Below are 113,639 nucleotides of genomic sequence, written 5' to 3'. Positions count from 1 at the left end.
GTTCGATCAGGTTGTTGCAGGCACCCGTCGCGATGGCCGACAGCGTCCCGGTCGAGCACGGCACAACCACCATCGCCGCTGGCGCGCCAGAGCCCGAGGCCACCGGCGACATCCAGTCTTCCTTGCCGTACACGCGGATCTGCCCGGCGGCGGCCCCGGTGTATTCGGTCAGGAACGCCTGCATCGTTTGCGGCTTGGGCGGCAGCGAGACGTCGGTTTCGGTGGCCATCACCAGTTGCGCGGCTTTGGAGATCAGGAAGTGCACCTCGCGATCTTCCCGCACCAGACAATCGAGCAGGCGCAAACCGTACTGCGCGCCCGATGCACCGGTCATCGCCAGCGTGATGCGCTCCGGGCCGCCGTTCTGCGCAAAAGTGTTCATTGCAGCGCCTCGGCGAGTTTGCCGTGCAGGCCGCCGAAGCCGCCGTTGCTCATGATCACCACGTGAGTACCGGGCTGAGCCTGGCTTTTCACGCGTTCGATGATGCCTTCCAGCGTATCGCTGACAATCGACGGCACCTTGCACAGCGCAGCGGTGGCGGCCAGATCCCAGCCAAGGTTGGCCGGGGCGTACCAGATCACCTGATCGGCATCGTTCACGCTGTCCGGCAAACCGTCACGGTGCGCGCCGAGTTTCATCGAGTTGGAGCGTGGCTCGATGATCGCGATCAACGGTGCATCACCGATGCGCTTGCGCAGGCCATCAAGCGTGGTGGCGATCGCCGTCGGGTGATGGGCGAAATCGTCGTAGATGGTGATGCCGCGCACTTCCGCGACTTTTTCCATCCGGCGTTTGACGTTCTTGAACGCGCTCAACCCGGCGATGCCCATCGACGGCACCACCCCCACATGACGCGCAGCCGCCAGCGCAGCCAGGGCGTTGGCGACGTTGTGCTGGCCAGTCAATTCCCACTCGACCGTGCCTTGGGACACACCTTCGAACATCACTTCAAAGGCCGAGCCGTCTTCGCTGAGCAATTTGACCTGCCACTGACCGCCAGCACCTGTGGTTTGCACCGGGGTCCAGCAGCCCATCTCGATTACCCGCTGCAAGGCAGGCTCGGTGGTCGGATGGATCACCAGGCCTTCGCTCGGGATGGTACGCACCAAATGGTGGAATTGCCGTTCGATGGCCGGCAAATCGGGGAAGATGTCTGCGTGATCGAACTCAAGATTGTTGAGGATCGCGGTGCGCGGGCGGTAGTGCACGAACTTCGAACGCTTGTCGAAGAAAGCGCTGTCGTACTCGTCGGCCTCGATCACGAAAAACGGCGTACCGCCCAAACGGGCGGACACCGAGAAGTTCTGCGGCACGCCCCCGATCAGGAAACCCGGGCTCATGCCGGCGTGCTCCAGCACCCAGGCGAGCATGCTGCTGGTGGTGGTTTTGCCGTGGGTGCCGGCAACGGCCAGTACCCAGCGACCTTGCAGCACGTGATCAGCCAGCCACTGCGGGCCAGAGACGTACGCCAGGCCTTTGTTCAGCACATATTCCACCGCCGGATTACCGCGCGACATGGCGTTACCGATCACCACCAGATCCGGCGCCGGATCGAGCTGAGCCGGATCGTAGCCCTGCGTCAGCTGAATGCCTTGGGCCTCGAGCTGCGTGCTCATCGGCGGATAGACGTTGGCGTCGGAGCCGGTCACGTGATGGCCCAGCTCTTTGGCCAGAACCGCCATCGAGCCCATGAAAGTCCCGCAGATACCCAGAATATGAATGTGCATAGTCGACCTCGTAAAACATGGCCGCAGGTTAGCGTAGGGAGGGGGAAATCGCACCTTGTGTTTCGCCTTTGCCGACGCCTTCGCGAGCAGGCTCGCTCCCACAAGGTTGGCGCTAACCCTGTGGGAGCGAGCCTGCTCGCGAACGGCGCGGCGCGGTTTAGCGGGCAATCCCGTGTTTACGCAGCTTTCTATAGAGGGTATTGCGACTGACCCCAAGCTGCTGCGCCGTCTGCGTCATATGCCAGCGTTGCTGTTCCAGGGCATTCAGCAACGCCAACCGCTCGGCATCCTCCAGCGGATGTTCGGATGAGCAAACCTCCAACACCTGTGGCCGTGCCTGGCGAATCATCACCGGCAAATCCTCCAGCCCGATCCTTCCCTCATCACACAACGCCGCCAACGTACGCAGCACATTGCGCAACTGCCGCACATTCCCCGGCCAGTTGAACGCCAACAACGCCTGACGCGCCGGCTCATCAATCACCAACACGTCGCCGCCCGCCTCTTCGGCCAGCAGAAAATCCAGTAGCTGCGATTTATCACTGCGCTCACGCAACGCCGGCAACGCCACTTCCAGGCCGTTGAGCCGGTAATACAGATCCTCGCGAAAACTGCCGTTCTCGACTCGCTCCAGAAGATTGCGGTGAGTCGCACTGATGATCCGCACGTTGACAGCTTCCGGCTCGCCGCCGATCGGCACCACTTGCCGGTCCTCAAGCACTCGCAAGAGACGGGTCTGCAAGGCCAACGGCATGTCGCCGATTTCATCAAGGAACAATGTGCCGCCATCGGCCTGCTGAAGTTTGCCGCGCATGCCGTCCTTGCGCGCGCCGGTAAAACTGCCTCCGCGATAGCCGAACAGCTCACTTTCGATCAGGCTTTCAGGAATCGCCGCGCAATTGAGGGCAACGAAGGCTTTGCTCGCGCGCTGACTGGCCTGATGTACAGCTTTGGCGAAAGCCTCTTTGCCGGAGCCCGTTTCACCATTGATCAACAGCGGCACATCACGCTCGAAAACCCGCAGGGCTTTGCGAAAGTCCGCCTGCAACGCCGCGTCACCGAGACAAATCCCCGACAGGCGCGGAGCCTGCGCCACGACCGGCGCAGGCATGATCGGCATTGTTTTGCGCGACTCGCCACGCAACACCGCAAACAGATTTCGCCCGTCGCGGGTGCGTAACGGCCAACTGGCGCTGGCATTGGCACTCGCACGACCGAGCAATTCATCCAGCGAACAATCAAAAAACGCCTCGACAGGTTTACCGAGCAATCCACCGCGGATGTGCCCAAGCAGGTTCAGTGCGCTCTGGTTGACTGCGCTGATCCGCCCTTCTCCATCAAATGCCAGCAACCCTTCGCTGAACAGCCCGACGGACTCGGCCTGTAAATGAAAGCGCAGCAACCATTGATTATCGAAACAGCGCAGGAAGTAGCAGCTCTCGATCATCTTCGCCGACAGATTGACCAGCGCCATGGTGTGGAACTGGCTCTGCCGCGAGACGTCGTGACGTGCCGAGGACACATCAAGCACCGCCAGCAATTCGCCGTGCGGATCGAACACCGGGCTCGCCGAGCAGGTCAGGCCGGTGTGGCGCCCGCGGAAATGTTCATCCTGATGAATGGTCAGCGCCTGGCGTTCGACCAGGCAAGTGCCGATGCCATTGGTACCTTCACAGGCTTCGCTCCAGTCGGCGCCGAGCCAGAGGCCGGCACGCTCGAAAATCTTGCGTTCGGCCGGCGCGGTAACGCAGTTGAGGATCACCCCACGGGCATCGGTCAGCAGCACCGCGTGTCCGGCACCGGAGAGTTGCTGATGCAGGCTGCTCATTTCATTGCCGGCAATCTGCAACACCTGTTGCAGGCGCTCGCGGCTTTCAAGAACGCGCCCATGTTCGAGCACGGTAGGCGCCATGCTCAGCGCTGGATCGAGGTGATAGTCCTCAACACAGCGCAGCCACGAGCGGGCTATCGACGGATCGGCTCCGGGCCCGTGCAGGTGCGGTTTGCCCTGGGTAACGGTGAGCACCTGTTGGGCATGGCGACTCAAATGATTGTTGTGCATTTCTTATTGTTCTCCCCGAAGCTCGACGGCCCAATGCTGAGGTGACGCCCAGCATCCTCCAGCCAACCAGCGTTTGCAATGCTGGCAAGACTGCCCGGTCACCGGCTGTGCCAAAAGCGGTACAAACTGTCACTCAGCCTGTACCAAAACCGTCACAGCTGCGTTCCGCCCGTCCGACAGAAACCACGCAACGCCTTGATTTACATGACCCGCACGGCGGTGGCCCGACCTTTGCTCTACGCTTATAGCAAGCGCACTTGCGCGTTTCTCTAATAAGTACAAAGCCAAGGAGAACATCATCATGCGTTACGCTCACCCCGGTACTGAAGGCGCCAAAGTCTCGTTCAAGAGCAAGTACGGTAACTACATCGGCGGCGAGTTCGTCGCGCCTGTCAAAGGTCAGTACTTCACCAACACCTCGCCAGTCAATGGCCAACCGATTGCCGAATTCCCCCGCTCCACTGCCGAAGACATCGACAAGGCACTGGATGCCGCCCACGCCGCCGCTGATGCCTGGGGTGCAACCTCGGTGCAGGCGCGTTCGCTGGTCCTGCTGAAAATCGCCGACCGTATCGAACAGAACCTCGAACTGCTGGCGATCACCGAAACCTGGGACAACGGCAAAGCCATCCGCGAAACCCTAAATGCCGATATCCCGCTGGCTGCCGACCACTTCCGCTACTACGCCGGTTGCATCCGCGCGCAGGAGGGCAGCGCAGCCGAAATCGACGGCAACACCGTGGCTTATCACATCCATGAACCACTGGGTGTGGTCGGCCAGATCATCCCGTGGAACTTCCCGATCCTGATGGCCGCCTGGAAACTCGCGCCAGCGCTGGCGGCGGGTAACTGCGTGGTGCTCAAGCCTGCCGAGCAAACGCCGCTGGGTATTTCCGTGCTGGTCGAACTGATCGGCGACCTGCTGCCGCCGGGCGTGCTGAACGTTGTGCAGGGCTTCGGCAAAGAAGCCGGCGAAGCGCTGGCGACCAGCAAACGCATCGCCAAGATTGCCTTTACCGGCTCGACGCCGGTTGGCTCGCACATCATGAAATGCGCTGCTGAAAACATCATTCCGTCCACCGTGGAACTGGGCGGCAAATCGCCGAACATCTTCTTCGAAGACATCATGCAGGCCGAACCAACCTTCATCGAGAAAGCTGCCGAAGGTCTGGTGCTGGCGTTCTTCAACCAGGGCGAGGTCTGCACCTGCCCTTCTCGCGCACTGGTTCAGGAATCGATCTACGACGAGTTCATGGCCGTCGTGATGAAGAAAGTCCTGCAAATCAAACGTGGCGATCCGTTGGACACCGACACCATGGTTGGCGCCCAGGCGTCCGAGCAGCAATTCGACAAGATCCTGTCCTACCTGGAAATCGCCAAGGGCGAAGGCGCGGAGCTGCTGACCGGCGGCAAAGTGGAAAAACTCGAGGGCAATCTGTCGACCGGCTATTACATCCAGCCGACCTTGCTCAAAGGCACCAACAAGATGCGCGTGTTCCAGGAAGAAATCTTCGGCCCGGTAGTGAGCATCACCACGTTCAAGGACGAAGCCGAAGCCCTGGCCATCGCCAACGACACCGAGTTCGGCCTCGGCGCCGGACTGTGGACCCGCGACATCAACCGCGCCTACCGCATGGGCCGGGCGATCAAGGCCGGTCGCGTCTGGACCAACTGCTATCACCTGTACCCGGCGCACGCCGCGTTCGGCGGCTACAAGAAGTCCGGCGTTGGTCGTGAAACCCACAAAATGATGCTCGATCACTATCAGCAGACCAAGAACCTGCTGGTGAGCTACGACATCAATCCGCTGGGCTTCTTCTAAAGCATCAGGGCGAGGCAGGTATTCCTGGCTCGCCCTTTCGACCGCTTTCGCGAGCAGACTCGCTCTCACAGGGAATTGCGTGCCCCGCAATGCTCGACCCGACACACATCCAGTGTGGGAGCGAGCCTGCTCGCGAAAGCGATGTGCGATTCAACCCAATGGTCCCTGGCTCTGCAACTGGGCCAATAAAACAATAAAAATGGTGAACCCTATGCCTATCGAATCCCCCGCTGACGCTCCGGCGACCGGCTCATCCGTCGACTTTGAAAAAGTCGGCTCGGACTACTTCCAACAACGCGAATTGAAAAAAGGCGCCGCCGGCTGGGTTCTGCTGGTGGGGCTTGGCGTCGCGTATGTGATCTCAGGCGACTACGCAGGCTGGAACTTCGGCTTGGCGCAGGGCGGTTGGGGCGGGATGTTCCTCGCGACGCTGCTGATGGCCACCATGTATCTGTGCATGTGTTTTTCCCTGGCCGAACTGTCCTCGATGATTCCCACCGCCGGTGGCGGCTACGGCTTTGCCCGCAGCGCGTTCGGCCCGTGGGGCGGCTTCCTGACCGGGACCGCGATCCTTATCGAATACGCCATCGCACCCGCCGCAATTGCCGTGTTCATCGGCGCCTATTGCGAGTCGCTGTTCGGCATCGGCGGCTGGATGATTTATCTGGCGTTCTACATCATTTTTATCGCCATCCACATCTTCGGGGTCGGCGAAGCATTGAAGCTGATGTTCGTCATCACTGCCGTCGCCGCGCTGGCGCTCGGCGTGTTCCTGGTGGCGATGGTGCCGCACTTCGACGTCGCCAACCTGCTCGACATCCCGGTGACCAGCGCTGCCGGCGCCAGCCCTTTCCTGCCGTTCGGCTATGTCGGCGTCTGGGCGGCGATTCCTTACGCGATCTGGTTTTTCCTCGCCGTTGAGGGCGTGCCGTTGGCCGCCGAAGAAACCAAAAACCCGAAACGTGACCTGCCACGCGGACTCATCGGCGCCATGCTGGTGCTGCTGGCCTTTGCCCTGCTGATCCTGATCGTCGGGCCTGGTGGTGCGGGTGCCAATTCGCTGCTGACGTCGGGCAACCCGCTGGTTGAAGCGCTGAGCAAAGCCTATGGCGGCTCGACCTGGATGGGCGGTTTCGTCAATCTCGTGGGCCTGGCCGGGTTGATCGCCAGTTTCTTCTCGATCATCTATGCCTACTCGCGGCAGATTTTCGCCTTGTCGCGCGCAGGCTACCTGCCGCGAAAACTCTCCCAGACCAACAAAAGCAAGGCGCCAGTGCTGGCACTGATCATTCCAGGGATCATCGGTTTTGGTCTGTCGCTGACCGGGCAGGGCGACCTGCTGATTCTGGTCGCAGTGTTCGGCGCGACCATTTCCTACGTACTGATGATGGCGGCGCACATCACGCTGCGCATCCGCCGCCCCAAAATGGATCGGCCGTACCGCACGCCCGGCGGCATTTTCACCTCCGGCGTGGCGCTGGTGCTGGCTTGCATCGCCGTCATCGCGGGGTTCCTGGTCGACCCACGGGTCGTGATCGGCGCCGCTATCATCTATGGAGTGTTAATTGCTTACTTTGCTTTCTACAGTCGACATCACTTGGTAGCAGGTACGCCGGAAGAAGAATTCGCGGCGATTCAGAACGCTGAAAAAGCCTTGCACTGACTGCCGAAAACCACGGCGCAGGACAGACCTGCGCCGTCACGGAGAATTCTGTATGGCGAGTTTCGCTCACACGGTTGGCGCCCAGACCTACCGCTTCGACAGCCTCAAGGACGTCATGGCCAAGGCCAGCCCGGCGCGTTCCGGGGACTTTCTGGCAGGTGTTGCCGCACTCAACGACGGCGAACGCGTGGCCGCGCAAATGGCGCTGGCCGACATTCCGCTGACACATTTCCTACAGGAAGCACTGATTCCCTACGAAGCCGATGAAGTCACCCGGCTGATCATCGACACTCATGACAAACCGGCCTTCGCCGTGGTCAGCCACCTCACCGTCGGTGGTTTTCGCGACTGGCTGCTCAGCGACGCCGCTGACGAAACCAGTCTGCGCGCCCTTGCCCCAGGCCTGACTCCGGAAATGGTCGCCGCCGTGTCGAAGATCATGCGCGTGCAGGATCTGGTGCTGGTGGCGCAGAAGATCCGCGTGGTCACAAAGTTTCGCGGCACTCTGGGTCTGCACGGGCGCCTGTCGACCCGCCTGCAACCGAATCACCCCACCGATGAGCCCTCCGGCATCGCCGCGAGCATTCTCGACGGCCTGCTGTACGGCAACGGCGACGCGATGATCGGCATCAACCCGGCCACCGACAGCATCGCCTCGATCTGCGCGATGCTGGAAATGCTCGACGCGATCATCCAGCGCTACGACATCCCGACCCAGGCCTGCGTGCTGACCCACGTCACGACCTCCATCGAGGCGATCAACCGTGGCGTGCCATTGGATCTGGTATTTCAGTCGATCGCCGGCACCGAGGCGGCCAATGCCAGTTTCGGCATCAATCTGAATGTGTTGCAGGAAGGCTACGACGCCGGATTAAGCCTGAACCGTGGCACCCTCGGGCAAAACCTGATGTATTTCGAAACAGGGCAAGGCAGTGCCTTGTCGGCCAACGCCCATCACGGCGTCGATCAACAGACCTGCGAGACAAGAGCCTACGCCGTGGCGCGACATTTCAAGCCGTTTTTGGTGAACACCGTCGTAGGATTCATCGGCCCGGAATACCTCTACAACGGCAAACAGATCATCCGCGCCGGCCTCGAAGACCACTTCTGCGGCAAATTGCTCGGCGTGCCGATGGGTTGCGACATCTGCTACACCAACCACGCCGAAGCCGATCAGGACGACATGGACACCCTGCTGACCCTGCTCGGTGTGGCGGGGATCAACTTCATCATGGGCATCCCCGGCTCCGACGACATCATGCTCAACTACCAGACCACCTCGTTCCACGACGCGCTCTACGCGCGCCAGACGCTGGGTCTGAAACCGGCCCCGGAATTTGAACAGTGGCTGGCGAACATGGGCATCTTCACCCAGGCGGACGGCAAAGTCCGCTTCGGCAACAATCTACCGCCGGCCTTCCGCCAGGCCCTGGCGCAACTGGGATGAGCCTGATGGATAAACCGCCTGTCGACCCACAAAACCCATGGCTGGAACTGCGTCGCCTGACGCCGGCGCGAATCGCCCTAGGCCGCACCGGCACCAGCCTGCCAACCAGCGCGCAACTGGATTTCCAGTACGCCCACGCTCAGGCGCGGGATGCGGTGCATCTGCCGTTCGATCATGCCGGGCTCAGTGCGCAACTGAGTGAGCGTGGGCGCGAAAGCCTGCTTTTGCACAGCGCAGCGGTGGACCGCAACAGCTACCTGCAACGTCCGGATCTGGGACGCAAGCTCAGCGATGAGTCCGCGCAGGCCTTGCGCGATTACGCAGCGGCCCACCAGGGCGGCGTCGATCTGGCGATTGTCGTGGCTGACGGTCTATCGGCGCTGGCGGTGCATCGGCATACGCTGCCGTTTCTGCTCCGGCTGGAAGAGCAAATGGGCGGAGACGGCTGGTCGATTGCCCCAATCGTTCTGGTAGAACAGGGTCGCGTTGCCGTCGGCGACGAGATCGGTCAACTGCTCGGCGCAAAAATGGTCGTCATGCTGATCGGCGAACGCCCTGGCCTCAGCTCGCCGGACAGCCTCGGTTTGTATTTCACCTACAATCCAAAAATCGGATTGACCGACGCCTATCGCAATTGCATTTCCAATGTACGGCTTGAAGGCTTGAGTTACGGCATGGCGGCGCATCGCTTGCTCTACCTGATGCGCGAAGCCTGTCGGCGACAGCTGTCGGGGGTCAACCTGAAGGACGAAGCACAGGTTCAGACGCTGGAGTCGGACGCAGGAGCGGACATGAAAGGAAACTTCCTACTCGATCCGCCCCCAGCCTGAACCGTTTCCGCATTGCGTTTCTGCGCTGGTTTAAGGCAGGATCGACGCACGGCCGCCAGGGTTTCCCATCGCCGTCAGAGCAGTTGAAGACAGCCACTTGAAGACGAGACCTATCATGCGGATTATTCAAGCGACCCTCGAACATCTGGATTTGTTGACTCCGTTGTTCGTCAAATATCGCGAGTTCTACGGTTCCCTGCCTTACCCGGATTCCTCCCGCGCGTTTCTCGAAAAACGCCTGCGCCGCAAAGAGTCGGTGATCTATCTGGCTCTGGCCGATGATGACGACAAAAAACTGATGGGCTTCTGTCAGCTGTATCCGAGCTTCTCCTCGCTGTCGCTCAAACGCGTGTGGATCCTCAACGACATCTACGTCGCCGAAGACGCTCGGCGCCAACTGGTCGCCGACAACCTGATCCGTACCGCGAAGAAAATGGCCAAGGAAACCCAGGCCGTGCGCATGCGCGTCTCCACCAGTGCCAACAACGAAGTGGCGCAGAAAACCTACGAATCGATTGGCTTCAAGGAAGACACAGAGTTCAAGAACTACGTGCTGCCGATCAGCGACGAGCTATAACGCCAGTTTGACGAGTCTATTTGTGGCCAGGGGAGCTCCCTCGCCACAAAAACTCACGTCTCCACAACTCCGTATCTCTGACAATTCCTCACACCTCGACATCCCGCGCTACAAAACCAACACGCGCGTCATCATTCAAACCGTATAATCCCGATCTTCCCGGCTTGTAAGAAAAACTACATCCCGCTGTAGGCTTACACGAAGTCATCCGCACAGGCCCACTGAGTAGGGCCGCCATACAGGTGCCCCCATGGATTTCAACCCGCTCGACCTTATCCTGCATCTCGACGTTTACCTCGACTTGCTGGTGAACAACTACGGGCCGTGGATCTACGCCATCCTGTTTCTGGTGATTTTCTGCGAAACCGGTCTGGTGGTGATGCCGTTCCTGCCTGGCGATTCGCTGCTGTTCATTGCCGGCGCTGTTGCGGCTGGCGGCGGCATGGACCCAGTGCTGTTGGGCGGTCTGCTGATGCTCGCTGCGATCCTGGGCGACAGCACCAACTACGTCATCGGGCGAACGGCTGGCGAAAAGCTGTTCAGCAACCCGAACTCGAAAATCTTCCGCCGCGACTATCTGCAAAAGACCCACGATTTCTATGACAAGCACGGCGGCAAAACCGTGACCTTGGCGCGCTTCCTGCCAATCATCCGGACTTTCGCACCGTTCGTCGCCGGTGTAGCGCGGATGCCGTACCCGCGTTTCTTCGGTTTCAGCGTGTTGGGCACCATCCTCTGGGTGGGCGGACTGGTGACCCTGGGTTACTTCTTCGGCAACGTACCGTTCATCAAGAAAAACCTGTCGTTGCTGGTGGTCGCCATCATTCTGCTGTCGCTGATTCCGATGATCATCGGCGTGGTGCGCAGCCGTTTCGGCGGCACCAAAGTCCAATCGCACTAAGCCGATGTGGTCGCTGAGCGCCTGGCGCCGCCGGCGGATTCTGGCCAAGCACCCGATTGCCGACGAGATGTGGCAACGGGTGCGCCATCACCTGAGCTTTCTTGATGGCATCACGCCCGCTGAAGATCAGTGGCTGCGCGAAGCCTGTGTGCTGTTTCTCGAAGACAAACACCTGAGCGCCCTGCCCGGCGTCGAATTGCATCAGGAGCAACGCCTGCTGCTCGCCGCCCAGGCGCAATTACCGCTTTTGCATCTGGGCGATTTGAACTGGTATCAGGGTTTTCACGAAATCGTCCTCTATCCCGACGACTTCCTCAGCCCACAGCGTCACCGCGATGCCAGTGGCGTCGAGCACGAATGGGATGGCGAACACAGTGGTGAAGCCTGGCAGCAGGGGCCGATCATCCTCGCCTGGCCGGGCGTGATGGCCAGTGGTGGCTGGGAGGGCTACAACCTGGTGATTCACGAACTGGCGCACAAACTCGACATGCTTAACGGTGACGCCAACGGCCTGCCGCCGCTGCACACCGACATGCGCGTGAGCGACTGGGCCGATGTGATGCAGACGGCTTACGACGATCTCAACCGCCAGCTCGACGACAATCCCGACGCAGAAACCGCCATCGATCCCTACGCCGCCGAGAACCCGGCCGAGTTCTTCGCCGTCACCAGCGAATACTTCTTCAGCGCCCCGGATCTGCTGCACGAGGCTTATCCGCAGGTCTACGCGCAACTGCAGCTTTTCTATCGGCAGGACCCGTTGGGCAGGTTGCGGCAACTTCAGGCCAGCGACCCGGTCTATCAGGCGCACGACTAAGTTCTGCACGACTTTAGGTTCATGGCGTCGACGGCAGAATATGCCTATAATCGCCGCCACTTTTTGGTCAATCCGGCCAAGTGTTTTTGGTCAACTACGGGGGCAACGCCCAATGAGCTACAGCAAGATTCCGGCTGGCAAAGACCTGCCGAACGACATCTACGTCGCGATCGAGATCCCGGCCAACCACGCGCCGATCAAATACGAAATCGACAAAGACAGCGATTGCCTGTTCGTTGACCGTTTCATGGCCACCCCAATGTTCTACCCGGCCAACTACGGTTACATCCCGAACACCCTGGCTGACGACGGTGATCCCCTCGACGTGCTGGTTGTGACCCCTTACCCGGTTGCGCCAGGCTCGGTAATCCGCGCACGCCCGGTTGGTATCCTGAACATGACTGACGACGGCGGCGGCGATGCCAAAGTTATCGCAGTGCCACACGACAAGCTGTCCCAGCTGTACGTCGACGTGAAGGAATACACCGACCTGCCACCGCTGCTGATCCAGCAGATCGAGCACTTCTTTGCGAACTACAAAGATCTCGAAAAAGGCAAATGGGTCAAGATCGAAGGCTGGGCCGGTGCAGACGCCGCCCGCGAAGCGATCACCAAGTCGGTTGCTGCCTACAAAGGCTGAGTCCATGCAACCTGCGTGACGCTTGGATAAAACCCCGGTCGATCCGGGGTTTTTTATGTGCAAGAACATCCCCCTTAAACGGATTGTTTAAACTCTGCGCGACACGGTTTTAACTTGTTTAATTTCCCACAAGAACGTCTTACATCCAGTCGCAAAATTCAGCCCGTTTTTGAACGCCAAGTTTATTCAAACCCCTCTAGCACGGCCGTAGACTCCGTGTTTATGAGAAAGAACACTAGCGGTCCAAGATTCAAGGCACTCCTGGAAAAAGCGAACATCTCCACCACGGGTTTCGCAAAGTTCTGGGGCACGGAAGCCCAAAATGTCCACAACTGGTACACCCGGGGCGTCCCGGCGTATCGCATGGAAGAAGTCTCGCGCCTGTTGTCCGTCAACAGCGAATGGCTGAAAACCGGCGAAGGCGCCAAAGAGATACCAAGCCTGACCCCGCCCGCGAGCAACGGCGACACCTTCGACGCCCAGACCATCCGTGGCGTCTACAACGTCATCGACCCCAACGACATCGATCTGGCGTTCTTCAAAGAAACACCGCAGACCAACGGCTCTGGAAAAACCCACGTCATCCAGGACCCGGACCTGTCCATCCGCCTGCTACGCGCGCACCTCGATCAACTGGAAATCCGCCCAGGCGACGCTATCTGCGCACACATGATCGGCAATAGCATGGCCGACCGCATCGATGACGGCTCCATCGTCGCCATCGACCGCGGCCTCACCCAAGTCGTCGACGGCGAAATCTACGCCATCGAACACGACGGCATGCTTCGCATCAAATACCTGCATCGCATGCCCGGCAACGGCCTGCGCCTGCGCAGCCACAACAGCGCTGAATATCCCGACGAAGTCTTCCGCCCCGCACAAATCGAAGAGCAGCGGATCCATATATTGGGTTGGGTGTTCTGGTGGTCGACGCTGAGCAAACGACGGCCGGTGGTGCCGTTTCTCTGAATTGGTTTGGCTGATTCCGGATTCACACAGACCCCTGTGGGAGCGGGCTAGCCCGCGAAGAGGCCCTGAAAAACAGTACAAAACCCTGATTTGTACCGCTGCAGTCGCTCTAACCCGCACTTCACACTGGGAATCCAAAGCAAAACTCAGTATCCTGCGCCCCACATTTGCGCATCGCCCCGCTCCCGCGGCTCAGATGACGCCCGACGCGGCAGACCAACGTCTGACCAAGTCCCACAGCCGGACGCAGATCCGGGTGTTCGTTTTGAAGGCTGGCAAGGCTTACCAAAAATAGGCCAAGCCAGTCCCCGAGAAGCCGGCCACAAGCCGGCTTTTTAATTGTCCGAAATAATCCTACCCCATTCGAAATTCCTGCCGATAGCCTAGCTATCACGGGCGTTTCAAGCGCATCCCTGTCCGATGGTGTTCAACGCCATTTGACCTCATCCGGCGATGAAGTGGGGGGACAGGTGGGGGGACAAAGGGACGAGAGGGGAAATCAAATGGGTAAATTGAATCCGAAACAAGTCGAAAATCTGACCGAGCCCGGCAACTATGAAGATGGCGATGGGCTTCGCTTGGTCGTCAAACCTACCGGACGTAAATCCTGGCTACTTCGCTTCCAACTGGCAGGCCGTCGTAGAGAGATGGGTCTGGGCTCATTCCCTGAGGTGAGCCTCAAGAAGGCCAGGCAAGATGCCAGTGCTAAACGCAGCCAACTGAGTGATGGCATCGATCCCTTGGCAGCCAGAGACATAGAGCGAGCAGCTCAACGGGAAGCCCAGCGTGCAAGCGAAGCCAAGCAACTGAAGTTCGAGACGCTCGCAACGGAATACCGTAATGCTCATGGCGCGGCATGGTCGGAGAAGTGGCGTAAAGGTTGGCTGCGAAAGCTGGAGCTGTATGCGTTTGATCACATAGGCAAGCTGTCAGCCGAAGACATCGGTACTCCCGAAGTGCTCAAGGTGTTACAACCCATTTGGGCCACCAAGACCAGAACCGCTGACGAGGTACGCGGCCAGATTGAGCAAGTTCTGGATGCAGCCAAAGCACGCAACCTCCGACAGGGTGAGAACCCTGCTCGCTGGCGCGGGCACTTAGACAACCTGCTGAGCCGTTCTGAAAAGAGGAAGGCTCGGAAGCGTGAGCACTTTGAAGCCTTGCGCTGGCAGGAAGTGCCTGAGTTGATGTTAAAGCTCAGGACAACCTCGACTCCTCCGTCTCAGGCCGCTCAACTGTTGATCATGACCAGCGCACGCGCCCACATGGTCAGGTTCGCTCGCTGGGATGAGTTTGATCTAAAAGCTGGGACTTGGTCGCTGCCAGGTGAGCGAATGAAGATGCGGGTAGCTTTCGTAACTCCGCTTGCCGAGGAAGTCGTAAAGCTGGTGAAGAGCATTCCACGAGATGAGGGAAGCGCCTTTCTATTTCCAGGCCAGGGCAAGACAGGAGTCATGCACGCAAACGCAGTACGGACGCTCCTGCATGGCATGGGGTACGAACACATCACCCGACACGGCTTTCGATCCTCATTTAGAGACTGGGCCGGTGAATGCACTCACTACCCACGGGAGGTTTGCGAGATGGCTCTGGCGCATGATGAACGTGACCAGACTGAAGGGGCGTACTCGCGTTCGGATTTTCTCGATAAACGTCGCCTGCTTATGAATGAATGGGCAAGCTTCATTTACGCCGAAAGTAACTAAGCATAAGCTTTTCACTGGTCGCGCTTACCTGAAAATTAGTTTGCGCGACGACACATCTGATCACATGGAGACACTTATGGAATTTTCAACTATCCGAGCAATTGAGCACCCGCGCGGCATACATGAGGAGATCGATTATAAATTGATCGGGTTATCTATGCTTTACACCTCTTCCGAACAAAGCAAAAGCTATGAAACCATAGAGACTCTAATGAGAAACGAAATCCGCGCAGATACTTTACCGGAAACGTTGGCAAGGGAGTTTTTATCAGTTACCCCCAAAAGCGAAAACGGGGAGATTTTCGACCTGCATTTTTTGAGGGCACTCGCCTATTACTTACTTGCGGAACATGAGGTAAATAATGGTAATGAAACTCGCGGATGGATGCTATTTTCAGAAGCAAATTATTATACTGGCTTCATGGACGGAATTTTAAGTGACACAACCACTAAGGAAGCCGAAAAGAAATCAGCTGACTCTCGGAAAGGAGGCAAGGCGACAGCACAAAAGCATGTATTAATTCAAGAGGAGGCTGCTCGACTTATCGCATGCAAGGCGCCGCCTAAAGGCTGGAAAAACAAAAAAGCAGCAATCCAGGGCATTGAGGAATACCTAGGCCGCTTTATCGAAGAACGCTCACTGGGAAAGCTTGTCAGAAACCCAACTGGTACACTAACAAAATGGATGTCTCAAGTCCCCGCAATAAAAGAAAGCTTCGATAAGAACAGCGCCAAAGCGCATAATCACTCACGTATATAAGTTGAGACCGATTCACAAAATCTCAGCTAACCCAGGCGCCTGAACAACGCTCTTTCTAGGCCGACCTCTCTTGACCCCTGAGAGCGACAGAAGTGGCATAACCCCTCTGCCAAAGCATCGCCCTTTATCCGGAACAACCATCTTGAAGTAATAATCTGACTTTGTTAAATACAACGCTGCACGATGTGTCAAGTTTTCACGCATAGGAAGATCGGAATGATTTACCATTCCAATCCCACACGAGCGATACTTCCTCTTGACTGCGTTACAGTTAAAATATAACCCCCTCCCCTCGGTAACAATATCACGCCAATATTCGCCCAACAATCGAGCTATTGTTACATCCTCACGAACTTTAGAACCATCGAGAAAAAACATAACATGATAATGGTAACCCTTATGTAAGCCATATTCTAGCTTCCAAGCAAAACCCACAAAGCAATTTACCAATAGCTTCTTTTGCAGATACTTTAACAGTTTTTCTTTATGCTGTTTAACCTCTGCGTATGTGACAGTATTTTTAGCCATACTAACGGTCGCGCACTTACTAAAATATGCCAAATCCACACGCAACACTAGCAGCCTAGAATGCCGCATAAAGAGGCTGTCGACGTACGCGACCAAACTTTTAAAATTCTTATTAGAGGATCGTTCAAAATCTCCCGCCACACGTTTAAACGCACTACTTCGCACCTCATCTCTGATATCTTCAACCATCTGATTAAGAGTTTCAACTGCCCGCTCTAGCTCACCCTCACTGTAACTCTCTATGTTCCAAGGCATTGCATCCGAACACCGCGTCAAAGCACACCGAGCGAACACCTCCAAATATGGATGAAACTCATGGCCAGGATAATACTGTTTAATTTCTTTATAACTAGTTTTTAGTGCAGCCAAGAACAACCTGCTAGAACGACTGGACACGAGATATCGCCCCCCTCCTCTAGCACCACCTCTCAATGAAAAAACTCTAGTCCTCGTATTGCATATTAGCCGAACAACCGCTTCAATAAGCCGTAGGTCCTCTACAAGATCAGACTCCACAGATGCCGCCAACCTCATACCTTCAGCCGACTCACAATAGACTAGGCTGCTTTCAAATACAGCACCCCCTACGTCCTTCCTGAATTTGTTATTAATACGTCACCTCTCCCAGTGAACCAAACAACCACCAGCTCACCTATCTGGCAGTTTCTACAAATAGAATTTCAACCCAACCTCTACCAAACAACTTCTTTTGTTCAGATAACCAGCTATAACATAAACTCCAATAATCAACCCAGATACCTGTCCTTTATTCTCTAGAGCTCACACACAAGAAAACCCTACACCCACCAGGACCGATATAAAAACAAGAAAGGAAAGTTAGTGCACTAATCGCTAAGATCCGACTATCGTTTTCAAGGCGCACACGTCCCACGTGACTTAAACATCGAGAGGCATCAGCCTCTCTTAACCTGAAGACGGGTAGAAATCCATTCATTAACACTCGACTCTAACCAACCAACCGATGAGACACCAATTCTTACCGGCTTGGGGAAAGATGCCTCATACCTAGTAGACCTTGAGTCTATACGGTCATATATAGTTGAACGCCCTAAGCCAGTACGCTCCATAACTTGCCTTAGGCGCAAAATCTTCGGAAAAACCTCAGTAAGCTTTGACATTACCGCACCTCTGACAACTTGTTTAAATGTGACAAGCCAAAGGTAAATCATTTTGCCTTTCGAATGCTTGCAAGCACGCCGTGTAATTTTTTACACGATGCGCTAGCCATTTTTAGCTGGCGGCTGGCGGCTGGCGGCTGGCGGCTGGCGGCTGGCGGCTGGCGGCTGGCGGTAAAAATAAGCTCCTCTCAAAAAAAAGATAGTTCCAATGAGAAAAAATTAGTTCCTTTCTAGATCTTCACTTCATAAACATCAGCCAAAAATACAACAAATCGCAAGCACCATAAAAATCAAGCATACTGTTGATTTTTAAGATGCACTTCAGAACAAAAAGACTTCTCTATAGAAGCACAGACTCACTTCAATTTTTTTCAGTCACACATCACTTATTCGACCCATAAGTAATAACCACGCCTAGTTACCCTCTGAAACTAGTTTAATCAAACCAAACTAAACCATCAAAACTTAGCACGACTGGTATTCACAATTATCCATCCCGCAAGTCGCAGATGCGACTTACTTGATACGGTCCTATGCTGCTTAGATAGCAACATTCATGATGCACACCCAAGAACTTGTTATTTATATTTCAATGGAAGCTTCAATATGGCACTCCAATGCCTTAACTGTCGATCAGAAGCAATTGTTGCTAAAAACCTGGGAAAAAAAATAGGTGCGCTGGTCGGCATCGCTGGCGGTATAGCGAGAGGAACAGCAGGTGTGATGACTGGCTCTGAGTTAGGTATAGCAATCGGCCTTGTTGGTGGCGTTCCTGGTGTAATACTTGGCGGTGTCGCAGGCGTTCTTCTTGGCGGTCTCGTTTGTGGCGCAGCGGGCGGTATCTCCGGCGCGAAACTTGGTGAGGCAATCGACACCCATGTTCTTGACAATTATCGCTGCCAAAATTGTGGTCTTACGTTCAATTGCAGTCACCGCGAGTAAATCAGCCGTCCGATTGTTATCACCTATAGAACTCGCCGCATAACGTTGTTTTCTAGCCCTAAGCAATACATCCCAACCGTCCACTGCCGATTTCTCGGCGGGGTTCTCTTTTGCACCTGAAAGGAAATTTCCGATGTCTCATCTCATTGAACAAATGACTTACGTAGGACAAGCGCCTTGGCATGGCTTAGGTTCCGTACTTTCGCCGAAACAACCATTGGAAGTCTGGCAACGTGAAGCGGGGATGGACTGGCAGATTCAGGAAAGCTCAGTTCACTTCAAAGCCGACACTGTCAGTCACCTAAGCACCATTCACTCGTTTCCGGAACAAAAGGTTTTATATCGCTCCGACACCAAGGCACCGCTGTCAGTAGTATCCAACCGATACCAGATTGTTCAGCCGCGTGAGGTCCTGGAGTTCTACCGAGATCTGACCGAAATATCGGGCTACGATCTGGAAACGGCTGGAGTGCTGAAGGGAGGTAAAAAGTTCTGGGCGCTTGCCAGAACGGGACATGCAACCGCACTCAAAGGGAATGATCAGGTGAACGGCTATTTGTTACTAGCTACCTCATGTGACGGCACACTAGCCACCACGGCGACTCCTACCAACGTTCGCGTGGTCTGCAACAACACACTCACCATCTCCCTGAATGGTGCCAGTCACGCCATCAAGGTTCCGCACAGCACACGCTTTGATTCGCAAACAGTGAAAAAGCAGTTGGGTATCGCTGTCTCACAATGGGATGAATTCATGTACCGAATGCGCACGCTCACGGAACGTAAAGTTCAGTGGCCTGAGGCTATGGGCTTTTTCATGGAAGTGCTATGTGAAACGCGCTCCGGGGACCCCATCCCCGAAGTGCTGCCAAATAAACGAGCTTTGGAAAAGGTGCAAAGCCTGTACGAAGGAAAAGGCCGAGGGTCTGATCTGGAGTCTGCTCGTGGCACCGCATGGGGTTTGTTGAACGCAGTGACTGAATACGTTGATCACGAGCGCAGGGCCAGGAGCTCAGAGTACCGGGTAGATTCAGCATGGTTCGGTCAGGGGGCGGCAATCAAACAACGCGCACTCGACTCCGCTCTTCGATTGGTAGCCTAACGCTGTTCCCCCACAGCTGCTTGAGCGGAGTGTGCTCAAGCAGCTTTATGCATCAAGGAAATCGCGATGAATGTAATACGCTTTATCGGTCTACTTTTTCTGTTTTTCGGAATACTGGCGAGCTGTGTCCTGGCCGTTTTGCTTGTGCTCATCCTGGCACGCTTTTGGCCATTTTTGATCGCTGTGCTTCTCGCATGCCTAATATTTGAAATTGTCGCCAAGAAGGTTGAGATCGAGCGGCCTGCGAAGTCAGTCTGAGGGTGGAGCTATCAGCCGCTACTTTTCACCAAGCAACTCATCCAACCGACTCATAAGCTCCACGCGCTCCGGCGCACCCAGCTTATGAAACTTGGCTAGTAACTCCGCCTCGTCATCTTCAACGGCATAAAAAAACGCTGCCGGTACACTGAGCACCTGGCTCAAACGCTGGACAAAATCGGGAGCTGGAACCCGCTTTCCCAATTCATAGCGGTTCATGCGTGTACTCGCAGACATCTCATCCAAACCAGCGTCCAACCCCAATCGCTCCTGCGATAAGCCCGCCTGCATGCGCGCCTGCTTTATGCGCTTTCCCAAGACTGACATTCACACGATCCATTTAGCAAAAAGGCATCGTGCATCCCTGTCTTTTGCCCGATACTACCGTTTTGGTAGTATTGCGGCCGACTACGTACCTAGCATGGTCTTTAGATGGATCAGATCCGTGAGAAAAGCCTCAAGACGTCACTAATTTTTTTTCCTCTGATAGGAAGGCACCATCATGAAACACTCGCTATTTGCCATATTCCCACTCCTAATGGTTCTTGGCACCGCTACACAGGCTAAGGACGATGTCGCGGGCTGTTCTTTAATTCGGATAGATCAGTACTACGGCCTTAAGGAATGGGACTGCCGCGTTCCCAACAGCCCTGTCCGAATCAGCAACGTCTACACAGACCAGCAGGGCCAACAACGTGTCGAGAGTATAAGCAGCCAACAAAATGCAATGTGCGACGATCAGGGGATCTGCTCGAATAACGGTAATTTTGCTGGCAATGCACCTCCAGGCAGTTATCACTATACGTTCGACTGGTATCTGGGAACCGATACCAAAGGCAAACCTGTTTCTTACAGAAGAGGAACAGGGCCTGGTTTCGGCGGAAAATACTTCAACGCGTCTTCAGAGTCCGACCCTGTAGACTCATCCCAGCACCTACCTGAAGTGGTCTGTATGCCGACAGCAAGTTTTAATTGCTCGGTTGACGGCATAGAGGTAGAAGATAGGGACCTACCTAAATATCTACCAATAGTAAAAGAGCAAGATGTTAAAAAGGCGGGAGGTAGCTGCCAAAGTGCTCCCTTATGTTACGACAAAAATATGATAATTCTTGGATTAAACAAAAAGTACTTCTAGTTCACTGAAAAAAACACCCTCTCAATAAGCGCCAATCATTACCTCTGCCCTGGCTTAGAGAATGCCAGGAAAGCCGTTTTTCCCTGACGTAGCGGAGAGACGAGAATTGAATGGGTGTGTGCGCTATCTCCGATACCAGCAACGGATATCGTTTGAGTCTCAAATTTTGGGTATCAGGGACGGCGCGGATTCATTCGTGCGGACCTCGCCCTATTGAGCCCCCGGGGAGAGCTCACACGATCGCCTAGCAATGGCTTCCAAGCCGTGCCAACTACTCCTTGAGCTGGTACTACACCAGCTCACTCAACGATGCAAATCAGTGCTGTAGGTCCTATAGTAGCCGCTACCGTGTAAACTCTGAGCGGGTGACTTTTTTTGCTGAAGAAGACAATTGAGCATGACTGAACGGCGAACTGTAGAAGAAATCACGTCCTTCGGGGATTCGGCGGGTGTTGAGATTGAGAACGTCGCAAGCGGAGAGGACGTATCCATCGGCGAGCCGTTCAATCCCGATGACATCGATATTACGACACGGACAATGACAATAGATTTGTTGTTGTCAAGGATTGAGACGGGGGCTATTGATCTTCAGCCTGACTTTCAGCGCAGGGCCGGGATCTGGAATGAAAAACAGCAAAGCCGACTAATTGAGTCTCTTCTTTTAAGAATTCCACTCCCGACCCTTTATGCGGCCGAGGATGAAAATGAAGACTGGGCTATTGTCGATGGCATTCAACGCCTCTCGACAATAGTTAGATTTATTTCGCCAAGCTCCATCGGTCTTCAACCTCTTCGTTTGCGAAAACTAGAATATCTCGGAGGTGATTTTGACGATTGCATTTTTGATGATCTGCCTGCAAGACTAAGACGGCGATTGAGAGAAACCGAGTTAGTCATACACCTAATAAAACACGGCACTCCCGACGAAGTAAAATTTAATATCTTTGCCCGAATCAACACTGGCGGCATGCCACTATCAGCACAGGAACTTAGGCATGCGTTGATCCCGGGAAATGCAAGAATCACACTTAGACGTTTAGCAGAATCAAAAAGCTTTCGGCAGGCAACAGGCGATAGCATACGCGATGAAAGAATGGCGGACAAAGAAATGATTCTTAGGTTCATTGCCTTTAGACTATCATCACCCAACTCTTATCGTGAGCGCGATTTTGATCGCTTCTTAAGTAACTCAATGCGCAACATTAATATTCTATCTTCACGAGCCTTAAAAAAACTTGAGAAGGAGTTTTATAAAGCGATGGAAACAGCGCATGCTATTTTTGACAACGACGCTTTTAGAAAACGTTACACATTAAAAGATAGTCGATACCCAATTAATAAAGCTCTATTTGAAACTTTCTCCGTCGCACTCTCACTACTTACAGAAGACCAACACATCAACTGCATTAACAATGCAATACACATCAAAAAGGGCTTCATAGCTTTAATGCGTGACGGGGATTTTGATAGTTCGATATCTCAGGGAACGGGCGACGCTTCAAAAATTCGGCGAAGGTTTAGCTCCATCAAAAATTTAATTATGGAAAACGCAAATGACTAGGATGCTAAAGCTACACAATTTTAAAGCATTCAAAAACCAAGAAATCGAACTTCGCCCTCTCACAGTTCTTTCAGGACTAAATGGCAGTGGAAAAAGCACTACGCTACAGGCTCTAGCACTGCTGAGACAGTCTTTTGACGCTGGTTTTTTTAATCAGAAAGGCCTACTGCTTAATGGCGACTTAGTTGAGCTAGGGACAGGAGCAGACATACTTCATGACCAACATGACGACGAATTAATCTCCATAAAAATTAATAATCCTGATGATCAAAATTATTTTATCTATGAAACTTCATATCTCAGCGCCTCAGACATTTTACCGATAAGAGAAGCATACATTGTTGGCAATCCTATTCCCGGCTTCCTTGATAACGGCTTTCAGTACCTAAAGGCGGACCGAGTAAGCCCAGCAGTAAACTACCCTAAATCCCATCACGTGGTTAGCGATCGTCGATTTTTAGGAGCAAAGGGGGAGTTTACCGCCCACTTTCTTCATTGTTTTAGAGACGAAGTTATAAATGACCATATAAGGAGGCATCCTTCTACGAAAGCAACTGCAGGATTGCTTTCGCAAGTTAACGCATGGTTGCAGGAAATTTCGCCAGGAGCGAGAGTTAACGTAGAGGAAGTCCCAAGAACTGACTTTATGAGACTTGAATACTCATACGGAAACACCGCTGGAATCAGCGGCACGAACCTTTTCAGGCCTACCAATGTTGGTTTTGGATTGACATACGCGCTGCCTATCATTGTCGCGTGTCTCGCTTCACCTGCGGGAAGTCTGGTCATGATTGAGAATCCTGAGGCGCACTTACATCCGCAAGGACAAATTGCAATCGGCGATTTAATAGCCCGTGCAGCCTCAGCTGGGGTCCAGGTGCTTATTGAAACCCACAGTGACCATGTTCTTAATGGAATAAGGATTGCAGTAAAAGAAAAAGTCATTCCATGTACAAGCGTCGGCCTAAACTTTTTCCGACGCGACTCTGGCTCCTCTCAGCCGAGTCATCAGCAACCTGAAATTTCAGAAAATGGAAGACTGTCTGAATGGCCGGATGGATTCTTCGATCAATGGGATAAAGCTCTGGACAGGATTCTAGACTAGATTATGAAATTTCTCTCATTTCTAAACGACCTCTCTCATCATCAACGAGAGATCAGTCACGAACAGGTGAAAATTGGACTTCGTAGCTTAATAGTATTACTTCGCGCAATAAAACGCATACGCCCAGAGTTAGAATTACATTCATCAGTTCCCATTTCAGGAATTTCCTTAGGTGGCGCTCATACTCTGGCCTCTGTAGGGGCGGATGCTGACACTAGGGATGAGTGGCGTTTCATTCGTGCTCTAGACAACAAAGCCTTTGATTTAAGCCGCGAAATTGCTGACTTAAGTATAGAGTACGAATATCAGGGGCAGCTATCCGCTGGATTAGGCTTAGCTCATCTTTTTGACTCTCTTGCCGTAAGCTTTACTTTTCCAGAGTGGGACTTGACTAGCATTGATATACTGCGCCGAGAGTTACAGGAAGACGAAGAGTTAAACGAGACTACCGTATCGGTTCGCCATGCATCAACACTTCAAAACCTGGAAATACTTAGACAGTGGTGCGCCGCAATCCCCATCGAGCATGCAAAAGATGGAGAAGAACTATGGGCAAACAGGGAAGGTAACTTTCCTTCCCTTCGCTTTTTAGACCGAACCCAAGCACAAATACTTAGCCTCCGAGCGGGCTCTCCAGAGTTACATGCCATTTGTATTAGACTTTGGCAACTCGAGAGTGCCGCCCAACAGTGGAATCCCCGGACAAACCCGCTGCCAACGTTCCTCTCTCACGTCACACCTGAACATATTAGACGGAGAGCTCTTTGCTATTTTAACGACGCCAACGGTGAACGCCGCTTATACGACTTACATGCTCGCTACACTCCGGGCGCAGGACGAATACATTTTTTGTGCGATACAGCGCAACAACTTATTGAGATAGCCCACATCGGACAAAAATTGTGATCTACATTCTTGTAGTATTTTAAGATTTTTTTGTAAGAGAACAGGATCGTTTAGTAGGTTCTGTGGTCCGACCAGTCACAACACCATTCTAGCTCAGGGCAGATCATTTATGGAACGATGTTTTGGACAATAGCATCTAGTTTTCCAAGTACGTAGCCGGTTCTAGCGCCCTGCATTATTGCGTAAAAAGTCCGGAGTCTCTACCTGACTCCGTTTTTATGCCGCTGACTACTCAACCACTGATCTAGAAAGTTAGAGTTCAGATGCTAGTTTTTGCTTTATATAGCGATGCAACGGTCGCGGTAGGAATGGCAGTTACCTGTCCTCCGCACAGATCCGCACGTGCGGAACTACCAAATACTGCTCCTGCCTCGAGTATTTGATGCGAAGCGATCCTCAGTATAAGGATGTGCATTTCTGGGTCTAGGTATGTAGAGCTCAGGAAGGCGACCGTAGCGTGAGCATTGAAGTCAATTAAGCTGGCTGCGACGTTTCAAGGCTTGCCGCCATAGACGGCAGACCGCCAGACGAAAACCACCAAAAACGTATCAAATTCCCGGCACCGCGTGGTAATTGACCTAACCCTCTCTTCCTACGATTTCTCGCAACAGAACAACTGAATTAAATCAGCATCGTCAAGGCATTGAGGAATAAACCGAACCTGACCACCTATCGTTGCAATATGCATGACTTGGGGTGGGGTTGATTCGCCATTTCTTACCAGTATCGAACTTTCATCGACTATCCTCCGCCAGCTTTAACGGGCGCTCAAAGCGTCTGTGGAAAATCACGTAGACGATTAGAATGAGCGCGAACCCGGACGGCTGGGGCCAGCACAGGACTTGCTCGCAGATGCCGACTTGGCACCCAAAGAAAGATGCGCGACGGTAAGGACGCTGGAGAGGCGTATGGAACCAGACGCACATAGCACGTTAGGCCTGTTGATCGTCAGCGCCCGTGCTCAGTATTAATGGCACCGAATTGTTGTGAAGGTTTAACTGATCTTGGGTAAATCAGAATGGCAACCGCTGATGCGGTGGCAGCGGGCCGACCTCACTCGCTCTCTGCGTCGAAGCCGGCAGGTGCTACAACACTTTGGTCGAGCCGCCCGTACCGAGCAGCAGGATTGGGTTGGGCGACGCTCGCCTCAGTCTGAATATCACTCGATAAACCAGCCTTCAGTTAGCGCATTGATGTGGCTTTGTGCTATCTATGTGCCAGATCAAGCTCGGTTGCACTCCGGAGGACAAGGAAGCTCATGACAACATCCAAAGGGACTAACGCCACCTACCTTCGCCCATTCGCAAGCTTTCTGCTCTACGAGTGGGATACGCCACCGACGGCCCCGATGGTCGCTGCGGCATTGGCGGGGCTGCAAGCGCCGTTGACGTCAACCCTACCACTCAGCATGCGCGTCGTTGACGGAATCAGTGTAAAAAAACTCTCGGGTGTTGCCGCGTCCGCTTTCTACGTGGTGCACCACTCGCGCCCCGCATGGACGAATGATCCAAGTGTGGTGGACGTGATGCACCATACGGTCATCCTGCTGAGCTACAAGCGGTACCTGGGCGTTGTTGTATCTGATCATAGTCTGCGACTGATAGTTGAGCGTGAGCTGGCCAACCACTCCACGGTCAAAAAGCTGGACTCGGACGAGCTGGAGAATGCCTTGGTCAGGGAAACACCGCTACGGACGTTATGGCTCCGGTCTGCCCATCGCCCGAACCGACGCAAGGCCGACAGCAAAGTGCTAATTGGGCAGTATCTGCAGGAGGCGCTGAATCCGCTGGATGACCGCACCTTCACGTCGCCGTCCATGCGTGCGGAAGCGCAGTTGAACCCTGTCGGCAAGGCCTCGGTGGTGGGTGTCACGACGCAACGCTCTTACGTATGGCTGGGTCCCTGTCAAAGCTTTGCCGAGTTGCAGAACCTGTTCAAATCATTAGCTGATTATTTAACGCAACGCCGAAGCACTCAGCGCCAGGCCATCCCGGTGCTGGCAAAGTCAATGACCCAGTCGCCCAAGGTTGGCGACGCTTTTCAAGCGTTTGATTTCTCTTTCCTAGCATCCTACGCAATTGCGGGCTTAGATCAGCCAACTCTCGCTGCGCTGGAGCACGCAGAGGCGGACTTGAGTATCGAAACCGTTGGCAGTGCTGACCAGAATTTCACGCTCGCGATAACTGACGCCCACCATCCCAATAGCCAGAGCCCTCAAGGACTATGGCACGTCGTTGTAGAAGTAAAACTCGGCGCTACCCGGACGACTGTGTCGGCCTCATTGAACGGCAACTCGGCGAGCTGGCCCTCCTGGGGAGTTTTCAAAATACTGTTTGATCAGAAGCATTTATGGAGCGTTTGGTATGAGTCTGGCCAAACGTTTTCCGATGGTGACTGGGTATGTGTCGATCCCCGTAACTCAGCTTACGACGGGGAAATCCTCCCGGTGACCTTTAATGATAAGCGGTGGGAGGTTAGCCAGGAGAAACCGCTTCTGGGTAGAAGCGTGCAGTGGGACGACATTGCCAATAGCACTGATCGCAGTCTGTTTTCGTGGTGGATACATGAGGGTTACGCTTTCTGTTTTCCATCGGTCAAGGGCCCATTCAGTCCGGGTGAATTCGCGCTCGCTCTATGCGACGACGGTGCAGGTGAAATCGGCGATTTCATCATGCTGGTCAAGCATGCGGGGTTCGCCACAAAGACCAATCCGTCTTCGCTGGCGGTCATCGTTGTGCATCTGAAGGGTGCCGCGAATAGTAAAAAGCGGGCGATGGCGCCCAAGCAGTATGAAGAGGTGCTGGGGCAGGCCACGAAGAACCTGAGCTGGATGCACTTGCCAGATCTCGCGACGGGCCTGAAGAAAGATTTGATGAGTGGCAAAAATCTATTGTGGTCTTGGAATGGGCAGGTTTTTGACAGAGTTCTGCAACATAAACAGAAGCTTGCCAAGAGCGCGCCGCAGCTCAAGATGCTGGATGAGTTTGATGGTCGGCGGGCTCATAGCTTTGTGATTGTGGTACAGCCTCACCAAGATGCAGATGATTTCATCAGCGCGATGACAAAGTCGCCTGTTGATTACAAGACGCGACTATTGTCGACGTTGTTGTGTGCGGCAGACGGAGCATGTCGCGGATCGTCGGCGACGTTGAAAGTGGTGATGTCGAAAACGTAGAACAGCTAGCAGCCACGGTTGCACGTTACCCAATGTGTACTCCCGGTACGTTACTCCTCGCTCGATCAAACGCGGTCTGAACACGCTTAAAGGGCTAGAACGGGACCCACTTAAATATGTAGGTGAACTCCATGTCTTGGCTTACCAGCGCTGGGTGGATGACTTCGCAGAACGTATACGAATGAAATTGACGCAGGGCGCATTACTGTAAGCGTCTGCCGAAGTCACCTTGCATGACTTAGGCAGATAACACTGATGCGAAAGCAGTTGTGGTCTGCTCATACCTACCCTCAGATCCGTCTGCGCTCGGCCGATACGGAGTAACCGGTGAAACGGAATTCATGACTGATTTGAAGTGAGAGCGACGAAATGGCAAGAGACAATTTTACCCCTGCAACCAAGAGCGCACTAGCGCGGAATGTCCACTTCCGATGCGTGTACCCGGGATGTCCGGCAGCCACCCATGCCTCCACCCCACATGGGGATAACGTCAATTTAGGCCAGGCTGCGCATATTTCAGCCGCTGCTCAAGGAGGACCTCGGTTTGACGACGAGTTGACTCCCGCGCAACGCAGAGCTTATGAGAACGGTGCGTGGCTCTGTGCCAACCACGCGAAGCTGGTAGACGATGATCCGCTAGCTTTCCCTTGTGAAACCATAAGGGGGTGGCAACGTACAATGGAAGAGAGCGCGAGAGCCGCAGTTTATGGGGCACCGATGAATGCCAACTTCGACTTTTCCGAAATTTGCAGCAAGTTGGAGCTATTCCTTAAGGCTTGCAGGAAAGCAACATTCAGTATTTATCGGGAACCGAAATACATCCAAGTGCCCCGAGAGTGTGTAACCGCCATGCAGGAGCTGATCAGGCAATGCCCCAAAGACCATTGGAGACCGATACATCAGTGGCATTCACTGCATCCAATCACGCACGCTATTCAAGTACGAGCCGTTAATGCGGTTCGGCGGATCTTCCACGAGGTAACGGATTACAACAAATGGTACAGCGATGGCTACACCTACGTGATACTAGGTGCAGCCAACACTTGGAACCTCACTCCTGCTGAGGACATCACGCGCGCAAATCATACGGCTGCTATCGTTTGTGAAGCGCTATTAGAGTTCACCGAATGCATTGACCATCTTAACGAGTATGCCGCTGGCAGAAGGCATCCAGGCAACATCATGTAGTTTCGGCGGCGAATGGAACTAGTGTCGTATTTCGCACCTGCTCGGAGAATCTGCCTCGCCCAGTCGCGATGCTGAGTGGGGCACAACGTAAGCGTCTACCGAAGTCACCTTACGTAAGCTAGGTAGGCACCCATTGATGCGGCAGTAGTTCCCCGATCTCACTCGCCCGCTGGGTCGGCAGCCGTATCAGCATATCTTTGAGATAGCCATACGCGTCGTACCCGTTCATACGTGCCGACTGGATTAGGCTCATGACTGATCCCGGTAAAGCGGCAGCCACTTGCGAATGACGTTGGCGTTGATGCCGTGAGTGATCGCAACGCTGGAGATGGTCGCGCCCGGTTGCAGGCACTCCTGAACAACTTGAGCTTTGAACGGTTAGGGATGAGCTTCGTTGGCGCATGAAAATCCTAACGTTAAGGGCTATCGTGTCCGCTTAAAAATACGAGGACACCATCGCCCTTAATGCTGGAGTTCGGGAGGTGTGTTGGCTGGACGCTTACCCATTACTGACTTTTTCATTAGCAATGCCCTGCGTCAGTATGTGGTCGGCGGCAACAAACTCTGCGATGTCGTGGCTACAGCAGCGTCCTAAAGTGACGGTTGTCCGCGTCAGAGGACTTGAGGATGCGGTATTCCATGCCACTAGCCACAGCGATCTGCTGGGCAAAGTCCTTCTTGGCCTGCACTACGGCGTCCTCGATTTGGTTGTCGGCCTTCACCTCGACGATCACGTACTTCAGGCTACCGTCCGGTTCTTCGCGCTGAAAGATGAAGTCGGGGTAGTAGCTGCGAACGGTACGCGAATCCGGATCGATGTACTGGATGAAGAAGTCGGACTGTCCGTGGGTCAGCATCCCAGTGAAGTAAAGCTTCTTCACGCGTTGCTCCCGCAGCAAATCCCAGAACAGCCAGTTTTCCGAACCGGAGTCGAAGCAATAGGTGTCGAGGTGGAAACTCTTAGCACGTTCCTCGTCCTTAATTTGCGCGTCGTTCATGCGGACGATCTTGTCTTTGGCCGCTGTCACCTCGTAGTAACCATTAGGCGGGAGTTTGATGAGATCGACCTCGTGCTCCTCGGTTTGCTGGGACTCGTCCAGATCGTAGAGCTGACGGAATAGGCGCGGGATGATCTCGTCGTAGAGCAGCTCGTTGAACTCGTTCGTCATGGCCACCAGCTCGCAGGTACCTTCCTTTGTAGCGGCCAATAACTCCTCGACGTCCAGTGGACTGATATTGAGGTAGCGCGATACTTCCGCGACCAGCGTCATCAGCGAAAAAGTCCGCTTTTCACGGCGCTCTGTCAGGTCGAAGGTACGACTGCCTGACGCACGGGCCGCATCGGCTATGGTCAGTCCTTCCTGCAGTGTCTCGATCAGCCGGTACTTTTCAACGAGCCCGTTCCAAGCCTCGCGGTTGGCGCGTTCGGGTACTAGCGCTTGTCCCGGAACTAGTTGCTTTTCGCGCATCAGGTACTGCCTGCGTAAACGCACCAGTTTGATCTTGACTGGCGGTTCATTCACTCGAACTTGCACTCGCTCCTTATCGCTGCCGATTTTTTGCAGTTCGTCGACACTGATATGGAAGTTTTGCTGCAGCTCGTCATTTAGGATGTTCAGATTGCCCTCAGATAGGAAGACGTGACCAGTATGTTGGGCCTCACCAATTGCACGCAGACAGCGCATTGTAGCCTGCAACACGAACACCTTTGACTTAGGTTCGCGGAACAGACCCACGCCAAACAACGAGCGGCAGTTCCAACCTTCACGCCCTTTATTGACCAACAGGATAAATTGCTTCTCTGAGCCAATAGTATCTAGGCGATTGAACTCCCGAATGTCGTCATTGGTTGTGAGTTTATCGTCGCCCACGTTTACTAGAATGCGCGACGTCGAGATACCATGCTTGAGCAGCGCGCGCTCCACTGCCGGTTTAAGTTCGCTCGTGAGCTCGTCGATGGTGGCGGCGAAGAAAGCAAGCTTGGGTACCAGCCCCTCCGGGCGTAACTCGCCCGTTTCGTTCAGAAAGCTCTCGACCGCGATATCGACAAACTCATCGGTGCGAGTGCTGGCGTAGCCGTGCAGCATCACCTTCTTGAGGAAACTCTTATCGATAGCCTCCTTCAAGCCATAAGCATAGACAACCTCGGGTAGGACTTCACGCCCCACATAGGGCGTACCTGTGTAGTTGTAGCAAGCCACCACTCGCGTACCTGCTGCATTGAGACTGGCGGCAAGGATGTCGATGGTTGTGCGCAGGCTGGTGTCGGATTCTTTCGCGCCAACACCCATGTCTTTGGCCAGCACCTTACCAAAAGCGTGGTGAGCCTCGTCCACATAGATGCCTAGCTGCTCCAGGCGACGCAGCTTCTCGAAGCGCTGGTTGGTGGTCAGTTCTACTTCCTCTTCCGGTTGGTCGAAGTTGTAGAGGTCGACAGCGTCTGCATAGACTCCAGTGGCAGCGAGGGTTTCCCCCGTCGCACCGAACAACTTGTCCACGGAACTCTTTTCTTTATGCTTGCGCTTGAGGATGATCTTCTGCGTGTTGGAAACGATGATGTTGAAGCGCGAGCGATCCAACGTATCTAGTGAGGTACCCGCCTCTTCGAGGTAATGAAAGCGCAGGTGCGTAGTAAGAAAGTTGACGTACTCCGGTGGCACCACGCGGGTGAGATCGAAGGATTCGATCTCCCTTAGCGAATGCAACACCGTTTTGTCCGGCGCGAATACCAGGGCATTGTGGCAGTAGCGCGCGTCCTTCTCAAACTTGTTGCCCAGCAGAAACTCGTAAAATATGCAAGTCGCCATGAGGATGGTTTTACCGGTACCCATCGTCAGCGCGAAGATATAGTTTGGGTAAAAACGAGAATTCTTGCGCATCGCCGTGAATACGGCTTTGTACTGATCCTGCGTGATCTTGTCGAACAGGCCAACTTGCCCCGCATTACCCGACACCACACCACCCTCAGCGCGATCCGCGAAACGCCCTTGCTTCTCAAACCACTGTTGGAAGATTGCCTCGACTTTGGCGTTACCGAGAAACTCCTTTAGAAAAACGTAGGTTTCCAGCGCCTCAAACTGTGGTTGGCGTAGGAAAGCCTTGGGGTTTTGCTCCGGATTGTTGAAGTCGAGAAACTTACGGGTGAGCTCTTTGTAGTGTGTTCGAATCGAACCCCGGTTGGCTTGATAGAATTGCCATAGAAATTGGAAGAAGGCGAAGTCAAGCGACGCGCTCACAACCTTAGCCGCGCGCTTAGTCGCCATTACTGACGCTCCCTTCCCACGACTCTGAAAGTAGGTCGGTGATCTTCACACGGATGGTGCCGGCATCCTCAGGAACTTTGTACCCACCTTTCACCAGCTCCTTTTTGCCTGGGATGTCCACTGTAGAAGGCTGAAGCACCGCGCCGTCGTAGTTCCAGTCGATCAGTACAGATTCGACCAGTTCCCTCCAATCCTCGACTGCTTCTTTTTGCAGCGAGAGCTTCTGCAGCAGGTTCATTGGGTAGAACCTCTCGATGACCAACTCACCGGATTTGATGGAGACCTTCGCCTGCGAATCGCGCTTGAACTCTAGATCCGCCTTGTCGCGCAAAATATCTACTACTTCCACGTCGATCTTAAAGGGTTTCGCGGCCAACTCCAGTTGCGCCGCCAAATCAGGTTCGTGCCCCATGCAGACGAGGGTGATCTTTTCGACCGGGCGGTTCGGATTTTCGTTGTGTCGATGCTGCCACGCCTTCTGGTCGAAGTTATGAGTTAACTCGTTTAGGTCCGCCCGCGTGGCGATTCGGTTGACGGGCATGATCTTGACCATACGCCCATCCTTTTCGCCATCGAATACGGTGCTGAATTCCAGCTTCTGCACTTCCAAGGCCTCAATAAGTAGCTCCTTGGCTTGGACAGGATTACGAAAGATGTCGTAGTGGTTAACGTTATAAAGCTCAAAGCCGAAGAAGTACTCGAAATCACCGTCAAGAGCTTGTCGACGCAGGTCATCCGCGACGCCAATCAAACGCTTTGCAGTTGTCTGGATTGCCCCCAGATTTATGTCCGCACCAATAAAGCGGCGACCAAGGCGCATTGCTGCCTCTTGCGTCGTACCGGAGCCCATAAAGCAGTCAAACACGAGCGACCCTGCATTCGAAGATGCCTTAATAATCCGAGCCAATAGATCAACGGGTTTCTGGGTTGGATAGTCAAGCCGGTCATTCGCTTGCGAGTTGACCGGAAAGATATCAGTCCACACGGAATCCAGCGGACGACCATCCGAACCATCTAAGTAGCGCTTGAACCGCGGCCGCTTGGTTTTGTCGTTCGGATACCAGATAAGTCCCTCTGCATCCAACTCGGTCATTTTTTCAATGCTGTATCGCCATCCATTTTCGGGTGGCTGGAAGCCGTTCCAGACATAAGTCATGTTTGGCCGAGGGTTTGGGCTGGTCATGTTATCAAGCATATATCGACGGCCGTCCTCGTCGACATTGTTGTATTTACTGCTCAGGTAATTTTCGCTGTGCTCCGTAAATTGCTTATTCCATGTAAAACGCTCCCCCTTGCTGTAGAAGAACACCGTGTCATGCACATGGTTATACGTTTTGGAGTCCGCCCTCGCTGAGGTGCGTTTCCAGATAATCTCGTTCTGGAAGTTTCCTGCGCCAAAAACTTCATCCATCAGGCATTTAATGTAGTGCCCACGATTGGCGTCGCAATGAATGTAAATAGAGCCGCTGTCTGTCAAAAGCTCGCGAAGCAGGACCAACCGCTCGTAAAGAAACTGAAGATACTCGTCGTTGTTCCAGATATCGCCGTACTGCTTTTCCTCGAACGAGCTCTGATCACCTTCAGCCAAGCCACCCTTGAGCCTGATACGCTTCTTGTAATCTGTTTTCGAGTCGAACGGCGGATCGATGTAGATCAGGTCGACCTTACCTCGATATTCCTTGAGAAGATGGCTCATCACTTGGAGGTTGTCCCCCCAGAAAATCTTATTACGCCACCCGCCCTCCTCCTCGCCATGGACCTCCTTCAGCTGCGCCGGATAATACTGAGTTGAGGTGAATGGACGCTTACCGCGCCAATTCAGCATCGGGTAGCCCTTGATAGGCTCGAACTCGTATTTCTCGACGTTAGTCGTGCCGCCCTTAGGCGTGGCCAATTGCAGGCTTTCCTGCGTAGGCGTGGTGGTCTTAGTCATTTATCGCTTTTCCTGAATTTCCAATTCTTGTTGTCGCAGTAGGCACGTATGTCACAGTTCTGGCACAGCTTGGTCGGGCGCGCTGCGATCTGGTAATCCTGGCGCTCGATACGCGCGACTATGTCGTCGAACTGCGCGATGGTTTTACCAATGGCGCGGTCGTCCTTGGTGAAGGTCACGTAGGGGTTGCCGCCGTCCTCGCCGGTGTAATACAGATGCATTCGGCTGACCTTCTGGCCGGTGCGCTCCTCGACCAGATGGGCATAAACCTGTAGCTGATCCCGGTACTGTTGAAGGCGACTTCGGTCTTTCTCCATGTCAGGCTTTTTTTCCGACTTGAAGTCAATGATCTCGACCGTATCTTGTTCGCCCCGAATGAGGTCGACGCTACCCTTTAGGATGTACCGTTCCTTGACAAGCGATATCTCGACCTCGGCCTCTTTGATACGGTCCCAGTTGCTGTTCTCTCGCTCGTAATAACGCATCACATGCATCAGTGCCGCCTGCTGCGAACTGGGGGCTAAGTACACACGCTCTTTCTTGGAAAGCTGGGCATAATTTGCCAAGAACCAGGATGTAATACCCTCTTGAGATAGGGTGCCTTCTTCGCCACGCAGCACTGTTTTGTGAATATCTTCGATGGTCTGATGAACCAGCGTACCGAACAGCATTGGGCTTTCGCGAATCGGAGCGAACTCCAGTTCCTTAAAGAAACGGTACTGCTCGGCACAGTTTTCGAACACTGTGATATGCGACGTAAATGAGTACTCGCGCTTGAGGCTGATCTCCTTCACCGCCTCGTAGCTAAGGACCGCAAGGTCAACGTCGCGCCAGCTTGGCAGCTCGTAAAATAAGCGATCGAAATATTTAGACGGCGATTTCCCTCGTCCATGCTTTTCTTGCGCAGCCAGCACTAGCAGGTTTTGCGCACGAGAGAACGCGGTATAAAACAGCCGCCAGAAGTCGAAGTTCTTGATGTGGTCAAGTGGCTCAAAGCGTTCCTTGGAGAGGTACCCGCCATCCTCCAACAGCACGTCCAGTGCACTGTATTGCTTGCGCGGCACGGCATCCAGCGACCCGCACACGACGATCGGAAACTCCAGCCCTTTGGACTGATGGATGGTGAGGAAGGACACACAACCCTTGGGTGCGTGTTCGGCTTCATTCTCATATTCGCCGATGCCACCATCGACAAGAAAACGCAAAAATTGATTGAACAGGTCGCGGATGTTCTTCTCGAGCCATTCTGGGTTGAGCACGCTGACAAAATGCAGGTACTCGAACTTTGTGAGCAACCTGGAAAATGTTCCGAGGTTCCGCGCCGCGCGCGCCTTACCCATTCCTTGTACGACTTCCTCGCTGAGGAAGCGTGCGAACAGCGGGAACTGAAGCAACTGATAAAACAGACCCGAGAAGGAGTAGTCAGTGTTCTGGGTCAAAACCGCATGGCGCTTGGCCATGGGTCTAGCCCAATCCAACAGAGACTTGTTTTCCGGCTTGCGCAACTCCGTGGTGAAGGCAGCAAAGCACTGTTGGTCGTAGTAGTCCCAGATTGGCATTGTGGCGCCTTCAACCCAAGCGCGCACCTTGGGAAACTGCGGAAACAGAAAGATCAACGCACCGATCATCAGACGGATCTCCTCCCGTTCGAAAAACATATTCGAACGCGGTGAAAATACGGGTACACCCTCGGCTTCAAGGTATCGCGCCAGCGCAACGACCTTGTCGCTTTTGACCGATCGGAACAGGAAGGCAACCTGGTTCCAGTCCGATAATTTTCCGGACATTTTCAGGTCGTAGAGAAAAGTCAGAACCTCAGCGTGCCAGTTAGAAGTTTGGTCCTTGTCGTCGGTGGCAGTCAGCCGTACAACAGTTGGCACCTCGGGGAAGTTATCCTCGCGCGGGACGATCTGCTTGGCAAAGCGGAAGAAGCGCGTGCCGTCATCCCACGTCTGCTCCCGCATCCACTCGTTGTAAAATCGGATGATATCCGGGTGCGAGCGATAGTTGACCGATAGCGTGACACGCTTGCACTGACCTTCATTGAAAAGCGAGGGAAACTCCAAAATGTTGCGGATGGTGGCACCGCGAAAACGGTACAAACCTTGGTCGTCGTCACCAACAACACACAGATTACGTTTTTCGCCTGCCAACAGCAGGAGAATGCGCTCCTGAATTGTGTTGGTGTCCTGATACTCATCGACCATCAAATGAGTCAGATTAGCGCGCAGTTTCGCTAGCACCTCTGGACGCGTCTCCAAAAGCTGCAGCGCCTCGTACTGGATGCCTGAAAAATCGAGCGAGTTGTTTTCGTGCAGCAGCTCCTGATACTTGGCAAAGCACCCTGCTAGCGCGCGAATTTCCACTTCTGGGGCAGACTCCAGCGCGGCTAAATCAAGCGCTTCTTCGCTAACTTTGTTGAGCCACTTAAGCAGGTTTTCTGACTGAGTCCAGCGGCCGGACTGATCGTCCCCGATGACTAGCTGGGCATTGGGCAGCTCGCGGAAGTCCCTGATGCGTTGGTAAAGAAAGTATTGCTGATCGAATTGGTCAAACAACGTAAAGCTGCGCTTAAGGCGGGTGAACTCACGGAAGTCCTCCAGGATGCGCAAGCAGATCGAGTGAAAGGTGCCGAGATACATTTCGTTTAGATTGAACTGAATTTCCAGCTCGCTCAATCGATTGGAGATGCGGGTAGTAAGCTCGCGTGCAGCCTTATCTGTGAAAGTAACGACGAACAGCGATTCGGGGGAGACTCCCTTATGTGTAATGAGATAGACAATGCGTTCTACAAGGGTGAACGTCTTCCCAGATCCTGGTCCCGCAATGATGAGTACCGGACCGTCAGTGGCAAGAATCGCTTCTAGCTGTTGCGGATTGGCCTTGCTTTGAAGATTAGAAGCATCGTTCGTCATTCCTCTGCTCCATTACTCTCATGACGCACGCTGCTGATACGACCGGCAATCCATTGATCCAGCTCACCACGACGGAAGCGCCATGTGCCTCCCAGCTTAAATGCTGGGATCTGGCCACTCGCCGCAAGACGGTAGACCGTGCGCTTACCAGCCTTGAGGTAGGCTGCAACCTCATCAATCGTGAGGATCTCATCCGACTGGCCCCTCATTTCGCCACCTTTTCGCCGCTGCTTTTAGTTCTGTGTGATAAACACAGTTTGTCACAAGATGGAAAACTTGAGCAAACATGGCAAAACTTGGGCAGAATCCTGCACTAACAAAGAGCTGAAAGACAGCATTCAGGGGGAGCCGTGACGTCTAACTACGAAGGGATTTGTGAAGAAAACCGGCGGCGCTACGGCACTGAAGGCGCTCAGAAATCCGGAGGGCTGGCCGCTGGCTTGTACGATGACCGAACGCACTTCATTTTCGAATTGCTCCAGAATGCCGAGGACGCCCTTGGTCGACGCAGAGACTGGCACGGACCACGCAAGATCTCATTCGCTCTTACTCCGACGCGCTTAACGCTCTCCCACTTTGGCAAGCCGTTCGACGAAGCAGACGTGCGAAGCGTATGTGATATCGCCGAGAGCACAAAAAACGAATCCTCGATTGGTCGGTTCGGCCTCGGCTTCAAGTCGGTCTACACCGTCACCGATCTTCCGGAGATTCACTCCGGTGACGAGGATTTCGCCATTGATGGGTACGTGTTCCCCAAACAGGCTGATCGCACGGTGCGCAAGAGGGACGAAACGCAAATCATCCTGCCACTGAAAACAGACGACGCAACCGCAACACAAGAAATTACGGCCGGGCTCCGTCACCTGGGCTCTGGCGCACTGCTGTTCCTGCGGAACATCGACGAAATTAACTGGAGCGTCGAAGGCGGGCCGTCCGGGTTCTATCTACGTAACAGCCCGGAATCTCTCGGCCTTAATGTCCAGCGCATCACTGTAATCGGCCAAGAAAGTGGTCAGCCCGAAGTAGATCAAAACTGGCTGGTGTTCCACCGCGACGTATTTTCCACTGAACAGCAGAGGGTCGGACGGGTAGAGATCGCTTTTTCGTTGGTCGCGGAGAAGGATGTGCCCGGTCGTTGGGCCGTGCAGCCACTAGCCAACTCGCCACTGGTGGTATTTTTCCCGACGGTAGTTGAGACCCACTTTGGCTTTCTTGCACAGGGACCGTATCGCACTACGCCAAGCCGAGACAACATTCCACCCAGTGACCCTTGGAATCAGCACCTGGTCAAGGAAACGGCCAGTCTGTTAGTGGAAGCAATGTGCTGGATGCGGGACGAGGGGATGTTGGAGGTGTCTACGTTGCGATGCCTGCCACTCGACCGCGAGAAATTTCCGCAAGGATCGAGGTTCGCGCCACTGTTCGATACAGTCCGACAGGCATTTCAAGATGAGGCGCTGCTCTCCACCTTCGATAACAAATACGTCACTGCGAGCCAAGCAAAGCTGGCGCGCACGCAAGAACTTCGCGAGCTATTCAGCCCCGAGCAGGTCGTCACGCTATTCGGCCCTGAAGTGGTTTCCTGGCTGTCTGGCGACATCACTCAGGATAAGACACCCGAGATTCGTCTGTACTTGATGCGCGAACTTGATGTTGACGAAATCCGGCCAGAGAAACTGGTTCCGAGCCTAACGAAGCCCTTCCTTGAAGCACAAACGGACGAGTGGGTGATGCGCCTTTATGAGTTCTTGAGCGGCCAGGAAAAAGCGTTGCGCCGCCATCTCGACATTATCCCACTCATACGCCTTGATAATGGTACGCACGTCGTCACCCGCGAGAACGGTAAAGCCAAGGCTTTCCTGCCCAGTGCCATCACAACCAGTTTCCCAACAATGCGCCGTGCTGTATGTGGGACAACAGAAGTACGCGCATTTCTAACCTCGCTGGGTATTACCGAACCTGATCCGGTAGATGATGTGATCTGGAACGTCTTGCCGAAGTACCGACAAGACGAAATAGGTGTGGATGGCAAGGCTTACGCCGCCGACATTGAACGCATCCGCTCGGCCTTCAACACAGACTCAACAACGCAACGAGAAAAGCTCCGTTTAGCCGTGCGCGAAACCGCCTTTGTAATGGTGGTTGATACTGGCGATGGCAAGAGCGACATTGCTAAACCCGGCGATATCTACATCGCCACAGATCGACTTAAACAACTATTTGCGGGTGTCCCCGGAGTGCTCATAGTTAACGATGAATACGACTGTCTACGCGGCGAGGATATTCGGGATTTGTTAGTAACATGTGGTGCCAGTCGCTACCTCAGTCCGTTCCCAACTAAGTCTGGACTTGATCCTTCCGAAAAAATACAGATCCGTAAAGAAGCTGGACTTGAACGCGCAAGCTGGGATAACCCACCAGAAGACTTCACAATCCGTGGATTATCATCACTACTTGAGCTCTTGCCAAAGTTAGGGTTGGACGAGGCCAAAGCTAGGGCCGGATTACTCTGGGACTCACTCGTTGATCTTGAAACACGCGGCACGGGCTCCTTCTTCGGCTCTTACAAATGGGGCTATTCACACGAAACGAAAACGGCTCGATTCGATGCGACATTTATACGGACACTCAATCAAGTGAGTTGGGTACCTGACCTTAACGGCGAACTTGTATCCCCCGGATTAGTGGTTTTCGACACCCTCAACTGGAAGCCAAATCCATTTCTTCTCACCAAGCTAACCTTTAAACCGCCACTCATCGACCAGTTGGCGAAAGAGGCAGGCATCGAACCTGCCGCGCTCGACCTACTACGAAAATATGGCATCACGAGCGTTTCTGAACTTGCATCCCGGCTAGGCCTAACCCAACCACGCGAGGCGGATTCAGAATCCGATGTGGCACCTGATGCCACTGAGGAGCTGAATGGAGACGTCTATGGCAATGCGCATGATCTATACGGCGACGACATGCCAGAGATTCCACCGGGAACGCCCGATCCTGACGGCGGGGACGGCGCGACTGGTAGTGGAGGGCATGGTAATGGCTGGAGTACTGGTACAGGAGCATCACGCGACGGAAGCACCAACAACACGAGCGGCAGAAGCGGAAACGGGGGAAGCAGCCAAGGGAAACGTTCACCTGGCCATGCCGGTGGACGCCCGTTCATTTCCTATATTGGCGCTCACCCAAACGATGAGATAGATCCAGATGGCCTCGACCAAGCGACACGAATGAAAATAGAGGAGCAGGCCATCACGCTGATAATTAGGTTGGAACCGACGCTACTACGCACGCCGCAAGGCAATCCGGGATTTGACTTATATGAAGCAGGTAGAGACGGAAAAGAAATTCGCTGGGTTGAGGTGAAATCGATGACTGGCAGTCTGGAAAATCGGCCCGTAGGGCTCTCTCGTCGACAATTCGACTTTGCCCGAGAACGAGGCGCTGCTTATTGGCTGTACGTCGTCGAATACGCAACCGATCCAGCTAAGTCTCAAGTGCTGAGAATTCAAAATCCGGTTGCTCATGCGCAGACTTTCACGTTCGACCATGGTTGGAGCCAGATAGCCCAAACACAACCGCCGGGTTAATCGAGATCTAGGCCAAATCGCCGAGTGTGCAACTTAAATCCACGCTGCTATTATCCGGGTAAGAAAAGGGACGCAGGATTTCCGATGCCGCCTACCCCTCTTAAAAAAGGAGGGGCAGTCCAATCCCGCTACGCTTGAGCCACATGGGGGGACAAATGGGGGGATAAAGTCATCACTAATAAAAAAACTCAATTAAATCAACGTCAAACATTAAAAAATCGCCGGCCACAAGCCGGCTTTTTAATGCCTGCCTAAAGTCAAACCTACCGCGCAAAACCTGAATCGGGTGCCACTCCTCTGCGGGTAACGGTAAGGCTGGATGACCTATAACTCTCTCGCCCAGTGATGACTAAGTCTGAAATCGGTCAGCAGTCTGCTGACCGATTCAATTGGGCAGCAACCTGCTGCCCAATTCCCCCTCACGGATAACTAAACGCCTTAACCAACGTCAACTCCCCCGCCGTCCGCATCGGGATCAAAAACGTCTCCATCTTCTCGCTCGGCGTTCCCTCTTCAGTAATCACCGTCACCTGCGCCGTCGTCAGCGCCTGCACTGCTTCATCCCCACCTTCGTCATCTGCGCGATACCCGCCGCCGTAGTAATTCACATACACCAGATACTGGCCCTTGATCGGTGCCGGCATGGCGAAGATTTCCGGGCCGTAGCCGGTGGTGACGTCGACGTCGAGGGCGCCGCCGTTGGGGGCGGTGCGGTTGCCGTACCAGATGTGGCCGCCGTCGGGGGTGACGAGATGCAGGTCGAGGTCGGTGCCGTCGCTGTCCCACGCGAGCAGGACGCGCAGTTTGGCTGGGGTGGCGCCGCCGCTGGTGTTGAGGAACTGGGTGCGGTGGCGTTGTTTGCCGTCAGGGCTGCGGACTTCGACGCTGTTGCTGCCGTTGGGGAAGGAGAATGGGCGGTCGAAGCGGCCGGCGTCGTCGATTTTCAGCGGCATGCTGACGCCGTTGACGACGAGGCGGCCAGGCTCTGTGCTCTTCGGTGTGGCTTTGATTTCGCCGCTGATGCGTGCGGTGTTGGCTTGGCCGATCGGGGTGTTCACCGAGGAGGCTGGGTAGTTGACGGTCTGGCGGAAGCTTTCGCCCTCGCCTTGCGGCGCGCCGCTGCGCCAGCCGCCGACCGGGGTGTCGAGTTTGACGCTGTCGGCGGCAATGGCCGGCGACAGCGCGGTCAACGTGCAGAGCAGCAGCAAGACCTGTGGATAACGGAGTGTCATGGTCTATTCCAGCAAGAGGTGACGGGCGAGCCCTTCGATGTAGGTTTCATCCTGGCCGTTGGGATGTGCTTCAAAAGCCAGGTGCAGATATTCGTGGGTGAGGTCGAGGCGATCCTGCAGGGTGAGTACGCCGCGCACATAGATTCTTTGGCGCTCGCGGTCGACGAAGGGTCTGCCAAAAGCCAGTTTGCACACGGCGAACGTGCTGACTTCGTTGTAGCCGGTTTCGCTTTCCAGCTTCGGGCGCCAGCCGCGTCGTTGCTTTTGCAGCCAGTCTTGGGCGGCGGGCAGTGCTTCGCAGGAGGCGACTGGGTTGTCCCAACGGCTAAGGCTGGCGCGCGGATAGGCGTGGAGCAGAATCGCGTCGTAGCGCTGACCAGCATTGGCCTGCTCGACGGCTTGTTGCCAAGCGAGTTTGTCCGGGCCGGGTTGGTCTGAGTGATAGGTGACAATACTGCCGGCCAACACCAGATCGGCCGTCCATGCGGCGATACTGCGAGACTCCGCCGAGGCTGGGCGCGGTGCGACGCGTTGGCGGGTGCTGCTGTCATCGATGCTCAGGCAATCGCCGTTACGCGCGGCGTTTTGCAGCAGGTAGGTGCGGATCGCCACGGCCAGCGCTTTGGCAGCTTCGGCGGGTTCGGGTTTGGCTTCACGATCCAGCACCCTGGCGACGTATTCTTCGCGATCAAGCCTGGCGACGAGTTTGTTGTTGAGCAGAAACAGTTCGCCGTCGCTGTGGATATCCAGCGCATTGCCGTTAGCGAATTCGACGCGGTAATCGCCCTGCAACGGTCCGGAAGTCACCGCCCGATCGCCAGCCAAAACACGTAACACCGGATAGCGCGAGAACAGCCCGACTTCGATACAACGGCCCGTCTCTGCTGGCCAGACCGTTGGCAACACCGCCGCCAATGCCTGACCGTAATTTCGTAGAACCATTTGACTGGTGCCACGCCCTCCCGCCCAAACCGGCGAGCCATCCACCGTCCAACCGGCAAATCCGCCCTGTCGCGATTGTGGGTCCTGATCGCCAAGCCAGCTCCAGGTTTTCACCCGCAAGCGCCCGCCCAATTCACCAACGACGTTGCCATCCGCCGCAGTCAGAACGACATCAAGCAACACGCGGCGCATCTGGTCTTGAGCTGGCAGCGAAGACAACACCTCCAACAAATCAGCCACAGAAACTCGCGTGGCTGGTTGCACCAATGGCAGATCCAGCAACCACGACGGTGCCTGCCGCGTCTGCCAATACGCCCGCCAATCGGAAGAAGAAATCCCCAACCGCGCAGGCTCGAAATACAACCCACACGACTTCACCAACGCCTGATCACGTTCGATCTTGCTGCCAGCGCTGCAGCAATAAACTTCTTCCTTCGACTGTCCGCGACATTCATAAGCGGGCTCGCGAGCGCCGGTATCCACCAGCCACGCATAAACAAACAGCTTCCACAGACTGCCCAGGGGCGCATCCAGCGAAGGCAGCAACGGCTCGCGAGCGATCAGTTGCGTCTGGCTCAACGACAACAATTCTCCCTTGTAGGCCACGCGCAAAGACTCATCCTGCGCCGTTGCCAGCGCGGGAATCACACACAACATCAGCCACAGCAGCGGCCGCTTCATGTCAGTTGACCGTAACCTGACCGAGGGCGGCTTTCGCTTCCTGAGCCTGATGTTGCGGCGCGTAGACCTGGGTGAAACGCACCGGCGGTAAATTGAACTGGCCCTTCTGCGAGAAACGCACCAGATGGCGCAGGCGCAACTCGCCGCTCAGCGCATCCACCGGCACCGCGTAGGCCAGTTGTCCCGGCTCAAAACGCGCTTTCTCAAGTGCGGTCGGTTCGGTGCCATCCTTGCCCTGCAACTTGATACCCCACGTTGTGCGCTCGACATCGGCGCCCGGTGGCAACGGCACTTCGAGCATGCCGTAGCGCAGCGGTTTCGGTGCCTTGCTGGTGAGGATCACTTCGTCCAGATACAGGCTGTCGCTGGACAGCGGCTTAGTGCCGACCGGCTCCAGTTTGAAGGTGAACGCTTCGTCGCCCGGCACCAGTCGCGACAGGCGACGGGTGATGGTCACGGCCATTGGATCGACGGCTGGCTGTTGAGTCTGGAAACTCAGCGCCGCGCGCAGCGGACGCTCCTGAGTACCAGAAACCGTCAACACGCTCGGCACCGGCGTCGCCCCCTGCCACGTCCAGAACATCTCGCCACTGGCACCGTAGCTTTTCTTCCAGCCCTCACCCGGCGTCAGCGCAATGGTCGGCGAAGCCTGGGCGATGCTGCGTTGCAGCCAGGTCAGCGCCAGTGCGCGTTCGAGCGTCGATTGCTGCGGCAACAGGCGTTGCAGCAAGGCTTGCGCGCGAGCCTGATCGAACGGTTGTAGCGACAGATTCAGCGCTTCGACAAACGGCTGCGAACTGACCGACAGACGCTGTTGCGCAGCGCCCACCTGACGATTGAATGCGTCAGGCAACGCGACTTTCGCCTGTGTGGCCAGCGATGCGGTCAACACTCGCGCCGCCGCCAGACCGAGCGCCGAATCCGGATCACTCATCACCAGGCTGTCTACGCCATCGTCGATCAGGGTTTCGGCATTGCCTTCACCCGCCTTCGCCAGATCCTCCATCAACCCCGTCAGCAGCGTGTTCACCGGCAAATGCATCTGCTTGGCGAACGACAGAATCAACGCCCGTTGCAGCAACGGCGTGTTCGGCGCCTGTTTGGCGTAAACCTCCAACACGCGCTGCCAATGCTCCGGGGGCAGCGTCAGATCCAGTACCTGGCTGGCATTCCAGTCGGCGAAGTAGGCGTAAGCGGTGAGGAACGCATCCGGCTCACCGTCGTAGCCCCACCAGGTGAAGCTCGCCGACGGCCCGGCCATTTGCACCAACCGCAGACGGCTGTTCTGCATGATCAGACGCAAGCGATCGCGGATCTGCGGGCTCGATGCCAGCGAAGGATAGGCAATGCTCAGCGGCAACAGGCGACTGGCGGTCTGCTCGACTCCGCCGTACGGGTAGCTGAGCAGATCATCGAGCGCCGAACGGAACAGCGCTTGCGGGCTGTCATCCAGCCGCAGGCGAATATCGGTGGCGTCCGCCGGCAGGCTCAGTGGTGTATCGCCGCTGACTACGTCGAGGCTCTGCGTCTGGGTCATTTGCCAGCCGTCACCGGTCGCGCTCAAGCGCACGGCCAGAGAATCAGCGGTTTTGCCGTCCTGCACCAACTCCGCCGTCCACTCGCCGGAAGCCAATGCGAACGCCGGCAGCGGCAGGTAGTTGATGCCGTTGTTCAGGGTCACCGGCAGGCGTTGTTCGGTGCCGGCGTAGTGGGTGACCAGCTCAGCCTTGACCGGTTTCTCGGCTTGGCTGAACGCGAAAATACCGAGTTGTGGCTGATCACCCTGACGGAATTTGCTCGGCCCGCTCCACTTCAGGTACAGCGGTTTTTCCGAGCGGACAAACTGCTTCTTCTGACCGACCTGACCGTCATCGGCGATGGCGCGAGCGGTGATGCGCCAGCGGGTCAGCGAGTCGGGCATCTTGAAGGTGAAGCGGGTTTTGCCGTCGGCACCGGTCAGCAATTCCGGTTGCCACGCAGCGGTATCGACGTCTTCACGACGCGGCCGCTCCAGCACTTTTACGCCACGTTCACTGCGGTTGGCTTTGCCCGGCGCACCGGGGCTGCCCGGCAGCGCGACGTCGTAACTGATGAACGACAGGCTGGCGCTGGTGCGCACGTTGTTGCGCCGTGGATGGTAGAAGAACTGGTCGATGGTCGGCGCGACTTCTGGCTGCAACGCGTAAACCATTTCGTCGACAACACTCACCGTCAGATGCGCCGGAACTGCATTACCGGCGAACTGCGTAGTCAGGTCGACGGTCACCGTGTCACCCGGCAGATACACCTGTTTGTCGGTGCTGATCGCCACGTCGATTTGCGGCGCGATCACTTTGATCCCGGCATTCTGGAAACTGTACTGACCGCCCTTGGTGTACAGCACGGAGAAGGTCAGGTTCGGTGCGAAGTTATCCTTCACCGCAATGCGTGCGCGGTATTGGGTGTCGCTGAGTTTTTCCAGTTTCAACCAGTCGCCGCCCTTGGCCAGCAGCGCGGTGGCTTCGACCTTGTCGCGCTCCAGCGACAGCAGTGCATCATTGACCGGTTCAGGGAAGGTGATCAGTGCCAGCGCTTCATCGCCGGCCTTGTACTCAGGTTTGTCGAGGACGATTTCGACGGTGCCCGGCACAGCTTTGACGCCGTCACCGGTGACCGCATGACCGGTGGCGCCGAGGACGCGACCGTGTTGATCCTTGAGCGTCAGGTTGTAAGTGCCCGGACGTTCGAAGGCCAGATTGAAACCTTTGTCAGTCGCCGCAAGTTTGCCTTCGCCAGTGCTCTGGTCTTCCAGACGTACCCAGCCGTAAGTGCTCGGCGTGACCGCTTTGCTCTGCTCGGTGCCGCCCTCGTTGGCGTAGCTGAACGCGACCTTGTCGCCGACCGCACTGAAACGCTGCGGCGCACTCAAGCGGAAACTCGCGGCGCCACGGTCAATGAGGATTTCCTTGGTGGTCTTGACCCGATACGCCGCGCCATCGCTGGCGAACACGGTGAGCATGTAGCGGCTCGGTTTGTCGGCGGCCGGCAGGTCGAGGGTGGCGTTGCCTTTGCTGTCGGTGGTCAGTTCGGTGCTGGTCAGCTCCACCGGGAATTGCCCGAGGTATTGCAGTTCGTTGTCGACCATCGACAGTTGCTGCGCGCGCAGGCTCAGGGTCAGTTTGGCGTTCGCCACTGGTTTGCCGTCCGGGTACAACAGCACCAGACTGCCCTTGACCGGTTCGCCGGTGCGGTAATCCTGCTTGGCCAGATTCAGCGAAATCTCGAAGTGTGGCTTGATGTACTCAGCCACGCGGAAGGCGCTGCTGTAGGCCTGATCCTTATAGTTGAAGCGAATCTCGTACCCGCCCGCCACCGCGTTATCCGGCAACTGGAAACGACCCTGAGTGCCGGCCTTCGAATCGAGTTTCAGATCAAGGCGTTGCAGCTCGGTGCCAGTGGCGTCGAGCACGCTGACATTGACGTATGCGGCACCCGGCAACACCGAATCCCGCGCATTCTTGAACTCGCGACCGACGATTTTCAGCGACACCCAATCACCTGGGCGATACAGCGGTCGGTCGGTGAAGGCATAGAGTTTGGTGTCGTAAATTTCGCTGTCGTAATAGAAGTTTTCCGAGACGAATACTCCGCCCTCCTCGTCCTCGCCGATGACGAAAGAGCGCTCGGGGCTGACGTGTTTCAGGCGCAGCAAACCATCGGCATCAGTGGCGCCACTGCTCATCACGCCGAGGCCGTCGGTCCACAGCACATTGACCTTCGGCACCGAACTGCCTTCGTGTTTGCGCGCGGCCCAGACCAGCAATTCATCACCGGCAATCTTGCTCACTGCCACGGTGTTGGAAACGAAGACCATGGTGGTCGCACGGTACTTGCCGATCAGCGCTTCGACCAGATAAAGACCCGGTTTCAACTGACCCAGCGGAATGTAAACGTTACCCGGCGCGACGCTGACAAAGTCGCTGGAAGACCCGGCCAGATTGACCCCGGCCGGTGGCTGTATCGGCTTGGCCTGCCACAGCGGATAACGGAACTGGCTGACTACCGGCAAGCCCGGAATCAGCGCGAATTGCGGCTGCGCGTCGTACGGTGTCGGCGCGACGATGGCGTTGCCCATCTTCAGCTCCGGCACTTCCTCGGTGACCTGTTTGCGCGACTCGTAGGAGAACGCTCGCTGCATCACCCTACGGGATTTTCGGTACCAGTTGTCCCACAGATACGCGAGGGTGTTGGACAAGCCTTCGCCCTTGAACTGACCGTCGCTGACCACCCGGTGCAGGTTCTTCTGGCGCTTGAGAAAGTCCAGCGGCTTGTCGATGCGGTACACGCGAATGTCGGCGCCGCCGTAAGGCTCCATGCGGAAACGCCGATAGTCGCGGCCCGGCGCTTCGAGGCGAACCATGGCCTGCTCGTCGGCAGCGAAACTGCTGTCAGCCAACAGGAAAAAACTTTCGCCGGACACCGGCGCGTAGCCGCTCGGCTCAACAGTGTCTTCGGCGTTCACGGCCGAAAATGGCAGGGCTAATACCAACAGCAGAGGCAGTAAACGCAACATGCGGGCACCGGTCATTGGGAGAGGAAGTTCAGTCGATAGACGCCGATGAAGTTGGGGTTGGCTGCGTCGGGTATCCATCGGGTGTCCTTCCATGTCATGAGTTGCTGCAGGCTTGCCGAACGCATGCCGTTGTCAGTCGGGGTGGTGGTGCCGGTGTGATAGGCGATGTAGCGGCCCATCCAGATCATCAGGTGCTGGTCGTCGCCCTGATCGAAAAACATCAGGTCACCTGGCCGCGCCTGCGACACGTCGCGGCTCACCAGATGACTGTTGAACTGAATCAGTTTGATTGCGTTGACGTACGGCCCGATCTTGCCGCCGCCCTGCTGCCATTGCTGGGCGAGCTTGCGCTGATCGTCGCTCAGCGACAGTTCCGGCGGCAGGTAACGATTGGACAGGCCATTGCTGCGCAGCCATTTATCGTCGTGGACTTTCAGCGCTTCGTTGGCAGCGAAGCGCACCAGCCCGGCGCAATCCTGTTGATACCAGCGCGGGCTCGGGCCCTGGCTCAGTTGCTCCTGGGCGATGCGCACGAACCAGGCGCGAAACACTTGGGATTGTGCAGGATCGAGCGCAGGCGTTTCGACGGCTCGGGCGCCGGCGCTGAGTAACAGCGCGAGCAAGCCGAGGCTGCGGATCAGTGCCGTCACAGCGCTTTCCACTCCAGCGGCAGCCACTGCCAGTGACCATCCGGCTCGCTGCCTTCTGGCAAGGTCAGGGCATATTTGCCGTAGCCGCCGAGAGTGCGAAGTTTTGGGATCAGATAGGTTTGCGCGGCGTTGTAGAACACCGGTTCCATGTCTTGCGGCAGGCTGTCGAGGGTTTCCTGCTGCATCAGCTGCGCCATCGAATCCGGGCCGAAATAGATCGGCATCAGCACGTCTTTAGGCAGCACATCGGCCATCGGCGGGAAGCGTTTGTCGAGGGTACCGAGGGCTTTGTCGACCAGTTTGTCGTCGAGGGAAAACAGCAGCGTCGAACCGTGACGGGCGAGGCTGACCTTCATGAACGCCTTGCCGCTGATTGCATCCGGATTCTCGGCGTCTTTGGCCGCGTAGGGACCGAAGCTGGAGCTGACCTGACGCTGCCAGACGTGGCTCTGACCTTCCTGTTTCTCCACTACAGGGAATACTTTTTCTTCGACGTTGGACTCGAAGGCGCCGACCATCGACCCGAACAGTTTGCCGAGATCGCCGTCGAGCTTGCTGCTGTCCTCGTCCTTCAGACTGGCCACCAGCAATGGCGTGTACAACCGCGAATCGGCGTACCAGCACAAGCCCGCGGCGCCCGCCACGTGTTCGGTGAGCGTCTGTGCCACGGCGTCTTCCGCCCCGAGTTTTACCAGCAACGGCTTTTGCGGTTCGGCAGCTACCGGCAACGTTACGCAGGCACTGGCGCCCAGTGGCATGGCTTGCCAGACCGGTTTGAAATCGAAATCCGGCTGGTTTTCCAGCTCGTCCATGGCGAGGTAGCTGTGCCAGCCCTTGTCGTCCATGTCGAAACGCAGGCCGGCGAAGTTCGGGATGAAGCGCTGGTAGCCCATGGCGAGGACGCTGGAATTCACCGAGAGTCGCTGTCTGGTTTCCGGGGTTTTAGCAGGCAGGCCGAAGGCTTCGGGGAACAGCTTTTCGCCGTTGAGCAATGCTGCCAACGCTTGCGGCGAGACGTGGCCGGATTCCTCGGACACGCCGCTTTCAGGGTCGTAGTACTTGGCCGGATTGGACAGAACCACCAGTTTGTCGCCGCGCGAAGCGAACAGCAGCGATTTGCTGGCGTTGTAGCTCAGTTGGTACAGCGGCACCTCGTCACTGCCAACCTTGAGATTGCCGAAAACGCTGAGCTGGGTGTCATCCAGCGCGACTTTCGCCAACGGCTCCAGCAGCTTGGCCAAACCCCCGCGATCCATCACCAGCAGAAAGTCCTTCACGCGACCATCGGCACCGCGCCACAGCGCGACATCGGCAGGCTGATCGAAAAGCTGTTCGATCAAGCTGTCCTGCAACTTCAGATCATGCTCGTAAATGATTCGGCGCAGACTACCGATCAAGCCGAGGCGATCGGCGTGAGTTTCGTAATAGAAGACGAAATCTTCGGTGAGCGTAGCCTTGAGGAACGGCACCGTCAGCAGGTCTTTGGGCAACTGGCTCAGCGAGCGGGTTTCCAGCAATGCATCCGGGCGGCTCAGGCCGAGCCTGTCACCGGCAAGCTCCACCGGCGGCGCCTTGGGTTTGAGCAGCAGCCAGCCAAAACCGCCCGCCACGCTGGCCACCAGGCACAGTCCGACCAACAGCAACGGCCAGCGCCGGGAAGGTTTGCCAGCAGGTGTTTCGGCAGCCGGGGTAACAGTGTTATCGCTCATCTTCACGCTCATTCCCAACGCTCACGATTTCATCCATGGCGGGATACTTAATAGTTGAAAGTCTTGACCAGCAGCAGATCACCAATCGCCCGCAGGGGCACGATGAACGTCTCGCGTTTTTCGTCGACGGTGTTTTCATTGAGCACCAGCGTGATTTGCGAGGTAATCACCTCGTTCTGATTGCTGGTCTCCTCGAAGTTATAGCCGCCGTTGCCGAAATTGCCCCAATAGTTGACGTAAACCAGATAGGTGCCGTGCAGCGGCGCGGTCATGGTGAACATCTCAGGGCCGGGGCCATCGACGCCGTCGGGGTCGAGGCCGCCGCCGTTGCTCAATGCCGGCCGCGCCCAGAACGCATGCTGGCCATCGGGCGTGACAATGTGCAGATCCAGCTCAGCCTTTGGATCGTCCCACCCCAAGACAAGACGAATTCGCGCCGGCGTGCGCAAATTATTTGCTTCATAAAATTGCACGCGCTTGAGCGATTGGCCCTCGGCGCTGATCACCTCGACGCTGTTGGAACCGGCGCCAAAGGCATAAGGCCGGGCGAAACGGCCCTGATCATCGGTGTACAGATTCAGCGGATTGCCATTGACGGCGAGGCTGTGCGGCGGGCGCATATGGCCGATGGCCTTGAGCTGGCCCTGGATCATCGTGCGATTGCGCTGGATGCCACGATCGATCGGTGGCGTCGGATAGGCGACTTGCGGGTTTTCCGTGCGATCGAGCAAGCCGTGATAACGCCAGCCACCCACCGGTTCCGACAGCTCGGCACTCGGTCCGGCCAGCAGCGCGGGTGCGCAGACCATCCCGATCAACAGCAAAATGAATGAACGCATGTAATGCCTCCTGCCATGCCTGAACGAAACCTTGCACCCGATCCTCGGTACTTCACAGCCTCTGAAACTGCGTTTCGTCTGAAAGACCCGTGACTATAGGGTCGTAGAAGGCGCGAAGATTATCCATTCGGCGTTTTTTTAACAATCGGATACAGGTGCTATCGCTGTAGGAATTACGCGTATTTGTTGTGCGTGAGCCGAATAGCGGAATTATTCGGCTCACAGAATGAGCCGAATACACCGTCAACCTCCTGGAATCCCCCTATATCCCCTTGCTCCCTCGCCACGGAAATACGGGGCGGAGATAGCCCGCTCATTTGCCCATACCCCCCCTATCTGCTAGTGTCGCGCCGGTTTAACGTCAACCGGAAACTGCCGCCATGGCCCGCAAAAAAGCTGCACTGGATTTCGAACAGTCCCTCGCCGACCTGCAAACATTGGTCGAGCGTCTGGAGAACGGTGAATTGTCGCTGGAAGACTCGCTGACCGCTTTCGAGCAGGGCATCGGGCTGACCCGTGACTGCCAGGCAGCGCTGGCTCAGGCTGAGCAGAAGGTGCAAGTGCTGCTGGAGCGCGATGGCGAACTCGCCGAGGAACCCTTCGACGCGGAACAGCCAGAATGATTGCAGCGTATTCGGCGACCAGCCAGGCCCGGGTCAACGCGGCACTGGAAAGCCTGTTCAACGCCCCGTTGCCAGAACTGGCGCGCCTCTATGAGGCCATGCGCTACAGCGTGATGAACGGCGGCAAACGCGTGCGTCCGCTGTTGGCTTACGCCGCGTGCGAAGCCCTCGGTGGCGAGGCTGAGCAGGCTAACGGTGCGGCCTGCGCGGTGGAGCTGATCCACGCCTATTCGCTGGTGCACGACGATTTGCCGGCGATGGACGACGACGACCTGCGTCGCGGCCAGCCCACCACTCACAAGAAATTCGATGAGGCTTGCGCGATTCTCGCCGGTGACGGCTTGCAGAGTCTGGCGTTCAGCGCCTTGCTCGATCCGCGCCTGAGCGACCTGAGCGCCGATATCCGTTTGCAGATGGTCAGTGCGCTCGCACTGGCCGCAGGCCCGGCCGGCATGGTCGGCGGTCAAGCCATTGACCTCGGTTCGGTCGGTCTCAAGCTCGATCAGCAAGCCCTTGAACTGATGCACCGACACAAGACCGGTGCGCTGATCGAAGTCAGCGTCAAACTCGGTGCCCTGGCCAGCGGCCGCGCCGAGCCGGATGAACTGCAATCCTTACAGACTTACGCACAAGCCATCGGCCTCGCCTTCCAGGTGCAGGACGATATCCTGGATGTCGAAAGCGATACCGCCACCCTCGGCAAACGCCAAGGCGCCGATATCGCCCGGGACAAGCCGACCTACCCGGCGCTGCTCGGCCTGGACGCGGCCAAGGCTTATGCGCTGGAGCTGCGCGATCAGGCTCTCCACGCCCTGCGACCGTTTGACGCGGCAGCCGAGCCGTTGCGCGAGTTGGCCCGGTATATCGTCGAGCGCCGCAGCTGACGGCGAATCGGCCAAAAAAGATCAACGCGTGGGCAGTGGGCGATGCATCAGGTAAACTGCCGCATCTTTTATACCTATAACGATTCGCCTGATGCCCACGACGTTTCATGAGATTCCCCGCAAGCGCCCGACCACGCCCCTGCTCGACCGTGCGAATACGCCGGACGGCCTGCGCCGGTTAGCCGAAGCCGAGCTGGAAACCCTGGCTGATGAGTTGCGCCTGGAATTGCTCTACACGGTCGGCCAGACCGGTGGGCATTTCGGTGCCGGCCTGGGCGTCATCGAGCTGACCATCGCGTTGCATTACGTCTTCGACACCCCGGACGACCGGCTGGTGTGGGACGTTGGTCATCAGGCTTATCCGCACAAGATCCTAACCGGTCGCCGTGAGCGCATGGAATCGCTGCGCCAGAAGGACGGCATCGCCGCTTTCCCGCGTCGCGCCGAGAGCGAGTACGACACCTTTGGCGTTGGCCACTCCAGCACGTCGATCAGCGCAGCGCTGGGCATGGCGATTGCCGCCCGCCTGCAGAACAGTGATCGCAAGGCGATTGCCGTGATCGGCGACGGCGCATTGACCGCCGGTATGGCCTTCGAGGCGCTGAACCATGCGCCGGAAGTCAACGCCAACATGCTGGTGATCCTCAATGACAACGACATGTCGATCTCGCGAAACGTCGGTGGCCTGTCGAACTATCTGGCGAAGATTCTTTCCAGCCGCACTTACGCGAGCATGCGTGAAGGCAGTAAAAAAGTGCTGTCGCGCCTGCCCGGCGCCTGGGAAATCGCCCGTCGCACCGAAGAATACGCAAAAGGCATGTTGGTTCCAGGCACCCTGTTCGAAGAGCTGGGCTGGAACTACATTGGCCCGATCGACGGCCACGACCTGCCGACCCTGATCGCAACGCTGCGCAACATGCGTGACCTGAAGGGCCCGCAATTCCTGCACATCGTCACCAAGAAAGGCAAAGGCTTCGCCCCGGCGGAAGTCGACCCGATCGGTTACCACGCCATCACCAAGCTCGAGCCTGTCGACGCGCCGGCCACTGCGCCGAAGAAAACCGGCGGGCCAAAGTATTCGGCGGTGTTCGGCGAATGGCTGTGCGACATGGCCGCGGCTGATCCGCGTCTGGTCGGGATTACCCCGGCGATGAAGGAAGGCTCGGATCTGGTGGCATTCAGCGAGCGCTTCCCGCTGCGTTATTTCGACGTGGCGATTGCCGAGCAACACGCGGTGACGTTCGCCGCCGGCATGGCCTGCGAAGGCGCAAAACCGGTCGTGGCGATCTACTCGACGTTCCTCCAGCGCGGTTACGACCAACTCGTTCACGATGTGGCGGTGCAAAACCTCGACGTGCTATTTGCCATCGACCGCGCAGGCCTGGTCGGCGAAGACGGCCCGACCCACGCCGGCAGCTTCGACCTGTCCTACCTGCGCTGCATACCGGGCATGGTCATCATGACCCCGAGCGATGAAAACGAACTGCGCCAGATGCTCACCACCGGTCACCTGTACAACGGCCCGGCGGCAGTGCGTTACCCGCGCGGCAATGGCCCGAATGCGGCTATCGAGAAAGACCTCGAACCGATCGAAATCGGCAAAGGCATCGTCCGTCGTCAGGGCAGCAAAGTCGCCCTGCTGGTGTTCGGCGTGCAACTGGCCGAGGCGCTGAAAGTCGCCGAGAAGCTGGATGCGACAGTGGTCGACATGCGCTTCGTCAAACCACTGGACGAAGCTCTGGTACGCGAGATTGCCGGCAGTCACGAGTTGCTGGTGACCATCGAAGAGAACGCGATCATGGGCGGCGCCGGTGGCGCAGTCAGCGAATTTCTCGCCCGCGAGAATATCCTCAAGTCGATGCTGCATCTGGGCCTGCCCGATGTTTACGTCGAGCATGCAAAGCCTGCGCAGATGCTGGCCGAGTGCGGGCTGGATGAAGCGGGGATCGAAGCGTCGATTCGTGAGCGTCTGGAATTGCTTAACAAGTAAACGCAATACCCTTGTGGGAGCGAGCTTGCTCGCGAAAGCGGACTGTCAGTCAAATCATTTCTGACTGATACACCGCATTCGCGAGCAGGCTCGCTCCCACATTTGATTTGTGTATACCCGATACTCCCCGATGGATTGCCATGAAACTCTCGCGCCTCGCCCTGCCCTTTCTCCTGCTGCCATTCGCCAGCGCTGTCGCCGACACCTTCGAGCGGGATCAAGCGCTGAAGCTGCCGGACGTTTTGATCAGCGCCAACCGTCAGGTCGAAGCGCGCAATGACAGCAGCGCCGCCAACACCGTGTTCACCCGCGAAGACATCGATCGCCTGCAACCGAGCGATGTGTCAGACCTGCTGCGTCGCGTGCCGGGCGTGCAAGTGGCGCAGGCCGGTGGGCGCGGCAGCTTGCCCGGGGTCTATATCCGCGGCACGCAGTCGGCGCAAAGCCTGGTGCTGGTCGACGGCCAGCGCATCGGCAGCTCCACTTCCGGTGACAGCAATCTGCAGCATCTGAACATTGAGCAGATCGAACGCGTGGAAGTGCTGCGCGGTTCGCGCTCGGTGATTTACGGCAGCGATGCGATTGGCGGGGTGATTCATATTTTTACCCGTCGCGGGGCTGAGCAAGGCTTGCAACCACGCATGCATGTCGGCTTCGGCAGCCATCAAACCTGGGAGCGCAGCCTCGGCCTGTCCGGTGGCGACGACAAAACCCGCTTCAACCTCGGCGCCAGCCTGGATGAAACCGCCGGAATCGACCGTACTCATGAGTCATACCCGAGCGACGGCGATCACGACGCCTACCGCAACAAGTCAGTGAGCCTGAGCCTCAGCCATGCGCTGACTGATGACATCGAAGTCGGCGCCAACCTGCTGGATAACCGTGGCAAAAGCGAGTTCGACAATCCGTTCGGACGCTTCGACATGACCACGTTCGAATCGGTCCAGCAACAGCCCTACAGCGATTTTAACGTTAGTAGCGTCAGCAGTTACGTCGATGCCCGGGTCAACGATATCTGGAAAACCCGCATTGAATTCGGCCATACCGAAAACCGCGAAAAGACACTGGATAAGCTCAGCGACGAGCGCACGGTGTTCAACACTTACCGCGATTCGGTGAACTGGCAGAACGACTTGACCCTGGATGCACGCAACAGCCTGATCCTCGGCGGCGACTGGTACGAAGACCGGATCAATAGCAGCACCGCGTTCGACGAGGACAGCCGCTGGAACCGCGCCGCGTTCATCCAGCATCGTTATCAGGCTGACAGTTTCTCCACTGAACTCGGTTTGCGTCACGACGACAACCAGCAGTTCGGCGGTCAGAACACCTGGAGCGGCACATTCACCCTACCGCTCAATCCGGACAACGATCTGCTGCTCAGCTACAGCGAAGGCTTTCGTGCACCGACCTTCAACGACCTGTACTACCCGGATTTCAGCAACCCAAACCTGAAACCGGAAACCTCGAAAAGCTACGAACTGCAATGGCGCAGCCAGTTGAGTGAAAGCAGTCGTCTGGAAGCGTCGCTGTACCGCACGGATCTTGAAGACGCGATCATCTTCGGCAGCAACTCACGCCCGGAAAACGTGGCTTCAGCACGGATCAACGGCTTTGAAGCGGCGCTGAAGCAGGAATTGTTCGGCTGGCAGAGCAACCTTGGCGTGGCGATCATCGACCCGCGTGACCGTGATACCGGCCATACGTTGGCGCGGCGAGCACGGCGGACGTTGAGTTGGGATGTGGATCGGCAGTTTGATCGACTGAGCCTCGGCGCCAGTTGGCAGGCGGTGAGCAACAGCTATGACGACCTGACCAACAATCAAACACTAGGTGGTTACGCGTTGTTCGGTCTGCGCAGCAGTTGGGCGCTGAACCGGGAGATCAAACTGGATCTGAAGGTGGATAACTTGCTGGACAAGGGTTACAGCCGGGCGAACTACAGCTATGACGGCAACCAGTACGGTTATCGCGAGGAAGGCCGGGCGTGGATGTTCGGGGTGACCTGGACGCCTGAACTGCGCTGAAACCTCTGAAGTTGCTGATGCTCCCTGCGGCAGCTCCTGCAGGGGTTAATTGTCAGGCTGGATGAGGTGGCAGAGCTTGCCGGTGGCGTCGATCATCTGGCCACTCGGGCGTTCCAGACCTTTGTCGGTTACCAGCAGCAATGCCCCCTGCTTTACAGCCGCCACCTGCGGCCATGCCTTCCACGCATCCAGCTGCGCCTGATCACTGGCCAGAATCACCTCGGGATCTCGCTGCAATACTGCCTCAATGCTGACTTGCGGCGCCGGCAGGCTCAAGTCGCCGAACACATTGCGCGCGCCGCACACCTCAAGCGCATCGCTGATGATCTGCCCCCCGCCGACGGTATACAGCGGCTTGTCCCACACCTGATAGAACACCTTAAGTGGCGTGTCCCGATGATAACGCTGGCGCAGGTTGTCGAGTTTCTGGCGAAGATCCGCCGCCAGTTTCACCCCACGCTCGGGCCGGCCCAGTTGCCCGGCGATGGCTTCGATTTGCACAGAAAGCTGTTCAAGGCTGTGCGATTCAGCGACGTAAGTCGGGATGTTCAGCCGCTTGAGCTGATCGCGCTGCGCCGGCCCGACACTGCCGGGCCAGAGCAACAACAGATCAGGTTTGAGACTGAGCAAACGCTCCATGTCGAGTTGGCCGTAGCGACCCACCGAGGGAAGATTCGCAATCGCAGCAGGCCGCTCGCCCGCATCCAGCACGCCGACCAGCAGATCGGCGGAATCCAGTTCAACGACGATTTCAGAAAGCGACGGCGCGAGGCTGACTACGCGCAGAGCGGCGAATACAGGGCCATTGATGGCCAGCAGCAGAACCGCCAGCCAGAGACGGCGCATCAGCCGAGTTGACGCGGGATACGGTAGAGGTAAAACAGCACGACGGTGGACAGCGCCAGCAACATCAGTGGTATGGCTTCTAGGCCGACAAATACCGCCAGTGCACCGATCCACGCGGGCAATGCGGCCGCGAGAAATGCCGCTCGGCGGCTTGCTGCGAGGGCGATCCAGGCTGCCGGCTCATCCGCCGTATCGAGGGCTTTTTGCGTAGCGATCAGCGCATGTTTGTAGCGGCCAAAATACTTCAGGCTGACGAACATCGACGCGACACCGGCAATGAACAGCGGCATCGCCAGCACCGGCAGAATCGCCTCGCCCTGACCAAACACGGCATTCAGCACGAACAACGGCACCAGCGCTAACGCCAGGTATTTCCACCAGTCGACGCTGAGGCGACGCTTTACCTGACCGCGAGTCACGCCCTGTCTACCTCACCCTGATGCTCATTGCCCATCATGTGGTCGAGCTTGCTGGCCTTGGTCGCCAGATACAGTTTGTTGTGCGGGTTGTGGCCGGTGTGCAGCGGCACGCGCTCGGCGACGACGATGCCCATGTCGGTCAGGGCTTTGACCTTGCGCGGGTTGTTGGTCATCAGACGCAGGGCCTTCACGCCCAAATGTTCGAGCATCGGCAGGCACATGGCGTAGTCGCGCTGATCGGCGGCAAAACCCAGACGTTCGTTGGCTTCAACGGTATCGGCGCCGCCATCCTGCAATTCATAGGCGCGGATCTTGTTCAACAGACCGATGCCGCGACCTTCCTGACGCAGGTAGAGCAGCACGCCACGACCTTCGCGAGCGATGGCCTTGAGCGCGCCTTCCAGTTGCGAACCGCAGTCGCAGCGCTGGCTGAACAGGGCGTCGCCGGTCAGGCATTCAGAATGCAATCGGCCGAGTACCGGGGCACCGTCGGTGAAATCACCCAAGCTCAGTACGACGTGCTCGCGGCCGGTGGCTTCGTCGAGAAAACCGTGCATGGTGAATTGCGCAAAAGGCGTTGGCAGCTTGGAAGCGGCAACAAAAACGACAGGCACCGGTGTGCTCCTGATCTAAAAAAGTCTGAAGATTCGCTGGGCGGCATTGTAACAGCAGGTTCCTACAGACGCTTAGGCTGAATTATCGGGCATAACGATCAAAAAGTTTGATGACTTCCCCCACAAAATGAGTCCCTCTGGGAGCTGGCTTGCCAGCTCTCACAGGGTTCAGTGTCGAACCGACAGATCCGCGTCACGGCTGCTCGAACGGATACGGCTGCTTCCAGCGCTCGAATATCGGCTTCAGCTCGCCGCTTTTCACCAATTGCTCCATACGTTTGTCGAACAGTGCCATCAACGTGCGCGCCTTGGGGGTGTTGGCGAAGCACAGGTACAGCGGCAATTCGGCAACATGGGTCGTGCGAAATTGCGACGCATCCCTGGCCCGACCGACCACGTAATTGATTTCAGTCAGCGCGTCGATGTAATAGTCCGCACGGTTATGGGTCAGCATCGAGAGGATTCCGGTGCGCCGGATGACTTCGTTGAAGCTCTGCACATTGGGCAGGTAGTTCTGGTAATCGTAGCCGCGCACCCAGGCCAATCGATAGCTGCCCAACGTTTCCAGCGTTGGCGCCGGGTTGCTGGCAAGGCCCAGCGCATAGATGTGATCGATATCGAAATTCCAGCGCGGATAGAGCAGATCACTGAACTCTTCGTGATAGGAGCCCACGCAAGCATCGACTTCTGCACGCTGCGCCAGCCCTACAGAACGAGTATAGGGTTCGCTGCGAATATCGAGTTTTACCCCGACCGGTTCGAACACCTTACGCATCACATCCCAGGCAAGACCATGGCCATCGGCAGCGGTGTAGTCTTCCCAGACTTCGCTGGCCAGATGAATCACCGTGGGCATCGGCGCGGCTTCCTGCGCACTGGCGACAGTGCCCAGCACCGCCAAAAACACTCCTGCCAACCAGCGCCGAGACATCCTTAGTACCCTCTCTAACCTGACAACCCTCGAATCAGGCAAATACCCACACCAGCCCCTGCATCGCCAGCCAGGCGAACACGCCGGCCAGCACGTCGTCGAGCATGATGCCGACACCGCCATGAACATGCCGGTCGATCCAGCGGATCGGCCACGGCTTGAGAATGTCGAAGAAGCGGAACACCAGGAAACCCGCGAGCAACCAGTACCAGCCTTCCGGCACCAGCCACAGGGTAATCCACATCCCGACCATTTCGTCCCAGACGATGCCTTCGTGGTCGTGCACGCGCAGATCGTCGGCCACCTTGCCGCACAGCCAGAAGCCGAACAGCATGGTGATGCCGAGCATCAGCCAGTACCCCCAGTCAGGCAACATCTGCCACAACGGGATAAAGGGTAGCGCAACGAGCGAACCCCACGTGCCTGGTGCTTTGGGCAAGGTGCCCGAACCGAAGCCAAAGGCGAGGAAATGCCAGGGATTGCGCCAGACAGAAGGCGGAACGAATTCGGCCGGAACCTGTTTCGGGTGATCTGTCACGGTGACTCCTGAAAATGTTGATAGCCCCGGATTTGCGGGGTGATGTCGTGCCCTTCGCGGTCCAGTAGCGCCACGCCCTGCCCCTCTGCCACACGACCGATAACATGGATCGGCCAACCATCGGCCAACAGTGCCGGCAGCTCGACGGACGGTAACGTAAAGGCCAGCACGTAATCATCGCCACCGCTCAGCGCCGCACGCTCGGCACCGCGCTGACCAAGAAACGCCACTAGTGCATCCGACAGCGGTACACGCTCACGTTCAATTTGAAGTCGCACCTTCGACGCCAACGCGATGTGCCCGCAATCGGCGAGCAAACCGTCGGAGATATCCAGCGCTGACGTGGCTTTGCCGCGCAGCGCCTGACCGAGCGCGAGTTGCGGTTGCGGTGACCAGTAGTGATCGAGCAGCGGCCGGGCGATGTCCGGCGCGGCGTCGCGCTGGCGCAACACCAGCGGCAATGCACCAGCGGCATTGCCCAGTTCACCGCCGACACACAGCAAATCACCTGGCTGCGCGCCACTGCGGGTCAAGGCCAGTCCGGTGGGGACGCGGCCGAACACAGTGACGGTCAGGCTCAACGGCCCGCGCGTGGTGTCGCCACCGACCAGGGCCACGCCGCAGCTCTGCGACATGCGGTTCAAACCGCGGGCATAGGCTTGCAGCCAATCGGCGGTCACCGTCGGCACAGTCAGGGCAAGGGTAAAGGCAATGGGCGTAGCGCCCATGGCGGCCAGATCGCTGACCGCGACGGCCAGCGAGCGCTGACCGAGCAGATACGGATCGCAAGGATCGGCAAAATGCACGCCGGCCACTAGCGTATCGGTGGAGATTGCCAGCTGTTCCCCGGGGGGAACCGCCAGCAAGGCGCAGTCGTCGCCGATCCCGAGAGCAACGCCCTCGCCGCCCTGCGCACAAGGCGCGGCGGCGAAGAAATTGCGGATCAGCTCAAACTCGCCCATTGGATATCAAGCGCGTATCAGCGCTTGAACGCCTTCACTTCAGCTTCACGCAGACGCGGGGCCAGCTTGTCGAGCACACCGTTGACGAACTTGTGGCCGTCGGTCGAACCGTAGACTTTCGCCAGCTCGATGCCTTCGTTGATCACCACACGGTACGGCACGTCGACTCGCTTGAGCAGCTCCCAGGTGGACAGGCGCAGCACGCACAGCTCAACCGGGTCCAGCTCTTCGATGGTCAGGTCCAGGCACGGCGCCAACGCAGTGTCGATCTCGGTCTGGTTGGCCGGAACACCGTGCAGGATGTCGTGGAAGTAGCTGGCATCGGCAAAGGTAAAATCGTTGTCGACGCGAAACTGCGCTTCGATTTCGTTCAGCGAAGTGCCGGCCAGAAGCCGCTGGTACAAAGCCTGAGTCGCCAACTGACGGGCAGCGCGGCGCTTTTCGCTTTTCGAAGGCTTGCCGGCGTCCGCTGGACGTGGGTCGCGCGGGTTGAAACGATCGCTTTCGTCGCTAATCACTTGGCCTCCAACTGTGCCAGCAGGCTGACCATTTCCAGCGCGGACAGGGCAGCTTCAGCACCTTTGTTACCGGCCTTGGTGCCGGAACGTTCGATGGCTTGCTCGATGGAATCAACGGTCAGGACGCCGAACGCAACCGGAACGCCGAACTCCATGGACACCTGGGCCAGGCCCTTGGTGCACTCGCCTGCCACGTATTCGAAGTGCGGAGTACCGCCACGAATGACCGCGCCGAGGGCGATGATTGCTGCGAACTCGCCTTTCTGAGCGACTTTCTGCGCAACCAGCGGGATTTCGAAGGCGCCAGGAGCGCGGATGATGGTGATGTCGCTTTCGCTCACGCCGTGGCGAACCAGGGCATCAACTGCACCGCTGACCAGGCTTTCAACAACGAAGCTGTTGAAACGGCCCACTACCAAAGCGTAGCGGCCTTTAGGGGCGATGAAGGTACCTTCGATGGTCTTCAGGGTCATTCGTCAGTTCTCTTAAAGAGCCGGGACGCGTCTGCTACGCGTCCCTCAGTGATTTATTTGCCGCGAATTCAGGGCCGGAAACAACCGGTCATTATTCGGAGGGCACGTATTCTACAACTTCCAGATCGAAACCGGATATCGCATTAAATTTCATGGGTGCCGACATCAGGCGCATTTTGCGTACACCGAGGTCACGCAGGATCTGCGAACCGGCACCGACGATGCTGTAAGTGGTCGGTTTTTTCGCCGGCACCTGATCGCCGGTTTCACGAATATGCGCCAGCAACACGTCGCCATCCAGTGGGTGACCCAGCAACAGCACCACGCCGCTGCCGGCCTCGGAAACCGCAGCCATGGCTGCGCGCAGGCTCCAGCGACCAGGCTGCTTGACCATCAACAGATCGCGCAGCGGGTCCATGTTGTGCACGCGAACCAGGGTTGGCTCTTCAGCGCAAACAGTGCCCAGCGTGAGGGCCATGTGCACGTCGCCTTCCACCGAATCACGATAGGTCACCAGGTTGAATTGGCCCAGTTCGCTGTCCAGTGGCTGCTCGGCAATCCGCTGAACGGTACGTTCGTGGATCATCCGGTAGTGAATCAGGTCGGCAATGGTGCCGATCTTGATGTTGTGTTCAGCGGCGAACGCTTCCAGCTCAGTGCGACGGGACATGGTGCCGTCGTCGTTCATCACTTCGCAGATCACGCCGCTTGGCTCGAAACCGGCCATGCGCGCCAGATCGCAAGCGGCTTCAGTGTGGCCGGCGCGCGCCAGGGTGCCGCCAGCCTGAGCCATCAGCGGGAAGATGTGGCCAGGGCTGACGATGTCTTCAGCCTTGGCGTCTTTCGCGGCGGCAGCCTGCACGGTGCGTGCACGGTCAGCAGCGGAGATGCCGGTGGTCACGCCTTCGGCCGCTTCGATCGACACGGTGAACTTGGTGCCGAACCCGGAGCCGTTGCGTGGTGCCATCAGCGGCAGCTTCAACAGTTCGCAGCGCTCGCGGCTCATCGGCATGCAGATCAGGCCACGGGCGTGCTTGGCCATGAAGTTGATGTGTTCGGCCTTGCAGCACTCGGCGGCCATGATCAGGTCGCCTTCGTTCTCGCGGTCTTCATCATCCATAAGGATGACCATCTTGCCTTGGCGGATGTCTTCAACCAGTTCTTCGATGCTATTGAGCGCCACAAGGCACCCCCTTCAGTCAGGAATTGAGGTAGCCGTTGGCGGCCAGAAAGCTTTCGGTAATCGTGCCACCAGCGCTCGGCTCTGCGGCTTTGTCGCCCAACAGCAGGCGCTCCAGATAACGCGCCAGCAAGTCGACCTCCAGGTTCACCCGACGACCCGGCTTGTAGGAAGCCATGATGGTTTCGCTCAGGGTGTGCGGAATGATCGTGAGCATGAACTCGGCGCCATCGACTGCGTTCACGGTCAGGCTGGTGCCGTCGACGGTGATCGAGCCTTTATGGGCGATGTACTTGGCCAGTTCTTTCGGTGCGCGGATGCGAAACTCCACGGCACGGGCATTATCGGCGCGGGAGACGATTTCGCCGACACCGTCGACGTGACCGCTGACCAGGTGACCACCGAGACGGGTGGTCGGGGTCAGGGCTTTTTCCAGATTGACCGGGCTGCCGCTTTTCAGGTCATTCATGGCGGTGCAGTCCAGCGTTTCGCGGCTGACGTCGGCGGCAAAGCCATTGCCCGGCAGCTCGACAGCCGTCAGGCAGACGCCGTTGACCGCGATGCTGTCGCCGAGTTTGACGTCGCTCAGGTCGAGCTTGCCGGTTTCAACATGCACCCGTACATCGCCGCCCTTTGGGGTCATTGCACGGATGCTGCCGATGGATTCGATGATGCCGGTAAACATGGGGTTCTCCTTGAGAACGAAGCCAGCGCTAAAGCGATGGCCGGGAATTATACGCTCGCCGTAAGGACAGGGATGGCAGTGACTCGCCAGTCATCGCCCACCGCACGAATTTCAGTGATTTTCAGCTCCGGCGCATCCTTCATATAGGCCAGCGGCCAGTCCAGCAATGGACGCGCCGTGGAGCCAAGGAACTTGCCGGCGATAAAGATCACGAACTCATCGACCAGACCGAGCTGGGCAAACGCCCCCGCCAAACGCGGACCGGCCTCGACCAGCACCTCGTTGACGTCACGGCTGGCCAACTCGACCAGCAATTGATGCAGGTCGACCTGACCGTCATCACCCGGCACGATCAAACATTCCGGGCCGTTGGCGTATTGCTCTTCGACGGCCATGCAGGTCGCGACCAGCGCCGGGCCAGCCTTGAAGAACGGTGCATCAAGCGGCACCCGCAGACGCCCGTCGATCAAAACCCGCAGCGGCGGACGGCTCATGGCCAACGCGGTTTGTTCGGCATCCAGACCCAGTTCGTCGGCGCGAACCGTCAAGCGCGCGCCATCGGCCAGCACGGTATCGGCGCCGGTCAGCACCACGGCCGCCTGAGCACGCAAACGCTGCACCGCCGAACGCGCGGACGGGCCGGTGATCCACTGGCTCTCGCCGCTTTCCATCGCCGTGCGACCGTCCAGACTCATGGCCAACTTGACTCGCACGAACGGCAAGCCGTGCTCCATGCGCTTCAAAAATCCGTGATTGAGCTTGCGCGCTTCGGCTTCCAGCACGCCGCTTTCAGTCGCAATGCCGGCATCGGCCAGACGCTGCAAACCGCGCCCGGCCACTTGCGGATTCGGATCACGCATTGCCGCAACCACTCGGCCGACACCGGCAATGACCAGCGCATCGGCGCACGGCGGCGTGCGCCCATGGTGGCTGCAAGGCTCGAGGGTGACGTATGCCGTAGCGCCGCGGGCCAGCTCACCGGCGGCGCGCAAGGCGTGGACTTCGGCGTGAGGTTCGCCGGCGCGCTCGTGCCAGCCTTCGCCGACAATCTGCCCGTCCTTCACGATCACGCAGCCAACCCGAGGATTGGGGTGCGTGGTGTAGTGACCTTTGCGCGCCAGTTCCAGCGCACGCGCCATGAAATGGGCGTCGAGGATGGCCTGCTCGGCGACGGTGGTCATTCTTTCACCGGTTCGCGGGCGAGGCGGTCGATTTCTTCGCGGAACTCGTTGAGGTCCTGGAAGCGCTTGTACACCGAAGCGAAACGGATGTAGGCGACTTCATCAAGCTTTTGCAGCTCGGCCATGACCAGTTCGCCGACCACGAGGGATTTGACCTCGCGCTCGCCGGTGGCGCGCAGCTTGTGCTTGATGTGGACCAGAGAGGATTCGAGGCGCTCGACGCTCACCGGACGTTTCTCCAGAGCGCGTTGCATGCCCGCGCGCAGTTTTTCTTCGTCGAACGGTTGGCGGCTGCCGTCGGTTTTGATCAGGCGCGGCAACACCAGTTCGGCCGTCTCGAATGTCGTGAAACGTTCGCCGCAGGCCAGGCATTCACGCCGGCGGCGCACCTGTTCGCCCTCGGCGACCAGACGCGAGTCGATGACCTTGGTGTCGTTGGCACCGCAGAAGGGACAGTGCATGGTGGCTGGCAACAAAAAAAGGGAGGGCCATGGTAGCGCATCCCGGTGGCAAGACAAGACATAGGGTTTGCGGTATACAGACGGGCATGATCGTTTGATCCATGGATTTCATTTTGCCGGAGCTGCCAATGCCTTTACGTCCGCTCGTTTTGCTCAGTCTTTTCAGCCTGCTGGTGGCCTGTGGCAGCGATGCGCCCAAGCCTCAACCGCCTACACCAGGCCCGGCGCCGCAGCAGGCGCAGAAAAAAGCCAATCAGGCCGCTGCCCTCGGCCCGCTGCCAGCCCATCAACGCGAACTGAGCGGCACCCTGCAAGGTGTGCCGGCCGGTGCCGAAGTCGAACTGGCGCTGCTGGTGATCGATGCAAAGGATCGCCCGCAACAACTGCTCGCCAGTTCCAGCCTGATCGGCAACAACCAGATCCTGCCATTCCACGTGCGTTTCAATCCCGAGGCCTTTCCAGCGGGGGCGCGGGTTGAGCTGCGTGGTCGGGCGAGTCAGTCCGGCCAACTGATCCTGCATCTACCGTCGCAAACCATCACCCAGCCGACCACGCAGGCGTTGGGCCAGTTGCAATTCGTCAAAGCACCATGAATGCACCGCTCGACCTGCAACAGGCATTGGGTGAATTGCTCGGCGACGCCAGACTCAAGGCCTGCGCGTTGCCCGGGACTGATTTACAGCTCTGGCTGATCGACGGCGACAACATGGCGCGCGAATTCAGCCAGGAAGAAACCCAGCGAATCCTGCATGAGCCGCCGTACTGGAGCTTTTGCTGGGCCAGCGGTATGGCGGTGGCGCGCTATCTGGCTGAGTTTCCCGAATGGGTGCGCGGCAAGCGCGTGCTGGATTTCGGCGCCGGTTCCGGCATCGCCGGGATTGCGGCGGTGAAGGCCGGCGCGCTGGAAGTGGTGGCCTGTGATCTCGATCCGCTGGCGATTGCCGCCTGTCGGGCGAATGCCGCGCTCAATGATGTGCAAATGAGTTATTCGACGAACTTCTTTGCCGAGGCGGATCGCTTTGATCTGATCCTGGTCGCGGATGTGTTGTACGACCGGGCGAATCTGCCGTTGCTGGATGCGTTTCTCAGCCGTGGCCGCGAGGCATTGGTGGCGGATTCGCGGGTCCGGGATTTTCGCCATCCGTTGTATCAACGCATTGAGATGCTGGAGGCGATGACTTTGCCGGATCTGGCTGAGCCGGAAGAATTTCGGCATGTCAGCCTTTACCATGCGCGGCGTGACTAAAAGCTTCGCGAGCAGGCTCGCTCCCACAGGGGAATGCATTCCAGGGTGGGAGCGAGCCTGCTCGCGAAAGCGTCCTTGCAGGCGACACATATCTCAAAACCCACCCCGCTTCCGGCCACACCCCGCCAACCCGTATAGTTGCCCCATCCACGCTTTTACGAGATTCCCCATGAGTCAGCAAACGCCGTACATCTTCGACGCCACGACTGCCGATTTCGACCAGTCGGTGATCGAGGCTTCTTTCAACAAACCGGTGCTGGTGGATTTCTGGGCCGAGTGGTGTGCGCCGTGCAAGGCGTTGATGCCGATGCTGCAAGGCATTGCCGAGAGCTATCAGGGCGAGCTGCTGTTGGCCAAGGTCAATTGCGATATCGAGCAAGACATCGTCGCCCGTTTCGGCATTCGCAGCCTGCCGACCGTGGTGCTGTTCAAGGACGGTCAACCGGTGGACGGTTTTGCCGGCGCGCAACCGGAATCCGCCGTGCGCGCATTGCTCGAACCGCATGTGCAGATGCCGCCGCCAGCCGCAGCCGATCCGTTCGAACAGGCTCAGGCACTGTTCGATGACGGTCGCTACGCAGATGCCGAAGCGGCGTTGGTGGTGATGCTTAACGAGGACAACACCAACGCCAAGGCGCTGATTCTCTACGCGCGATGCCTGACTGAACGTGGTGAACTGGACGAAGCGCAAACCGTGCTTGATGCGGTCAAGAGCGATGAGCACAAAGCCGCACTGGCCGGGGCCAAGGCCCAGATCAAGTTCCTCGGCCTTGCCCGCGATCTGCCGGACGCCGCCGACCTGAAAGCACGTCTGGCGAAAGATCCGCAGGACGACGAAGCGGTGTATCAATTGTCGATCCAGCAACTGGCGCGTCAGCAATATGAAGCGGCGCTGGATGCCTTGCTCAAGTTGTTTATCCGCAATCGCAGCTATGGCGAGGGGTTGCCGCACAAGACGTTGTTGCAGGTTTTCGAGTTGTTGGGCAACGAGCATCCGCTGGTGACTGTTTACCGTCGCAAGATGTTTGCTGCGCTTTATTGAAGATCAAAAGATCGCAGCGTGCCGCAGCGCCTACAGGGGATCGCAGTTGCCACCCGTTTTGCGGGTGAACGCTGAACCTGCAGGAGCTGCCGCAGGCTGCGATCTTTTGCTTTTGCGCGCTACTCTACCCAGCTGTAAAGCGGCGTATCCCCGCCGCTCATCACCTTCACATCCGCACTGTGTCGCAGTCGCACCAGCAGGCGCTTGCCTGATACCGCGCTGCCGGTCAGCCCTTCGAGCTGCTCCAGCAAGTCCGGCCCGCTGAGTTGCCCGGCCTTGCGCAACAGATCCTTGGCGAGCTGCCACAAGGCATCGTCTTGGTTCAGCGGTTTCGCCGCTGGCGTCGTCGCAATGCCTTCAGGTTGAGCAATCGGCGCCTGCGCATTCAAGGCCGAACCGAGCCTGGCCCAATCGCTGTCATCCAGTTCCACCGTCAAATCCACCGGCAAGTCGCCGACGGTTCCGCGTATCCGCAACATTGAGTTAGCTCCCGCACATTTCTGACCTGCATGCTCCCACGGGACTTGTGTAACGCCAAGCGCACGGGCAAACTCTGCGCACTTTCGTTATAAGATTACATAACAAACTTTTCATTTTACTGTTCGGAGACCGCCATGCGTCGTCTGTTGCTCGCTTTGCCGTTTGCCCTGTTGCCGCTGGCCGTCGCCCATGCAGCCAATGAGCATGACCACGATCACGACCATGAACACGGTAGCCTCGGCGCGCATGAACATGGCGTTGGCCGCCTCAACGCTGCACTGGATGGCCAGACGCTGGAACTTGAGCTGGAAAGCCCGGCGATGAATCTGGTGGGCTTCGAACATGCCGCCACCACGGACGCCGACAAGGCCAAGGTTGCCGCCGCCCGTGCGCAGCTTGAAAAGCCATTGGCCCTGTTCAACCTGCCATCCGCTGCCGGTTGCAAAGTGGTCAGTCAGGAACTGGAAAGCCCACTGTTCGGCGACAAGCCGGATGCTGACGACCACGACGACGATGACGCGGGCAAGGACAGCCACGAGCATCACCACGACCACAGCGAAATCCACGCGCACTATCAGTTCAAGTGCGCAGCTCCGGGCGCACTGAAGACGCTGGATCTGGCGAATATCTTCAACACCTTCCCGGCGACTCAGAAAATTCAGGTACAACTGATCAGCGCAAGCGGCCAGCAAGGTTCGGAAGTGACGGCGAAGGCTGCCTCGCTGAAATTCTAAAAACAGCGAAAATCCCCTGTAGGAGCTGCCGAAGGCTGCGATCTTTTGATCCTGGGCTTTTGAAGCAAGATCAAAAGATCGCAGCCTTCGGCAGCTCCTACGGGGTTCCGTGTTCAACCATGAAATTGGTGTCATGACCCAAGCACTCATCGAACTGTCCGACCTGGGCTTCAGTTGGCCCGGTCACCCACTGCTGCTGGACATCCCGGCGTTTCGGCTGGAAGCGGGTGAAACCCTGTTCCTCAAAGGCCCCAGCGGCAGCGGCAAGACGACCCTGCTCGGCTTGCTTGGCGGCGTGCAGAAACCTGATCGCGGCAGCATTCGTCTGCTGGGCCAGGAGCTGACCGAACTCTCGGCCGGTGCCCGCGACACATTCCGCGTCGACCACACCGGCTACATATTCCAGCAGTTCAACCTGCTGCCGTTTCTCTCGGTGCGCGAGAACGTCGAGTTGCCCTGCCACTTCTCGAAATTGCGCGCTGAACGGGCGAAACAGCGTCACGGCAGTGTCGATCAAGCCGCCGCCACCCTGCTCGCGCATTTGGGGCTGAAGGACGAAAGCATCCTCAGTCGCCGCGCCGACTCGCTGTCCATTGGTCAGCAACAACGAGTCGCCGCCGCCCGTGCGTTGATCGGTCAGCCAGAACTGGTGATCGCCGACGAACCGACCTCGGCGCTGGACTACGACGCCCGGGAAAATTTCATTCGCCTGTTGTTCGCCGAATGCCGCGAGGCCGGTTCAAGCCTGCTGTTCGTCAGCCACGACCAGAGTCTGGCGCCGCTGTTCGACCGTCATCTGTCCCTGGCCGAGCTCAATCGCGCCGCCACGTCTGCCGAGGTCTGAGATGTATCTGTTTCGTCTGGCCATGGCCAGCCTGGCCAACCGCCGCTTCACCGCGTTGCTCACTGCATTCGCCATCGCCCTGTCGGTCTGCCTGCTGCTCGCCGTCGAGCGTGTGCGCACCGAAGCCAAAGCCAGTTTCGCCAGCACCATCAGCGGCACCGACCTGATTGTCGGCGCCCGTTCTGGTTCGGTGAACCTGCTGCTTTACTCGGTGTTTCGCATCGGCAACGCCACCAACAACATCCGTTGGGACAGCTTCGAACACTTCGCCAACAACCCGAAAGTGAAGTGGGCGATCCCGATGTCGCTGGGCGACTCCCACCGCGGCTACCGCGTGATGGGCACCACCGAAGCCTATTTCGAGCATTACCAATACGGCCGCCAGCAGCATCTGGCGCTGGCCGACGGTCGCGCCTTTGCCACCGATCCATTTGAAGTGGTGCTCGGCGCCGAAGTGGCCGACGCGCTGCATTACAAGCTCGGCGACAAACTGGTGCTGGCCCATGGCGTGGCCGCGATCAGCCTGGTCAAACACGACGACAAACCGTTCACCGTGGTCGGCGTTCTCAAGCGCACCGGTACGCCGGTGGATCGCACGCTGCACATCAGCCTTGGCGGCATGGAGGCGATTCACATCGACTGGCACAACGGCGTGCCGGCCCGTGGCAACGGGCGGGTCAGCGCGGATCAGGCGCGAAACATGGACCTGACGCCGCAAGCGATCACCGCATTCATGCTGGGCCTCAACAGCAAGATTTCCACCTTCGCCCTGCAACGCGAGATCAATGAATTCCGTGGCGAACCGATGCTGGCGATCCTGCCGGGCGTGGCCTTGCAGGAACTGTGGAGCCTGATGAGCACCGCCGAAAAAGCGCTGTTCGTGGTCTCGCTGTTCGTGGTGCTGACCGGGTTGATCGGCATGCTTACGGCGATTCTCACCAGCCTCAACGAGCGGCGCCGCGAGATGGCGATCCTGCGTTCGGTCGGTGCGCGACCGTGGCACATTGCGAGTCTGCTGGTGCTGGAAGCCTTTGCCCTGGCGTTGACCGGAGTGATCGCCGGACTGGCGTTGTTGTACATCGGCATTGCTGCTGCGCAGGGTTACGTGCAGGCCAATTACGGTTTGTTCCTGCCGCTGGCGTGGCCGAGCGAGTATGAATGGACCCTGCTCGGTGGCATTCTGGCGGCCGCGCTGCTGATGGGCAGCGTGCCGGCCTGGCGCGCCTATCGCCAATCTTTGGCCGATGGCCTGTCGATCCGTTTATGAGGATGTTCACCATGCCCCGCGCACTGCTCGCGCTGTTATTGCTGGTCGCCCTGCCCGTATGGGCAGCCGCGCCAAAAGACCTGACCTGGTCGGAAATGATCCCGCCGGACGCCGCGCCGGAAGTGCCGAACATGACGCCTCTGCACGACCTGTCGAAGATGAGCGATGCGCTGTCGGCTGAGTCGGCGCCAGCAGCCAAACAGGACTTGCCGAACGCCCCGGTGGTGCAAAGCCTCGACGGCCAGAACATTCGCCTGCCGGGTTATATCGTGCCGCTGGAAGTCAATGAAGAGGGGCGCACCACGGACTTTTTGCTGGTGCCGTATTTCGGTGCCTGCATCCACGTGCCGCCACCACCGTCGAACCAGATCGTGCATGTGAAAAGCGAACTCGGGGTGAAGCTCGATGAGCTGTATCAGCCTTACTGGATCGAGGGGCCGATGCAGGTCAAGGCGTCCAGCAGTGAACTGGCGGATGCCGGGTATCAGATGGAGGCAGACAAGATTTATGTGTATGAGCTGCCAGAGTGAATGCCGGTAATTTTGTGCTGATTGACCCATCGTTTTCGCGAGCAGGCTCGCTCCCACAGGAGATTACATTCCAAGGTGGGAGCGAGCCTGCTCGCGAAGAGGCCCTCCAAAACCCCACAAAAACCCGCCCCTTCACTGTTTCATTGAGCTGAGTCAAAAGACCGGATCAGACGGCTTCATACAATAGGACATCAGAAAATTTTAATGTCCTTTTGGAGCCCCCATGAACAAGTCCTTGCTCAGCGCTTCGCTGGTTGCCCTCGCGCTCGCAGCCCCGCTCGCCCACGCCCACGAAGCCGGCGACATCCTGATCCGTGCCGGTGCAATCACCGTCAACCCGAAGGCCGACAGCTCCAGCGTCAAGGTCGATCAGGGTCCGTTGAGTGGCGCCAATCTGGGCGGCAAGGCGACCATGAGCAGCGATACTCAACTGGGTTTGAACTTCGCTTACATGCTCACCAACCACGTCGGTATCGAGTTGCTTGCAGCCACGCCGTTCGAACATGACGTGAAGCTCAAAGGCACTGCCCTGCCAGCGGCCAACGGCAAACTCGGCACGCTGAAACACCTGCCACCGACCCTCAGCGTCGTCTACTACCCGCTCGATTCGAAGTCGGCTTTCCAGCCGTATGTCGGCGGCGGCATCAACTACACCTGGATCTACGACGAACACGTCGGCAGTGAAGCCAGCGCCAACGGCTTCAGCAACTTCAAGGCGAAAAACTCCTGGGGTCTGGCGTGGCAGGTCGGCGCGGATTACATGATCACCGACAACATCATGCTCAACGCCCAAGTGCGTTACATCGATATCGACACCCGCGCGACCGTTGAGAACAACGCTGTTGCACCGGGCACTCGGGCACGGGTGAATGTGGATGTGGATCCGTTCATCTACATGGTCGGTTTGGGCTATAAGTTCTAAGCCGGATGTACAGAACGTTCACGTGGTGGTGAATGAGGCTTGGTGGTGAGCAGGTTGAAACTGAAGACGACTGATGTGCAGTCGATCGGGGAATAAAATTCCCTTGCCACAGGGATTGAGACAAATCCCGGCCGTGAAAAAGGCGCCTGTTGAAGGGCGCCTTTTTCATGCCTGGGAGATTTGTGGAGTTAGCTAGATCCAGCCCCCTCACCCCAGCCCTCTCCCTCAGGGATAGGGGAAAGAGAGCAGATCTTCATGCTGTTCAAGACCTGGGTTCGACTCGAACTTTCACGTCGGCGTAGCTCGAACATCCACCTTGCCAGTCCCCTCTCCCTCTGAGAGAGGGTTAGGGTGAGGGGCTTTTCAGGCGCGCCCCAACAACCGTGCCAAACCAACATTCATCGGCGTCTGTGGCGGCAGTTTGAATCGCTCGAGCAACCGCCGATTGTTCGCCCGCGAATGACGGATGTCGCCCGAGCGCGCCGGGCCGTAGCTGACGGGAGGCAACTCGCCCACTACCGCTTGCAGCGCTTCAAGCATCTGCTTGAGGCTCATCGCCTGATTCCAGCCGACGTTCACCGCGCCGATTTCGACAACAGGCTTTTCGATTGCCTGCACCAGAATGTCGACCAGATCCTCGACATAGAGGAAGTCGCGCGTCTGCTCGCCATCGCCGAACACGGTGATCGGCAAGCCGTTCTGCGCGCGTTCGCTGAAGATGCTGATGACCCCCGAGTACGGTGAGGATGGATCCTGGCGTGGGCCGAAGATATTGAAGAAGCGGAAAATCGCTGGTTCAAGACCATGCTGGCGGCGGTAGAAATCGAAGTAGTACTCGCCGGCCAGTTTGTCCGACGCGTAGGGCGTCAACGGGGCTTTTGGCGTGTCTTCATCAATCGACTCGCCCTCGCCGTTGTTGCCGTACACCGCTGCGCTGGAGGCGTATAACACCCGCTTGACCCCGGCCAGCCGCATGGCCTCGCAGACATTCAAGGTGCCGATGAAATTGCTCTGGTGAGTCTTCACCGGATCATCCACCGACGCCTGCACCGAGGCCACCGCCGCCAAATGCGCGACCGCGCTGCAGCCCCGCATCGCCTGGGCAACCAACGCCGGATCGGCGACATCGCCAACAATCAGTTCCACCCGAGGATTGTCCAGCGGCAGGTTGCTGCGTTTGCCGGTCGACAGGTCATCCAGTATCCGCACCGAATGACCCTTGGCGAGCAACGCGTCAGTCAGGTGCGAGCCAATGAACCCCGCGCCGCCGGTGATTAAAACAGTGCCTTCAGCCATGGCGATAAAACCTATCCAGTAAGCCCGGGAGCGCGGCACGCCAGGCGCGCGGCTTGATCCCGAAGGTGTGCAGAATTTTCTTGCAGGCGAGCACCGCGTGTTGCGGTTCCTCGGCAGCGTCCGGCCGTGCGGCGTGAGCCTGGGCGGTCGGCGCTTCGATGGCCAGCGCGTGGAGGCTGCGGGCCTCGGTCAGAATCGCCTGACCCAGCGCCAGCGGTGTGGTCGCCTCATGCCCGGCGTAGTGATAAGTGCCCCACAGCGGCGCCGCGCAATCGAGCTGCTTGAGCACCGAGATGATCACCCGTGCGGCATCGTCGACCGGAGTCGGATTGCCTCGGCGATCATCGGCCATGAGCAATTCCTCCGGCAGTTCGGCGCGGGCGAGGAAACGCCCGAGCGTGCCTTGCGCGCTGTCATCGAGCAGCCAACCGAAACGCAGCAACACATGCTGCGGGCAGGTGGCGCGAACGCTTTGCTCGATCCGCCACAACGCCTGACCGCGCAGGCCCAGCGGCACCGGTTCGTCTTTTTCGCTGTACGCGGTGGCACGCGAGCCGTCGAACACCCGATAACTGGACGGTTGCACGAGGACGATATTGTGGTGCTGGCACAGTTCGGCCAGACGCTCGATGGCCCGTTCCTGCCCGGCCATGCGGCTTTCGCTGACCGTTTCGGCCTGAAACCAGTCGAAATAGTAGGCGAGGTTGATCAACGCATCCGGACGAGTGTCGTCAAGCAGTTGCGTCAGGCTCGCGGCATCCCAGCCGTCTTCTGGCGGGCGGGGGGCGAGGAAGCCGATGTCTTCTTCCGCACCGAGGCGAATCAGCGCCTGCCCAAGGGCATTTCCGCCGCCCAGTAACATAAGGCGCATTCGCATAAAGTCAACAGGCCCAGTCTGATTGGAACGATGGCTTTGGCGACGATGCCAGCGGCACCGTCGTCGATAATTGCCGGAATCGTTGCATTTTGCGGGTTTAGTGCGCAACCGTCACCCGTAAAGTGTAGATCCCCGGGATTTATCCCAACGCAACTGGCCCTATCGCTGGCAAACCAGCCCCACAGGTTTCGCGGTGCCTCCAAATCCTGTGGGAGCTGGCTTGCCAGCGATGAGGCCAGCAGCCTTAGTGAAAACCTGAGGTCAGCTGCGAGACGGGTGTGGCAAAACTACCGGCGACTGCTCCGGTGGCGTCTCCTGCACTAACTCTCCTTGCCGCTGCGGCAATACAACCTGCTGTGGATAAGTCTGCGCGAAGTGAACCGACGGGCTGTTATCCACAAGCTTCTTCAAACGCTGATTGAACGCCCTGCTCACCGCATATTGCCCGCCGGACACCGTGCGGAATTGCGCCGTGAGCACCACACCGTTGAGATCCATCTTGTCCACGCCAAACACATCCAGTGGCCCTTGCAGGTTGTATTTGAGGAAAGGGTCTTCGCGGATCGAATCGCCGGTCTCGCGAATCAACTCGATGGCCTTTTCAACATCCGTGTCATAGGTGAACTGCACCGAAAAGAACGCGAACGCAAACTGGCGCGATTGATTGGTCACAGCCTTTATTTGCCCGAACGGCACCGAGTGCACAAAACCCTTGCCGTCGCGCAGGCGCAACGTGCGGATCGTCAGCCCTTCAACCGTGCCGGCATGCCCGGAGTCGAGCACCACCCAGTCGCCGATCGACAGGGTATCTTCGATGATGATGAACAACCCGGTGATCACGTCCTGCACCAACTGCTGCGAGCCGAAACCGATGGCCAGACCGACCACCCCGGCACCGGCCAGCAGTGGCGCAACGTTGATACCCAGATTGGCCATGGTGGTAATTGCGCAAATCACCACGAGGATGATTTTGATCGCATTGCGCAACAGCGGCAGGATGGTTTTTACCCGGGTGCTGGGCTGGCGCGCCCCGCGCTTGCTGACCGGCGGTTTCAGCGCTTCTTGAATCGCCGTGTCGAGCACCACCCACAGCAGCCACGTCACCAGGAAGATCAGGCCAATGCTGCTCAAGGCATTGCTGATCGCCCGGCCGACTGTGCTGCTCTGGGCGAAATCAAGTAGCGACACGCCCCAGATCCGCCCGAGGATATCGATGAAGGCAATGGCGATGACGATCCGCAGCAACGCATGCAATAGGCTCAGGAAACGTTCTTTGTAAGCACTGCTGTGCTTGATCGTCTCAGCCTTTCGCGACTTGAACAGGTGCTGCAGGATGGTGCTCAAAAACACCGTGCCGATCAGCAGCACCGTGGTGAGCAACGCGCAGCGCAGGGCCTTTTGATTGTCCTCGCCGATGCCGATCAGATTGACCGCCGACACCAGCACCATCAGCACAATCGGCCAATACCACAACCCGGAAAAAATCCGCAGCGACTCCTGCAATGACGGCTGTTTCAGACGCTGACTCAGCGAACGATTGCGAATCAGATGCGCCACCGGGCGGCGCAGGCGAATCACCAATAAACCGAAGATGATCGAAGCGATCAATCCGGTGAACACTGCAATACTGCTGGTGATGTTGCCGCCCAATTGCCGGGCGATTTGCGGGCTGGTCAACGCATCGCTGAGCGCAGCGAGAAAGCCGATCAGGAACAGGGGTCGCGGACAGTAATCGCGGATGATTTTTGCCGCCGGGCGTTTGTGCCCGACATTGAACATCACCACCACGCACAACAGCATTGACGTGGAAAAGATGCCGCTGCTGGTTGCATAAGCAAAACACAGCGCCAGCGCACGTCCTGCCGACGCTTGCAGGAAATGGCTGACGTACAGCGTCAACGGCAGGCAGATCAGCGCCGGCAACGTGTAAGGCAACAGATAGCCGAGCAGATCCTGGCAGCGCGGGTGCGTGCGAAACCAGCGACCTTCGCGCAGACGTTTAGCCAACAGGCTGCCGAGCACGGTCAACAGGGCGAATGTGCCGAGCCACACCCCGGACAGCGTCAGGAAGTCCCCGGCGACGCTCCAGCCAGAGCGGTTCGACGGGTGATTGACCAGTTTGTCGACCTCATTCGCGGCACGGTCGGCGCGCAGGCGCCAGGCATCCACCAGATCTTCGTTGAGGTCGAGTTTTTCTTGTACGTCGTCGATGCTCGTACTGATGGCACCGAGCAACCCGCCCTGCACAATCGGTTCGGGCTTGGCCGGCTCTTCAGTGGCGGCCGGCAACCCCGGCAGTGTCGCGGCTTCGAGCTCGCTGGCACCGAGAAACAACAATGCTCCCAGCAGAATGGCGATCCTGAACTTCATCAAAACTCCGATCTCCCGTTGGCTGAACCTGTAAGGAACTGATCGGCAATTGGCTGGCAAGTTCAAGAGCCCCCTCACCCTGGCCCTCTCCCGAGGGAGAGGGAACTAACCGCGCTGGATGCTGGAGGTACGCCGACTTGCGAGTCTTCAGTCAAACTCAGGTTTGGAACATCCCCCGGTCAGTTCCCTTTCCCCCTCGCCCCCTCTGGGGGAGAGGGTTGGGGTGAGGGGGAGGCTTTTGATCTTTGCTCCCGCAGGTAATTAATGGCATTTACACAAATGCACCGTCCGTAACACCGCCGAAACTTTCCCGAACAGCCAACAGTCATGAACAGACAGAGGCTGTACGAGGACTTTCAACAGGAGGGCGGCATGGCAACGATTCACATCGGTATTTCAGGCTGGCGCTACGCCCCGTGGCGCGGGGATTTCTACCCCGATGGACTGGCGCAGAAGCGCGAATTGCAGTTCGCCTCGCGAGCGGTCAACAGCATAGAGATCAATGGATCGTTCTACGCCCTGCAACGACCCGAACGCTATGCCCAGTGGTACGCCGAAACGCCCGACGACTTCGTCTTCAGTGTGAAGGCGCCGCGTTTCATCACACACATCCGCCGCTTGCGCGAGATAGAAAAGCCATTGGCAAATTTCCTCGCGTCAGGTGTGCTGGAGCTCAAGGAAAAGCTGGGGCCGATCCTTTGGCAGTTCCCACCGAACTTCAGATTCGACGCCGAACGTTTCGAGCATTTTCTCGCCCTATTACCCCACGACACCGAAGCCGCCGCCGTCCTCGCCCGTCAGCACGACTCGCACCTGCATGGCCACGCCAGCATGAAAGCCTGGCGCAAAAAACCGTTGCGCCATGCTGTCGAAATTCGTCATGACAGCTTCATCGATGTCGACTTCGTGCGCCTGTTGAAACGCCACAACATCGCACTGGTGATTGCCGACACCGGCGGTAAATGGCCGTATCGCGAAGACGTGACCAGTGACTTCGTCTACCTGCGCCTGCACGGTGCCGAAGAACTCTACGCCAGCGGTTACAGCGCACCGGCGCTCAAACGCTGGGCGGATCGGATCGAAGCCTGGCATCACGGAAAACAACCGGCAGATGCCCATCTGATTGCCCCGCGCCTGAAACCTCGAGTGCGCAAATCACGCGAAGTGTTCTGCTATTTCGACAACGACATCAAAGTCCGCGCGCCCTACGATGCGCGCAACTTGCTGCAGCGTTTCGACCTCGACCACGACTTGGCCACCACGCCCGGTGAGCCTGCTGGCGAAGGAGTGCTGGCATGAGTGTTTCAGAGCCGGTCGGTTTCACCGACGAAGGGGCCGAGGTCGAGTCATCCGTGCGCAGCTTCACCGTGCTGACGGTCAACACCCACAAGGGCTTCACCGCGCTCAACCGGCGTTTCATCCTGCCGGAACTGCGCGAAGCGGTGCGCAGCGTCGCCGCCGACGTGGTGTTTCTGCAGGAGGTGCACGGCACCCACGAGCACCATCATCAGCGCTACGACAACTGGCCGGCGATGCCGCAATACGAATTCCTCGCCGACAGCCTCTGGCCGCAGTTCGCCTACGGGCGCAACGCGGTGTATCCGGAGGGCGATCACGGCAATGCGCTGCTGTCGAAATTCCAGATCATCCGCCACGACAATCTCGACGTATCCATCAGCGGTCACGAAAACCGTGGCCTGCTGCATTGCGTGCTGCGCCTGCCCGGCGACGGCAAAGAGCTGCATGCGATCTGCGTGCATCTGGGCTTGCGCGAGAGCCATCGCAACGAGCAACTGGGCTTGCTGATGCAACGCCTTGCAGAACTGCCGGACGATGCTTCGGTGATTGTCGCTGGCGACTTCAACGACTGGCGCCAGCGAGCTGATGCGCTGCTCAAACCCTGCGGTCTGCGTGAAGTGTTCGCCGAGCATCACGGCAAACCGGCACGCAGTTTTCCGGCACGTTTGCCGACGCTGCGCCTCGACCGCATCTATGTACGCAACCTCAAGGCCAGCCAGCCAAAAGTGCTGGCGAACCGGCCTTGGTCACACCTTTCCGACCACGCCCCGTTATCGGTGGAGATCGAACTATGAGCAGCGCATCGATGGAAAAATCCGCTGTGGAACCGATAAGCATCAACCCGCCTGTGCGCCAGCCGGGTCAAGTCGATGTCGAGTACCACTGGCAGGGCGGCAACCGCGTGGAACTGCTGGAAAACGGCGAGGAATATTTCCCCCGCGTGTTTGCCGCGATGCGGGCGGCGAAGAGTGAAATCCTGCTGGAGACCTTCATCGTCTTTGAAGACAAGGTCGGCGCCGAATTGCAGGAGATTCTGATCGACGCCGCCAAGCGCGGTGTGCGCACCACCGTCAGCCTCGATGGCTTCGGTTGCGGCGAGTTAACCACCGGTTATCTCTCGGCCCTCAGCGATGCCGGCGTGCATCTGCAAATCTTCGACCCGGCCCCCAAACACCTCGGAGTTCGCACCAACTGGTTCCGCCGCTTGCACCGCAAAATCGTTGTAGTCGACGGCCTGGTTGCGTTCATCGGCGGGATCAATTTTTCCGGGGATCACCTCGCCGATTTCGGCCCTGAAGCCAAGCAGGATTACTCAGTGCAGGTGCAGGGTCCGGCGGTAGCCGACATCCATCACTTTGCCCTGCTGCAAAGCGGTCGCCCGGGCCGGGCCAGGTTTTGGTGGCAACGTCGACGCCAGCGCCGTGCAGAGATGGCTTTCACCGATCACGACGGCCAGGTGCGCCTGGTGTTTCGCGATAACGACCAACACAGCACCGATATCGAAGATGTGTACATGCAGGTGCTGCGCCGCGCCAAACATCGCGTGGTAATCGCCAACGCCTACTTTTTCCCCGGCTATCGCTTGCTGCGCGAGATACGTAATGCTGCGCGGCGCGGGGTTGATGTCAGGCTGATTCTTCAAGGCCAGCCAGACATGCTGGTGGCCAAACTCGCGGCCCGGATGACCTATGACTATCTGCTCAGGGCCGGCGTGCAAATTCACGAATATTGCCAGCGCCCGCTGCACGGCAAAGTCGCGCTGGTAGACGAAGAATGGAGCACCGTCGGCTCGAGCAATCTCGACCCGCTGAGCCTGTCGCTGAATCTGGAAGCCAACGTGTTGATCCGCGACCGCGCGTTCAATCAGATGCTGTTCGAGCGTCTCGAAGACCTCAGCCAAAACCACTGCAAAGCCATGGATGCCGCCAAGTCGCCGCGCGGACGCATCTGGCACATGACCGTGGGCTTTCTGGTATTCCACTTCCTGCGGCACTTTCCGGCCATGGCCGGTTGGTTGCCCGCGCACAAACCCCGGCTCAAGCCATTTCGAGGTGATCGCTCATGAGCCATTCCGACGCGCCATCCGCCAGCCATTCGGCGCCAGCAACCCACTCGCGCTGGAGCAAATGGAAACGTCCGCTGACGGTGGTGTTCTTTCTCGCGCTGATCGTGCTATTGACGATGTTCGCCACACGCATCGAATGGGCCGAGGTGCTGCAAACCCTTGCCGACTTTAAGGTGCGCACGCTGATCATCGCGGCCGGCATCACCCTCGTGAGTTTTCTGACCTACGCCAGCTTCGACCTGATCGGTCGCACTTACATTCGCCAGGACCTGACCTGGAAACAGATTCTGCCGGTGGGCATCATCAGCTACGCGTTCAACCTCAACCTCAGCGCCTGGGTTGGCGGGATCGCCATGCGTTATCGCCTGTATTCACGGCTCGGCGTGAGCAAAGGCAACATCGCCAAGATTCTCGGCCTGAGCCTGGCGACCAATTGGTTCGGCTACATGACCATTGCCGGCGTGGTGTTCAGCAGCGGACTGGTGAGCATGCCGCCGGGCTGGAAAATCAGCAGCTCGGCGTTGCAGGGGATCGGCGTGTTGTTGCTGTTGATCAGTGCCGGGTATCTCGCGGCGTGCCAGTTCTCCAAGCGCCGCGAGTGGTCGATTCGCGGGGTGGAGATCAACCTGCCATCGCTGCGCATGGCAGTGCTGCAACTGCTGCTCGGCGCGCTGAACTGGTCGCTGATGGCCGCAGTGATCTTCACACTGCTGCCGAGCAAACTGGATTATCCGTTAGTGCTTGGCGTGCTATTGATTAGCGCGATTGCCGGGGTCATCACGCACATTCCGGCGGGGCTCGGGGTGCTGGAAGCCGTGTTCGTGGCGCTCCTGCAACACGAGGCCTCGCGAGGCAGCCTGGTGGCGGGGCTGCTGGCGTATCGAGCGATTTACTTCCTGTTGCCGCTGCTGATTACGCTGGTGATGTACCTGGTTGTGGAGGCGAAGGCCAAGTCGCTGCGGATCGAGAAAACACCGTCCTGACTCTGTTTTGCAGCTGCCGGCCTCTTCGCGAGCAGGCTTGCTCCCACATTTGAAATGCGCCCCTGTGGAAGCTGGCTTGCCAGCGATGGCGCCGGAAAGAACGCCACAGTCTATGAAGACTGAATAATGCTCAACCGCTCGCCAACGACCATCTCGGTAATCCAGTCCACCAGAATCGACGTGTATGCCTGCTGAGAAACCGGTTCGCTCAGCGCATGATCCGCGCCATCAATGATCCGGTGCGTCAGCGAATGCGTCTGCTGACACGCGGCGCGGTAACTCATGATCGTCGCGTGCGGCACGAAATCGTCGGTTTCCGATTCCACCAACAACACATCTCCAGTGAATTGCGAACACGCATGCAGTGCACGGTTGTTGTCGGCGCGAACCAGTGCGCCGCGATAATCGCGCAGGTCAGCCTTGTCCAAATCGCGTTTCGGCGTGTGCCATTGCTCATCGCGGTACAGCGCCGGCACCCGCAGCGCCAGCCAGCGCACCGGGCGCAACGAGGTAAGGATCGACGCGAGGTAGCCGCCGTAACTGGTGCCCACCACGGCGATGGCCGATGTGTCGAGCGCCGGGTGGGAGAGCAAGCGGTCGTACGCCGCCAGCAGATCGCGCAGATTATCTTCGCGGGTAACCCGACTCAGCGAAATTCCGCTACCGCCAGTGTGGCCGCGCAAGTCAAAGGTCAGACACACGCAGCCGAGGCCGGCGATCCCTTTCGCCCGCTCCAGGTCACGCTCTTGGCTGCCGCCCCAACCGTGGACAAACAACACCCCCGGCACCTTCGATTTAGGACTGAGAAACGTCCCGCTCATTTGTTCATCATCAATGTCGATTTGAATGCTTTCGCTTCTAGCCGTCATAAGATTTGACCATTACGTATTTGAGGAGAAATTCGCTGTTCTCAGCCGGGCCGCGATACACCTCGATGGCGTCCGCCGGCAGCGGCTGATCAATATAGGTTTCCACTGAAGATACGCGGATTGCGCGCATTGCGGGGTCGTTGACGAAACTTTGCAGTGCCGCCACTTCTGCGCTGCTGGCGCCGCCCATGCGCCAGGATTGTTCCAGTACGCCGCTGCGGGTTTTGCCGCTGCTGTCCAACCCTTGGGCGATGTCGTAGTTGCGGCGCGACGCGTAGAAACGCGGGTAGGCCTCATCGGCGGCGCTGTCGAACACTTGCGCCTGCTCGATGGCCAAACGCACGTCATCGGGCAATTCCAGCGCCAGCAAATCCTCATAGCCGCCCTGCACCACCAGCAGATTCGAGCCGCCGTAGACGTCTTCGCCATGAGCATCTTTGGTCAAGTATTGATCACCGCAGTAACTCAGCACGCTGTCGCCAATGAATGACTGGCCGACACTGTGGGTGATGACCTCGCTCAGGTCTTGCTCCAGCACTACGCCTTCGCTGAACAGCTCGTGTGCTTCAGGTCGGGCGAGAATTTCGTCGAAGGCGTCGAGGCTTTTGATGACTTCCTGACCGCGACCGGCGCAAGCGTGAATCGGCTTCAGACGGATCGGCCCGCTGTACAACAAATGCTCGGCGGCAGGCCGCGCATCGTCGAAGGCGAACACGCTGAGGCCATCAAGCACCACGCTGCGCACGCGTTCAGAGAACAGCGGCGACCAGCCTTGCGGCGCGCGGGCCAGATGACTGCGCAGGCCATGGCTGATGGCTTTGGTGCAGATGAAGTCGTATTCGACATAGCCGCCCCACAAGTCATCGGGACCTTTTACCCCAAGTGCCTGGGCGCTGGCGGCGCCAACAAGGGTTTGCGTCGGCAACAGATAGAGGTCACTGCCGCGATGTTTCGCGGGGTCATAAGCGCCGCCGAATTTTAAACCGAGAATCTGCGCCAGCCAGCGCGCCAGGGCCTTGTTGGTTTCCACCTCGTGCTGCGGCGCTTCGGCGCGAACGGAGTGGGCAACCACGATTTTCTTGCGGGGTGTCGGGGTCATGCGTCCCCCTTCAGGCAGGCTAATGAATGTAGACAGGAAAGGTGCAGAGATCAGGCCAACGGTAACCCTGTGGAAAGCGCTGGTGAATCAACCGCTTGGCGAAACCGTAATGGCATCGCGCCTGTTTCAATCTGCACGACGACTCACTAATCCCCGGCAAATTGCACGATCCAACGCTTCACAGATAACCCTGTGGGAGCTGGCTTGCCAGCGATAGTGGTGGGTCAGCCACCGACTTGGCCAACTGTAAGACCGAATCGCCAGCAAGCCCGCCCCCACAGGGATTAAGACAGTCTCTGATCAACCGGCCAAACCAAAACGCCCCCGATATTCACTCGGCGCCAACCCAGTGATCTTCTTGAAAATCGCGCGAAATGCCCCCGGATCCTGATAGCCCACCGTCCACGCAATATGGTCGATCGTGTCATTGGTGAACTCGAGCAACTCCCGCGCCTTGCCCACCCGCAGGTGCTGACAATACTCGGTCGGCTTCAACCCGGTCGCCGCACGAAACCGACGTAGAAACGTGCGCTCCTCCAGCCCTGCCCGCTCGGCCATCGCGGCCAGCGAAACATCCGTCGCGCCGGTGCCTTGCAACCAGTGCTGCACCTTGAGAATCGCTGCATCGCCATGACTGAGGATCGGCGCGAAATTACTTCCGCACTCGCTGGCGCTGTCGCTGTGTTCCACCACCAGAAACCGCGCCGTGGCGGTGGCGATACCAGGTCCGAGCAGACGATCGACAAGCCGCAATCCCAGCTCCGACCACGCCATCAAACCGGCCGTGGTGATCAGGTCGCCGTCATCGACAATCGGTGTATCGGCCTTGAGCCTGATCTTCGGATAACGCTCGGCGAATGCCTTGGTCGAGGTCCAGTGGGTAGTAGCGCTGCGGCCATCGAGCAGACCGCTTTCGGCGAGCATCAGTGAGCCTACGCAAACCCCGCCGAGCGTCGCACCACGGGCGTGTTGCTCGCGCAGCCACGGTGCCAGAGCGGCGGGCATTTGTGACGCAGAAAATCCGCCGATCGAAGGCGGTATCAGCACCGCCAGCAAATGGCTTTCGGTGCCGGGAAGACTGTCGTAAACCCGCGCCGGTGGCTGATCACCTTCGACCTGCCAGTGACTGACGCGCAACAGCGGTAATTGCGCAGCCTGATGTTCGCCAGCGATCCGGTTGGCCACCGCGAACAGATCAGTCAACCCATGCACCGCCGCCATCTGCGCGCCGGGATAAATCAGCACGCCCAATTCAGCCACGGCGGCCCTTTCTGCGCCCATTGTCAGTTTTCCCCTGTCTATTGTCGGTGGGGCCAATACTCGAATCACCGGCCAGCGCCGATACTGAAGCCACTTTCAGCCAATACCTCAAGGACACACCCATGGCCAAGCAAGCGCTCATCGTAGTCGATATCCAGAACGACTACTTCCCCCAAGGCAAGTGGCCGCTGGTCGGTGCCGACGCCGCTGCCGACAACGCCGTCCAACTGATCGCCGCATTCCGTGATGCGGGGGACTCGGTGATCCATATCCGCCACGAATTCACCTCACCCGAGGCCCCGTTTTTCACGCCAGGTTCCGACGGCGCGAAGCTGCATCCGAAAGTACTCAACCGCGCCGACGAACCCGTGGTGCTCAAGCATTTCGTCAACTCGTTCCGCGAAACCGAACTGCAATCGATTCTGGAAGAAAAAGGCATCAAGGAATTGGTGGTGGTCGGCAGCATGAGTCACATGTGCGTCGACGGCATCACCCGTGCTGCGGCTGATATGGGTTACAGCGTCACGGTGATCCACGACGCCTGCGCCAGCCGTGATCTGGAGTTCAACGGTCTTACCGTACCGGCGGCGCACGTCCACGCCGCGTTCATGTCGGCGCTGGGTTTTGCGTACGCCAGTGTGGTGTCGACCGACGAATTCCTCGCCGCCAATCGTTAAAACCCTGCCGCTCGATACTTTCTAATCACCAAGGCCCGCCTCGCTGCGGGCCTTTTTTCGCTTGTCATGAAAATCTCACGCGTGAGTCATTGATGGCATTTTGAATTGGTTGTAGTGTGGCTCACGCGTGAGACATTCATAACCGGGTCACTGCCATGAAAAGCCGCTCCTCCACTATTGCATCAGAAAGCCCAAAGGGAGAGCGCTCGAAACCGTCCGCAAAAAAACCGTCGAGTTTCTACATGAAACAGATGCGCGCGGGCCTGGCTGCCGCCGGTTATGTGAAACACGAAACTTGGGTGCTTCCCGAAAACCGAAGCTTGCTCAAGCAGATGGAGCAACAGCTACGCCAACCGATTCTGGCTGGCTCATTCATGTCGGAGAATTACATGAGCGCAGGCAACAACTGGAACATCGATAGCCTCTTCAACGCCCTCAAGGCACTGGACGAGGTGGCTTCGCAAGAGATCACGCTGTCTCTGATCCAGAGCTCCGAGCCCAGCATCAAGCTGGAAATGAACGATTTCGGCGGCCTGCCGATTCACATCGCCCTGGCCGGTCAGCAGATCATCGTCGACACCGTGCTGGTGGACATCGATTCGATCACTGACGTCCATGCCTTCAACGACGCCGTATTGCGCAGCCGGGAAATGTTCCCGCTGTCGTCGATCGGTATCGAGTCGATGCCTAACGGCCAGACCGTTTACAACATGTTTGGCGCACTGAGCGCCGATTCGAGCCTGACCAACGTGGTCACCGAGGTGAAAACCCTGGTCGACAACGTCCAGCGCGCGAGCGAAGCCTTCGAACACTTCTTCAAGTAATCAACAGGGAATATCCAATGACTCAGTCCATCTGGAGCAAGTTGTTCACCGCACTGCGCGGCGGCGCCAGTGAAGTCGGCGAAAGCATCGTCGACCAACAGGCCTTGCGCATCCTCGATCAGGAAATCCGCGACGCCGATACCGCGCTGTCGAACGCCCGCCGTGAACTGGTCACCATCATGGCCAAACACAAACTGGCTGCTGACCGCGTGAGCGAGTACGACGCCAAGATCAAGGATCTGGAAGCCAAGGCTGTCTCGGCCCTGAACGCCGGCCGTGAAGACCTGGCACTGGAAGTGGCCGAAGCGATTTCGACCCTGACCAACGACCTGGATGTCGAGAAGAAACAAAGCGACGAGTTCGGCACCTACGCCGCCAACATGCGCAAAGACATCAACAAGGCCGAATCGCGGATCAAAAGCCTGCGCCAGCAAGTGGACATGGCCAAGGCCCGTGACAGCGTGCAGAAAGCCCAGGTCAGCGCGTCCATCGCCAGCGGCGGTGCCAACGGCAAACTGGAAACCGCAGTCGGCACCTTGAACCGCCTGCAAGCCAAACAGCAGCAGCGTGCTGCCGAACTGAGCGCTGCGGACGAACTGGCTGATGCCGCGACCGGCAACGATCTGGACCGCAAACTGCGCGACGCCGGTATCACGCCGAACGAGGGCAGCGCCAATGCGATCCTCGAGCGCCTGAAGCAGAAATCCGCGCAGTAAAAACTGCGCCAAACCTGTGGGAGCGAGCCTGCTCGCGAAAGCGGTGCACCCGTCGACATCCATGTTGACTGACACGCACCATTCGCGAGCAGGCTCGCTCCCACATGGTTTACCGGCTTCAAATCCTTCTGCTCGTTCACCACGCAGCCCGGTACACTAGCGACGTTTTTTTGCCAACGAACACCTCCACCCGCTTCAAGGAACGTACCCATGGGATGGTTTAAAGATTTGCTGGGCACCAGCAACTGGCAGACCGCTGCGCCAACGCCAACCGTTGCCGGCGGCCCACTCGGCATGGCGCAAGGCAAGGGTGTCAGGTTCGATTCGACCCTTTCGTTGCTGCTCGACGGTTCGACTTCGGTGCGTGTGCCCTTCGATCAGGCAGTCTGGAGCGCAGGCTGGGTCGATCTCGGCCAGTCCAACAAACTGCACCGCTATTACATGAATGACGAGGATTTCTGGGTGCAGATCCACGTCACCGGCGATGACCAGATCGAATCGGTCACGCTGTTCAACTACCTCACGTACGTGACCGTCAACAGCGATGCCGAGCTGCAGCGCCTGGCCGGCCCCAACAGCCTGATCGGCCTGCCGACCTACACCCACGAAGGTGTCGAATACACCCGCGAGTGGGGCACCGAACAAGGCCAGACCGAACTGGTACCGATGACCGAACACGTGGTCAATGTGGACGAAAGCTACACCATCAACCATCACTCGATGCTCTACGCACGCGAGACCGGCCTGACCGATCGCCGCGAACTGTTGCTGTTCTCCGTCGAACAGGATGAAGAAGGCACCGTCAGTCTGAGCACCTCGCTGGGCATCTCGTTGTACACGACTGACCTGAGCACCATTTAAATAAGGAAGTTTTCCATGCTGGAAGTGCTGGCCGTATCCCTTAACAAGACCGCGTTGACCGGTTTCATCGTCTACCTGATCGGCGCCGTGCTGCTGTTCATGCTGTTTCAATTCGTCTACACCCGCGTCACTCCGCACAAAGAGTTCGAGCTGATTCGTTCAGGCAACGCGGCCGCTGCCGTCGCGCTGGCCGGTGCAATCATCGGTTTCGCCATTCCCGCCAGCAACGTGATTGCCTTTTCGGTCAACGTTGTCGACTTCGTGGTTTGGGCGGTGATCGCCGCAGTGGTGCAACTGCTGGCGTTCCTTGGCACGACCCTGGTGCTCAAAGGTACTTCGCAGCGCATCGCCAACGGTGAAATGGCCGCTGGCATCTACGTCGCCGCCGTAGCGATTAGCGTCGGCATGCTCAACGCTGCGTGCATGACGCCGTCCAACTGATCGGCAGGAAGCCTTAGATGAAACGAAGTAAATACGTTCAGTTGTCCCTCGCAGCGTCGGTGGCCATGGCCATCTCTGGCGAAGCGGCGGCAGTCGATCAGCCCCGCAACTTCCAGAGCGTGGAACAGTGCGTCGATGCCGAAGTCGCCGCTGATGTTTGCTCGAATGCTTACGTTGCGGCCCTGACCGAGCACCGACGCATCGCTCCGGCGTACGACGACAAAGCCAAATGCGATGCGGATTTTGCCGCCGACTGGTGTCAGAAAAATTCCGATGGCCGCTTCGTGCCGAAACTCGGTGGCTTCAAAGTGCCGCAGCCCGGTGAAGCCCCGCAAAATCTCGATGCCATCGCCGACGCGCAGATGCCGGCGGGTGACACAACATCCAGCAACGCGACCCAGAGCACTTCGCACTACTCCGGTGGTGGGGGCGGCGGCAATGGCATGTTGACCGGATGGCTGATCGGCAATGCGATGAGCAACAACTCCAACCGCACGGTTTACCGCGACCGCGATACACGCCAGACCTACAACACTTCGACGCAGTACCGCAAAATCGAATCGGCACCGCGCAGCCAACCGGACTACGAGAGCACCAGAAGCAAACCGGTGAACGTCGCCTCTTCGACTTCCCGTGGCGGTTTCGGCAGCCAGTCCAGCGCGCGCAGCGGGTGGGGTGGCTGGGGTAGCAGTTCCGGTCGTTCGAGCAGCTGACCATGAAAAAGATCCACTGCGCCGAGCGCCCCGACTGGAAACAGACAGCCGAGAGCCTCGGTTTCATGTTCCACACCATCGACGACGAGCCCTACTGGGACGAAAGCGCGTACTACCAGTTCACGCTCGCGCAGATCGAAAATGATCTGGAAGACCCGACCACCGAACTGCACGAGATGTGCATGGACCTGGTCGACCGCGTAGTGCGTAGCGAAGAGTTGCTTGATCGACTGAGCATCCCGCCTGCGTACTACGACATGATCCGCACGTCCTGGCTGGAAGGTCATCCGCATCTGTACGGACGCATGGACTTTTCCTACAGTGGAAACGGTCCGGCAAAACTGCTGGAGCTCAACTACGACACGCCAACCAGCCTCTACGAAGCGGCGGCGTTCCAGTGGGGCTGGCTGGAGCAATGCATCGAGCGCGGCACGCTGCCGAGCCATGCCGACCAGTTCAACAGCATCGACACCAAACTGCACCAAGCCTTCGCCGAGTTGCAGCTCAAGCGGCCGTTCTACTTCGCCTCGATGAAAGACTCGGTTGAAGACAAGGGCACCACGGACTACCTGCGCCTGATCGCGGAAAAAGTCGGCATCGAATCACGGCACATCGACATCGAGGACATTGGCCTCAGTGCCGACGGCCGTTTCGTCGACCTGCAGGATCGCTGGATCCCGCACCTGTTCAAGTTGCACGCCTGGGAGTTCATCTTCCACGAGCCGTTCGGCGCGGCAATTGCCGCGTGCGATACGCAGTTTTTCGAGCCTGCGTGGAAGGCGATCCTGTCAAACAAAGGCGCGCTGCCGTTGCTGTGGGAGTTGCACAAGGGCCATCCGAATCTGCTCGCGGCGCATCTCGATCCGAATCCGGCCAGCGCCGTACCCAGGGGCTGGGTGCGCAAGCCGTACTTTTCCCGGGAAGGCGCCAACATCGAGCTGCAAACCGCGGACGGTCTGATCGTCAAAGAAGACGGGCCTTACACCGATGCGCCGTTCATCCTGCAGGAGTTTGCGCCATTGCCGAAGTTTGACGACAGCTACACGCTGATCGGCTCCTGGGTAATTGGTGATCAAGCGGCGGGGATTGGTGTGCGTGAGGACAACAGTCTGATTACCAAGGATTCGAGCCGGTTCTTGCCGCACCTGATCCTGGACTGAGCTGTTAAAGAGCAAATTTTCAGCAACAAAAAACCCGTAGCGTGGAAGCGCTACGGGTTTTTTGTTTCTGGCGGTTATGAAAGCTCGGTAGAGCGAGCCGGCGTTTCCGCCAGAGGCTTTTCTTTGGGCGCCTCGTGGGTGCCGATGCCGGCCATTCTGCGGCGCGAGATTTCCGCCCCCCGACGGCGCAGTGGCGTCTCGACGAAGCGGTAGTTCAACTCACTGCACACGGCCATGATCGCCAATGCGGTGAGTACCATTTCCACCGTGAACTCTGGGCCCAGCACCACGCCCCGCTCGCTGGCCACGCGGCTCCAGATTTCAGTGCTCAAGTGGTAGGCGAACATGTGAATGACGTACAACGCATAGGAGCGCGACCCCAGCCATTGTCCGAACCCGCTCAAAATCGCCGGACAGTAGATGTAGCCTTTTTGATAACTGGAGAGCCAGACCAGGATCAATGCATTCAGCGCAATCAGCCCGACAGCGATCGGCATCGAGATCATCTGGCCGGCAATGGCGCCGAGCATGTAAAGCAGAAACAGCGTGATGCCCAGTCGTTTGAACACGCTATCACCCAGCGCCACAGGCTCGATTTGCTTGTACAAGGACGTGCGCGTGAACAGGCACAACAGAATGCCCCACATCATCGCGTCCAGCCGGAACGAGAAAAGCATCGGGGCGGGTGGGGCGCCAAAGCCATTGCGATCCAGAGGAAACTGCACGGCAATCAGCGCGATCAAGGCGATTACCCGCCAGCGCGTAGAGGTGATCAGCAACAGGAACAGCGGGAAGATAAAGTAGAACTGCTCTTCCAGCGCCAGGCTCCAGTACACCGAATTCGGCCCCAGCAGCACGCCATACTGGTTTGCCAGATTGCCCGAGAATGTAGCGACTGCGGTAAAGCTGCGCAGGTTCTCGAACCACGACTGGAATGCATTCGACTGGTTGAAGAAGATCGAGAACGCCAGCGGTATCAGCACCCATAGCCACGCGGTGGGCAGCAGACGATAAGCGCGACGGATCCAGAAAGAAGTAGCGGCGACGCCGAACCGGTTCTGTTCGCGATTCTTGTCAAAGTAATCGAGATAGGCCTTGCTGACCACGTAACCGGAAATACAGAAAAACAGATCCACCCCTGACCAGGGTGAGTACACATTCAGCAAATTCCCAAAGAACCCCGCATGGAACGGCAACATCAGAGTGATATGAGCCAAAACCGTCATCAGGATCGCCACGCCGCGCAGGTACTCGATTTCCTTGTTCTTGCTACTGCTCATGGGTTTCTCTTGTTGTTATGGAACAGCCCCTACACCGGGGGACCTGTTCTTGCAGAAAATCGACTGGATCGCCAGTCGCCGGGACGGATCATGGATCGGCTTGGCCCCGCCTTCAAGGCTCAGTACAAAACTTTACTGCCGCAATCGCCGGGACTGTTCAGTCATCTCATGGAGCGCCCGCCAATTTCAGCCCTGCCAAAACCACAAAACCCCCGCAATGCGGGGGTTCTGAGGCTAAATCCGGAGCGATTCAGGACACGAATCAGAACGGGATATCGTCATCAAAGCTGTCGAAATCCGGAGCCGGTTGCGGCGCGGCTTGCTGTGGAGCCGGGGCCGAACGCTGTTGCGGAGCCGACTGCTGCGGGCGTGGAGCCTGCTGACGTGGCGCTGGAGCGGACTGCTGATAGTTGTTGCCGCCGCCTTGTTGCTCGCCCTGTTGTGGACGGCCGCCGAGCAGTTGCATGGTGCCTTGCATGTCGACCACGATTTCGGTGGTGTAACGCTTGATACCGTCTTTTTCCCACTCACGGGTCTGCAGCTTGCCTTCGATGTAAACCTGCGAGCCTTTACGCAGGTATTCGCCAGCGATTTCTGCAACCTTGCCAAACATCGAAACACGGTGCCATTCGGTCTTCTCGACCTTCTGACCAGTTTGCTTGTCGGTCCACTGTTCGCTGGTTGCCAGACTCAGGTTGGTCACGGCGTTACCGTTAGGCAGGTAGCGAACTTCGGGATCCTGGCCGCAAGTGCCGACCAATATGACTTTGTTAACCCCACGGGCCATAACGTTCTCCTAGGCTTCGCAAGCAGCCCCGGCCGGGTTGTTCACCAGGCGTTCGAGGGTGTCGCGATCCACTAATTCTTTGTCCAGTTTGATGTAAACAGCCGCTTCATCAGCAACTATCACTGCATCGGTTACCCCTACGAGGGCCTTGAGGCGCTCGACCAGACCCGCTTCGCGGATCGCCTCGGGCGACAACGGCAAGCGCAGGCTCGTCACGTAGGGAGGTTCGCGCATGGTAACAGCAAAGGCCAGCCATATGGCAGCCAGCCCGGCACATCCAAGGAACACAACCGACAGACCGCCATGCTGAAACAACCAGCCGCCGAGTATCCCGCCGAGAGCCGAACCGAGGAACTGGCTGGTGGAATACACGCCCATGGCCGTGCCCTTCCCGCCCGCCGGTGAAACCTTGCTGATCAGCGACGGCAATGAAGCCTCCAGCAGATTGAACGCGGTGAAAAACACCACCGTGCCCATCACCAGAGCCCGCAAGCTGTCACCGAACTGCCAGAAGAATAGCTCAGTCAGCATCAGCGTCAGGACGGCGCCGAGCAAAACTCGTTTCATTTTGCGTTTCTTCTCGCCATAGATGATGAACGGGATCATGGCGAAGAACGAAATCAGCAGTGCCGTCAGGTAGACCCACCAGTGCTGCTCCTTGGGCAAACCGGCTTTTTCCACCAGTGCCAGGGGCAACGCGACGAAGCTCGACATCAACATGGCATGTAACACAAAGATGCCCAGATCCAGGCGCAACAGATCCGGATGCTTGAGCGTCGGCAGCAACGCCTGCCGCGCCACGCCCGACTCCCGATGCTGCAATGGCCCGGTGGACTTGGGCACCATGAACATGACGATCACGATTCCGACCAGCGCCATCGCGCCAGTGGCGAGAAACAATCCGGACAAGCCGAAGGCACTGGTCAGCAGCGGCCCGACCACCATGGCCACGGCGAATGACAGGCCAATGGTCATGCCGATCATTGCCATCGCTTTGGTGCGGTGCTGTTCACGGGTCAGGTCAGACAGTAACGCCATGACCGCAGCGGAAATCGCCCCGGCGCCTTGCAGGATCCGCCCGGCGATCACGCCCCAGATCGAGTCGGCCTGAGAGGCCAGCACACTGCCGAGGGCGAAAACGATCAGCCCCAGATAAATCACTGGCCGGCGGCCGATGCGGTCGGAAATGAACCCGAACGGAATCTGGAAAATCGCCTGTGTCAGGCCGTAAGCGCCGATAGCCAACCCAATCAGGGCCGGGGTCGCCCCTGCCAGATCCATGCCGTAGGTCGCCAGCACCGGCAACACCATGAACATGCCAAGCATACGGAAGGCGAACACCAGGGCCAGACCGCTCGCTGCGCGGGTCTCGCTGCCACTCATGCGTTCGCTGTGGGGATCGTGCATGGAAAAACCTCGTGTGAACCGGCGGCGATTCTACCAGTCCCATCGAAAGACGGGGTATATCGCGACGCTTTGCCACGCATAGATGAAACTCTCTTCATACAAGGCAAAAAACGCTTGGTTTGATAGTGTGCATCCATCCAGTATTTGCCCGTATACTCCTACGTTTTCGACGCCCGCCGAGCGAGGCCACTTTGGACAAGATCCTGATACGTGGGGCCCGTACCCACAACCTGAAGAACATCGACCTGACCCTGCCACGGGACAAACTGATCGTCATCACCGGCCTGTCCGGATCCGGCAAGTCTTCCCTGGCCTTCGACACCCTGTACGCCGAAGGTCAGCGCCGCTATGTCGAATCCCTGTCGGCCTACGCCCGGCAGTTCCTGTCGATGATGGAAAAACCTGACGTCGACACCATTGAAGGCCTGTCGCCGGCAATCTCCATCGAACAGAAGTCGACCTCCCACAACCCGCGCTCCACGGTCGGCACCATCACCGAAATCTACGACTACCTGCGCCTGCTCTATGCGCGCGTCGGTACGCCGCGCTGCCCGGATCACGATATTCCGCTGGAAGCGCAGACCGTCAGCCAAATGGTCGACCTGGTGCTGGCGCAACCGGAAGGCAGCAAACTGATGCTGCTGGCACCGGTGATTCGCGAACGCAAAGGCGAGCACCTGTCGGTTTTTGAAGAACTGCGTGCGCAAGGTTTCGTCCGCGCCCGGGTCAATGGCCGGATCTGCGAGCTCGACGAGCTGCCGAAACTGGATAAACAGAAGAAGCACTCGATCGATGTAATCGTCGACCGCTTCAAGGTTCGCGCCGATCTGCAGCAACGTCTGGCCGAGTCTTTCGAGACCGCACTGAAACTGGCGGACGGTATTGCCCTCGTGGCGCCGATGGACGACGAACCGGGCGAAGAGATGATCTTCTCGGCACGCTTTGCCTGCCCGATCTGCGGCCATGCGATCAGCGAACTCGAGCCCAAGCTGTTCTCCTTCAACAACCCGGCCGGCGCCTGCCCGACCTGCGATGGCCTGGGCGTTAAGCAATTCTTCGACATCAAGCGACTGGTCAACGGCGAACTGACGCTGGCCGAAGGCGCGATCCGCGGCTGGGACAGGCGTAACGTCTATTACTTCCAGATGCTCGGCTCGCTGGCCTCGCACTATGGTTTCAGTCTGGAGAAGCCATTCAACGAACTGCCGGCCGATCAGCAAAAGTCTATCCTGCACGGCAGCGGCTCGCAGAACGTCGACTTCAAATACCTCAACGACCGTGGCGATATCGTCAAACGTTCGCACCCGTTCGAAGGCATCGTGCCGAACCTGGAGCGACGTTACCGCGAGACCGAATCGGCGAGCGTGCGTGAAGAGCTGGCCAAGTTCCTCAGTACCCAGTCCTGCCCGGATTGCCGGGGCACCCGCCTGCGTCGCGAGGCGCGGCACGTCTGGGTCGGCGAGAAGACTCTGCCGGCGGTGACCAACCTGCCAATCGGCGATGCCTGCGAGTATTTCGGCACGCTGAAGCTGACCGGTCGTCGTGGCGAAATTGCCGACAAGATCCTCAAGGAAATCCGCGAGCGTCTGCAGTTCCTGGTTAACGTCGGGCTGGACTACCTGTCGCTGGACCGCAGCGCGGACACCCTTTCCGGCGGTGAAGCCCAGCGAATTCGTCTGGCCAGCCAGATCGGTGCTGGCCTGGTGGGCGTGTTGTACATCCTCGACGAACCGTCGATCGGCCTGCACCAGCGCGATAACGACCGACTGCTCGGTACGCTCAAACATCTGCGCGATATCGGCAACACGGTGATCGTCGTCGAACACGACGAAGACGCCATCCGTTTGGCCGATTACGTGGTCGATATCGGTCCGGGCGCTGGCGTGCATGGCGGCCATATCGTCGCCGAAGGTACGCCCGCCGAAGTCATGGCGCACCCGGACTCGCTCACCGGCAAGTATCTATCGGGCCGGGTGAAGATCGCAGTGCCAGCCAAGCGCACGCCACGCAACAAGAAGCTGACCCTGTCACTCAAGGGCGCGCGCGGCAACAACTTGAGCAATGTCGATCTGGAAATCCCGATCGGCCTGCTGACGTGCGTGACCGGTGTGTCCGGTTCGGGCAAATCGACGCTGATCAACAACACGCTGTTCCCGCTGAGCGCCACGGCACTCAACGGTGCGACCACGCTGGAAGCTGCAGCACACGACAGCATCAAAGGCCTGGAACACCTCGACAAGGTCGTCGATATCGACCAGAGCCCCATCGGCCGTACGCCGCGCTCCAACCCGGCGACTTACACCGGGCTGTTCACGCCAATCCGCGAACTGTTCGCCGGCGTACCGGAATCACGCTCGCGCGGTTACGGGCCTGGGCGTTTCTCGTTCAACGTCAAGGGCGGTCGCTGCGAAGCGTGCCAGGGCGACGGTCTGATCAAGGTGGAAATGCACTTCCTGCCGGACATCTATGTGCCGTGCGACGTGTGCAAGAGCAAGCGCTACAACCGCGAAACCCTTGAGATCAAGTACAAGGGCAAGAACATCCACGAAACTCTCGAGATGACGATCGAGGAAGCACGGGTGTTCTTCGATGCGGTGCCGGCGCTGGCGCGCAAGCTGCAAACGTTGATGGATGTGGGGCTGTCGTACATCAAGCTCGGGCAATCTGCGACTACGCTGTCCGGCGGTGAAGCGCAGCGGGTCAAGCTGTCACGCGAGTTATCCAAACGCGACACCGGCAAGACCCTGTACATCCTCGATGAGCCGACCACAGGACTGCACTTCGCGGATATCCAGCAATTGCTCGACGTGCTGCATCGCCTGCGCGATCACGGCAACACCGTGGTGGTGATAGAACACAACCTGGACGTGATCAAGACAGCTGACTGGCTGGTTGATCTCGGGCCTGAAGGCGGTTCCAAGGGTGGACAGATCATAGCCACCGGCACACCGGAGGAAGTGGCCGAGATGAAGCAATCTCACACCGGTTACTACCTCAAGCCGTTGCTGATCCGTGATCGTGCCTAAAGACCGGGCATGAAAAAGCCCCTGTCACTTCATCTGTGACAGGGGCTTTTTTATATGTTTGCAATCAGGAAGTATGCGACTGCAGATAGTTCTCGAGACCGATGAGCTTGATCAGGCCCAACTGCTTTTCCAGCCAGTAGGTGTGATCTTCTTCGGTGTCGTTCAGCTGAATCCGCAGGATCTCACGACTGACGTAGTCTTTGTGTTGCTCGCAGAGCTCGATGCCTTTGCACAGCGCAGCGCGCACTTTGTACTCAAGGCGCAGATCCGCTTCGAGCATTTCCGGCACCGTGGTGCCAACATCCAGATCATCCGGACGCATACGCGGTGTGCCTTCAAGCATCAGAATCCGGCGCATCAACGCATCGGCGTGACCAGCCTCTTCTTCCATCTCATGGTTGATTCGCTCGTAGAGCTTGGTGAACCCCCAGTCCTCATACATCCGCGAATGAACGAAATATTGGTCACGCGCAGCCAGTTCGCCGGTCAGCAACGTGTTGAGGTAATCGATTACGTCTGGGTGGCCTTGCATCGCCCTACATCTCCCTGCTTGAAAGGCTGTAGTTTGAACCAACCGGACCGGGAGGTCACCCTTTCTACGCAATAAAAGCGAAGATATTCTGAGAAATGAGGCCTAAATAACGCAAAAACCGCCCAAATGAGGGCGGTTCTGCTTCTCGTTTAGACTTCGTTAAGCTGTACGTTGAGCAGCTTTGCGATTGCTTCTCCATACGCCGGATCGGCTTTGTAAAAGTGCTGCAACTGGCGGTCTACGACGTCAGGCGAAACCCCGCTCATTGCCCCGGCAATGTTGCTGACCAACAGAGCTTTTTGCTCGTCACTCATCAAGCGGAACAGCGCACCGGCGTGGCTGTAGTAGTCGGTGTCTTCGCGGTGATCGTAACGATCAGCAGCACCGCTCAAGCTCAGGGCAGGTTCAGCATAATGTGGCGCTTGCTTTGGCGACTCGATGTGGCTGTTCGGCTCGTAGTTGGGCGCCGCACCACCGTTGCTGCCAAAAGCCATCGAGCCATCACGCTGATAGGTATTCACCGGACTGCGCGGAGCATTTACCGGCAATTGCTGGTGGTTGGTGCCGACACGGTAGCGATGGGCATCAGCGTAAGCGAACACACGACCTTGCAGCATGCGGTCAGGCGAGAGACCGACGCCTGGAACCATGTTGCTTGGGCCGAATGCGGCTTGCTCGACTTCGGCAAAGTAATTCAGCGGATTGCGGTTCAATTCCAGCTCACCCACTTCGATCAGCGGGAATTCTTTCTGCGACCAGGTCTTGGTGACATCGAACGGGTTCTCGAAATGCGCCGCAGCTTGAGCCTCGGTCATGATCTGGATACACACGCGCCATTTCGGGAAGTCACCGCGCTCGATCGCCTCGAACAGGTCACGCTGGGCGTAATCCGGATCGGTGCCCGCCAGACGCGCAGCATCTGCCGGTGTGAGGTTTTTGATCCCTTGCTTGGTCTTGTAGTGCCACTTCACCCAGTGACGCTCGCCCTGCGCGCTGATCAGGCTGTACGTGTGGCTGCCGAAGCCATGCATGTGACGGTAGCCGTCGGGAATACCGCGATCAGAGAACAGAATCGTGACCTGGTGCAGCGCTTCGGGTGAATGCGACCAGAAGTCCCACATCATTTGCGCACTTTTCAGGTTGCTTTGTGGCATACGCTTTTGAGTGTGGATGAAGTCTGGAAACTTCAGGGGATCACGAATAAAGAACACTGGCGTGTTGTTGCCAACGATGTCCCAGTTGCCTTCTTCGGTATAAAACTTCAAAGCGAAACCACGGGGATCGCGCTCGGTATCAGCCGATCCACGCTCGCCACCGACAGTGGAGAATCGCAGAAAGGTCGGAGTTTGCTTGCCCACAGACTCGAACAGCTTGGCGCTGGTGTACTGGGTGATATCGCCAGTAACAGTGAACGTACCGTAAGCACCTGAGCCCTTGGCATGTACGCGGCGCTCAGGAATGTTCTCACGGTTGAAGTGGGCGAGCTTCTCGATCAAGTGAAAATCGTCGAGCAGAAGCGGGCCGCGCGGGCCGGCAGAGCGAGAATTCTGGTTATCAGCGACTGGAGCGCCACTGGCGGTCGTAAGCGTTTTCATCTGGCTCATACGGTCTTCTTCCTCTTTCAGTCTTCAAACTGCCGGCTAATCGGCTTGGTGGGAAGTATTGATCATTAACGTGACACCTACAAATTCATTGCCTTGCAGACATCGATAGAAAATTACTAATGATCATTTCCCGCACACGATGACAAAAGAGGGGAGCCGCAAGCTTGTACAAATCAAGCATTTTCTTACAGGCACAAAAAACCGGGCACTAGGCCCGGTTCTTCGTTTCAGACTGACGTCTTACTCAGCGGATACAGCTTCACCGCCGGTAGCACGATCAACCAACTCGACGTACGCCATAGGCGCGTTGTCGCCAGTGCGGAAGCCGCACTTGAGGATGCGCAGGTAGCCACCCTCACGGGTAGCGTAACGCTTGCCCAGGTCGTTGAAGAGCTTACCAACGATAGCTTTCGAACGAGTACGGTCGAAAACCAAACGGCGGTTAGCCAGGCTGTCTGTCTTGGCCAAAGTGATCAGCGGCTCAGCAACGCGACGCAGTTCTTTAGCTTTCGGCAGTGTAGTTTTGATCAGCTCGTGCTCGAACAGCGACACCGCCATGTTTTGGAACATGGCCTTGCGGTGCGAGCTGGTGCGGCTCAGGTGACGACCACTTTTACGATGACGCATGGTTCATTCCTTACCAAACACTACGTTCGGTGATTACGACGATCAGGCAGTCGCCTTGTCGTCCTTCTTAAGACTTGCAGGCGGCCAGTTGTCGAGGCGCATGCCGAGGGACAGACCGCGGGAGGCCAGAACGTCCTTGATTTCTGTCAAGGATTTCTTACCCAGGTTCGGAGTCTTCAACAGCTCTACTTCGGTACGCTGAATCAGGTCACCGATGTAGTAGATGTTTTCCGCCTTAAGGCAGTTAGCCGAACGTACAGTCAGTTCCAGATCGTCAACCGGGCGAAGCAGGATCGGATCGATCTCGTCTTCCTGTTCGACAACCACTGGCTCACTGTCACCTTTGAGGTCGACGAACGCAGCCAACTGCTGTTGCAGAATGGTTGCAGCGCGGCGAATTGCCTCTTCAGGATCCAGAGTACCGTTGGTTTCCAGATCAATAACCAGCTTGTCCAGGTTAGTACGCTGCTCGACACGGGCGTTTTCCACCACGTATGCGATACGGCGAACCGGGCTGAACGAAGAGTCAAGCTGCAAGCGACCGATGCTGCGGCTTTCGTCTTCATCGCTCTGACGCGAGTCGGCTGGTTCATAACCACGACCACGAGCTACAGTGAGCTTCATGTTCAGGGCGCCGTTAGACGCCAGGTTAGCGATTACGTGATCGGGATTAACGATCTCGACATCATGATCCAGCTGAATATCGGCAGCGGTAACCACCCCCGAACCCTTCTTCGACAAGGTCAGCGTAACTTCGTCACGACCGTGCAGCTTGATGGCCAGACCTTTAAGGTTCAACAGGATTTCAATTACGTCTTCCTGTACACCTTCGATGGCGCTGTACTCGTGGAGCACACCGTCAATCTCGGCCTCGACTACTGCGCAGCCGGGCATTGAGGACAACAGGATGCGTCGCAGCGCGTTGCCCAGGGTGTGGCCAAAACCACGCTCGAGAGGCTCGAGAGTGATCTTGGCGCGGGTTGGACTGACAACCTGCACATCAATATGGCGGGGTGTCAGGAACTCATTTACCGAAATCTGCATGGATGCACCTATTTTCTAGCCCTTACTTGGAGTAGAGCTCGACAATCAGGCTTTCGTTGATGTCGGCGGACAGATCACTGCGAGCAGGAACGTTCTTGAAAACGCCCGACTTCTTCTCAGTGTCTACTTCTACCCATTCTACGCGGCCACGTTGGGCACACAGATCGAGAGCTTGGACAATGCGAAGCTGGTTTTTTGCTTTCTCGCGAACTGCAACCACGTCACCAGCACGAACCTGATACGACGGAACGTTTACGGTCTGACCGTTAACGCTGATCGACTTGTGCGATACCAGCTGGCGGGATTCGGCACGAGTCGAACCAAAGCCCATACGGTATACAACGTTGTCCAGACGGCATTCGAGCAGTTGCAGCAGGTTTTCACCGGTTGCACCTTTCTTGCCAGCAGCTTCTTTGTAGTAGCCGCTGAACTGACGCTCGAGAACGCCGTAAATACGACGGACCTTCTGCTTTTCACGCAGTTGGGTGCCGTAGTCGGACTGGCGACCGCGGCGTTGGCCGTGGATACCAGGTGCTGCTTCAATGTTGCACTTCGATTCGATCGCGCGCACGCCGCTCTTCAGGAAGAGATCGGTGCCTTCGCGACGAGCGAGTTTGCATTTTGGACCAATGTAACGAGCCATTCTTTACAATCTCCTGGATTACACGCGGCGCTTCTTCGGCGGACGGCACCCGTTGTGCGGGATTGGCGTCACGTCGGTGATGCTGGCGATCTTATAGCCACAGCCGTTCAATGCACGGACAGCAGACTCACGACCTGGACCTGGACCTTTGACGTTAACGTCGAGGTTTTTCAGGCCATATTCCAGCGCAGCTTGACCAGCACGTTCAGCAGCTACTTGAGCAGCAAACGGGGTGGACTTGCGGGAACCGCGGAAACCCGAACCACCAGAGGTAGCCCAAGAAAGCGCGTTACCTTGACGGTCGGTGATGGTCACGATTGTGTTGTTAAAAGAAGCATGGATGTGGGCGATGCCATCAACCACTGTCTTTTTAACTTTTTTACGAGGACGAGCAGCAGGTTTTGCCATGATTAATTTCCTGTCGATTCGCGTGGGCGATTACTTGCGGATCGGCTTACGCGGACCTTTACGGGTACGCGCGTTAGTCTTGGTACGCTGACCGCGCACTGGAAGACCACGACGATGACGCAGACCACGGTAGCAACCGAGGTCCATCAAACGCTTGATTTTCATGTTGATTTCGCGACGCAGGTCACCTTCAGTGGTGAACTTCGCCACTTCGCCACGCAACTGTTCAATCTGCTCGTCGCTCAGATCTTTGATCTTTGCGGCTGGGTTTACCCCAGTCTCTGCGCAAATTTTCTGCGCAGTAGTGCGACCAACACCATAGATGTAGGTCAGCGAGATAACAGTGTGCTTGTTATCTGGAATGTTAACGCCTGCAATACGGGCCATTCAGTGGGACTCCAATTGACAGCTACCTACGCCCCGGAAGCCAAGAAATAGGGCGCGAGATAATATCGCTGTAATAACAAATAATCAACCCGGCAGCGCACTAGCTGCCGGGCTTCAAGCGGATCACACTCAGCCTTGGCGCTGTTTGTGACGCGGTTCCGCGCTGCAAATTACTCGAACAACACCTTCGCGGCGAATAATTTTGCAGTTACGGCACAGCTTTTTCACCGATGCACGAACTTTCATCACCAACTCCTCGAACCTTATGGGTACTCAGCGCAACATGCCGCTGCCGTAACCCTTCAGGTTGGCTTTCTTCATCAGGGATTCGTACTGGTGCGAAACGAGGTGCGATTGTACTTGGGACATGAAGTCCATCACAACCACGACCACGATCAGCAACGAGGTCCCGCCAAGGTAGAACGGAACGTTTGCCGCAACCACCAGGAACTGGGGCAACAGACATACGGCCGTCATATATAGAGCACCGAACAGGGTCAAACGAGTCAGAACGCCATCAATGTAGCGCGCCGACTGCTCGCCCGGACGGATGCCCGGAATAAAGGCACCGGACTTCTTCAGGTTTTCCGCTACGTCTTTCGGATTGAACATCAACGCCGTATAGAAGAAGCAGAAGAAAATAATCCCTGCACTAAACAGCAGAATATTCAACGGCTGACCAGGAGCGATCGACTGCGAGATGTCCTGCAACCAGCCCAAACCTTCAGACTGACCGAACCAGGTACCCAACGAAGCCGGGAACAGCAAAATGCTGCTCGCGAAAATAGCCGGAATAACACCGGCCATGTTCACCTTCAGCGGCAAGTGGCTAGTCTGCGCAGCGAAGACCTTACGGCCTTGCTGACGCTTGGCGTAGTGAACAGCAATACGACGCTGACCACGCTCAATGAACACCACAAAACCGATAATCGCTACTGCCAGCAAACCGATCGCAACAAGGGCAAAAATGTTGATGTCACCCTGACGCGCAGACTCGAAAGACTGCCCGATCGCTCTCGGAAGACCGGCGACGATACCTGCGAAAATCAACATCGAGATACCGTTGCCAACACCACGCTCAGTAATCTGCTCACCCAGCCACATCATGAACATCGCACCAGCCACAAAAGTGGATACCGCGACGAAATGGAAGCCAAAGTCACCAGTGAACGATACGCCCTGCCCCGCCAGACCAATGGACATGCCAATAGCCTGAACGAGAGCGAGAACGACAGTGCCGTAGCGGGTGTACTGAGCAATCTTGCGACGCCCAGCTTCACCTTCCTTCTTCAACTGTTCCAACTGCGGGCTGACGGCTGTCATCAGTTGCATGATGATCGATGCCGAAATGTACGGCATGATCCCCAGTGCAAAGATGCTCATCCTTTCCAGCGCGCCGCCGGAGAACATGTTGAACAAGCTAAGAATGGTCCCCTCATTCTGTCGAAACAGTTCTGCGAGTCGGTCCGGGTTGATACCTGGAACCGGGATGTGTGCGCCTATTCGGTAGACGATAATCGCCAGGAACAGAAAACGCAGACGAGCCCAGAGTTCAGACATACCGCCTTTGCCGAGCGCAGAGAGAGCACCTTGCTTAGCCATTTATTCCTCGAACTTGCCGCCAGCTGCTTCGATAGCCGAACGCGCACCTTTGGTGGCGCCGATTCCCTTGCCGATAGTGACAGCGCGAGTCACTTCACCGGACAGCATGATTTTCACACGCTGTACGTTGACGTTAATCACGTTGGCATCTTTCAGGGACTGCACGGTGACGATGTCGCCTTCCACTTTAGCCAGCTCGGACAGACGCACTTCTGCGCGATCCATAGCCTTCAGGGAAACGAAACCGAACTTCGGCAGGCGACGATGCAGCGGCTGTTGACCGCCTTCAAAGCCTGGAGCAATGGTGCCACCGGAGCGGGAGGTCTGACCTTTGTGGCCGCGGCCACCAGTCTTACCCAAACCGCTACCGATACCACGGCCCGGACGATGCTTTTCACGACGGGAACCCGGCGCTGGACTCAGATCATTGAGTTTCATCGATTAACCCTCGACACGCAGCATGTAGTAAGCCTTGTTGATCATCCCGCGATTCTCGGGAGTATCCTGGACTTCTACAGTGTGACCGATGCGACGCAGACCGAGACCCTTAACGCACAATTTGTGGTTAGGGATGCGGCCGGTCATGCTTTTGATCAGCGTTACTTTAACGGTAGCCATGATCAGAAGATCTCCTTGACGGTCAAGCCACGCTTGGCGGCAATAGACTCAGGAGATTGCATGGCTTTCAGACCCTTGAAAGTGGCGTGAACCACGTTTACCGGGTTAGTCGAGCCGTAGCACTTGGCCAGAACGTTCTGAACGCCAGCAACTTCGAGGACAGCACGCATAGCGCCACCAGCGATGATACCGGTACCTTCAGAAGCAGGCTGCATGTACACCTTCGAAGCGCCGTGAGCGGACTTCATTGCGTACTGCAGAGTGGTGCCGTTCAGGTCAACTTGAATCATGTTGCGGCGAGCAGCTTCCATTGCCTTCTGGATCGCAGCAGGCACTTCACGTGACTTGCCACGGCCGAAGCCAACACGCCCTTTACCATCACCAACCACGGTCAACGCGGTGAAAGTGAAGATACGGCCGCCTTTAACGGTTTTGGCTACGCGGTTAACTTGAACCAGCTTCTCAATGTAGCCTTCGTCGCGCTTTTGGTCGTTATTTGACATAACTTAGAACTCCAGCCCAGCTTCACGAGCAGCATCAGCCAGCGCTTTAACGCGGCCGTGATACTTGAAGCCAGAGCGGTCGAAAGCCACTTGCGAGACGCCAGCGGCCTTAGCACGCGTAGCGACCAGCTGGCCAACCTTTGTGGCCGCGTCGATGTTGCCAGTGGCACCATCACGCAGTTCTTTATCCAAAGTCGAGGCGCTTGCCAGGACTTTGTTGCCGTCGGCCGAGATGACCTGGGCGTAGATGTGCTGCGACGAGCGGAACACGCAGAGACGCACGACTTCGAGTTCGTGCATTTTCAGGCGTGCTTTGCGAGCGCGACGCAGTCGAGTAACTTTTTTGTCGGTCATTTGCTATGCCCTACTTCTTCTTGGCTTCTTTACGACGGACGACTTCGTCCGCGTAGCGCACACCTTTGCCTTTGTACGGCTCTGGTGGACGGAAGTCGCGGATCTCAGCGGCCACTTGACCTACCAGCTGCTTATCGATGCCCTTGATCAGGATATCGGTCTGGCTAGGAGTCTCAGCGGTAATGCCTTCCGGCAGTTCGTAATCCACTGGGTGCGAGAAGCCAAGGGCAAGGTTCAAAACCGTGCCTTTTGCTTGCGCTTTGTAACCAACACCGACCAGCTGGAGCTTACGCTCGAAGCCTTGGCTTACGCCTTGGACCATGTTGTTTACCAACGCACGCGTGGTACCGGCCATTGCGCGAGTTTGTTGATCGCCATTGCGAGCAGCGAAACGCAGCTCACCAGCTTCTTCAACAATCTCAACGGACGAATGGATGTTCAGTTCAAGAGTGCCCTTGGCACCCTTCACCGAAAGCTGTTGGCCTGCGAATTTTACTTCGACACCGGCTGGCAGCTTAACGGGGTTCTTAGCGACGCGAGACATGCTTATCCCCCCTTAGAACACAGTGCAAAGAACTTCGCCGCCGACACCGGCAGCGCGCGCAGCACGATCCGTCATCACACCTTTGTTGGTGGAGACGATAGACACGCCAAGACCGCCACGAACTTTCGGCAGATCTTCAACGGACTTGTACTGACGCAGGCCTGGACGACTAACGCGCTTCACTTCTTCGATAACCGGACGGCCTTCGAAGTACTTCAGCGAGATGGACAACGACGGCTTAGCGTCGGTGGTGATCTGAAAATCCGCGATGTAACCTTCGTCCTTCAGGACTTTTGCTACAGCCACCTTCAGCGTGGAAGACGGCATGCTTACGACAGACTTTTCAGCCATCTGGGCATTACGGATTCGAGTTAGCATGTCCGCTAACGGGTCCTGCATACTCATGGGCTAGACGCTCCTAATACAGAAAAATTAGCCTTGCGGCTACTACTTGTCGCCGAGAACTTCCGGGCATGAAAAACACGGGCTCAGGCGAGCCGGTCATTCTAGACACACCCCAGAAATGAATCAAGCCCCAAAAGGGGCTTGATTCAAATTCAAGGCCACCGGTAGTCAGATTCTTGCGGACCCGACCATCGAGGCTTTGACAGCGATTACCAGCTGGCTTTAACCAGACCTGGAACGTCACCACGCATTGCAGCTTCACGCAACTTGTTACGGCCAAGGCCGAACTTGCGGTAAACGCCGTGCGGACGACCAGTCAGGCGGCAACGGTTACGCATGCGCGAAGCGCTTGCGTCACGTGGTTGCTTCTGCAGAGCTACGGTAGCTTCCCAACGTGCTTCTGGACTTGCGTTCAGATCAACGATGATAGCTTTCAGCGCTGCACGCTTGGTGGCGTACTTGGCAACAGTGAGCTGACGCTTCAGCTCACGGTTTTTCATGCTCTTCTTGGCCATTTTCCTACTCCAATCAGTTGCGGAACGGGAATTTGAAAGCACGCAGCAGAGCGCGGCCTTCATCATCGTTCTTGGCAGTGGTGGTCAGGGTAATGTCCAGACCGCGGAGAGCATCGATCTTGTCGTAGTCGATTTCCGGGAAAATGATCTGCTCTTTTACGCCCATGCTGTAGTTACCACGACCATCGAAGGACTTGGCATTCAGGCCGCGGAAGTCGCGAACCCGAGGCAGGGAGATCGACAGCAGACGATCCAGGAACTCATACATACGCTCACGGCGCAGAGTCACCTTGACACCGATCGGCCATCCTTCGCGGACTTTAAAGCCAGCGATGGATTTACGAGCGTAGGTCACAACGACTTTTTGGCCGGTGATCTTTTCCAGGTCAGCAACAGCGTGCTCGATGACTTTTTTGTCACCGATCGCTTCGCCCAGACCCATGTTCAGGGTGATTTTGGTAACGCGCGGAACTTCCATCACGTTCGAAAGCTTAAGTTCTTCCTTAAGTTTCGGAGCGATTTCCTTCCGGTAAATCTCTTTTAGTCGTGCCATGGTCTTCTACCTAGCAGTGTTCAAGCATCAACCGCTTTTTGGGTCGACTTGAAGACACGAATTTTCTTACCTTCTTCTACTTTGAAACCAACGCGGTCAGCCTTGTTGGTTTCGCCATTGAAGATGGCTACGTTAGAAGCGTGCAGTGGCGCTTCTTTCTCGACGATACCGCCTTGTACGCCCGACATAGGGTTAGGCTTGGTATGACGCTTGACCAGGTTCAGACCACCAACAACCAGACGGTTGTCAGCAAGAACCTTCAGCACCTTACCGCGCTTACCTTTGTCTTTGCCGGCGATCACGATGATCTCGTCGTCACGACGAATCTTTTGCATGTCGGATCTCCTTACAGCACTTCTGGGGCGAGCGAGACGATCTTCATGAACTTCTCAGTACGAAGTTCACGGGTCACTGGCCCAAAGATACGGGTGCCGATCGGCTCTTGCTTGTTGTTCAGAAGAACAGCAGCGTTGCCATCAAAGCGGATAATGGAGCCATCAGCACGACGTACGCCGTGACGAGTGCGGACTACAACAGCAGTCATCACTTGGCCTTTTTTCACCTTACCGCGAGGAATTGCTTCCTTCACGGTAACTTTGATGATGTCACCGATACCAGCGTAACGACGATGGGAGCCACCCAGCACCTTGATGCACATAACACGGCGAGCGCCGCTGTTATCGGCCACATCGAGCATGGATTGAGTCTGAATCATATAATTTCTCCGACCCCTAGTCCTTAGACTTCCACAGCGCGTTCGAGAACATCAACCAGTGCCCAAGACTTAGTCTTGGCCATCGGACGAGTTTCACGAATAGTGACTTTGTCGCCGATATGGCACTGATTGGTTTCGTCGTGCGCGTGCAGCTTAGTCGAACGCTTAACATATTTACCGTAGATCGGGTGCTTAACGCGACGCTCGATCAGAACGGTGATGGTTTTGTCCATCTTGTCGCTGACAACACGGCCAGTCAGCGTACGGACAGTTTTTTCGGCTTCAGCCATGATCACTTACCTGCCTGCTGGTTAAGCACAGTCTTCACGCGAGCGATGTCACGCTTAACTTGCGAGAGCAGATGAGACTGCCCCAACTGGCCAGTTGCTTTCTGCATACGCAGATTGAACTGGTCGCGCAGCAAGCCGAGCAGTTGCTCGTTCAGCTGCTGTGCGGATTTTTCACGAAGTTCATTCGCTTTCATCACATCACCGTCCGTTTAACAAAGGCGGTGGCGAGCGGCAGCTTTGCAGCAGCCAGGGCAAAAGCCTCACGCGCCAGCTCTTCAGTTACACCCTCGATTTCATACAGGACTTTGCCTGGCTGAATCTGGGCTACCCAGTATTCCACGTTACCCTTACCTTTACCCATCCGAACTTCGAGGGGCTTTTTGGAAATCGGCTTGTCCGGGAATACACGGATCCAGATCTTGCCGCCACGTTTAACGTGACGGGTCAGAGCACGACGCGCTGACTCGATCTGACGAGCGGTGAGACGACCACGAGCTACAGACTTCAGCGCGAACTCGCCGAAGCTGACTTTGCTACCGCGCTGAGCCAGGCCACGGTTGTGACCTGTCATCTGCTTGCGGAACTTCGTACGCTTAGGTTGCAACATTTGGCGTACCCCTTACTTAGCAGCTTTTTTACGAGGCGCTGGTGCTTGTGGTTTCAGTTCTTCTTGGCGACCACCAATTACTTCGCCTTTGAAGATCCAAACCTTTACACCGATCACACCGTAAGTGGTGTGAGCTTCGTAGTTGGCATAGTCGATGTCGGCACGCAGGGTGTGCAATGGCACACGCCCTTCGCGATACCATTCAGTACGTGCGATTTCAGCACCGCCGAGACGACCGCTCACTTGGATTTTGATGCCTTTGGCACCAATGCGCATGGCGTTCTGAACAGCGCGCTTCATAGCGCGACGGAACATTACGCGACGCTCCAGCTGCTGAGCTACGCTCTGCGCAACCAGCATACCGTCGAGCTCCGGCTTGCGGATCTCTTCGATATTGATGTGCACAGGCACACCCATTTGCTTGGTCAGGTCCTGACGCAGTTTCTCAACATCTTCACCTTTCTTCCCGATAACGATACCTGGACGAGCAGTGTGGATGGTGATACGTGCAGTTTGCGCCGGACGATGGATATCGATACGGCTTACGGACGCGCTTTTTAGTTTGTCTTGGAGATACTCACGCACCTTCAGATCAGCGAACAAATAGTCCGCATAAGTCCGACCGTCTGCGTACCAGACGGAGGTGTGCTCCTTGACGATTCCCAGGCGAATGCCAATGGGATGTACTTTCTGACCCATCTCTTCGACTCCGTTACTTGTCAGCAACCTTGACAGTGATATGGCAAGACCGCTTGACGATGCGATCAGCACGGCCTTTGGCACGTGGCATGATGCGCTTCAGCGAACGCCCTTCGTTGACGAAAACGGTGCTGACCTTCAGGTCATCAACGTCTGCGCCTTCGTTATGCTCGGCGTTGGCTACGGCCGACTCCAGCACTTTCTTCATGATCTCGGCGGCTTTCTTACTGCTGAAAGCCAACAAGTTGAGCGCTTCGCCCACCTTCTTCCCGCGAATCTGGTCGGCGACCAAGCGGGCTTTCTGGGCGGAGATTCGAGCGCCCGACAACTTAGCGGCTACTTCCATTTCCTAACCCCTTAACGCTTGGCTTTCTTGTCTGCCACGTGCCCACGATAAGTGCGGGTACCGGCAAACTCGCCCAGTTTGTGGCCGACCATGTCTTCGTTAACGAGAACTGGGACGTGTTGACGACCGTTGTGTACTGCGATGGTCAGACCGACCATTTGTGGCAGGATCATCGAACGACGCGACCAAGTCTTAATTGGTTTGCGATCGTTCTTTTCCGCCGCCACTTCGATCTTCTTCAGTAGGTGAAGATCAATAAAAGGACCTTTTTTCAGAGAACGTGGCACTGTCGTATCCCTCTATTTACTTGCGACGACGGACGATCATTTTGTCGGTACGCTTATTACCACGAGTCTTCGCGCCCTTAGTCGGGAAGCCCCATGGCGATACCGGATGACGACCACCAGAGGTACGACCTTCACCACCACCATGTGGGTGGTCAACCGGGTTCATGGCAACACCACGAACGGTTGGGCGAACGCCACGCCAGCGTTTGGCACCAGCTTTACCCAGCGAACGCAGGCTGTGCTCGGAGTTCGAGACTTCACCCAGGGTCGCACGGCATTCAGCCAGGACTTTACGCATTTCACCGGAGCGAAGACGCAGGGTAACGTACACACCTTCACGAGCGATCAGCTGAGCCGAGGCACCAGCGGAACGAGCGATCTGTGCGCCTTTACCTGGCTTCAATTCGATGCCGTGTACGGTGCTACCAACTGGAATGCTGCGCAGTTGCAACTGGTTGCCTGGCTTGATCGGAGCCAAAGCACCCGAAATCAGCTGGTCGCCAGCACTCACGCCTTTAGGGGCGATGATGTAACGGCGTTCGCCGTCTGCGTACAACATAAGAGCAATGTGAGCAGTACGGTTTGGATCGTATTCAATACGCTCAACAGTGGCTGGAATGCCATCTTTGTCGTTGCGACGAAAATCGACCATACGATAATGCTGCTTATGACCACCACCGATGTGACGGGTAGTAATACGGCCATTGTTGTTACGACCACCAGTCTTCGATTTTTTCTCGAGCAGCGGTGCGTGAGGAGCGCCTTTATGCAGCTCCTGGTTGACCACCTTGACCACAAAACGGCGGCCAGGGGAAGTCGGTTTGCATTTAACGATTGCCATGATGCACCCCTTCCTTACTCAGCACTGCTGCTGAAATCGAGATCTTGGCCTGGCTGAAGGGAGATAACTGCCTTCTTCCAGTCATTGCGCTTGCCCAGACCGCGAGCCGTGCGCTTGCTCTTACCCAGAACGTTCAGGGTAGTAACACGCTCAACTTTCACGCTGAACAGGCTTTCGACGGCCTTCTTGATTTCCAGCTTGGTTGCGTCAGTTGCAACCTTGAAAACGAACTGGCCCTTCTTGTCAGCCAGAACCGTAGCCTTTTCGGAAACGTGCGGGCCAAGCAGAACTTTAAATACGCGTTCCTGGTTCATCCCAGCAGCTCCTCGAATTTCTTCACGGCCGACACGGTGATCAACACCTTGTCGTATGCGATCAGACTAACTGGATCGGAACCTTGAACGTCACGTACATCTACGTGCGGCAGGTTACGAGCAGCCAGGTACAGGTTCTGATCAACAGCGTCCGACACGATGAGAACATCGGTCAGGCTCATGTTGTTCAGCTTGCCCAGCAGATCTTTGGTTTTCGGAGTTTCAACAGCGAAATCCTGAACCACGACCAGACGATCAGTACGCACCAGCTCAGCAAGGATGGAACGCATTGCTGCGCGATACATCTTCTTGTTCAGCTTCTGGGAGTGATCCTGCGGACGAGCTGCGAAAGTGGTACCGCCGCCACGCCAGATTGGGCTACGGATAGTACCGGCACGAGCACGGCCAGTACCTTTCTGACGCCATGGGCGCTTACCGCCACCACGAACGTCGGAACGGGTCTTTTGCTGCTTGCTACCTTGACGGCCGCCGGCCATGTAGGCCACGACTGCTTGGTGAACCAGCGTCTCGTTGAATTCGCCGCCAAATGTCAGTTCGGAAACTTCGATCGCTTGAGCGTCATTTACATTTAATTGCATGTCAGCTTCCCCTTAACCGCGAGCCTTGGCTGCTGGACGTACAACCAGGTTGCCGCCAGTAGCGCCAGGAACAGCACCCTTGACCAACAACAGATTGCGTTCAGCGTCCACGCGCACTACTTCCAGGGACTGCACGGTCACGCGCTCAGCGCCCATATGACCGGACATTTTTTTGCCCTTGAATACACGACCAGGAGTCTGGCACTGGCCGATAGAGCCTGGGACGCGGTGGGATACGGAGTTACCGTGGGTGTTATCTTGCCCGCGGAAATTCCAACGCTTGATCGTACCCTGGAAGCCCTTACCCTTGGACTGACCGGTTACATCAACCAGTTGACCAGCGGCGAAGATTTCAGCGTTGATCAGATCGCCAGCCTGGTAGTCGCCTTCTTCAAGACGGAACTCCATGACAGTGCGACCAGCGGCAACGTTCGCCTTAGCGAAGTGGCCAGCCTGAGCAGCTGTAACACGCGAAGCACGACGCTCGCCTACAGTGACTTGCACTGCACGATAGCCATCGGTCTCTTCAGTTTTGAACTGGGTGACGCGATTCGGTTCGATCTCAATGACCGTGACCGGAATGGAGACACCTTCTTCGGTGAAAATACGGGTCATACCGCATTTACGACCGACTACACCAATAGTCATGTTGTAAACCTCATGAGTGTACGGGGCTTTCACCCGCTATGGCCGCCCATTTCAGAGCGTTACACGACTAAGACCGAGTCTTAGCCGAGGCTGATCTGCACTTCCACACCGGCCGCAAGATCAAGCTTCATAAGTGCATCAACGGTTTTATCCGTTGGCTGGACGATGTCCAGAACGCGCTTATGAGTACGGATCTCGTACTGGTCACGCGCGTCTTTGTTGACGTGCGGGGAGACCAGAACGGTGAACCGCTCTTTACGGGTAGGCAGTGGAATTGGACCACGCACTTGAGCACCAGTACGTTTCGCGGTTTCCACGATTTCCTGGGTGGATTGGTCGATCAGGCGATGGTCAAAAGCCTTCAACCTGATACGGATTTGCTGATTTTGCATTGGATTTCAGACTCCGGCTGCTATTCCCACCGAGCGCAATACGCCCGTTAAAAGGAGGCGCAATTCTATAGACGCCCCAGATTGGTGTCAACCCAATAAAAAAAGCCCCCGCTAAGCGGAGGCTTTCTTCAATTCATCATTTAACTCAAAAGAGTTAGGCGATGATTTTGGCTACGACGCCAGCGCCGACGGTACGACCGCCTTCACGGATAGCGAAACGCAGACCGTCTTCCATTGCGATGGTCTTGATCAGGGTGACAACCATTTTGATGTTGTCGCCCGGCATTACCATTTCAACGCCTTCCGGCAGTTCGCAGTTACCGGTCACGTCAGTGGTCCGGAAGTAGAACTGTGGACGGTAGCCTTTGAAGAACGGAGTGTGACGACCGCCTTCTTCTTTGCTCAACACGTACACTTCAGCTTCGAAGGTAGTGTGCGGCTTAACCGAACCCGGCTTAACCAGAACCTGACCACGCTCTACGTCGTCACGCTTGGTGCCGCGCAGCAGCACGCCACAGTTCTCGCCAGCACGACCTTCGTCGAGCAGCTTACGGAACATTTCAACACCGGTGCAGGTGGTGACAGTAGTGTCACGCAGACCAACGATTTCCAATGGATCCTGAACGCGAACGATACCGCGCTCGATACGGCCAGTTACAACAGTACCGCGACCCGAGATCGAGAATACGTCTTCGATTGGCATCAGGAACGGCTTGTCGATTACGCGAACTGGATCCGGAATGTAGGTATCCAGAGTTTCCACCAGCTTACGAACGGCAGTGGTGCCCATTTCGTTGTCGTCTTTGCCTTCCAGAGCCATACGAGCCGAACCGATGATGATCGGAGTGTCGTCGCCTGGGAAGTCATAGGTGGACAGCAGGTCGCGAA

Annotated in this window: 114 protein-coding genes and 1 pseudogene (1 of these 115 running past the window's edge); 44 read left to right on the top strand and 71 right to left on the bottom strand. The window is 57.2% G+C overall.

All coding sequences use genetic code 11. The features are described from left to right. The 3 genes from ubiX to H8B20_RS24635 all read right to left on the bottom strand — a co-directional run. A protein-coding gene (gene ubiX, locus H8B20_RS24645) for a flavin prenyltransferase UbiX (protein ID WP_210624875.1) crosses the window boundary here: on the bottom strand, positions 1-382 show its 5' portion. It extends 266 nt beyond the left edge of the window; 382 of the gene's 648 nt are visible here — the first part of the coding sequence; it begins with the start codon at positions 380-382; its stop codon lies off the left edge, out of view. Next, a complete protein-coding gene (mpl, locus tag H8B20_RS24640) occupies positions 379-1,728 on the bottom strand; it encodes a UDP-N-acetylmuramate:L-alanyl-gamma-D-glutamyl-meso-diaminopimelate ligase (protein WP_210624874.1) in 1,350 nt (449 codons plus the stop codon). Before mpl ends, ubiX begins: the two co-directional genes overlap by 4 nt. Positions 1,729-1,885: 157 nt before the next feature. Beyond that, complete coding sequence (locus tag H8B20_RS24635) at positions 1,886-3,790, bottom strand: sigma-54-dependent Fis family transcriptional regulator (protein WP_210624873.1); 1,905 nt, start codon at positions 3,788-3,790, stop codon at positions 1,886-1,888. A gap of 301 nt (positions 3,791-4,091) precedes the next feature. On the opposite strand from H8B20_RS24635, the gene exaC reads away from it, so the two are divergent. The 11 genes from exaC to H8B20_RS24580 all read left to right on the top strand — a co-directional run bounded on the left by exaC (position 4,092) and on the right by H8B20_RS24580 (position 15,922). Beyond that, positions 4,092-5,612, top strand: a complete 1,521-nt coding sequence (exaC, locus tag H8B20_RS24630; RefSeq protein WP_042561269.1) for an acetaldehyde dehydrogenase ExaC — start codon at positions 4,092-4,094, stop codon at positions 5,610-5,612. Positions 5,613-5,823: 211 nt separating this feature from the next. After that, on the top strand, positions 5,824-7,275 hold the full coding sequence (gene eat, locus H8B20_RS24625) for an ethanolamine permease (RefSeq protein WP_210624872.1): 1,452 nt from the start codon (positions 5,824-5,826) through the stop codon (positions 7,273-7,275). 52 nt (positions 7,276-7,327) lie between these two features. Continuing rightward, positions 7,328-8,722 (top strand): ethanolamine ammonia-lyase subunit EutB, encoded by a 1,395-nt coding sequence (locus tag H8B20_RS24620; RefSeq protein WP_042561271.1) that lies wholly within the window; start codon positions 7,328-7,330, stop codon positions 8,720-8,722. Between the two features lie 2 nt (positions 8,723-8,724). Further along, positions 8,725-9,552 carry an ethanolamine ammonia-lyase subunit EutC gene (eutC, locus tag H8B20_RS24615; RefSeq protein WP_414704622.1) on the top strand — a complete coding sequence of 276 codons (828 nt, stop codon included), beginning with the start codon at positions 8,725-8,727 and terminating at the stop codon, positions 9,550-9,552. A 115-nt stretch (positions 9,553-9,667) separates the two neighbouring features. Continuing rightward, entirely contained in the window at positions 9,668-10,129 is a 462-nt protein-coding gene (locus tag H8B20_RS24610) for a GNAT family N-acetyltransferase (RefSeq protein WP_016773002.1), read from the top strand. A 250-nt stretch (positions 10,130-10,379) separates the two neighbouring features. Beyond that, on the top strand, positions 10,380-11,030 hold the full coding sequence (locus H8B20_RS24605) for a DedA family protein (RefSeq protein ID WP_042561272.1): 651 nt from the start codon (positions 10,380-10,382) through the stop codon (positions 11,028-11,030). A gap of 4 nt (positions 11,031-11,034) precedes the next feature. After that, entirely contained in the window at positions 11,035-11,847 is an 813-nt protein-coding gene (locus tag H8B20_RS24600; protein ID WP_210624870.1) for a M90 family metallopeptidase, read from the top strand. 112 nt (positions 11,848-11,959) lie between these two features. Then, the gene (ppa, locus tag H8B20_RS24595) at positions 11,960-12,487 is read left to right on the top strand and encodes an inorganic diphosphatase (RefSeq protein WP_003205933.1); all 528 of its coding nucleotides are present in this window, start codon (positions 11,960-11,962) and stop codon (positions 12,485-12,487) included. A gap of 222 nt (positions 12,488-12,709) precedes the next feature. Further along, positions 12,710-13,456: a S24 family peptidase gene (locus H8B20_RS24590; RefSeq protein WP_210624869.1), complete on the top strand. Its 747-nt coding sequence runs from the start codon at positions 12,710-12,712 to the stop codon at positions 13,454-13,456. Between the two features lie 503 nt (positions 13,457-13,959). Next, positions 13,960-15,162: a tyrosine-type recombinase/integrase gene (locus tag H8B20_RS24585; RefSeq protein WP_210624868.1), complete on the top strand. Its 1,203-nt coding sequence runs from the start codon at positions 13,960-13,962 to the stop codon at positions 15,160-15,162. A 76-nt stretch (positions 15,163-15,238) separates the two neighbouring features. Further along, positions 15,239-15,922: a hypothetical protein gene (locus H8B20_RS24580; protein ID WP_210624867.1), complete on the top strand. Its 684-nt coding sequence runs from the start codon at positions 15,239-15,241 to the stop codon at positions 15,920-15,922. A 12-nt stretch (positions 15,923-15,934) separates the two neighbouring features. Here the strand turns inward: H8B20_RS24580 and H8B20_RS24575 are convergent, their stop codons facing one another. Continuing rightward, a complete protein-coding gene (locus H8B20_RS24575; protein ID WP_210624866.1) occupies positions 15,935-16,819 on the bottom strand; it encodes a YagK/YfjJ domain-containing protein in 885 nt (294 codons plus the stop codon). A 545-nt stretch (positions 16,820-17,364) separates the two neighbouring features. Further along, positions 17,365-17,589 carry an AlpA family phage regulatory protein gene (locus H8B20_RS24570; RefSeq protein WP_210624865.1) on the bottom strand — a complete coding sequence of 75 codons (225 nt, stop codon included), beginning with the start codon at positions 17,587-17,589 and terminating at the stop codon, positions 17,365-17,367. Positions 17,590-18,195: 606 nt separating this feature from the next. Here H8B20_RS24570 and H8B20_RS24565 point away from each other — a divergent pair. Together H8B20_RS24565 and H8B20_RS24560 are read left to right on the top strand one after the other, a co-directional pair. Next, a complete protein-coding gene (locus H8B20_RS24565; protein ID WP_210624864.1) occupies positions 18,196-18,531 on the top strand; it encodes a hypothetical protein in 336 nt (111 codons plus the stop codon). Positions 18,532-18,664: 133 nt separating this feature from the next. Further along, positions 18,665-19,633 carry a DUF932 domain-containing protein gene (locus H8B20_RS24560; protein WP_210624863.1) on the top strand — a complete coding sequence of 323 codons (969 nt, stop codon included), beginning with the start codon at positions 18,665-18,667 and terminating at the stop codon, positions 19,631-19,633. A 276-nt stretch (positions 19,634-19,909) separates the two neighbouring features. Here H8B20_RS24560 and H8B20_RS24555 read toward each other — a convergent pair whose 3' ends face one another. Beyond that, positions 19,910-20,218: a helix-turn-helix domain-containing protein gene (locus tag H8B20_RS24555; RefSeq protein WP_210624862.1), complete on the bottom strand. Its 309-nt coding sequence runs from the start codon at positions 20,216-20,218 to the stop codon at positions 19,910-19,912. Between the two features lie 175 nt (positions 20,219-20,393). On the opposite strand from H8B20_RS24555, the gene H8B20_RS24550 reads away from it, so the two are divergent. The 6 genes from H8B20_RS24550 (at position 20,394) to H8B20_RS24525 (ending at position 28,961) form a co-directional block, all read left to right on the top strand. Further along, positions 20,394-21,026, top strand: coding sequence for a hypothetical protein (locus H8B20_RS24550; protein ID WP_210624861.1), 633 nt, complete (start codon positions 20,394-20,396; stop codon positions 21,024-21,026). Between the two features lie 397 nt (positions 21,027-21,423). Beyond that, a complete protein-coding gene (locus H8B20_RS24545) occupies positions 21,424-22,587 on the top strand; it encodes a DUF262 domain-containing protein (protein ID WP_210624860.1) in 1,164 nt (387 codons plus the stop codon). Then, on the top strand, positions 22,580-23,692 hold the full coding sequence (locus H8B20_RS24540) for a DUF3696 domain-containing protein (RefSeq protein ID WP_210624859.1): 1,113 nt from the start codon (positions 22,580-22,582) through the stop codon (positions 23,690-23,692). The genes H8B20_RS24545 and H8B20_RS24540 overlap by 8 nt, the downstream gene beginning before the upstream one ends. Before the next feature lie 3 nt (positions 23,693-23,695). Next, positions 23,696-24,598 (top strand): hypothetical protein, encoded by a 903-nt coding sequence (locus H8B20_RS24535; protein WP_210624858.1) that lies wholly within the window; start codon positions 23,696-23,698, stop codon positions 24,596-24,598. A gap of 1,258 nt (positions 24,599-25,856) precedes the next feature. After that, positions 25,857-27,773 (top strand): hypothetical protein, encoded by a 1,917-nt coding sequence (locus H8B20_RS24530; RefSeq protein WP_210624857.1) that lies wholly within the window; start codon positions 25,857-25,859, stop codon positions 27,771-27,773. Between the two features lie 717 nt (positions 27,774-28,490). Beyond that, complete coding sequence (locus H8B20_RS24525) at positions 28,491-28,961, top strand: hypothetical protein (protein WP_210624856.1); 471 nt, start codon at positions 28,491-28,493, stop codon at positions 28,959-28,961. 118 nt (positions 28,962-29,079) lie between these two features. Here H8B20_RS24525 and H8B20_RS24520 read toward each other — a convergent pair. The 6 genes and pseudogenes from H8B20_RS24520 to mads1 all read right to left on the bottom strand — a co-directional run. Continuing rightward, positions 29,080-29,220, bottom strand: a pseudogene (locus H8B20_RS24520) (transposase domain-containing protein); the annotation flags it as partial. Then, positions 29,211-29,291, bottom strand: a complete 81-nt coding sequence (locus H8B20_RS28420; RefSeq protein WP_414704621.1) for a hypothetical protein — start codon at positions 29,289-29,291, stop codon at positions 29,211-29,213. The pseudogene H8B20_RS24520 and the gene H8B20_RS28420, both read right to left, overlap by 10 nt. A 248-nt stretch (positions 29,292-29,539) precedes the next feature. Continuing rightward, positions 29,540-32,224 (bottom strand): TnsA endonuclease N-terminal domain-containing protein, encoded by a 2,685-nt coding sequence (locus H8B20_RS24510; RefSeq protein ID WP_210624855.1) that lies wholly within the window; start codon positions 32,222-32,224, stop codon positions 29,540-29,542. After that, positions 32,214-34,157, bottom strand: a complete 1,944-nt coding sequence (locus H8B20_RS24505) for a site-specific DNA-methyltransferase (protein WP_210624854.1) — start codon at positions 34,155-34,157, stop codon at positions 32,214-32,216. The genes H8B20_RS24510 and H8B20_RS24505 overlap by 11 nt, the downstream gene beginning before the upstream one ends. After that, entirely contained in the window at positions 34,154-37,072 is a 2,919-nt protein-coding gene (locus H8B20_RS24500; protein WP_210624853.1) for an ATP-dependent helicase, read from the bottom strand. The genes H8B20_RS24505 and H8B20_RS24500 overlap by 4 nt, the downstream gene beginning before the upstream one ends. Continuing rightward, a complete protein-coding gene (gene mads1, locus H8B20_RS24495; protein ID WP_210624852.1) occupies positions 37,069-37,281 on the bottom strand; it encodes a methylation-associated defense system helix-turn-helix domain-containing protein MAD1 in 213 nt (70 codons plus the stop codon). Before mads1 ends, H8B20_RS24500 begins: the two co-directional genes overlap by 4 nt. 141 nt (positions 37,282-37,422) lie before the next feature. Here mads1 and H8B20_RS28165 point away from each other — a divergent pair, with 141 nt between their 5' ends. Continuing rightward, positions 37,423-40,662, top strand: a complete 3,240-nt coding sequence (locus H8B20_RS28165) for a sacsin N-terminal ATP-binding-like domain-containing protein (RefSeq protein WP_210624851.1) — start codon at positions 37,423-37,425, stop codon at positions 40,660-40,662. A gap of 419 nt (positions 40,663-41,081) precedes the next feature. Here the strand turns inward: H8B20_RS28165 and H8B20_RS24485 are convergent, their stop codons facing one another. Genes H8B20_RS24485 through H8B20_RS24460 form a run of 6 tightly spaced genes read right to left on the bottom strand, consistent with a single transcriptional unit; the run spans position 41,082 to position 51,267 of the window. Further along, positions 41,082-41,894, bottom strand: coding sequence for a YfaP family protein (locus H8B20_RS24485; RefSeq protein ID WP_210624850.1), 813 nt, complete (start codon positions 41,892-41,894; stop codon positions 41,082-41,084). A gap of 3 nt (positions 41,895-41,897) precedes the next feature. Next, entirely contained in the window at positions 41,898-43,517 is a 1,620-nt protein-coding gene (locus H8B20_RS24480) for a DUF2300 domain-containing protein (RefSeq protein WP_210624849.1), read from the bottom strand. A 1-nt stretch (position 43,518) separates the two neighbouring features. Further along, complete coding sequence (locus H8B20_RS24475) at positions 43,519-48,084, bottom strand: alpha-2-macroglobulin family protein (RefSeq protein ID WP_210624848.1); 4,566 nt, start codon at positions 48,082-48,084, stop codon at positions 43,519-43,521. Further along, a complete protein-coding gene (locus H8B20_RS24470; protein WP_150602092.1) occupies positions 48,081-48,719 on the bottom strand; it encodes a DUF1175 domain-containing protein in 639 nt (212 codons plus the stop codon). Before H8B20_RS24470 ends, H8B20_RS24475 begins: the two co-directional genes overlap by 4 nt. Further along, positions 48,716-50,428: a DUF2138 domain-containing protein gene (locus tag H8B20_RS24465; RefSeq protein WP_210624847.1), complete on the bottom strand. Its 1,713-nt coding sequence runs from the start codon at positions 50,426-50,428 to the stop codon at positions 48,716-48,718. Before H8B20_RS24465 ends, H8B20_RS24470 begins: the two co-directional genes overlap by 4 nt. A 47-nt stretch (positions 50,429-50,475) precedes the next feature. Beyond that, positions 50,476-51,267, bottom strand: coding sequence for a YfaP family protein (locus tag H8B20_RS24460; protein WP_210624846.1), 792 nt, complete (start codon positions 51,265-51,267; stop codon positions 50,476-50,478). Positions 51,268-51,647: 380 nt separating this feature from the next. Here H8B20_RS24460 and H8B20_RS24455 point away from each other — a divergent pair, with 380 nt between their 5' ends. The 4 genes from H8B20_RS24455 (at position 51,648) to H8B20_RS24440 (ending at position 56,791) form a co-directional block, all read left to right on the top strand. After that, positions 51,648-51,890: an exodeoxyribonuclease VII small subunit gene (locus H8B20_RS24455; protein ID WP_003228627.1), complete on the top strand. Its 243-nt coding sequence runs from the start codon at positions 51,648-51,650 to the stop codon at positions 51,888-51,890. Then, positions 51,887-52,774, top strand: a complete 888-nt coding sequence (gene ispA, locus H8B20_RS24450; RefSeq protein ID WP_210624845.1) for a (2E,6E)-farnesyl diphosphate synthase — start codon at positions 51,887-51,889, stop codon at positions 52,772-52,774. The genes H8B20_RS24455 and ispA overlap by 4 nt, the downstream gene beginning before the upstream one ends. 91 nt (positions 52,775-52,865) lie before the next feature. After that, positions 52,866-54,764 (top strand): 1-deoxy-D-xylulose-5-phosphate synthase, encoded by a 1,899-nt coding sequence (gene dxs / locus H8B20_RS24445; RefSeq protein WP_042561290.1) that lies wholly within the window; start codon positions 52,866-52,868, stop codon positions 54,762-54,764. A gap of 140 nt (positions 54,765-54,904) precedes the next feature. Beyond that, positions 54,905-56,791 (top strand): TonB-dependent receptor domain-containing protein, encoded by a 1,887-nt coding sequence (locus H8B20_RS24440; protein ID WP_210624844.1) that lies wholly within the window; start codon positions 54,905-54,907, stop codon positions 56,789-56,791. Between the two features lie 45 nt (positions 56,792-56,836). Here H8B20_RS24440 and H8B20_RS24435 read toward each other — a convergent pair whose 3' ends face one another. The 12 genes from H8B20_RS24435 to nrdR all read right to left on the bottom strand — a co-directional run bounded on the left by H8B20_RS24435 (position 56,837) and on the right by nrdR (position 65,599). Further along, a complete protein-coding gene (locus tag H8B20_RS24435) occupies positions 56,837-57,637 on the bottom strand; it encodes a cobalamin-binding protein (protein WP_210624843.1) in 801 nt (266 codons plus the stop codon). Further along, on the bottom strand, positions 57,637-58,056 hold the full coding sequence (locus tag H8B20_RS24430; protein ID WP_042561293.1) for a hypothetical protein: 420 nt from the start codon (positions 58,054-58,056) through the stop codon (positions 57,637-57,639). Before H8B20_RS24430 ends, H8B20_RS24435 begins: the two co-directional genes overlap by 1 nt. Further along, on the bottom strand, positions 58,053-58,670 hold the full coding sequence (ribA, locus tag H8B20_RS24425; RefSeq protein ID WP_042561294.1) for a GTP cyclohydrolase II: 618 nt from the start codon (positions 58,668-58,670) through the stop codon (positions 58,053-58,055). Before ribA ends, H8B20_RS24430 begins: the two co-directional genes overlap by 4 nt. Positions 58,671-58,863: 193 nt before the next feature. Beyond that, positions 58,864-59,601, bottom strand: a complete 738-nt coding sequence (locus H8B20_RS24420) for a substrate-binding periplasmic protein (protein ID WP_210624842.1) — start codon at positions 59,599-59,601, stop codon at positions 58,864-58,866. Positions 59,602-59,635: 34 nt separating this feature from the next. After that, on the bottom strand, positions 59,636-60,139 hold the full coding sequence (locus H8B20_RS24415) for a phosphatidylglycerophosphatase A family protein (RefSeq protein WP_011336134.1): 504 nt from the start codon (positions 60,137-60,139) through the stop codon (positions 59,636-59,638). Then, a complete protein-coding gene (gene thiL, locus H8B20_RS24410) occupies positions 60,136-61,101 on the bottom strand; it encodes a thiamine-phosphate kinase (protein ID WP_210624841.1) in 966 nt (321 codons plus the stop codon). Before thiL ends, H8B20_RS24415 begins: the two co-directional genes overlap by 4 nt. A gap of 17 nt (positions 61,102-61,118) precedes the next feature. After that, entirely contained in the window at positions 61,119-61,619 is a 501-nt protein-coding gene (nusB, locus tag H8B20_RS24405; RefSeq protein ID WP_047303669.1) for a transcription antitermination factor NusB, read from the bottom strand. Further along, positions 61,616-62,092, bottom strand: a complete 477-nt coding sequence (gene ribH, locus H8B20_RS24400) for a 6,7-dimethyl-8-ribityllumazine synthase (RefSeq protein ID WP_003228649.1) — start codon at positions 62,090-62,092, stop codon at positions 61,616-61,618. The genes nusB and ribH overlap by 4 nt, the downstream gene beginning before the upstream one ends. Positions 62,093-62,183: 91 nt before the next feature. Continuing rightward, entirely contained in the window at positions 62,184-63,275 is a 1,092-nt protein-coding gene (gene ribBA / locus H8B20_RS24395) for a bifunctional 3,4-dihydroxy-2-butanone-4-phosphate synthase/GTP cyclohydrolase II (RefSeq protein WP_042561298.1), read from the bottom strand. 16 nt (positions 63,276-63,291) lie between these two features. After that, the gene (locus H8B20_RS24390) at positions 63,292-63,957 is read right to left on the bottom strand and encodes a riboflavin synthase (RefSeq protein WP_042561299.1); all 666 of its coding nucleotides are present in this window, start codon (positions 63,955-63,957) and stop codon (positions 63,292-63,294) included. A 47-nt stretch (positions 63,958-64,004) separates the two neighbouring features. After that, complete coding sequence (ribD, locus tag H8B20_RS24385; RefSeq protein WP_210624840.1) at positions 64,005-65,138, bottom strand: bifunctional diaminohydroxyphosphoribosylaminopyrimidine deaminase/5-amino-6-(5-phosphoribosylamino)uracil reductase RibD; 1,134 nt, start codon at positions 65,136-65,138, stop codon at positions 64,005-64,007. Next, positions 65,135-65,599: a transcriptional regulator NrdR gene (nrdR, locus tag H8B20_RS24380; RefSeq protein ID WP_007910946.1), complete on the bottom strand. Its 465-nt coding sequence runs from the start codon at positions 65,597-65,599 to the stop codon at positions 65,135-65,137. Before nrdR ends, ribD begins: the two co-directional genes overlap by 4 nt. A 128-nt stretch (positions 65,600-65,727) precedes the next feature. Here nrdR and H8B20_RS24375 point away from each other — a divergent pair, with 128 nt between their 5' ends. The 3 genes from H8B20_RS24375 to trxA all read left to right on the top strand — a co-directional run bounded on the left by H8B20_RS24375 (position 65,728) and on the right by trxA (position 67,887). Continuing rightward, positions 65,728-66,192, top strand: coding sequence for a YbaY family lipoprotein (locus tag H8B20_RS24375; RefSeq protein WP_042562223.1), 465 nt, complete (start codon positions 65,728-65,730; stop codon positions 66,190-66,192). Next, positions 66,189-66,845 carry a class I SAM-dependent methyltransferase gene (locus H8B20_RS24370; RefSeq protein WP_210624839.1) on the top strand — a complete coding sequence of 219 codons (657 nt, stop codon included), beginning with the start codon at positions 66,189-66,191 and terminating at the stop codon, positions 66,843-66,845. Before H8B20_RS24375 ends, H8B20_RS24370 begins: the two co-directional genes overlap by 4 nt. A gap of 169 nt (positions 66,846-67,014) precedes the next feature. Beyond that, positions 67,015-67,887: a thioredoxin gene (trxA, locus tag H8B20_RS24365; protein WP_042561302.1), complete on the top strand. Its 873-nt coding sequence runs from the start codon at positions 67,015-67,017 to the stop codon at positions 67,885-67,887. A gap of 119 nt (positions 67,888-68,006) precedes the next feature. Here trxA and H8B20_RS24360 read toward each other — a convergent pair whose 3' ends face one another. Then, positions 68,007-68,366, bottom strand: a complete 360-nt coding sequence (locus H8B20_RS24360; protein WP_210624838.1) for a hypothetical protein — start codon at positions 68,364-68,366, stop codon at positions 68,007-68,009. Positions 68,367-68,501: 135 nt separating this feature from the next. On the opposite strand from H8B20_RS24360, the gene H8B20_RS24355 reads away from it, so the two are divergent. The 5 genes from H8B20_RS24355 (at position 68,502) to H8B20_RS24335 (ending at position 72,664) form a co-directional block, all read left to right on the top strand. After that, complete coding sequence (locus H8B20_RS24355) at positions 68,502-69,101, top strand: DUF2796 domain-containing protein (RefSeq protein ID WP_210624837.1); 600 nt, start codon at positions 68,502-68,504, stop codon at positions 69,099-69,101. 133 nt (positions 69,102-69,234) lie between these two features. Next, entirely contained in the window at positions 69,235-69,945 is a 711-nt protein-coding gene (locus H8B20_RS24350; RefSeq protein ID WP_042561307.1) for an ABC transporter ATP-binding protein, read from the top strand. Between the two features lies 1 nt (position 69,946). Next, positions 69,947-71,212, top strand: coding sequence for an ABC transporter permease (locus H8B20_RS24345; protein WP_115146462.1), 1,266 nt, complete (start codon positions 69,947-69,949; stop codon positions 71,210-71,212). 11 nt (positions 71,213-71,223) lie between these two features. Then, on the top strand, positions 71,224-71,742 hold the full coding sequence (locus H8B20_RS24340; RefSeq protein ID WP_042562226.1) for a DUF3299 domain-containing protein: 519 nt from the start codon (positions 71,224-71,226) through the stop codon (positions 71,740-71,742). Between the two features lie 223 nt (positions 71,743-71,965). Further along, complete coding sequence (locus H8B20_RS24335; protein WP_042561309.1) at positions 71,966-72,664, top strand: OmpW/AlkL family protein; 699 nt, start codon at positions 71,966-71,968, stop codon at positions 72,662-72,664. A 363-nt stretch (positions 72,665-73,027) separates the two neighbouring features. On the opposite strand, the gene H8B20_RS24330 is transcribed toward H8B20_RS24335, so the two are convergent. From H8B20_RS24330 to H8B20_RS24320, 3 genes are all read right to left on the bottom strand, one after another. Continuing rightward, positions 73,028-73,960: an NAD-dependent epimerase/dehydratase family protein gene (locus tag H8B20_RS24330; RefSeq protein WP_210624836.1), complete on the bottom strand. Its 933-nt coding sequence runs from the start codon at positions 73,958-73,960 to the stop codon at positions 73,028-73,030. Then, the gene (locus H8B20_RS24325; protein ID WP_042561311.1) at positions 73,953-74,837 is read right to left on the bottom strand and encodes a sugar nucleotide-binding protein; all 885 of its coding nucleotides are present in this window, start codon (positions 74,835-74,837) and stop codon (positions 73,953-73,955) included. Before H8B20_RS24325 ends, H8B20_RS24330 begins: the two co-directional genes overlap by 8 nt. Positions 74,838-75,098: 261 nt before the next feature. Then, positions 75,099-77,210 (bottom strand): mechanosensitive ion channel family protein, encoded by a 2,112-nt coding sequence (locus H8B20_RS24320; protein WP_200613311.1) that lies wholly within the window; start codon positions 77,208-77,210, stop codon positions 75,099-75,101. A 369-nt stretch (positions 77,211-77,579) separates the two neighbouring features. Between H8B20_RS24320 and H8B20_RS24315 the strand changes: the two genes are divergently transcribed. From H8B20_RS24315 to H8B20_RS24300, 4 genes are read left to right on the top strand one after another with little or no spacing between them, the layout of a single operon-like run. Continuing rightward, positions 77,580-78,506: a DUF72 domain-containing protein gene (locus H8B20_RS24315; protein ID WP_210624835.1), complete on the top strand. Its 927-nt coding sequence runs from the start codon at positions 77,580-77,582 to the stop codon at positions 78,504-78,506. Further along, a complete protein-coding gene (locus H8B20_RS24310; protein ID WP_210624834.1) occupies positions 78,503-79,300 on the top strand; it encodes an endonuclease/exonuclease/phosphatase family protein in 798 nt (265 codons plus the stop codon). The genes H8B20_RS24315 and H8B20_RS24310 overlap by 4 nt, the downstream gene beginning before the upstream one ends. After that, complete coding sequence (gene clsB / locus H8B20_RS24305) at positions 79,297-80,571, top strand: cardiolipin synthase ClsB (RefSeq protein WP_210624833.1); 1,275 nt, start codon at positions 79,297-79,299, stop codon at positions 80,569-80,571. Before H8B20_RS24310 ends, clsB begins: the two co-directional genes overlap by 4 nt. After that, entirely contained in the window at positions 80,568-81,554 is a 987-nt protein-coding gene (locus tag H8B20_RS24300; RefSeq protein ID WP_210624832.1) for a lysylphosphatidylglycerol synthase domain-containing protein, read from the top strand. The genes clsB and H8B20_RS24300 overlap by 4 nt, the downstream gene beginning before the upstream one ends. A gap of 110 nt (positions 81,555-81,664) precedes the next feature. Here the strand turns inward: H8B20_RS24300 and H8B20_RS24295 are convergent, their stop codons facing one another. The 3 genes from H8B20_RS24295 to H8B20_RS24285 form a co-directional block, all read right to left on the bottom strand. Beyond that, entirely contained in the window at positions 81,665-82,423 is a 759-nt protein-coding gene (locus H8B20_RS24295; protein WP_042561317.1) for an alpha/beta hydrolase family protein, read from the bottom strand. Continuing rightward, a complete protein-coding gene (locus H8B20_RS24290) occupies positions 82,413-83,522 on the bottom strand; it encodes a DUF3182 family protein (protein ID WP_047303695.1) in 1,110 nt (369 codons plus the stop codon). Before H8B20_RS24290 ends, H8B20_RS24295 begins: the two co-directional genes overlap by 11 nt. A 300-nt stretch (positions 83,523-83,822) precedes the next feature. Beyond that, the gene (locus H8B20_RS24285) at positions 83,823-84,803 is read right to left on the bottom strand and encodes a GlxA family transcriptional regulator (protein WP_042561319.1); all 981 of its coding nucleotides are present in this window, start codon (positions 84,801-84,803) and stop codon (positions 83,823-83,825) included. A 101-nt stretch (positions 84,804-84,904) separates the two neighbouring features. Here H8B20_RS24285 and H8B20_RS24280 point away from each other — a divergent pair, with 101 nt between their 5' ends. The 7 genes from H8B20_RS24280 (at position 84,905) to H8B20_RS24250 (ending at position 90,174) form a co-directional block, all read left to right on the top strand. Beyond that, entirely contained in the window at positions 84,905-85,459 is a 555-nt protein-coding gene (locus H8B20_RS24280) for a cysteine hydrolase family protein (protein ID WP_042561320.1), read from the top strand. Positions 85,460-85,701: 242 nt separating this feature from the next. Then, positions 85,702-86,283, top strand: a complete 582-nt coding sequence (locus H8B20_RS24275; protein ID WP_224787147.1) for a YjfI family protein — start codon at positions 85,702-85,704, stop codon at positions 86,281-86,283. Positions 86,284-86,300: 17 nt separating this feature from the next. Beyond that, entirely contained in the window at positions 86,301-86,999 is a 699-nt protein-coding gene (locus H8B20_RS24270) for a PspA/IM30 family protein (protein ID WP_042561322.1), read from the top strand. A 210-nt stretch (positions 87,000-87,209) separates the two neighbouring features. Further along, complete coding sequence (locus H8B20_RS24265; RefSeq protein WP_042561323.1) at positions 87,210-87,860, top strand: DUF2491 family protein; 651 nt, start codon at positions 87,210-87,212, stop codon at positions 87,858-87,860. Positions 87,861-87,875: 15 nt separating this feature from the next. After that, a complete protein-coding gene (locus H8B20_RS24260) occupies positions 87,876-88,301 on the top strand; it encodes a DUF350 domain-containing protein (RefSeq protein ID WP_042561324.1) in 426 nt (141 codons plus the stop codon). A 17-nt stretch (positions 88,302-88,318) separates the two neighbouring features. Next, entirely contained in the window at positions 88,319-89,014 is a 696-nt protein-coding gene (locus H8B20_RS24255) for a DUF1190 domain-containing protein (RefSeq protein ID WP_210624831.1), read from the top strand. Between the two features lie 2 nt (positions 89,015-89,016). Next, a complete protein-coding gene (locus H8B20_RS24250) occupies positions 89,017-90,174 on the top strand; it encodes a glutathionylspermidine synthase family protein (protein WP_210624830.1) in 1,158 nt (385 codons plus the stop codon). A gap of 74 nt (positions 90,175-90,248) precedes the next feature. Here the strand turns inward: H8B20_RS24250 and H8B20_RS24245 are convergent, their stop codons facing one another. The 3 genes from H8B20_RS24245 to H8B20_RS24235 all read right to left on the bottom strand — a co-directional run bounded on the left by H8B20_RS24245 (position 90,249) and on the right by H8B20_RS24235 (position 93,648). Continuing rightward, entirely contained in the window at positions 90,249-91,454 is a 1,206-nt protein-coding gene (locus H8B20_RS24245; protein WP_210624829.1) for an acyltransferase family protein, read from the bottom strand. Positions 91,455-91,716: 262 nt separating this feature from the next. Further along, a complete protein-coding gene (locus H8B20_RS24240; protein WP_042561333.1) occupies positions 91,717-92,241 on the bottom strand; it encodes a single-stranded DNA-binding protein in 525 nt (174 codons plus the stop codon). Positions 92,242-92,250: 9 nt separating this feature from the next. Beyond that, positions 92,251-93,648, bottom strand: a complete 1,398-nt coding sequence (locus tag H8B20_RS24235) for an MFS transporter (RefSeq protein ID WP_210624828.1) — start codon at positions 93,646-93,648, stop codon at positions 92,251-92,253. A 191-nt stretch (positions 93,649-93,839) separates the two neighbouring features. Here H8B20_RS24235 and uvrA point away from each other — a divergent pair, with 191 nt between their 5' ends. Continuing rightward, positions 93,840-96,674: an excinuclease ABC subunit UvrA gene (uvrA, locus tag H8B20_RS24230; RefSeq protein ID WP_210624827.1), complete on the top strand. Its 2,835-nt coding sequence runs from the start codon at positions 93,840-93,842 to the stop codon at positions 96,672-96,674. A gap of 64 nt (positions 96,675-96,738) precedes the next feature. On the opposite strand, the gene bfr is transcribed toward uvrA, so the two are convergent. The 31 genes from bfr to H8B20_RS24075 form a co-directional block, all read right to left on the bottom strand. Continuing rightward, positions 96,739-97,206, bottom strand: coding sequence for a bacterioferritin (gene bfr, locus H8B20_RS24225; protein WP_047303712.1), 468 nt, complete (start codon positions 97,204-97,206; stop codon positions 96,739-96,741). A 149-nt stretch (positions 97,207-97,355) separates the two neighbouring features. Continuing rightward, positions 97,356-98,810, bottom strand: a complete 1,455-nt coding sequence (locus tag H8B20_RS24220) for a catalase (protein WP_042561337.1) — start codon at positions 98,808-98,810, stop codon at positions 97,356-97,358. Between the two features lie 240 nt (positions 98,811-99,050). Beyond that, entirely contained in the window at positions 99,051-99,437 is a 387-nt protein-coding gene (rplQ, locus tag H8B20_RS24215) for a 50S ribosomal protein L17 (RefSeq protein WP_042561338.1), read from the bottom strand. 42 nt (positions 99,438-99,479) lie between these two features. Then, on the bottom strand, positions 99,480-100,481 hold the full coding sequence (locus H8B20_RS24210; RefSeq protein WP_003186012.1) for a DNA-directed RNA polymerase subunit alpha: 1,002 nt from the start codon (positions 100,479-100,481) through the stop codon (positions 99,480-99,482). Positions 100,482-100,503: 22 nt separating this feature from the next. Next, entirely contained in the window at positions 100,504-101,124 is a 621-nt protein-coding gene (gene rpsD, locus H8B20_RS24205; protein ID WP_003176404.1) for a 30S ribosomal protein S4, read from the bottom strand. Positions 101,125-101,142: 18 nt separating this feature from the next. Continuing rightward, positions 101,143-101,532 (bottom strand): 30S ribosomal protein S11, encoded by a 390-nt coding sequence (rpsK, locus tag H8B20_RS24200; RefSeq protein ID WP_002555466.1) that lies wholly within the window; start codon positions 101,530-101,532, stop codon positions 101,143-101,145. Positions 101,533-101,562: 30 nt separating this feature from the next. Beyond that, positions 101,563-101,919 carry a 30S ribosomal protein S13 gene (rpsM, locus tag H8B20_RS24195; protein WP_009045849.1) on the bottom strand — a complete coding sequence of 119 codons (357 nt, stop codon included), beginning with the start codon at positions 101,917-101,919 and terminating at the stop codon, positions 101,563-101,565. Positions 101,920-102,048: 129 nt separating this feature from the next. After that, a complete protein-coding gene (gene rpmJ, locus H8B20_RS24190) occupies positions 102,049-102,165 on the bottom strand; it encodes a 50S ribosomal protein L36 (RefSeq protein WP_002555468.1) in 117 nt (38 codons plus the stop codon). Between the two features lie 27 nt (positions 102,166-102,192). Further along, a complete protein-coding gene (gene secY, locus H8B20_RS24185) occupies positions 102,193-103,521 on the bottom strand; it encodes a preprotein translocase subunit SecY (RefSeq protein ID WP_042561339.1) in 1,329 nt (442 codons plus the stop codon). After that, positions 103,522-103,959: a 50S ribosomal protein L15 gene (gene rplO / locus H8B20_RS24180; RefSeq protein WP_042561340.1), complete on the bottom strand. Its 438-nt coding sequence runs from the start codon at positions 103,957-103,959 to the stop codon at positions 103,522-103,524. Positions 103,960-103,962: 3 nt separating this feature from the next. Further along, positions 103,963-104,139 (bottom strand): 50S ribosomal protein L30, encoded by a 177-nt coding sequence (gene rpmD / locus H8B20_RS24175; RefSeq protein WP_003176408.1) that lies wholly within the window; start codon positions 104,137-104,139, stop codon positions 103,963-103,965. 2 nt (positions 104,140-104,141) lie between these two features. Then, positions 104,142-104,642 carry a 30S ribosomal protein S5 gene (rpsE, locus tag H8B20_RS24170; protein WP_003176409.1) on the bottom strand — a complete coding sequence of 167 codons (501 nt, stop codon included), beginning with the start codon at positions 104,640-104,642 and terminating at the stop codon, positions 104,142-104,144. A 3-nt stretch (positions 104,643-104,645) separates the two neighbouring features. Next, the gene (gene rplR, locus H8B20_RS24165) at positions 104,646-104,996 is read right to left on the bottom strand and encodes a 50S ribosomal protein L18 (protein ID WP_003186037.1); all 351 of its coding nucleotides are present in this window, start codon (positions 104,994-104,996) and stop codon (positions 104,646-104,648) included. A gap of 10 nt (positions 104,997-105,006) precedes the next feature. After that, positions 105,007-105,540, bottom strand: coding sequence for a 50S ribosomal protein L6 (rplF, locus tag H8B20_RS24160; protein ID WP_003176412.1), 534 nt, complete (start codon positions 105,538-105,540; stop codon positions 105,007-105,009). A 12-nt stretch (positions 105,541-105,552) separates the two neighbouring features. Further along, a complete protein-coding gene (gene rpsH, locus H8B20_RS24155) occupies positions 105,553-105,945 on the bottom strand; it encodes a 30S ribosomal protein S8 (RefSeq protein WP_007966178.1) in 393 nt (130 codons plus the stop codon). Between the two features lie 209 nt (positions 105,946-106,154). Continuing rightward, positions 106,155-106,460 (bottom strand): 30S ribosomal protein S14, encoded by a 306-nt coding sequence (gene rpsN, locus H8B20_RS24150; protein WP_003228726.1) that lies wholly within the window; start codon positions 106,458-106,460, stop codon positions 106,155-106,157. 13 nt (positions 106,461-106,473) lie between these two features. Beyond that, positions 106,474-107,013, bottom strand: a complete 540-nt coding sequence (rplE, locus tag H8B20_RS24145; protein WP_003210069.1) for a 50S ribosomal protein L5 — start codon at positions 107,011-107,013, stop codon at positions 106,474-106,476. 20 nt (positions 107,014-107,033) lie between these two features. Further along, the gene (gene rplX / locus H8B20_RS24140; protein WP_042561341.1) at positions 107,034-107,348 is read right to left on the bottom strand and encodes a 50S ribosomal protein L24; all 315 of its coding nucleotides are present in this window, start codon (positions 107,346-107,348) and stop codon (positions 107,034-107,036) included. Positions 107,349-107,359: 11 nt separating this feature from the next. Beyond that, a complete protein-coding gene (gene rplN, locus H8B20_RS24135) occupies positions 107,360-107,728 on the bottom strand; it encodes a 50S ribosomal protein L14 (protein WP_002555479.1) in 369 nt (122 codons plus the stop codon). A gap of 23 nt (positions 107,729-107,751) precedes the next feature. Beyond that, positions 107,752-108,018 (bottom strand): 30S ribosomal protein S17, encoded by a 267-nt coding sequence (gene rpsQ / locus H8B20_RS24130; protein WP_003194644.1) that lies wholly within the window; start codon positions 108,016-108,018, stop codon positions 107,752-107,754. Positions 108,019-108,020: 2 nt separating this feature from the next. Continuing rightward, the gene (gene rpmC / locus H8B20_RS24125) at positions 108,021-108,212 is read right to left on the bottom strand and encodes a 50S ribosomal protein L29 (protein WP_002555481.1); all 192 of its coding nucleotides are present in this window, start codon (positions 108,210-108,212) and stop codon (positions 108,021-108,023) included. After that, entirely contained in the window at positions 108,212-108,625 is a 414-nt protein-coding gene (gene rplP / locus H8B20_RS24120; RefSeq protein ID WP_003232424.1) for a 50S ribosomal protein L16, read from the bottom strand. Before rplP ends, rpmC begins: the two co-directional genes overlap by 1 nt. Before the next feature lie 12 nt (positions 108,626-108,637). Then, positions 108,638-109,324 (bottom strand): 30S ribosomal protein S3, encoded by a 687-nt coding sequence (rpsC, locus tag H8B20_RS24115; RefSeq protein WP_003176422.1) that lies wholly within the window; start codon positions 109,322-109,324, stop codon positions 108,638-108,640. Positions 109,325-109,337: 13 nt separating this feature from the next. After that, positions 109,338-109,670: a 50S ribosomal protein L22 gene (rplV, locus tag H8B20_RS24110; RefSeq protein ID WP_003103908.1), complete on the bottom strand. Its 333-nt coding sequence runs from the start codon at positions 109,668-109,670 to the stop codon at positions 109,338-109,340. 11 nt (positions 109,671-109,681) lie between these two features. Continuing rightward, positions 109,682-109,957 (bottom strand): 30S ribosomal protein S19, encoded by a 276-nt coding sequence (gene rpsS, locus H8B20_RS24105; RefSeq protein WP_003228731.1) that lies wholly within the window; start codon positions 109,955-109,957, stop codon positions 109,682-109,684. A 16-nt stretch (positions 109,958-109,973) separates the two neighbouring features. After that, positions 109,974-110,798 carry a 50S ribosomal protein L2 gene (gene rplB / locus H8B20_RS24100; protein ID WP_042561342.1) on the bottom strand — a complete coding sequence of 275 codons (825 nt, stop codon included), beginning with the start codon at positions 110,796-110,798 and terminating at the stop codon, positions 109,974-109,976. A gap of 14 nt (positions 110,799-110,812) precedes the next feature. Continuing rightward, positions 110,813-111,112: a 50S ribosomal protein L23 gene (gene rplW, locus H8B20_RS24095; RefSeq protein WP_002555488.1), complete on the bottom strand. Its 300-nt coding sequence runs from the start codon at positions 111,110-111,112 to the stop codon at positions 110,813-110,815. Beyond that, positions 111,109-111,711: a 50S ribosomal protein L4 gene (gene rplD, locus H8B20_RS24090; RefSeq protein WP_003228735.1), complete on the bottom strand. Its 603-nt coding sequence runs from the start codon at positions 111,709-111,711 to the stop codon at positions 111,109-111,111. Before rplD ends, rplW begins: the two co-directional genes overlap by 4 nt. 12 nt (positions 111,712-111,723) lie before the next feature. Then, complete coding sequence (rplC, locus tag H8B20_RS24085) at positions 111,724-112,359, bottom strand: 50S ribosomal protein L3 (RefSeq protein WP_007253310.1); 636 nt, start codon at positions 112,357-112,359, stop codon at positions 111,724-111,726. Between the two features lie 80 nt (positions 112,360-112,439). After that, complete coding sequence (gene rpsJ, locus H8B20_RS24080; RefSeq protein ID WP_003186070.1) at positions 112,440-112,751, bottom strand: 30S ribosomal protein S10; 312 nt, start codon at positions 112,749-112,751, stop codon at positions 112,440-112,442. Positions 112,752-112,905: 154 nt separating this feature from the next. Next, positions 112,906-113,639, bottom strand: a 734-nt coding sequence (locus H8B20_RS24075) for an EF-Tu C-terminal domain-related protein (RefSeq protein ID WP_241866079.1), incomplete at its 5' end; no start/stop codon positions are given.

Origin of the sequence: Pseudomonas sp. P42 (assembly GCF_017973755.1) — a bacterium.
Lineage (GTDB): Bacteria > Pseudomonadota > Gammaproteobacteria > Pseudomonadales > Pseudomonadaceae > Aquipseudomonas > Aquipseudomonas iridis.
The sequence above is the reverse complement of the archived record's forward strand: the minus strand, read 5'-3'. Positions and strand labels throughout refer to the sequence as shown.

Bases quoted from the DNA above. Each gene is read 5' to 3' on its own strand.
- rplB (WP_042561342.1), bottom strand. From the start codon at position 110,798: ATGGCAATCGTTAAATGCAAACCGACTTCCCCTGGCCGCCGTTTTGTG.
- H8B20_RS24240 (WP_042561333.1), bottom strand. From the start codon at position 92,241: ATGGCCCGTGGGGTTAACAAAGTCATATTGGTCGGCACTTGCGGCCAG.
- nrdR (WP_007910946.1), bottom strand. From the start codon at position 65,599: ATGCACTGTCCCTTCTGCGGTGCCAACGACACCAAGGTCATCGACTCG.
- ribH (WP_003228649.1), bottom strand. From the start codon at position 62,092: ATGACCCTGAAGACCATCGAAGGTACCTTCATCGCCCCTAAAGGCCGC.
- H8B20_RS24565 (WP_210624864.1), top strand. From the start codon at position 18,196: ATGGCACTCCAATGCCTTAACTGTCGATCAGAAGCAATTGTTGCTAAA.
- rplQ (WP_042561338.1), bottom strand. From the start codon at position 99,437: ATGCGTCATCGTAAAAGTGGTCGTCACCTGAGCCGCACCAGCTCGCAC.
- H8B20_RS24220 (WP_042561337.1), bottom strand. From the start codon at position 98,810: ATGAGCCAGATGAAAACGCTTACGACCGCCAGTGGCGCTCCAGTCGCT.
- rpsE (WP_003176409.1), bottom strand. From the start codon at position 104,642: ATGTCAAATAACGACCAAAAGCGCGACGAAGGCTACATTGAGAAGCTG.
- rplC (WP_007253310.1), bottom strand. From the start codon at position 112,359: ATGACTATTGGTGTAGTCGGTCGTAAATGCGGTATGACCCGTATTTTC.
- H8B20_RS24435 (WP_210624843.1), bottom strand. From the start codon at position 57,637: ATGCGCCGTCTCTGGCTGGCGGTTCTGCTGCTGGCCATCAATGGCCCT.
- H8B20_RS24545 (WP_210624860.1), top strand. From the start codon at position 21,424: ATGACTGAACGGCGAACTGTAGAAGAAATCACGTCCTTCGGGGATTCG.
- H8B20_RS24265 (WP_042561323.1), top strand. From the start codon at position 87,210: ATGGGATGGTTTAAAGATTTGCTGGGCACCAGCAACTGGCAGACCGCT.
- rpsK (WP_002555466.1), bottom strand. From the start codon at position 101,532: ATGGCAAAACCTGCTGCTCGTCCTCGTAAAAAAGTTAAAAAGACAGTG.
- H8B20_RS24375 (WP_042562223.1), top strand. From the start codon at position 65,728: ATGCCTTTACGTCCGCTCGTTTTGCTCAGTCTTTTCAGCCTGCTGGTG.
- H8B20_RS24235 (WP_210624828.1), bottom strand. From the start codon at position 93,648: ATGCACGATCCCCACAGCGAACGCATGAGTGGCAGCGAGACCCGCGCA.
- rpmC (WP_002555481.1), bottom strand. From the start codon at position 108,212: ATGAAAGCGAATGAACTTCGTGAAAAATCCGCACAGCAGCTGAACGAG.
- H8B20_RS24510 (WP_210624855.1), bottom strand. From the start codon at position 32,224: ATGGCGACTAAGCGCGCGGCTAAGGTTGTGAGCGCGTCGCTTGACTTC.
- rplN (WP_002555479.1), bottom strand. From the start codon at position 107,728: ATGATTCAGACTCAATCCATGCTCGATGTGGCCGATAACAGCGGCGCT.
- rplW (WP_002555488.1), bottom strand. From the start codon at position 111,112: ATGAACCAGGAACGCGTATTTAAAGTTCTGCTTGGCCCGCACGTTTCC.
- H8B20_RS24535 (WP_210624858.1), top strand. From the start codon at position 23,696: ATGAAATTTCTCTCATTTCTAAACGACCTCTCTCATCATCAACGAGAG.
- ispA (WP_210624845.1), top strand. From the start codon at position 51,887: ATGATTGCAGCGTATTCGGCGACCAGCCAGGCCCGGGTCAACGCGGCA.
- H8B20_RS24340 (WP_042562226.1), top strand. From the start codon at position 71,224: ATGCCCCGCGCACTGCTCGCGCTGTTATTGCTGGTCGCCCTGCCCGTA.
- H8B20_RS24500 (WP_210624853.1), bottom strand. From the start codon at position 37,072: ATGACGAACGATGCTTCTAATCTTCAAAGCAAGGCCAATCCGCAACAG.
- trxA (WP_042561302.1), top strand. From the start codon at position 67,015: ATGAGTCAGCAAACGCCGTACATCTTCGACGCCACGACTGCCGATTTC.
- rpmD (WP_003176408.1), bottom strand. From the start codon at position 104,139: ATGGCTACCGTTAAAGTAACGCTGATCAAAAGCATGACCGGCCGCATC.
- H8B20_RS24540 (WP_210624859.1), top strand. From the start codon at position 22,580: ATGACTAGGATGCTAAAGCTACACAATTTTAAAGCATTCAAAAACCAA.
- dxs (WP_042561290.1), top strand. From the start codon at position 52,866: ATGCCCACGACGTTTCATGAGATTCCCCGCAAGCGCCCGACCACGCCC.
- mads1 (WP_210624852.1), bottom strand. From the start codon at position 37,281: ATGAGGGGCCAGTCGGATGAGATCCTCACGATTGATGAGGTTGCAGCC.
- rpsJ (WP_003186070.1), bottom strand. From the start codon at position 112,751: ATGCAAAATCAGCAAATCCGTATCAGGTTGAAGGCTTTTGACCATCGC.
- H8B20_RS24300 (WP_210624832.1), top strand. From the start codon at position 80,568: ATGAGCCATTCCGACGCGCCATCCGCCAGCCATTCGGCGCCAGCAACC.
- eat (WP_210624872.1), top strand. From the start codon at position 5,824: ATGCCTATCGAATCCCCCGCTGACGCTCCGGCGACCGGCTCATCCGTC.
- H8B20_RS24610 (WP_016773002.1), top strand. From the start codon at position 9,668: ATGCGGATTATTCAAGCGACCCTCGAACATCTGGATTTGTTGACTCCG.
- clsB (WP_210624833.1), top strand. From the start codon at position 79,297: ATGAGCAGCGCATCGATGGAAAAATCCGCTGTGGAACCGATAAGCATC.
- H8B20_RS24255 (WP_210624831.1), top strand. From the start codon at position 88,319: ATGAAACGAAGTAAATACGTTCAGTTGTCCCTCGCAGCGTCGGTGGCC.
- H8B20_RS24330 (WP_210624836.1), bottom strand. From the start codon at position 73,960: ATGGCTGAAGGCACTGTTTTAATCACCGGCGGCGCGGGGTTCATTGGC.
- H8B20_RS24550 (WP_210624861.1), top strand. From the start codon at position 20,394: ATGAAACACTCGCTATTTGCCATATTCCCACTCCTAATGGTTCTTGGC.
- rplE (WP_003210069.1), bottom strand. From the start codon at position 107,013: ATGGCACGACTAAAAGAGATTTACCGGAAGGAAATCGCTCCGAAACTT.
- H8B20_RS24525 (WP_210624856.1), top strand. From the start codon at position 28,491: ATGAATGCCAACTTCGACTTTTCCGAAATTTGCAGCAAGTTGGAGCTA.
- rplV (WP_003103908.1), bottom strand. From the start codon at position 109,670: ATGGAAGTAGCCGCTAAGTTGTCGGGCGCTCGAATCTCCGCCCAGAAA.
- H8B20_RS24290 (WP_047303695.1), bottom strand. From the start codon at position 83,522: ATGACCCCGACACCCCGCAAGAAAATCGTGGTTGCCCACTCCGTTCGC.
- H8B20_RS24580 (WP_210624867.1), top strand. From the start codon at position 15,239: ATGGAATTTTCAACTATCCGAGCAATTGAGCACCCGCGCGGCATACAT.
- ribD (WP_210624840.1), bottom strand. From the start codon at position 65,138: ATGACCACCGTCGCCGAGCAGGCCATCCTCGACGCCCATTTCATGGCG.
- H8B20_RS24485 (WP_210624850.1), bottom strand. From the start codon at position 41,894: ATGACACTCCGTTATCCACAGGTCTTGCTGCTGCTCTGCACGTTGACC.
- H8B20_RS24250 (WP_210624830.1), top strand. From the start codon at position 89,017: ATGAAAAAGATCCACTGCGCCGAGCGCCCCGACTGGAAACAGACAGCC.
- rplF (WP_003176412.1), bottom strand. From the start codon at position 105,540: ATGTCTCGCGTCGCTAAGAACCCCGTTAAGCTGCCAGCCGGTGTCGAA.
- H8B20_RS24270 (WP_042561322.1), top strand. From the start codon at position 86,301: ATGACTCAGTCCATCTGGAGCAAGTTGTTCACCGCACTGCGCGGCGGC.
- rpsQ (WP_003194644.1), bottom strand. From the start codon at position 108,018: ATGGCTGAAGCCGAAAAAACTGTCCGTACGCTGACTGGCCGTGTTGTC.
- H8B20_RS24325 (WP_042561311.1), bottom strand. From the start codon at position 74,837: ATGCGAATGCGCCTTATGTTACTGGGCGGCGGAAATGCCCTTGGGCAG.
- H8B20_RS24280 (WP_042561320.1), top strand. From the start codon at position 84,905: ATGGCCAAGCAAGCGCTCATCGTAGTCGATATCCAGAACGACTACTTC.
- H8B20_RS24440 (WP_210624844.1), top strand. From the start codon at position 54,905: ATGAAACTCTCGCGCCTCGCCCTGCCCTTTCTCCTGCTGCCATTCGCC.
- H8B20_RS24455 (WP_003228627.1), top strand. From the start codon at position 51,648: ATGGCCCGCAAAAAAGCTGCACTGGATTTCGAACAGTCCCTCGCCGAC.
- H8B20_RS24460 (WP_210624846.1), bottom strand. From the start codon at position 51,267: ATGCGTTCATTCATTTTGCTGTTGATCGGGATGGTCTGCGCACCCGCG.
- H8B20_RS24370 (WP_210624839.1), top strand. From the start codon at position 66,189: ATGAATGCACCGCTCGACCTGCAACAGGCATTGGGTGAATTGCTCGGC.
- H8B20_RS24635 (WP_210624873.1), bottom strand. From the start codon at position 3,790: ATGCACAACAATCATTTGAGTCGCCATGCCCAACAGGTGCTCACCGTT.
- H8B20_RS24260 (WP_042561324.1), top strand. From the start codon at position 87,876: ATGCTGGAAGTGCTGGCCGTATCCCTTAACAAGACCGCGTTGACCGGT.
- H8B20_RS24345 (WP_115146462.1), top strand. From the start codon at position 69,947: ATGTATCTGTTTCGTCTGGCCATGGCCAGCCTGGCCAACCGCCGCTTC.
- rplO (WP_042561340.1), bottom strand. From the start codon at position 103,959: ATGAAACTCAATGATCTGAGTCCAGCGCCGGGTTCCCGTCGTGAAAAG.
- H8B20_RS24480 (WP_210624849.1), bottom strand. From the start codon at position 43,517: ATGAAGCGGCCGCTGCTGTGGCTGATGTTGTGTGTGATTCCCGCGCTG.
- rpsM (WP_009045849.1), bottom strand. From the start codon at position 101,919: ATGGCCCGTATTGCAGGCGTTAACATTCCAGATAACAAGCACACTGTT.
- H8B20_RS24245 (WP_210624829.1), bottom strand. From the start codon at position 91,454: ATGAGCAGTAGCAAGAACAAGGAAATCGAGTACCTGCGCGGCGTGGCG.
- rpsC (WP_003176422.1), bottom strand. From the start codon at position 109,324: ATGGGTCAGAAAGTACATCCCATTGGCATTCGCCTGGGAATCGTCAAG.
- H8B20_RS24335 (WP_042561309.1), top strand. From the start codon at position 71,966: ATGAACAAGTCCTTGCTCAGCGCTTCGCTGGTTGCCCTCGCGCTCGCA.
- H8B20_RS24585 (WP_210624868.1), top strand. From the start codon at position 13,960: ATGGGTAAATTGAATCCGAAACAAGTCGAAAATCTGACCGAGCCCGGC.
- H8B20_RS24210 (WP_003186012.1), bottom strand. From the start codon at position 100,481: ATGCAGATTTCGGTAAATGAGTTCCTGACACCCCGCCATATTGATGTG.
- H8B20_RS24530 (WP_210624857.1), top strand. From the start codon at position 25,857: ATGACAACATCCAAAGGGACTAACGCCACCTACCTTCGCCCATTCGCA.
- rpsD (WP_003176404.1), bottom strand. From the start codon at position 101,124: ATGGCTCGTTACATTGGTCCAAAATGCAAACTCGCTCGTCGCGAAGGC.
- H8B20_RS24350 (WP_042561307.1), top strand. From the start codon at position 69,235: ATGACCCAAGCACTCATCGAACTGTCCGACCTGGGCTTCAGTTGGCCC.
- H8B20_RS24390 (WP_042561299.1), bottom strand. From the start codon at position 63,957: ATGTTTACCGGCATCATCGAATCCATCGGCAGCATCCGTGCAATGACC.
- H8B20_RS24315 (WP_210624835.1), top strand. From the start codon at position 77,580: ATGGCAACGATTCACATCGGTATTTCAGGCTGGCGCTACGCCCCGTGG.
- thiL (WP_210624841.1), bottom strand. From the start codon at position 61,101: ATGGGCGAGTTTGAGCTGATCCGCAATTTCTTCGCCGCCGCGCCTTGT.
- H8B20_RS24555 (WP_210624862.1), bottom strand. From the start codon at position 20,218: ATGTCAGTCTTGGGAAAGCGCATAAAGCAGGCGCGCATGCAGGCGGGC.
- H8B20_RS24560 (WP_210624863.1), top strand. From the start codon at position 18,665: ATGTCTCATCTCATTGAACAAATGACTTACGTAGGACAAGCGCCTTGG.
- rplR (WP_003186037.1), bottom strand. From the start codon at position 104,996: ATGACCGACAAAAAAGTTACTCGACTGCGTCGCGCTCGCAAAGCACGC.
- ppa (WP_003205933.1), top strand. From the start codon at position 11,960: ATGAGCTACAGCAAGATTCCGGCTGGCAAAGACCTGCCGAACGACATC.
- rpmJ (WP_002555468.1), bottom strand. From the start codon at position 102,165: ATGAAAGTTCGTGCATCGGTGAAAAAGCTGTGCCGTAACTGCAAAATT.
- H8B20_RS24295 (WP_042561317.1), bottom strand. From the start codon at position 82,423: ATGACGGCTAGAAGCGAAAGCATTCAAATCGACATTGATGATGAACAA.
- H8B20_RS24285 (WP_042561319.1), bottom strand. From the start codon at position 84,803: ATGGGCGCAGAAAGGGCCGCCGTGGCTGAATTGGGCGTGCTGATTTAT.
- rplP (WP_003232424.1), bottom strand. From the start codon at position 108,625: ATGTTGCAACCTAAGCGTACGAAGTTCCGCAAGCAGATGACAGGTCAC.
- H8B20_RS24275 (WP_224787147.1), top strand. From the start codon at position 85,702: ATGAAACAGATGCGCGCGGGCCTGGCTGCCGCCGGTTATGTGAAACAC.
- rpsN (WP_003228726.1), bottom strand. From the start codon at position 106,460: ATGGCCAAGAAGAGCATGAAAAACCGTGAGCTGAAGCGTCAGCTCACT.
- H8B20_RS24310 (WP_210624834.1), top strand. From the start codon at position 78,503: ATGAGTGTTTCAGAGCCGGTCGGTTTCACCGACGAAGGGGCCGAGGTC.
- H8B20_RS24420 (WP_210624842.1), bottom strand. From the start codon at position 59,601: ATGTCTCGGCGCTGGTTGGCAGGAGTGTTTTTGGCGGTGCTGGGCACT.
- H8B20_RS24355 (WP_210624837.1), top strand. From the start codon at position 68,502: ATGCGTCGTCTGTTGCTCGCTTTGCCGTTTGCCCTGTTGCCGCTGGCC.
- H8B20_RS24620 (WP_042561271.1), top strand. From the start codon at position 7,328: ATGGCGAGTTTCGCTCACACGGTTGGCGCCCAGACCTACCGCTTCGAC.
- H8B20_RS24475 (WP_210624848.1), bottom strand. From the start codon at position 48,084: ATGACCGGTGCCCGCATGTTGCGTTTACTGCCTCTGCTGTTGGTATTA.
- rplD (WP_003228735.1), bottom strand. From the start codon at position 111,711: ATGCAATTAAATGTAAATGACGCTCAAGCGATCGAAGTTTCCGAACTG.
- rplX (WP_042561341.1), bottom strand. From the start codon at position 107,348: ATGCAAAAGATTCGTCGTGACGACGAGATCATCGTGATCGCCGGCAAA.
- secY (WP_042561339.1), bottom strand. From the start codon at position 103,521: ATGGCTAAGCAAGGTGCTCTCTCTGCGCTCGGCAAAGGCGGTATGTCT.
- H8B20_RS24505 (WP_210624854.1), bottom strand. From the start codon at position 34,157: ATGACTAAGACCACCACGCCTACGCAGGAAAGCCTGCAATTGGCCACG.
- H8B20_RS24590 (WP_210624869.1), top strand. From the start codon at position 12,710: ATGAGAAAGAACACTAGCGGTCCAAGATTCAAGGCACTCCTGGAAAAA.
- H8B20_RS24465 (WP_210624847.1), bottom strand. From the start codon at position 50,428: ATGAGCGATAACACTGTTACCCCGGCTGCCGAAACACCTGCTGGCAAA.
- mpl (WP_210624874.1), bottom strand. From the start codon at position 1,728: ATGCACATTCATATTCTGGGTATCTGCGGGACTTTCATGGGCTCGATG.
- H8B20_RS24605 (WP_042561272.1), top strand. From the start codon at position 10,380: ATGGATTTCAACCCGCTCGACCTTATCCTGCATCTCGACGTTTACCTC.
- H8B20_RS24600 (WP_210624870.1), top strand. From the start codon at position 11,035: ATGTGGTCGCTGAGCGCCTGGCGCCGCCGGCGGATTCTGGCCAAGCAC.
- H8B20_RS24360 (WP_210624838.1), bottom strand. From the start codon at position 68,366: ATGTTGCGGATACGCGGAACCGTCGGCGACTTGCCGGTGGATTTGACG.
- bfr (WP_047303712.1), bottom strand. From the start codon at position 97,206: ATGCAAGGCCACCCAGACGTAATCGATTACCTCAACACGTTGCTGACC.
- rpsH (WP_007966178.1), bottom strand. From the start codon at position 105,945: ATGAGTATGCAGGACCCGTTAGCGGACATGCTAACTCGAATCCGTAAT.
- exaC (WP_042561269.1), top strand. From the start codon at position 4,092: ATGCGTTACGCTCACCCCGGTACTGAAGGCGCCAAAGTCTCGTTCAAG.
- H8B20_RS24570 (WP_210624865.1), bottom strand. From the start codon at position 17,589: ATGTCAAAGCTTACTGAGGTTTTTCCGAAGATTTTGCGCCTAAGGCAA.